At 39.2% G+C, this 115,343-nt stretch carries 89 protein-coding genes, 1 tRNA gene and 1 pseudogene (1 of these 91 running past the window's edge); 71 read left to right on the top strand and 20 right to left on the bottom strand.

What is annotated here, in order from left to right:
* The 5 genes from GR929_RS05810 to GR929_RS05790 all read right to left on the bottom strand — a co-directional run.
* On the bottom strand, positions 1–172 hold the start of the coding sequence (locus tag GR929_RS05810; RefSeq protein ID WP_159517999.1) for a RagB/SusD family nutrient uptake outer membrane protein. It extends 1,337 nt beyond the left edge of the window; only the first 172 of its 1,509 coding nucleotides appear in the window; it begins with the start codon at positions 170–172; its stop codon lies off the left edge, out of view.
* Positions 173–195: 23 nt separating this feature from the next.
* A complete protein-coding gene (locus GR929_RS05805; protein ID WP_201300916.1) occupies positions 196–3,594 on the bottom strand; it encodes a TonB-dependent receptor in 3,399 nt (1,132 codons plus the stop codon).
* A gap of 191 nt (positions 3,595–3,785) precedes the next feature.
* Positions 3,786–4,838 carry a FecR family protein gene (locus GR929_RS05800; protein ID WP_159517998.1) on the bottom strand — a complete coding sequence of 351 codons (1,053 nt, stop codon included), beginning with the start codon at positions 4,836–4,838 and terminating at the stop codon, positions 3,786–3,788.
* Positions 4,839–4,977: 139 nt separating this feature from the next.
* Positions 4,978–5,562 carry an RNA polymerase sigma-70 factor gene (locus GR929_RS05795; protein WP_159517997.1) on the bottom strand — a complete coding sequence of 195 codons (585 nt, stop codon included), beginning with the start codon at positions 5,560–5,562 and terminating at the stop codon, positions 4,978–4,980.
* Between the two features lie 62 nt (positions 5,563–5,624).
* Entirely contained in the window at positions 5,625–6,086 is a 462-nt protein-coding gene (locus tag GR929_RS05790) for a DUF4268 domain-containing protein (protein WP_159517996.1), read from the bottom strand.
* Positions 6,087–6,202: 116 nt separating this feature from the next.
* Here GR929_RS05790 and GR929_RS05785 point away from each other — a divergent pair, with 116 nt between their 5' ends.
* The 3 genes from GR929_RS05785 to GR929_RS05780 all read left to right on the top strand — a co-directional run bounded on the left by GR929_RS05785 (position 6,203) and on the right by GR929_RS05780 (position 9,501).
* On the top strand, positions 6,203–6,610 hold the full coding sequence (locus GR929_RS05785) for a hypothetical protein (protein ID WP_159517995.1): 408 nt from the start codon (positions 6,203–6,205) through the stop codon (positions 6,608–6,610).
* A 155-nt stretch (positions 6,611–6,765) separates the two neighbouring features.
* A complete protein-coding gene (locus GR929_RS21860) occupies positions 6,766–7,146 on the top strand; it encodes a hypothetical protein (protein WP_235934090.1) in 381 nt (126 codons plus the stop codon).
* Between the two features lie 78 nt (positions 7,147–7,224).
* On the top strand, positions 7,225–9,501 hold the full coding sequence (locus GR929_RS05780) for a TonB-dependent receptor domain-containing protein (protein ID WP_159517994.1): 2,277 nt from the start codon (positions 7,225–7,227) through the stop codon (positions 9,499–9,501).
* An 87-nt stretch (positions 9,502–9,588) separates the two neighbouring features.
* Here the strand turns inward: GR929_RS05780 and GR929_RS05775 are convergent, their stop codons facing one another.
* Genes GR929_RS05775 through GR929_RS05765 form a run of 3 tightly spaced genes read right to left on the bottom strand, consistent with a single transcriptional unit; the run spans position 9,589 to position 12,813 of the window.
* Complete coding sequence (locus GR929_RS05775) at positions 9,589–11,382, bottom strand: aminopeptidase P family protein (RefSeq protein WP_159517993.1); 1,794 nt, start codon at positions 11,380–11,382, stop codon at positions 9,589–9,591.
* Positions 11,369–11,899 carry an NUDIX domain-containing protein gene (locus GR929_RS05770; protein WP_159518236.1) on the bottom strand — a complete coding sequence of 177 codons (531 nt, stop codon included), beginning with the start codon at positions 11,897–11,899 and terminating at the stop codon, positions 11,369–11,371. Before GR929_RS05770 ends, GR929_RS05775 begins: the two co-directional genes overlap by 14 nt.
* Positions 11,896–12,813, bottom strand: a complete 918-nt coding sequence (locus GR929_RS05765) for an alpha/beta hydrolase (RefSeq protein WP_159517992.1) — start codon at positions 12,811–12,813, stop codon at positions 11,896–11,898. Before GR929_RS05765 ends, GR929_RS05770 begins: the two co-directional genes overlap by 4 nt.
* Before the next feature lie 110 nt (positions 12,814–12,923).
* On the opposite strand from GR929_RS05765, the gene GR929_RS05760 reads away from it, so the two are divergent.
* On the top strand, positions 12,924–13,562 hold the full coding sequence (locus GR929_RS05760) for a LysE family translocator (RefSeq protein ID WP_159517991.1): 639 nt from the start codon (positions 12,924–12,926) through the stop codon (positions 13,560–13,562).
* Here the strand turns inward: GR929_RS05760 and GR929_RS05755 are convergent.
* Together GR929_RS05755 and GR929_RS05750 are read right to left on the bottom strand one after the other, a co-directional pair.
* Positions 13,543–13,962 (bottom strand): acyl-CoA thioesterase, encoded by a 420-nt coding sequence (locus GR929_RS05755; protein WP_159517990.1) that lies wholly within the window; start codon positions 13,960–13,962, stop codon positions 13,543–13,545. The two genes, GR929_RS05760 and GR929_RS05755, sit on opposite strands and share 20 nt — an antisense overlap.
* A gap of 6 nt (positions 13,963–13,968) precedes the next feature.
* Positions 13,969–14,772 carry an SDR family oxidoreductase gene (locus tag GR929_RS05750; RefSeq protein WP_159517989.1) on the bottom strand — a complete coding sequence of 268 codons (804 nt, stop codon included), beginning with the start codon at positions 14,770–14,772 and terminating at the stop codon, positions 13,969–13,971.
* 175 nt (positions 14,773–14,947) lie between these two features.
* On the opposite strand from GR929_RS05750, the gene GR929_RS05745 reads away from it, so the two are divergent.
* Positions 14,948–15,023, top strand: a tRNA-Lys gene (locus GR929_RS05745).
* Between the two features lie 282 nt (positions 15,024–15,305).
* On the top strand, positions 15,306–16,517 hold the full coding sequence (locus tag GR929_RS05740; protein WP_159517988.1) for a site-specific integrase: 1,212 nt from the start codon (positions 15,306–15,308) through the stop codon (positions 16,515–16,517).
* A gap of 222 nt (positions 16,518–16,739) precedes the next feature.
* Here the strand turns inward: GR929_RS05740 and GR929_RS05735 are convergent, their stop codons facing one another.
* Positions 16,740–17,021: an Arm DNA-binding domain-containing protein gene (locus GR929_RS05735; protein WP_159517987.1), complete on the bottom strand. Its 282-nt coding sequence runs from the start codon at positions 17,019–17,021 to the stop codon at positions 16,740–16,742.
* A gap of 737 nt (positions 17,022–17,758) precedes the next feature.
* On the opposite strand from GR929_RS05735, the gene GR929_RS21850 reads away from it, so the two are divergent.
* Positions 17,759–17,896 (top strand): RNA polymerase sigma factor, encoded by a 138-nt coding sequence (locus tag GR929_RS21850; protein WP_235934087.1) that lies wholly within the window; start codon positions 17,759–17,761, stop codon positions 17,894–17,896.
* 46 nt (positions 17,897–17,942) lie between these two features.
* Here GR929_RS21850 and GR929_RS22230 read toward each other — a convergent pair.
* Positions 17,943–18,101 (bottom strand): annotated as a pseudogene (locus tag GR929_RS22230) (YWFCY domain-containing protein); the annotation flags it as partial.
* Between the two features lie 1,221 nt (positions 18,102–19,322).
* Here GR929_RS22230 and GR929_RS05725 point away from each other — a divergent pair.
* From GR929_RS05725 to GR929_RS05505, 45 genes are all read left to right on the top strand, one after another.
* A complete protein-coding gene (locus GR929_RS05725; RefSeq protein ID WP_159517986.1) occupies positions 19,323–19,913 on the top strand; it encodes an RNA polymerase sigma-70 factor in 591 nt (196 codons plus the stop codon).
* Between the two features lie 132 nt (positions 19,914–20,045).
* Entirely contained in the window at positions 20,046–21,023 is a 978-nt protein-coding gene (locus tag GR929_RS05720; protein ID WP_159517985.1) for a FecR family protein, read from the top strand.
* 92 nt (positions 21,024–21,115) lie between these two features.
* The gene (locus tag GR929_RS05715; RefSeq protein WP_159517984.1) at positions 21,116–24,499 is read left to right on the top strand and encodes a TonB-dependent receptor; all 3,384 of its coding nucleotides are present in this window, start codon (positions 21,116–21,118) and stop codon (positions 24,497–24,499) included.
* An 18-nt stretch (positions 24,500–24,517) separates the two neighbouring features.
* On the top strand, positions 24,518–26,011 hold the full coding sequence (locus tag GR929_RS05710) for a RagB/SusD family nutrient uptake outer membrane protein (RefSeq protein WP_159517983.1): 1,494 nt from the start codon (positions 24,518–24,520) through the stop codon (positions 26,009–26,011).
* 147 nt (positions 26,012–26,158) lie between these two features.
* Positions 26,159–27,598 carry an arylsulfatase gene (locus GR929_RS05705; protein ID WP_159517982.1) on the top strand — a complete coding sequence of 480 codons (1,440 nt, stop codon included), beginning with the start codon at positions 26,159–26,161 and terminating at the stop codon, positions 27,596–27,598.
* Between the two features lie 596 nt (positions 27,599–28,194).
* Positions 28,195–28,770: an RNA polymerase sigma-70 factor gene (locus tag GR929_RS05700; protein ID WP_159517981.1), complete on the top strand. Its 576-nt coding sequence runs from the start codon at positions 28,195–28,197 to the stop codon at positions 28,768–28,770.
* Between the two features lie 108 nt (positions 28,771–28,878).
* A complete protein-coding gene (locus tag GR929_RS05695; protein ID WP_159517980.1) occupies positions 28,879–29,892 on the top strand; it encodes a FecR family protein in 1,014 nt (337 codons plus the stop codon).
* Positions 29,893–29,999: 107 nt separating this feature from the next.
* Positions 30,000–33,350 (top strand): SusC/RagA family TonB-linked outer membrane protein, encoded by a 3,351-nt coding sequence (locus GR929_RS05690; RefSeq protein ID WP_159517979.1) that lies wholly within the window; start codon positions 30,000–30,002, stop codon positions 33,348–33,350.
* A gap of 18 nt (positions 33,351–33,368) precedes the next feature.
* Complete coding sequence (locus GR929_RS05685; protein WP_159517978.1) at positions 33,369–35,006, top strand: RagB/SusD family nutrient uptake outer membrane protein; 1,638 nt, start codon at positions 33,369–33,371, stop codon at positions 35,004–35,006.
* A gap of 12 nt (positions 35,007–35,018) precedes the next feature.
* Positions 35,019–36,272, top strand: a complete 1,254-nt coding sequence (locus tag GR929_RS05680; RefSeq protein ID WP_159517977.1) for a hypothetical protein — start codon at positions 35,019–35,021, stop codon at positions 36,270–36,272.
* Between the two features lie 102 nt (positions 36,273–36,374).
* Positions 36,375–38,255: a pectate lyase gene (gene pelA / locus GR929_RS05670; protein WP_159517975.1), complete on the top strand. Its 1,881-nt coding sequence runs from the start codon at positions 36,375–36,377 to the stop codon at positions 38,253–38,255.
* Positions 38,256–38,349: 94 nt separating this feature from the next.
* The gene (locus GR929_RS05665; RefSeq protein ID WP_159517974.1) at positions 38,350–39,999 is read left to right on the top strand and encodes a T9SS type A sorting domain-containing protein; all 1,650 of its coding nucleotides are present in this window, start codon (positions 38,350–38,352) and stop codon (positions 39,997–39,999) included.
* Positions 40,000–40,159: 160 nt separating this feature from the next.
* Positions 40,160–41,563, top strand: coding sequence for a pectate lyase family protein (locus GR929_RS05660; RefSeq protein WP_235934085.1), 1,404 nt, complete (start codon positions 40,160–40,162; stop codon positions 41,561–41,563).
* A gap of 18 nt (positions 41,564–41,581) precedes the next feature.
* A complete protein-coding gene (locus GR929_RS05655) occupies positions 41,582–42,781 on the top strand; it encodes a glycoside hydrolase family 88/105 protein (protein WP_159517973.1) in 1,200 nt (399 codons plus the stop codon).
* Positions 42,782–42,807: 26 nt separating this feature from the next.
* Positions 42,808–44,214, top strand: a complete 1,407-nt coding sequence (locus GR929_RS05650; protein ID WP_159517972.1) for a glycoside hydrolase family 28 protein — start codon at positions 42,808–42,810, stop codon at positions 44,212–44,214.
* Positions 44,215–44,231: 17 nt separating this feature from the next.
* Complete coding sequence (locus GR929_RS05645; protein WP_159517971.1) at positions 44,232–45,851, top strand: arylsulfatase; 1,620 nt, start codon at positions 44,232–44,234, stop codon at positions 45,849–45,851.
* A 195-nt stretch (positions 45,852–46,046) separates the two neighbouring features.
* Positions 46,047–47,018 carry a pectinesterase family protein gene (locus GR929_RS05640; RefSeq protein ID WP_159517970.1) on the top strand — a complete coding sequence of 324 codons (972 nt, stop codon included), beginning with the start codon at positions 46,047–46,049 and terminating at the stop codon, positions 47,016–47,018.
* A 1,150-nt stretch (positions 47,019–48,168) separates the two neighbouring features.
* Positions 48,169–49,443 (top strand): cytochrome b N-terminal domain-containing protein, encoded by a 1,275-nt coding sequence (locus tag GR929_RS05635; RefSeq protein ID WP_159517969.1) that lies wholly within the window; start codon positions 48,169–48,171, stop codon positions 49,441–49,443.
* A 57-nt stretch (positions 49,444–49,500) separates the two neighbouring features.
* On the top strand, positions 49,501–49,965 hold the full coding sequence (locus GR929_RS05630; RefSeq protein ID WP_159517968.1) for a QcrA and Rieske domain-containing protein: 465 nt from the start codon (positions 49,501–49,503) through the stop codon (positions 49,963–49,965).
* Between the two features lie 2 nt (positions 49,966–49,967).
* Complete coding sequence (locus tag GR929_RS05625; protein WP_159517967.1) at positions 49,968–52,280, top strand: tetratricopeptide repeat protein; 2,313 nt, start codon at positions 49,968–49,970, stop codon at positions 52,278–52,280.
* A gap of 26 nt (positions 52,281–52,306) precedes the next feature.
* On the top strand, positions 52,307–52,438 hold the full coding sequence (locus GR929_RS21975) for a hypothetical protein (protein ID WP_262886037.1): 132 nt from the start codon (positions 52,307–52,309) through the stop codon (positions 52,436–52,438).
* A gap of 468 nt (positions 52,439–52,906) precedes the next feature.
* Positions 52,907–53,743 (top strand): RteC domain-containing protein, encoded by an 837-nt coding sequence (locus tag GR929_RS05620; protein ID WP_159517966.1) that lies wholly within the window; start codon positions 52,907–52,909, stop codon positions 53,741–53,743.
* 288 nt (positions 53,744–54,031) lie between these two features.
* On the top strand, positions 54,032–54,283 hold the full coding sequence (locus GR929_RS05615) for a hypothetical protein (RefSeq protein ID WP_159517965.1): 252 nt from the start codon (positions 54,032–54,034) through the stop codon (positions 54,281–54,283).
* A gap of 120 nt (positions 54,284–54,403) precedes the next feature.
* Positions 54,404–54,697: a helix-turn-helix domain-containing protein gene (locus GR929_RS05610; protein WP_159517964.1), complete on the top strand. Its 294-nt coding sequence runs from the start codon at positions 54,404–54,406 to the stop codon at positions 54,695–54,697.
* Positions 54,673–55,728 carry a hypothetical protein gene (locus tag GR929_RS05605; RefSeq protein WP_159517963.1) on the top strand — a complete coding sequence of 352 codons (1,056 nt, stop codon included), beginning with the start codon at positions 54,673–54,675 and terminating at the stop codon, positions 55,726–55,728. Before GR929_RS05610 ends, GR929_RS05605 begins: the two co-directional genes overlap by 25 nt.
* Positions 55,715–56,377 (top strand): ATPase, encoded by a 663-nt coding sequence (locus tag GR929_RS05600; protein WP_159517962.1) that lies wholly within the window; start codon positions 55,715–55,717, stop codon positions 56,375–56,377. Before GR929_RS05605 ends, GR929_RS05600 begins: the two co-directional genes overlap by 14 nt.
* Positions 56,378–57,294: 917 nt before the next feature.
* Positions 57,295–57,657: a hypothetical protein gene (locus GR929_RS05595; protein ID WP_159517961.1), complete on the top strand. Its 363-nt coding sequence runs from the start codon at positions 57,295–57,297 to the stop codon at positions 57,655–57,657.
* 19 nt (positions 57,658–57,676) lie between these two features.
* Positions 57,677–57,991, top strand: a complete 315-nt coding sequence (locus GR929_RS05590; protein ID WP_159517960.1) for a DUF4134 domain-containing protein — start codon at positions 57,677–57,679, stop codon at positions 57,989–57,991.
* Complete coding sequence (locus GR929_RS05585) at positions 57,991–58,302, top strand: DUF4133 domain-containing protein (protein WP_159517959.1); 312 nt, start codon at positions 57,991–57,993, stop codon at positions 58,300–58,302. Before GR929_RS05590 ends, GR929_RS05585 begins: the two co-directional genes overlap by 1 nt.
* An 8-nt stretch (positions 58,303–58,310) precedes the next feature.
* The gene (locus tag GR929_RS05580; protein WP_159517958.1) at positions 58,311–60,737 is read left to right on the top strand and encodes a TraG family conjugative transposon ATPase; all 2,427 of its coding nucleotides are present in this window, start codon (positions 58,311–58,313) and stop codon (positions 60,735–60,737) included.
* Positions 60,738–60,756: 19 nt separating this feature from the next.
* Positions 60,757–61,413, top strand: coding sequence for a hypothetical protein (locus GR929_RS05575; RefSeq protein ID WP_159517957.1), 657 nt, complete (start codon positions 60,757–60,759; stop codon positions 61,411–61,413).
* Between the two features lie 39 nt (positions 61,414–61,452).
* The gene (locus GR929_RS05570) at positions 61,453–62,166 is read left to right on the top strand and encodes a hypothetical protein (protein WP_159517956.1); all 714 of its coding nucleotides are present in this window, start codon (positions 61,453–61,455) and stop codon (positions 62,164–62,166) included.
* 107 nt (positions 62,167–62,273) lie between these two features.
* Complete coding sequence (locus GR929_RS05565) at positions 62,274–63,224, top strand: hypothetical protein (protein ID WP_159517955.1); 951 nt, start codon at positions 62,274–62,276, stop codon at positions 63,222–63,224.
* A 64-nt stretch (positions 63,225–63,288) separates the two neighbouring features.
* Entirely contained in the window at positions 63,289–63,915 is a 627-nt protein-coding gene (gene traK, locus GR929_RS05560) for a conjugative transposon protein TraK (protein WP_159517954.1), read from the top strand.
* A gap of 18 nt (positions 63,916–63,933) precedes the next feature.
* Positions 63,934–64,308: a hypothetical protein gene (locus GR929_RS05555; protein WP_159517953.1), complete on the top strand. Its 375-nt coding sequence runs from the start codon at positions 63,934–63,936 to the stop codon at positions 64,306–64,308.
* Positions 64,283–65,485 (top strand): conjugative transposon protein TraM, encoded by a 1,203-nt coding sequence (traM, locus tag GR929_RS05550; RefSeq protein ID WP_159517952.1) that lies wholly within the window; start codon positions 64,283–64,285, stop codon positions 65,483–65,485. Before GR929_RS05555 ends, traM begins: the two co-directional genes overlap by 26 nt.
* A gap of 5 nt (positions 65,486–65,490) precedes the next feature.
* Positions 65,491–66,306: a conjugative transposon protein TraN gene (gene traN / locus GR929_RS05545; protein ID WP_159517951.1), complete on the top strand. Its 816-nt coding sequence runs from the start codon at positions 65,491–65,493 to the stop codon at positions 66,304–66,306.
* Between the two features lie 68 nt (positions 66,307–66,374).
* On the top strand, positions 66,375–68,330 hold the full coding sequence (locus GR929_RS05540) for a type IV secretory system conjugative DNA transfer family protein (RefSeq protein WP_159517950.1): 1,956 nt from the start codon (positions 66,375–66,377) through the stop codon (positions 68,328–68,330).
* 30 nt (positions 68,331–68,360) lie between these two features.
* On the top strand, positions 68,361–68,876 hold the full coding sequence (locus GR929_RS05535; protein ID WP_159517949.1) for a PH domain-containing protein: 516 nt from the start codon (positions 68,361–68,363) through the stop codon (positions 68,874–68,876).
* Between the two features lie 30 nt (positions 68,877–68,906).
* Entirely contained in the window at positions 68,907–69,599 is a 693-nt protein-coding gene (locus GR929_RS05530; RefSeq protein ID WP_159517948.1) for a DUF3945 domain-containing protein, read from the top strand.
* 253 nt (positions 69,600–69,852) lie between these two features.
* Entirely contained in the window at positions 69,853–70,221 is a 369-nt protein-coding gene (locus GR929_RS05525; protein ID WP_159517947.1) for a plasmid mobilization protein, read from the top strand.
* 33 nt (positions 70,222–70,254) lie between these two features.
* On the top strand, positions 70,255–71,166 hold the full coding sequence (locus GR929_RS05520) for a relaxase/mobilization nuclease domain-containing protein (protein WP_159517946.1): 912 nt from the start codon (positions 70,255–70,257) through the stop codon (positions 71,164–71,166).
* 791 nt (positions 71,167–71,957) lie between these two features.
* A complete protein-coding gene (locus GR929_RS05515) occupies positions 71,958–73,370 on the top strand; it encodes an ATP-binding protein (protein WP_159517945.1) in 1,413 nt (470 codons plus the stop codon).
* A 210-nt stretch (positions 73,371–73,580) separates the two neighbouring features.
* Positions 73,581–75,653 carry a GNAT family N-acetyltransferase gene (locus tag GR929_RS05510; RefSeq protein WP_159517944.1) on the top strand — a complete coding sequence of 691 codons (2,073 nt, stop codon included), beginning with the start codon at positions 73,581–73,583 and terminating at the stop codon, positions 75,651–75,653.
* Positions 75,641–76,096, top strand: a complete 456-nt coding sequence (locus GR929_RS05505) for a hypothetical protein (RefSeq protein ID WP_159517943.1) — start codon at positions 75,641–75,643, stop codon at positions 76,094–76,096. Before GR929_RS05510 ends, GR929_RS05505 begins: the two co-directional genes overlap by 13 nt.
* A gap of 80 nt (positions 76,097–76,176) precedes the next feature.
* Here GR929_RS05505 and GR929_RS05500 read toward each other — a convergent pair whose 3' ends face one another.
* The gene (locus tag GR929_RS05500; RefSeq protein ID WP_159517942.1) at positions 76,177–80,469 is read right to left on the bottom strand and encodes an SIR2 family protein; all 4,293 of its coding nucleotides are present in this window, start codon (positions 80,467–80,469) and stop codon (positions 76,177–76,179) included.
* A 399-nt stretch (positions 80,470–80,868) separates the two neighbouring features.
* Here GR929_RS05500 and GR929_RS05495 point away from each other — a divergent pair, with 399 nt between their 5' ends.
* From GR929_RS05495 to GR929_RS05475, 5 genes are all read left to right on the top strand, one after another.
* Positions 80,869–81,789: an ArdC family protein gene (locus GR929_RS05495; protein WP_159517941.1), complete on the top strand. Its 921-nt coding sequence runs from the start codon at positions 80,869–80,871 to the stop codon at positions 81,787–81,789.
* 57 nt (positions 81,790–81,846) lie between these two features.
* Positions 81,847–82,554 (top strand): N-6 DNA methylase, encoded by a 708-nt coding sequence (locus GR929_RS05490; protein ID WP_159517940.1) that lies wholly within the window; start codon positions 81,847–81,849, stop codon positions 82,552–82,554.
* A gap of 281 nt (positions 82,555–82,835) precedes the next feature.
* Positions 82,836–83,195: a hypothetical protein gene (locus GR929_RS05485; protein WP_159517939.1), complete on the top strand. Its 360-nt coding sequence runs from the start codon at positions 82,836–82,838 to the stop codon at positions 83,193–83,195.
* A 214-nt stretch (positions 83,196–83,409) separates the two neighbouring features.
* Positions 83,410–85,491 carry an AAA family ATPase gene (locus GR929_RS05480; RefSeq protein ID WP_159517938.1) on the top strand — a complete coding sequence of 694 codons (2,082 nt, stop codon included), beginning with the start codon at positions 83,410–83,412 and terminating at the stop codon, positions 85,489–85,491.
* The gene (locus GR929_RS05475) at positions 85,473–87,401 is read left to right on the top strand and encodes an ATP-dependent helicase (RefSeq protein WP_159517937.1); all 1,929 of its coding nucleotides are present in this window, start codon (positions 85,473–85,475) and stop codon (positions 87,399–87,401) included. Before GR929_RS05480 ends, GR929_RS05475 begins: the two co-directional genes overlap by 19 nt.
* Positions 87,402–87,841: 440 nt before the next feature.
* On the opposite strand, the gene rsmD is transcribed toward GR929_RS05475, so the two are convergent.
* From rsmD to GR929_RS05460, 3 genes are read right to left on the bottom strand one after another with little or no spacing between them, the layout of a single operon-like run.
* Entirely contained in the window at positions 87,842–88,399 is a 558-nt protein-coding gene (rsmD, locus tag GR929_RS05470) for a 16S rRNA (guanine(966)-N(2))-methyltransferase RsmD (RefSeq protein ID WP_159517936.1), read from the bottom strand.
* The gene (locus tag GR929_RS05465; RefSeq protein ID WP_159517935.1) at positions 88,396–89,229 is read right to left on the bottom strand and encodes a DUF3822 family protein; all 834 of its coding nucleotides are present in this window, start codon (positions 89,227–89,229) and stop codon (positions 88,396–88,398) included. Before GR929_RS05465 ends, rsmD begins: the two co-directional genes overlap by 4 nt.
* A gap of 8 nt (positions 89,230–89,237) precedes the next feature.
* A complete protein-coding gene (locus GR929_RS05460; protein WP_159517934.1) occupies positions 89,238–89,870 on the bottom strand; it encodes a hypothetical protein in 633 nt (210 codons plus the stop codon).
* Between the two features lie 90 nt (positions 89,871–89,960).
* Here GR929_RS05460 and GR929_RS05455 point away from each other — a divergent pair, with 90 nt between their 5' ends.
* Entirely contained in the window at positions 89,961–91,385 is a 1,425-nt protein-coding gene (locus tag GR929_RS05455) for an ATP-dependent DNA helicase (RefSeq protein ID WP_159517933.1), read from the top strand.
* Positions 91,386–91,402: 17 nt separating this feature from the next.
* Here the strand turns inward: GR929_RS05455 and GR929_RS05450 are convergent, their stop codons facing one another.
* The 3 genes from GR929_RS05450 to rpsA are packed head-to-tail and all read right to left on the bottom strand — an operon-like array spanning position 91,403 to position 94,764.
* Positions 91,403–92,332, bottom strand: a complete 930-nt coding sequence (locus GR929_RS05450) for a ribonuclease Z (protein ID WP_235934081.1) — start codon at positions 92,330–92,332, stop codon at positions 91,403–91,405.
* Positions 92,333–92,345: 13 nt separating this feature from the next.
* On the bottom strand, positions 92,346–92,699 hold the full coding sequence (locus GR929_RS05445) for an STAS domain-containing protein (protein ID WP_159517932.1): 354 nt from the start codon (positions 92,697–92,699) through the stop codon (positions 92,346–92,348).
* 49 nt (positions 92,700–92,748) lie between these two features.
* Positions 92,749–94,764: a 30S ribosomal protein S1 gene (gene rpsA / locus GR929_RS05440; protein ID WP_201300915.1), complete on the bottom strand. Its 2,016-nt coding sequence runs from the start codon at positions 94,762–94,764 to the stop codon at positions 92,749–92,751.
* A gap of 341 nt (positions 94,765–95,105) precedes the next feature.
* On the opposite strand from rpsA, the gene GR929_RS05435 reads away from it, so the two are divergent.
* The 6 genes from GR929_RS05435 to GR929_RS05410 are packed head-to-tail and all read left to right on the top strand — an operon-like array spanning position 95,106 to position 100,921.
* Positions 95,106–96,062 carry a UDP-glucuronic acid decarboxylase family protein gene (locus GR929_RS05435; RefSeq protein ID WP_159517931.1) on the top strand — a complete coding sequence of 319 codons (957 nt, stop codon included), beginning with the start codon at positions 95,106–95,108 and terminating at the stop codon, positions 96,060–96,062.
* Between the two features lie 2 nt (positions 96,063–96,064).
* A complete protein-coding gene (gene rfbA, locus GR929_RS05430; RefSeq protein WP_159517930.1) occupies positions 96,065–96,946 on the top strand; it encodes a glucose-1-phosphate thymidylyltransferase RfbA in 882 nt (293 codons plus the stop codon).
* A gap of 15 nt (positions 96,947–96,961) precedes the next feature.
* Positions 96,962–97,510 (top strand): dTDP-4-dehydrorhamnose 3,5-epimerase, encoded by a 549-nt coding sequence (gene rfbC / locus GR929_RS05425; RefSeq protein WP_159517929.1) that lies wholly within the window; start codon positions 96,962–96,964, stop codon positions 97,508–97,510.
* A 3-nt stretch (positions 97,511–97,513) separates the two neighbouring features.
* The gene (gene rfbD, locus GR929_RS05420; RefSeq protein WP_159517928.1) at positions 97,514–98,386 is read left to right on the top strand and encodes a dTDP-4-dehydrorhamnose reductase; all 873 of its coding nucleotides are present in this window, start codon (positions 97,514–97,516) and stop codon (positions 98,384–98,386) included.
* 6 nt (positions 98,387–98,392) lie between these two features.
* Positions 98,393–100,138: a phospho-sugar mutase gene (locus GR929_RS05415; protein WP_159517927.1), complete on the top strand. Its 1,746-nt coding sequence runs from the start codon at positions 98,393–98,395 to the stop codon at positions 100,136–100,138.
* A gap of 30 nt (positions 100,139–100,168) precedes the next feature.
* Positions 100,169–100,921: a 3-keto-disaccharide hydrolase gene (locus GR929_RS05410; protein ID WP_159517926.1), complete on the top strand. Its 753-nt coding sequence runs from the start codon at positions 100,169–100,171 to the stop codon at positions 100,919–100,921.
* Between the two features lie 830 nt (positions 100,922–101,751).
* Here the strand turns inward: GR929_RS05410 and GR929_RS05405 are convergent.
* On the bottom strand, positions 101,752–102,351 hold the full coding sequence (locus GR929_RS05405; protein WP_235934077.1) for an RNA polymerase sigma-70 factor: 600 nt from the start codon (positions 102,349–102,351) through the stop codon (positions 101,752–101,754).
* A 289-nt stretch (positions 102,352–102,640) separates the two neighbouring features.
* Here GR929_RS05405 and GR929_RS05400 point away from each other — a divergent pair, with 289 nt between their 5' ends.
* The 7 genes from GR929_RS05400 (at position 102,641) to GR929_RS05370 (ending at position 115,123) form a co-directional block, all read left to right on the top strand.
* Entirely contained in the window at positions 102,641–103,282 is a 642-nt protein-coding gene (locus tag GR929_RS05400; protein ID WP_235934119.1) for an RNA polymerase sigma factor, read from the top strand.
* A 193-nt stretch (positions 103,283–103,475) separates the two neighbouring features.
* Positions 103,476–104,651, top strand: a complete 1,176-nt coding sequence (locus GR929_RS05395) for a FecR family protein (protein ID WP_159517923.1) — start codon at positions 103,476–103,478, stop codon at positions 104,649–104,651.
* A gap of 152 nt (positions 104,652–104,803) precedes the next feature.
* Positions 104,804–108,187, top strand: a complete 3,384-nt coding sequence (locus GR929_RS05390) for a TonB-dependent receptor (protein ID WP_159517922.1) — start codon at positions 104,804–104,806, stop codon at positions 108,185–108,187.
* Positions 108,188–108,198: 11 nt separating this feature from the next.
* Positions 108,199–109,938 carry a RagB/SusD family nutrient uptake outer membrane protein gene (locus tag GR929_RS05385; protein ID WP_159517921.1) on the top strand — a complete coding sequence of 580 codons (1,740 nt, stop codon included), beginning with the start codon at positions 108,199–108,201 and terminating at the stop codon, positions 109,936–109,938.
* 35 nt (positions 109,939–109,973) lie between these two features.
* Positions 109,974–112,772 carry a SusC/RagA family TonB-linked outer membrane protein gene (locus tag GR929_RS05380; protein ID WP_159517920.1) on the top strand — a complete coding sequence of 933 codons (2,799 nt, stop codon included), beginning with the start codon at positions 109,974–109,976 and terminating at the stop codon, positions 112,770–112,772.
* Between the two features lie 24 nt (positions 112,773–112,796).
* Positions 112,797–114,515 carry a RagB/SusD family nutrient uptake outer membrane protein gene (locus GR929_RS05375; RefSeq protein WP_159517919.1) on the top strand — a complete coding sequence of 573 codons (1,719 nt, stop codon included), beginning with the start codon at positions 112,797–112,799 and terminating at the stop codon, positions 114,513–114,515.
* 23 nt (positions 114,516–114,538) lie between these two features.
* Positions 114,539–115,123 carry a DUF1735 domain-containing protein gene (locus tag GR929_RS05370; RefSeq protein ID WP_159517918.1) on the top strand — a complete coding sequence of 195 codons (585 nt, stop codon included), beginning with the start codon at positions 114,539–114,541 and terminating at the stop codon, positions 115,121–115,123.
* The last annotated feature ends 220 nt before the right edge of the window (positions 115,124–115,343 follow it).

The raw sequence follows: 115,343 nt of genomic DNA, 5'->3' as shown, positions 1-115,343 counted from the left end.
GTTTTGCATAAACGGCTGAAATAGCCAGCTGAAAATCAGCTTGCGTGGTATAGAACGCCTGAGTTGTATATAATGACTCCGGATCCGGATTCAGGAAATCGCTGCAACTGGTGATTAACGAACCCGAAATCCCCAGTATAAATAGCCAAATTATTTTTGATATGTTTTTCATCTTTGAATCTAATTAAGGGTTTGTTAGAATTGTAAATTAACACCTAAAGTATATCGACGACTAAGCGGATAGGTGCTGTAATCAACGCCAAGCTGTGTCGTTCCGTTACCATAGCTACTGGTCTCTGGCGTGTAGCCTGGGTAATCGCTGAAAGTATAGACATTATCGACAGAACCGTATATCTTCAATCCATGTATTTTTAGCGTTTTAAGGAGCTTCACGGGCATATTGTAGCTTAGCGTGATATTCTTGATTCTGACATAAGTCGCGCTGTAAACCCGTGAGTTTGTATCATCGGCCCAGTTAAAGAAATTCTGCGTTTTGCCATCCCACGACATATCTACACCATGAGCCTCAGCATATTCTGTCGGAATTGCAGGTTGCAAATATTCCGGTTTGTAGGTTCTGACCCAACGGGCGTACGAGGTGCGTCCGAAGAATCCGGCATCAATATGACGGGCACCCAGGAAATAGATCTCGCCACCTGTTTGTCCCTGCAGCAATACACTCAATTCAAAATTTTTGTAACTAAACCGGTTGGTTAAACCCCATGTCAAATCAGGCAAATTGCTTCCATATGGGATCATATCTTCTGCATTGATGTCACCATCCCCACTGGTATCCACATATTTATAGTTTCCATCTTCTTCACCTGGCAAGATTGGCACCAGAGCGTTTCCGTTTGCATCAAAGTCACTAGGCGACAAAAATCCATCGGTTGGCAAAACATAGAATTGTGAAACCTGACCACCAACCTTTGTAATAAACTGTCCACCGTTGATCGACGAAATGATCTGGGTGGTATTCTCACCCATCTCTAGCACCTCGTTGCTGTTGTGTGACAAATTCAGATTCGTATCCCATTTAAATCTTCCGGCAATATTATGCGACGTAACATCAACTTCCCAACCGGAATTACGGATTTTACCAATATTGGTAAGGGTTGAGGGAAAACCAGTGGTGTAGGGGATTGGAACATCGAACAGCAGGTTCGTTGTGATGTTTCGATAGTAATCAAAGTTAAACTGCACACGGTTATTGAACGCATACAGGTCGAACCCAATATTGGTTGACTTAGTCTCCTCCCACTTCAACTCCGGATTTGCGATGTTCGAAGCGGCAGCACCCAATTGCTTGGTTTCACCATAAGCTGAATAGTAGGTGCCTAGCTGCGACAGATACGCATAATCACCAATCCGGTCGTTACCCGATGTTCCGTACGAAGCACGAAGTTTCAATAAATCAATCCACGCGACGTCTTCCATGAAACTCTCTTCATTGAGTTTCCAACCGGCAGAGAAGGACGGGAATGTACCCCACTTGGATTCGGTACCAAAACGAGACGATCCGTCACGGCGTATACTTGCGGTAAACAGGTATTTTTCCATGTAATTGTAGCTCACACGTCCAAAGAAAGAAGCATTGGTATAGGTTGTTCTTAGTGTGGATGCTGTTACCGGAGTAGAAGCCTGGTTTAATGTGGTAACATCTTCATAAGGCCATCCCGAAGCCTCGAGGTTGGCAATATAATATTCCTGCTTTTCTGAACTCTGTCCTGCCAGTATATTTAACTGGTGCTTTCCAAACTGCTTGTCAAAAGTCAGTGTATTCTGGAACACCTTGTCATCGGTACGCGACGAATAGCTGTTGCCGGTTGACAGGTATCCACTTCTGTTCACTGATGCCGGTTGGAAGTATTCGTAAGTTTCTCCGTCATAGCTTCTGCTATACTGCATCTTATAAGTCAGCGAGGGGATTATTTTCCACTCACCCCACAACGAAGCTTGGATACGTGTCGTTTTTGTATCGTCAGTGGTTTTTTCCAGCTGAGCCAGTGGGTCAATCCAGGTAGCTCCCCAGTCATCAGAGGTTTCCGTAGATACGGGTACTCCTGTGAAATTATTTTCGGCCTTCCTTACAGTCATTCCAGGTGACACCAGGGGAGACATCATCAGCGCATGGTGAGTCGGTGAATCCTTTCCTTGACGATCTCCCAGATTGGCACTACCCAATCTTTGCTTTGAGTCCGAAAACGAAATGTTAGTTCCTACTTTAAACGTTTCGCTGATATTTAAAGCTCCATTCAAGCGGATATTGTAGCGGTCGAAATCAGTGTACTTTATTATCCCTTCCTGATTCATATACCCGAGTGACATGAAAATGCTTCCCATATCCCCGCTTGCAGAAGCAGAAGCTTCATAATTTTGAATTGGAGCTGTCCGCAGTACTTCGCTTTGCCAATCGGTAAAATCGGTTGTCGTATTCCAGAAGTCCGGTATTTGGAAGGAAGAGGGTCTGGAAGACATCGGATCATCCATAGAACCTCCGGCTCGAATATACTGAGCATTTCTCAAATACATCTGGTAAGCAACCCATTCCGGGCCGTTCATCAAATCAAGCTTCTTTTCCGCAGTTTGAAAACCGTAGTAAGCGTCGAAGGTAAGGGTCGGCTTACCGGATCCGGTTTTGGTTTCGATAAGGATAACCCCGTTGGCGCCGCGCGAACCGTAGATTGAAGTTGCTGATGCATCCTTCAATACCTGGATCGTTGCAATGTCTGACGGGTTTACACCATTCATATCATCGCGAGGAACGCCATCAATAATATAAAGAGGACTACTACTTCCGTTGATGGTGTTTACACCACGGATTCTGATGGTGAGGTCCTGCCCCGGAATACCACCACTGGTCGCTTGTGCATTAACACCTGCCAATTGACCTTGAAATGCTTCACTGACGTTTGAAACAGGTCTACTTTCCAAAGCTTCGTTTGTAATTTTAGAAACGGAACTGGTCAAATTCGACTTTTTGACGGTGCCATAACCAATAGCAACAACCTCGTCAATACCAATGGTTTCGTCTTGCAGGACAACATCAACTTTGCTACGTCCGCTCAAGGCTACTTCCTGGCTTTGCATTCCTATAAATGAGAAAACCAAGGTGGCATTTGCTGGAACCTCCGAAATAGAATAGTTACCATTGCCATCAGTTATCGTTCCGGTGGTTGTTCCTTTTTGAAGCACGGTAACACCGGGCAATGGAAAGCCTGTTGGATCAGTCACGACTCCACTAACATCAACCGCTTGCTGCGATAAACGTATATCATTTGAGCCGCTCGCACTCTCAGGTTTTAAAATAATTTGTCTATCTTTAATTGAATACCTGATATTGGTTTCCTGAAAAACGGCATCCAATATTTCATCAATTCTTTTATTGGTTAATACCACATCAATCTTACGATCGACATCAATCAACTCATTACTATATAAGAAAAAGAAATCTGTACTTCGTTCAATTTCTATTAATGCTTCCCTGACGGTGGTATTTCTCATATCCAGACTCAGACGCGTATTTTGCGAATAGGAGTTAATCGCTAGCGCCTGGCTTACCAAAAGGATAACAAAAAGAGCTGTGAGTTTCATAAGCCTTACGATTTTAATGATCTCGGGATAAAATAAACCCGGATCAAACCTTTTACATTTTTTTTCCATAATTTTACAATGGTTTGAGTTTTACAATTTTTAACTAGAAGATTGTTTATTCAAGAGAACCCTAAAGGGGAGATGTAGCCGCATCTTCCCTTTTTTATTTGTGTTACATTGGTATTTTGTTTTTAGTTATACTTTTTTGAGACAATATATTTTGTTTTTATCAATGTTGAATTTGCATTTAAGGCTGAATCTTCTACCTCAAGACTTAGGTTAGTAGCTTCAGTGATATAGTCGAGCACCTGCCGCAATGTTTCATTTTGAAGGGTAATCGTTAACTGATGTTTGGACAGCAAACCATCAGGATCATTCAAAACAATATCAGCATTATACCATCTTTCCAGGCGCTTTACAACCACACCAAGTGGATCATTGCGAAATATCAGTTTACCGTCAATCCAGGAGATTGATTTTTCGACATCCGTTTTTTGCTTTTGGATGGTTCCTGCAACTCTGTTTACGGTTATTTTCTCTTTGGGAGCTAAATGCATGAGTGGTTTTGAATCTTCCGGTTGAAAAGCAACCTTACCTTCTTCCAAAACAACCGAATAAAAATCATCATCAGGAAAAGCGGAAACATTAAAACGAGTCCCGGTAACTTTAACAGTGCCATCAGTTGTTTCAACATAAAAAGGATTTCCCTTGTCGGAAGAAACATGAAAATAGGCTTCTCCAATTAGTTCTACTTTTCGATTTCTTTTGGTGAAACGTGCAGGATATTTCAATATCGTTCCTGCATTTTGCCACACCTCAGTACCATCAGGCAATGTCGTCTTTAACTTCGACCCATATGGTGTTTCCAGCGTAATCATCTCATCGGAATTATTGTAAGCACTATTTTGACTCATCATCCAAACAGATCCGATAAGAAGTGGGATAAATAAAATGGCAGCAACTCGAACCGCATAGTTTGCTAATTTCCGAATCACCCCGCCCTTCTCCTTCGACTGCAAGTTAATTTGATGATGAATTGAGTTTAGCATCTCGTCAAGCTCTGACTTGGGTATCGTATGTTGAAAAGAAGGTGTTCTTTGCCAATATTCAAACAAAAGCCGCTCAATATTCTGTTGGTATTCGCCTTCTTGAAAAAGTTCGACCAATTTAGTCAGCTCTCTTTCATCGCACTTGTTTTCAAGATACTTCCTTATTAAATCTATTATTTCCTTTTTTTGTTCCATTTTTTTCCGTTCAGCAATGCAATTCTGTTTTTTTGCATTGATTTCGATTTCAATCTACAAAAGGTAATACGGAAAAAGGGCCAGTACCCCCCAAAGAAAAATAAACAAATTTTATTTATTCAGACCAAGCGTCTGGCTTTCAACAAAATAAACAAACAAAAAGAAAAAACAGGAAGCTATTCGAATCGATGTTTTTACGAATGTGTTTTAAGGTAAGGTTGATTTGGTTTTCAACAGTTTTGACAGCAATTCCCATCTTTTCAGCAATTTCCTTGTGTCCTAATCCCTCTTCACGACTCATCAGGTAAATCTTTTTTCGTTGCTCCGGGAGTTCTGCAATAAGGTTGGATAAACGATCGTTCAGCTCGTTAAATATCAGCAGTTCATCTGTTTTATTTGATTCTTGACTAAGATGATTCTTCAACTGACTTAAGAAGTCAGCGTCTTTGGTGCGCTCTCGGAATAGATCAACAGTAATATTGTAAGCAATTGAAAACAGAAATGCCTTTAATGAATGTGAGGTATTGAGCTCTTGTTTTTTATTCCAAAGTCTGAGAAATGTTTCTTGTACCACTTCCTTGGCATCTTCCTTGTTTTTCAACATCGAGAATGCAAAGCCATATAACCGCTGACTATACAACCCATAAAGCTCATCAAATGCTCTCACATCACCACGACGGAGTTGTGAGGCTATGTTCTTATTTTTCTGAGTTGCAAAATCCACATTCAAATATTTGAATGTAAAATTATAGAAATAATTTAAAGTACCCTATTCTTTTACCGAGGCTAAAGTTCCTCTTTCAGCACATCCCGAATATCCATAAAGTTGCTTTCAAGCTTGAGCATATTTTCAATAAAAAAGTTGAAAATGTCGGGCCATTGCTTTTGTCGATGAATATCAACACCTTCCATTTCAATGTAGATACGACAAACTTCCTCCCCACTTTCTCTTACATACAGGAAATCCCACTCCAAGCCATTTTCAAATCCGTCCTCCAATAGTGGGCGATACTTTTGAAGTTTTTCATACAAATCCAATCGTTTGTTCTCATTTCGGTGATTCAATTCAATCATTACGCTGGCCGATTGACGGTTGACGTCAAATTTGAGATCTAATCCAGAGATCTTCGTGTCGTACAAAACCCACTTCTTCTTTTTCTCCTGCAGTTCAGGAACCGCCTTACAACGCTTGCCAAAAAGGGTCCAGAATTGCTTTCGTAATTGTTTCGCTTGTTCTTGTGTGTACATCGTTTAAAAATGAACCTCAAAAATACAATGCATGAATGAAAAGCATATTACACTGTTATAAAAAAACTCAATCTTTTTAATTAACATTGCACCGCTTGCTTAAGATATTTATTGGAATGAAGGAACAACTTGAAGAAAACGGCTTCAATTATTATTTTTCCGATGATAAAATGGTATTTTTTATCATCGCTAACGGAGAGGTTAACTACAATGAGTGTATACAAATGATGGACACATTGGTTAACCATCGTTTTTTTTCAAAAAATACCACCTTAATCGCAGACCTTCGAAACGTCGATTATCATCCAGCATATAACGAATTCATGAGCCTTGTTGAACACATGAAATCGTTAAAAGATGATTTAAAAGACTGCAAAATGGCATTGGTATGCTCCCCCGTGTTATTTAGTTTAGGATATCTGGTATGCGAAATAATGAGCATGTTTGATTATAAGATGAAAACTTTTCTAAACCTGGAAAGTGCGGAGGAGTGGATCGATAAAAAACTAAAAGGAGCTCTTTAAGTACTCTTCGAATAATGTTCCGTTTTTAATCGAACAATTATCAACTCCTAATTATTCATTCTGCTCAATTTATCATACATCCTGAACAATTCACACCCTATTTTGTCATTTGAATTGATAGATACTCACAGATCTAACTTGAGTAAAATCAGGCAATGCGAAATAGCTTAACCAGACAAATAATAGCACTCAGTTTGGTCATGACGATAGCTCTCCATCTTTTTACAGATTTGGCTATCCTCATCTCCTTCAAAATCAGTCAAGACTACATTGCTGAGTTTCTTTGTATTGAAAAAGATATACCGGACTCGACCTGCCGAGGTTGTTGCCAGCTTGAGAAGAGATTGAACGAACAAGAAGAGCAAAAACAGGAGCTTCCGGAATCATCAAATCGGAAAAGTGAAATCCAGTTTTTCTCCACAAAAAATGAACTCCCTTCAATTCCGCAACAAGATAGCAGACAACTGATTTCAATGAACCAAGACAACTACAACTTATTAACTAGTTGTCGTATTTTCCATCCTCCAAAATCCTAAGTTTTTTATTCATCCATCACTTTTCTTTAGTTGCTAATCAGCACTAAAAATAATTCTAACTTATTAACATCATGAATAATGAGATTAAAATTTCAATTCGGAAGTTTCATCACCTTTATTGGATTCATATTGAGCAGTTTGATAGTCACACTTGATTTAGAGGCACAAACTCACCAATTTAAACTGATAGACGAGGAAACCAATAGACCAATACCGGACGCCAACTTTTTTTATGGCAATGAACAAGGCATTTCATCTGAATCCGGCGATATAACAATTAATTTTCAACCAACAATTACCTTAACCATATCGCATCTACAATATGGAAAACGATCATTCACGGCCGAAGAACTGGATCAGGCACTCAAGAAACACCAGCTTGCTTTGCAACCTAAAAGTCACAACCTACAACCGGTAACATTTATCAGCATACATCCCAATGCCGGAGAACAAGAGCAAATGACCTTGCAGGTTCAGGACAAACTGGCTCACGACGCTGGGCAAGTACTGGAACAATTCAGTTCAATATCCAGCATCCGGAAAAGCGGTGCTTATGGTTTTGACCCAGTGCTTCGCGGATTCAAATACGACCAAATCAATTTGGTGATTGACGGTTCGCAATGCGCTACAGCTGCCTGTCCGAATCGCATGGATCCGGCGTCGAGCCAAGTGCCTTTAAATATGATTGTTGAAGCCGAAGTAATGAAAGGACCATATAGTTTGCGCTACGGAAACGCGTTTGGCGGAACCATCAACTTTAAAAGTGCCGACCCAAGTTTTACCGACAAAGCCAACCTAAACGGACGCATGGGAACAAGCTTCGAAACCAACGGAGAAATAAGCCGATCAGAAGCATTGTTAGGCATTACATCAAAACATGCCGACATCAAATTGTTTGGTTCGCTATCAACAGGCAATGATTATACCGATGGCGATGGTGTGAAAATACCGGCTAATTTTTATCGTTCAAACATTGGTGGAAAAATTGGACTGAAGCTGAACTCAACACAAACCATGAGTTTGCAGGTGTCAAACAACTATGGAAAAGATGTTGACTTTCCGGCCCTGCCCATGGATTTGCGAAAAGACGACACCTGGCTGATCAATCTGGGGCACAAAGCAGTTTTTTATCGTGGAGCACTATCATCGTGGAGTACAACAATGTATGCAACCAAGGTCGATCATTTGATGGACAATGCTGATAAAGAACTCAATCCGCGGATGGTTGATGCCAACACTTCTGCTAAAACGAACAATGCCGGTGGCCGAACCGAATTGCGTTTCGATTTTGATGATGATTGGTTGTACGCCGGAACCGACATGCGTATTGAAAATGCTGATGGAACACGCAAACGCAACATGCTGATGGGCCCAATGGCAGGAAAAACATTGACGGACAATGTCTGGCAGGATGCCCGAATAAGAAAAAACGGTCTTTTTGCAGAATATCATAGTCAGGGAGACAACTTTCATTTAGTGTTTTCCGGGCGACTGGAGCTGAATCATGCCGAAGCACAAAATCCTGATGCCGGATTTGCTGCCAATTACACAGACATGAGTTCCGACATTGTCAGTCCGGCCTTAAGTATTGGAGGAACAAGAACAGTCACCGATAACTTTTCCATTGGTCTTTGGCTGGGAAGCGCACAGCGAAGTGGAAGCCTGGCCGAACGCTACATCAACTACTTCCCGATCGGACTGGATCCTTACGAAATGATTGGGAATCCTGAATTGAAGCCAGAAACCAATAATCAGGCCGATCTGATTTTCAATTATAAAAGTGATGCAACAGATCTTAATCTGAACTTATTTTCATCGTTCCTCAATAATCATATTTCTTCGGAAATAAGAAAAGATTTGTCACCCAAAATGGCTACGGCTCCCGGAGTTAGACAATTCGTTAATGTCGACAAAGCAAAAATCATGGGGTTCGAAGCCAGTTGGAAACAGATTATCAACAGGAAAATTCAGCAGGTAGCAGAATTGGCATACACGCATGGGCAAAACACCACTTCCGACGAAGCTTTGCCCGAAATACCGCCCATGGAATTTCGCTACCGATTAATTGGCTCGTTCATCAACAAAAAACTGAGAACAGAACTCAATTTCCGGCATGCCTTTGAGCAAAACCGTATTGCGAAAAGCTATGGAGAAACAAAAACTCCAGCATTTAACGTGCTGGATATAAAAGCCTCCTACCTGATTGTGCAAAACCTAAATGTGGCTGCTTCGCTGCAAAATATATTTGATGAAGCCTATTACGAACACTTATCAAGATCAGTTCGCAATGCCGAAAGTCGACCGATCTATTCTCCGGGAAGGAGTTTTTATTTTAGTTTGAGCTATCGCTTTTAAAGAACTTCAAAAGGATAAGATGCCCTGTTATCTTTTAATGATAACACAAAGAAGCCGCTTGCAATTATTGTAAGCGGCTTCTTCTTTTTATGTTATTTTCTGGGTCAGTGTCTTCAAAAATTCTTCGTGTTCTGAATCTAGAAATGGTGATAATGTTTCGTAGACTTTTTGATGATAATTATTAAGCCAGCTTAGTTCATCGGAACTCATGATCTCGCTGTCAATCAACTTTAAATCGATCGGACAAAGAGTAAGTGTTTCAAATCCAAGGAAACGGCCAAATTGATTATCGTCGCGTTCAACACAAACAATCATATTTTCAATTCGGATGCCATATTCTTCTTCACGATACAACCCCGGTTCGTTCGAAAGCACCATTCCTGGCTTAATCGTCTGCTCATTGTACTCCTGTCGAATACTCATAGGTCCTTCATGCACATTCAAAAAATATCCTACACCATGTCCGGTGCCATGTCCGTAATTCAAGCCATTCGCCCACAGATGCTTCCGGGCAAAGGCATCGAGGTTGCTCCCAACCGTTCCGGCGGGGAATTTTGCTTTGCTCAAGCCAATCATTCCTTTCAGTACCAACGTAAAGTCACGCTTTTGTTTTTCATCAGGCTCCGAGAGAGCTACCGTTCTTGTCAAATCTGTTGTTCCTCCCAAATATTGGCCTCCTGAATCAAAGAGCAAAATTCCGTCTTTACCAATTGAAGCAGCTGATTCTTTTGTTACCGAACGATGAACAATTGCTCCATTTTCATTCAATCCAACAATAGGATAAAAACTAATACCTCTAAAATCCTCTTGTTGTGATCGAAAATGCACTAATTGTTCGACGACATCAAACTCAGTAATATCTTCTTTCCCAACAACTTTATTCAGCCAGTGTAAGAATTTAACCATCGCCACCCCATCCTTTTTCATGGTTTCTCGAATATGGATAATTTCGAATGTTGATTTTTGGGACTTCAAGAGTGTCGCGACAGATGTTTGCTCCACCACTTTCAACGATTTTGGAAATGCAATACGGGCAGCTTGATTCGTACGATCAGCATCAATCATGATTGTAAAATCGTTCGTCAGCCCCGACAAAAAGGGATAAAACTGCTCATAGTCACAAACTTCGATCTCCTGCTCAGTCAGCTTATCAACTAGCTTTTCACTTAACTTGCCTTTATTGACGAACAAACAATTTTTACTTTCGGATAAAAAAGCAAAACCAATAAAAACCGGATTATACGAAACATCTTTCCCTCTGAGGTTAAAGGTCCAGGCCAGGTCATCCAAGGCTGTAATTAGTGTTGCATTTGCTCCATTCGCTTTAACAAAGGTTAAAATATCCTTGATTTTATCGGTTCTTTGCTGTCCAGAGTAAAGTAAGTCGTGCTCAAAAACCGGGTCAATTGGTAATTTAGGTCTGTCTTCCCATATTGGTTCAAATAAATCACCGACGTCTTTCAACATGAGCTCATTAGCTAAAAGCGCTTCTTTTAACTTTATATATTGACTCACTGACAAGCAGGTGAAATCAGTTCCCACAACTTCATTTTGAGCCAATACGCTTGCTAACCAATCAGCAGGTTCAGGCGTTTCCGGCATACGCTGTTTCATCAACTCGATGCCAGTCCCTTTCAACTGCTCGGAAGCCTGAAGAAAGTAACGCGAATCAGTCCATAGTGCCGCCTTTTTCATTGTAATAACAACAAGCCCGGCAGAACCTGTAAACCCACTAATAAACTCACGAACTTGCCAGTGTTCGGGCATGTATTCACTTTGATGCGGATCGGTCCCGGAAATATAAACTGCCTGAACATCACTCAGCTTCATTTCAGTCCGCAATTGTTTAATTCGTTCCTTAATTGTTTTAACTTCTTTCATTCAATCTTTTTATAATATTTTTCATTGACAGAGCCGGCAGTTCCTCTAAATCAACCTCAGCCGGATGATAAAATTCAATGGCATAAATATCGTCCATCGGCGCTAAATTCTGAACAGTCTCCAACTCAACCATAAAGGCCAGATCAAGCGTGAAAACTTCCAATCCTGAAAACGGATAGATATTTGGGAATGAACAATAGTACTCCATTTTGTTGACCTTCACTCCCAATTCTTCCTGAAGTTCCCGGGCAAGAGATTCTTCTGCTGTCTCCATCGGATCTACAAATCCGCCAGGCAGATCAAGCATACCTTTGTGTGGCTCGATGGCCCTTCGTGTAAACATCATTCGACCCGCTTCATCAAAAATAATTGCAGCAACTGCCGATGAGGTATTGAAGAACACGTGAAAGCCACAACCAGAACATTTTTTCGATCTTTCGCCCGACTGTTGAAACTGCGCAGAACCACAACTTGGACAATACTGATAACGCTGATTTGGATGCTTTGCCTCTATCATTCAGTTACAATTTTCATCGCCTTTAGCCAATCAACAAATAAATCAGGCCAATTATCTACAGGGATTTCTCTTTCGCTTCTCATTCCAAATCCATGCCCTCCCTTGGCAAATATGTGTAATTCCGCAGGAACATTATTTTCTTTTAACGCACGGTAAAACGAAATCGAATTTTCAGGAATCACCCCTCTGTCATCATCGGCTAAAACAAAGAAAACGGGTGGAGTGTTTTCGGTCACCCACAATTCATTCGAAAATTCTTTAGCAATCTTCCAGTCGTTTGTTTCTCCAATCAAATTCCTTCGCGATCCCATGTGCCCAACACTTTCCTTAAAGCTGATTACCGGGTACAGTAATAACATAAAATCTGGTCGGGAACTAATTTTACCCATCAGATCGTCAGCCTCTGGATTTCCGAGATCGAAATGAGTACCGGCTGTTGATGCCAAATGACCACCTGCCGAAGCGCCAGCAATTCCGATCTTTTGAGGGTCAACTCCCCACTCCAACGCTTTTGAGCGTGTAAAACGAATTGCCTGCAACGCATCAGTCAAAGGAATCTCGGAGTTCCCATAGGGTAAGCGATATTTTAAAACAATTCCTGTGATTCCATGCTCTTTTAAGTATTGAGCAATCCGGAATCCTTCATGGTCAATGGCCTCAACATGATATCCACCACCGGGGCAAATAATTACTGCGGCACCTGTATTTTTATCCTCTTCGGGCTGATAAACAAATAACTCGGCTTCAGATATATTTTCATACCGGAAAGTCCCTCGTTGTTTATAATACTCTTCATCACCCGGAGGGGTGTTTTTATTTGGTGCCCCAGCAGGCCATAATTTTAACTGAAAATCCTGTGACATTCCTTGCAATGATAGTGCGATTAATAAAATAATAAGGTTGATGCTTTTCATTTTTACTACGTATTTTTTATTGTTTAAGTAAAAATACAAATAAATTACCAACAAAGAATTTTAGAATAAAATCGTTGAAAAGTAACTTCTCAATTAATTACTTTTGCAACATGTTTTTCGAATTATTTATAAAAGGACTAATGATCGGATTGGGAGTGTCAATACCGCTTGGCCCAATCGGTGTGCTTATTATTCAACGCACGGTTAACAAAAACAGGATTGCCGGATTTGTTTCGGGAATGGGAGCAGCTACGTCTGATGCAATTTATGCCATAATTGCCGGATTTAGCCTGACCTGGCTTATCAATTTTATCAAGCAATATCAGCTTACTTTTCAAACACTTGGAGCAATCATTGTTTTATTGCTGGGGGTACACATTTTTCTCAAAAATCCGGTAAAGGATATTCGGAAATTCAGGAAAAAAGGCTCCTCTTATTTTCAAGATTTTGGTTCAACTTTTCTAATTACTTTTCCAAATCCGCTCGTCATTTTTGTTTTTCTTGCTGTTTTTGCAAGTACAGGAATTGTATTGAACATGGAAAGACCTTATCAGGCTTTTTTTGTTGTGTTTGGAGTTTTTGCAGGAGCATGTAGTTGGTGGATCATTCTCACCAGCTTAGTTAGCATGTTTCGTCACCGTTTTAATTTAAGGTTACTTTGGTGGTTCAATAAAGTGGCCGGAGTGCTAATCTGGATTTTTGTAATAATTAGTTTTACTTATTCCCTTCTCAATCACGTTTCGATTTAAAATAAGGAGTCATTACATTCAGAAAATCATCCGGGATTCGACACGGTTTGTTTGTTTTCCCATTAAAAAAAACCAGTACAACCTCCCCTTTGTTAATCAATTCATTTCTCTGATTGTAAATTTCGGTTTTAATCGGGAATTTAACGCTGGGCAATTCCTCTACGATGGTTTTAATCGTCAATAAATCATCATAATAAGCTGACCTAAGGTAGCTCACATTTAAACTTCGGGCTGGAAGCAGAATGTTTGCGTCTTCAATCTCCTTATAAGATATCCCAAGGCTGCGGATCATTTCTGTACGCCCAATTTCGTAATACCGGGGATAGACGCCATAATATACGACGCCCATTTTATCGGTGTCTTCGTAATATACGCGTACCTGAGTTTCGTGAATAAGCATTCGCTTCTATTTTAGTGGAGAGTTTGGTTCCTTTTTCATATGATTATAGGTTAGCTTATCAAGCAATCCAGGCCAGAATTTTCCTAAGAAAACCGTAAACTTACCTTCGATGAATGTTAAGATAAGTTCTCGCTTACGCTTCTTTACAGCCTTTGCTATCTTGCTGGCACATTCTTCAGCTGTCATCATTTTACTTTCGTTCCGAGGTGTTTTCCCCTGCGAACTTCCATCTTGAGTAAGTGCTGATTCGCGAACTTCAGAAGCTGTAAATCCGGGCGCAGCAACCAACACATGCAGGCCATTCTTCAGGTTCTCGATTCGTAATGCATCTAAAAACCCCCGGATGGCATATTTGGAAGCAGAATAACCGGTTCTGGCAGGCAAGCCAACATAACCGGCAATAGAAATAACGCCGACAACAGATCCTTTGGTTTTTAGCAGATATGGGAGCGCACTTTTCGTACAATAAACGGTTCCCCAGAAATTAACATCCATCAGCTTTTTAATCACATCAACCTCCAAATCAGAAAATAATGCCCGCATCGAGATTCCTGCATTATTAATAAGCACATCAATTTTACCAAAATGCTCAATGGTCTGATCAATGATCTTCTGGCAATCAAGCTCATTACTGACATCAGCTTGCACGGTTAATATTTGAGAATCGGTTAATTCCTCTTTAATTTGTTGCAGTCTCTCTATTCGTCGGGCAGCAAGCACCAAAACCGCTCCGCGCGATGCAAACTCATACGCCAGGGCTTTGCCAATTCCTGAGGAAGCTCCCGTTATTATGACAACTTTATCTTTCATTATCTTGAAAAATCAATTTCAGGCAAAAATAGCTTTTTTTTGTCCACGACACCAAAGCCACCTGACATTGAAAAAAAGTTGATAGAAATAGAGATATTTCTAAAATAAAATTTGCAATTAAAATCTTAGTTTTTACCTTTGCACCGCCTTTAAACAAAAAGGCAACATACAGGATGACTCAGTAGCTCAGCTGGTAGAGCACATCCCTTTTAAGGATGGGGTCCTGGGTTCGAACCCCAGCTGAGTCACCAATTAAGAAGTCAAAAAGACTTAAAAGCGCTTAAATCATAGGTTTAGGCGCTTTTTTATTTTGCGGCAGACACCAAAATATGCACCAAATCGCAAAATAAACGAGACCATATCGAGACCTATCTGAAGAAACTGCCAAAAGGTCTCGGCAATCGACGTAGTTTTCAGATAATCAATTCATTTTGAAATATTTTGTTTCGTTTTGATGCTTGTAAATGTGACTCTAAGGGGTTAGTTTTAAGCATGGAAACGAGACCATTTTTTAACCAAAAATGAGTTGAGTTATGAGAGTTACCGTAAACTTCTCTTTAAAGAGATCAAAATCCCGCGCTGACGGGAAATGTCCGGTTTACGTCCGGTGTACCATGGACGGCCAACGCTTCGAATTATCTACAGGTCTTTTTATTATTCCTGATTTTTGGGATGACAAAGTACAGCAGATAAAAGGTAAAAATGAGGAAAGCAAGACCCTAAACAAGCGATTGGATAAACTAGCGACGAAGATCCAAGATGCTTTTAATGTGCTGGATTCAACCATGGACGAATTTACTATTATAGATTTGAAAGATAAGGTACTCGGGCGTCGAAAATCTACCGGATTGATGGATATTTTCAATTACACGGTCAGGGATGTTGAATCCAAGGTCGGAGTGGATTATTCAAAGGGTACATACAGTCATTACAAAACTACGCGGGATAGGCTTGGTGAATTTGTATTACAGAAATTTAAAAGAAGTGAGATACCTGTATCGATGGTAAATTTGGATTTTATTTATTCTCTTGATACTTATTTGAAGATAAAATATGACTTAAAGCCGAATTCAGTTCTCACCTACCATAAACACTTGAATAAAGCATTGAAAAATCCGTTGGCTTTAAAATCTAATATCGAAAATCCTTATGAGATATTTACTCCTACCAGAAATAAAACAAATCGGGATTACTTAACACTCAGGGAGGTTGAAACACTTAGGAAAAAGCCATTAAAGACATTTCGATTAAGCCTTGTTCGAGATATTTTTGTTTTTGCCTGCTATACTGGATTGGCGTACGCCGAATTGGAGGGACTAAGTTTTGATAATATATATCAAGGTGACGATGGTAATGATTGGATTATTGATGATAGGTCTAAAACTGAAAACCGATTTAGAGTTCCATTGTTACCGGAAGCAAAACAAATATTGAAGAAATATGAATATTACTCCGAGAATAACACAGAGAGAAAACTTCTTCCAATTCGCTCAAACCAGAAAATGAACGAATACCTAAAAGAATTGGCTGACATTTGCGGAATAACAAAAAATCTGTCCATGCATGTAGCCAGGCATACTTTTGCAACTTCTGTTACATTGGCTAATGGAGTACCAATTGAAACAGTTTCAAAAATGCTGGGTCACACGTCTATCAAAACCACCCAGATTTACGCTAGGATTGTGGATTCGAAGATTAGTAAGGATATGGAAAAGATTATTGACATTCTTCAAAAAGACGCATGAAGATTGTATTTAAGGTGTAAATTGTATTTTAAAAGATTCGTATTTACAGGCTCTACGGCTAACTAATAAAACAGCGAATTTGAATTTACAAATTCGTGATACTGACACTTATTTGGTTTCATTGTTATTAAAGAATGATAAACAAGCTTATAAGACGCTGTTCGAAAAATATCGGACAAGGGCTTTCTGAGTAGATGCTATTCCCTGGAAGACATTTATTACTTAGGTAGCGGTTGGCTTTTCGTTTAGTCCGGTTAACCTTGAAAAATGGCCGTTAACAGATAGGCTGATTTTGTCCAAAGCCCGGTTAACATGGATGGCCTGTTTGCTTTTTCCTGATGTACGGTTAGCATTGGTATCCCAAAGGGATACTGGAACGGTTAATTTGGCACTGAACTGTGCCATTGTTTTTCCGATGGTAATTCTCCCCATGACAGGATAAGTCTCGTCCTGTTTTGTTTCGCTCTTTTTGATGTAAATGAGGAGTTCTAATTCTTGATTCATACCCTATTACTTTAATTGATAAAATTATTTCTAATAGGGCTGGGGCTATTTGAACAAATGTAAGCATAAGACATACAGTGTATTAATATTACAAACAAGGCTAGTTGGAAGCAAAATACAAACGACTTATCAGGCTTGGTGTCAATTGCTTTTTTTGCAGCCTTTTGCGTTTTAAAAAAAGGTAACGGAAAAGTAACTGAACTATCTCTTAACCTGCTTTTTTCTGCCTTTTGGGCGCTAAGCCACTAAAAGACAGAAAAAGACACAAATCATTGTACTAATGTGAATTACGCTTGTTTCTTTTGAATTACCTTTTGGATTCGGTGTTTTGCCACTACCGTTACACTGACTAATGGTGTTCCGATTGAGACCGTCTCAGAAATGTTGGGGTATACCTCGATAAAAACAACACAAATTTATGCTAGGATTGTGGATGCAAAAATCTCTAATGATATGAAGAAGCTTAAAGCCTCGTAATGGATATTTTCAGTGGATGCAAGTTTGCCCCTCTAAAATGTATTTAGCATATTTTTATTGTGTGCTTAAATTGTAGAATATTTAGATTGATATACTTGATCCCAAATCTGTTATTAATTTTAAGGTATTACTTCTATTATGTCAAAACTAAAAAACGTGGAATGAAAGTATTAATGTCAAAACGTTTGAATTAATTTTCCTCAATTTTATACTTTTATTTTTTAAAATTTGAGAAATTATTTGAAAAGCAAAGTAAAGGTATGGACATAACTCAAAATAAAAAAGCATTTGATGAGTTTTTCAGGTTTTACTATCCACGTTTGAAGAAATATGCATATTTTTTACTAAAAAGCGATCAAGATGCAGACGATTTGATTCAGGATGTTTTTTCAATTTAACGCCCTTTGTTCCAGGACAGGATAAAGCAAGAAATACCATTGCGAAAAGTTTAGTGTAAAGGATGTTGCCAAATAGTTTTGCGGTCCGGTTGAAATTCAGAATTATTTTATCAATTGTGTCAATATTAATACCCCATTCGATCATCTATTGGTAACAAAACCAATAGATGTTTATAACCACAAACAAAATACTCAGGGCACTCATTAAATCCATGATCTTAGCCAATTCCCTCAAATCGTCTTCCTGTTGCATATTACTTCGCTATTTAGTGATTGAAAAGCGAACGTAGGATGTGCTTTATGCGAAACTACTGAATATTAAAGTGGTGGCAGCATGTGGTATATCGTGCAATAAAAGATATTTTTAATATTAGTATTTTTGATAGTTGAACAATAAAATGGATAAAGTTCGGCGATGAAAAATTCAAAGGGAAAATATGGAAAATGAGGAAGAAAAGAAAATGAACGCACTTGAAGAGTATTTGAAGAAGATAGACTATTCTGAATACGAGCATAATGACCCCTCATAGATAAAGGAGAATTTCAATAAATAATAGGAATGCTTGATGATATTGATTTAAATGATGTTGCTTTAAAAGCAGGTTTAAATAGTCAAATTTTGCTTTTGGGAAATTGTTTTAATGTATTGATAATCAATGAGTAGTAAAAATCTATCGTGGTGAGTGTCAGGTGTCTAAGCTTTGCAAGATGGTTCAGAAAGGCTTTTTATTGGCTGGATGTTGGAAACTATACAAAGCAATGTTTATAGGAATGTTATAAAAATTCAAAAAATCTATACGCTAAGACGGAGTATGGACTAAGGATTTCAATAAAACCTGTATAGCTCGTGAATTCAAAAAAAATAGGGATAAGAATAATCATCAAAATTGTAGGACAGATAAATTAAATGCTAGCCATGATTACGTTGATGATTCACTCATCCTTAAACGCAGTTGGCTTAACTGAAATATTTTCAATAAAATTGGCAAAGTGTAATGTTGGTAGTAATCCTATTCAAGTTACACTACGATCTCATCTTTGTGGATGAAAGGGATTCAAAAAAGTTATTGCATTTTAATAAAGTTATTACAAAAATATAAGAAGGTACGGGATGATATATCTGAACCGTCTTTGATTCTTCTGGATTATGGTTTAATAATAGGCAATAGATGGATGAGAATATCTGGTTGAAGAGCGCGAAAAAGAGGTGTTAATATTTTTGTCTTTAAAAAAATGAGATCGTGGAATTTACTGTTTTTTCGTCTGACAACAGGAAATGATAAAAGGCTTCTTATTATCAGAGTGTTAGTGTTTGTTATTCTAGTAAATATTTAATTTTAGCTATTCTTTTTCAGTCAACTAATGAAAATGATAGTTGGAGATTTTCAGTATATTTAGGTTCTTTGTGATCATCACTGATCATTTTATGGAAAACCAATTGAATCACAAGTTAAAAGAAGGTGATGCTCGTTCATTTTCTGAATTGTTCAAGCAAACTCATCCACGCTTAATTGGATATTGCCAGTTATTTGTGAAAAATAGAAAAGATACAGAGGACTTGGTGCAAGACTGTTTTTTCCAGTTATGGCAAAATCGGGCAAAAATTGATTTTCATAAATCAGTGGAAAGCTTGTTGTTTGTTTCGCTTCGAAATAAATGTTTGAATTACCTGAAAGAACATTCACGGTACTCATTTGATTCCCTTCGGGAGGGAATGTTGTCAAATGAACTACAGTACCTATACCAACTTGATTTTATAGAGAAGAGGGAGTTGTCCTTGGAAGAACAGTTGGTTGCTGCATTAAAAGAAGCTATTGAGGAACTGCCGGATCGGAAGAGGGAAATCTTGATTAAAAATAAGATTAATGGAATGAAGCAAAAAGAGATTGCTTTAGAATTGGGTATTTCAGTAAAAACAGTTGAAAAACACCTGCATGAAGCGAAGCTTGAGTTAAAAATGAAACTGAAAAAACAGTTTGTGGCTCTCTCATTAATTTTACACTTATTGTTGCAATAATAAAAATACTTTATTTATTCTATTGAAATACAATTACTTGAGGTTTATTTTCTGATGATTTTTTAATTTTTTTTTATTTATCCAGTAGGGTTTTTGAAAATTTATTGTACTCATTTTTGAAAATCAACCACAATGAAAGCAAAAATCATAAAATATTTGGAAGGGAGAGCATCGGAAAAAGAAATACTTGGTCTTACCAGTTGGATTGAAGATGAAAATAACCGAATAAAATTTAGGAAGATCAAACGCGGATGGAAAGCCGGTTTGAATGACCAAAGCCTACCTAATACTACATTAATAGAACTGGACAAGTTCCAAACCCGAATTATAAATGAACATGATGAAAGAATTAGGAACCTGAATTTTAGTCAACGTTTATACAAATATGCTGCGATTCTGTTATTTCTGGTTTCAATTGGTGGTATTTATCAGTATCTGTCGGGAAACTTTATCGAAAATGCAACATTCTTCAATACCATTTTTGCTGAGAAAGGCCAAATTTCTAAAGCAATGCTCCCTGATGGAACAATGGTTTGGTTAAATTCTGGCTCCAGTTTAAAATATAGCAATGATTTCGGAATTCGGAATCGAGACGTCGAGTTGATCGGACAAGGGTATTTCGAAGTAACAAAAAATAGGAATCTCCCCTTTGTAGTAAGCTGTGATGAAATTAATATTAGAGTTTTAGGCACCCAGTTTTCGGCAGAATCCTATCCCAATGACCCTGATGTTGAGGTGGTTCTTGAAGAAGGATCGGTGGAGTTGTTTTCTGCTAATAGTCGTAAAGCTTTCGTTCACCTTCAGCCCAATGAAATCATGATATACGACAAGAAAAGCAATCATTACAAAATTGTTGGGGTTACCGCAAAGAAGTATACCGCTTGGCGGAATGGAATTTTTAATATTTATGACCAACCTCTGAATGAAGTCGCAGAAAAGTTACAGAAAAGGTATAATCAACCCATTGAAGTGGGGGATGGTCTCAAAAACTGCAAAGTTACATTTTCAATAAGAAATGAAGATTTCGAAGATGTCTTGAAAATGTTGCTGGATATTACCCATGCAAAAGCTTATCAGGAAGGAGGAATAGTCTATTTGAAAGAAAAATAAAAAAACAGGAAAGTGCGTCAACACCTTCCTGCCAATAAATCTCTTCACGTCAAATGAAGAGAATTCATTAATCAAATAACAAACACAAATTTATGAAAAAAGATTGTAAAACAAGGAGCTTATTGGCTCCGGGCATCTGGTATCAGATGCGAAAAATCCTTGTTGTCATGAAACTATCTTTACTAATTCTTTTATTTAGTTTGTTTTCTGCGGGGGCAAGTGTTTTTAGCCAAAGCAATAAGTTCAATCTGAATTATAAGGATGCAACTGTAAAAGAAATATTAGGAGCAATTGAGGATCAAAGTGAATTTCGATTTGCATTTAGTTCAGAATATCTTGATTTGGATCGAAAAGTATCGATATGTGATGAAAGTCAATCAATTACTAAAATATTGAATGGTATATTTCAAGGAACAGATGTTAAGTATACCATAAGCGACCGTATGGTCATCCTTTCAGTTGGAACAAAGGGAGGAGTCGGATTGGTGCAACAAAAAAGCATTTCAGGATATGTCACAGACTCTTCTGGTTCTCCTCTCCCCGGTGTTACCGTTGTCGTTAAAGGCACCACAAACGGTACAATTACCGATGGTGAAGGGAATTATTCACTCTCTAATATTCTGGAAAATTCAATTTTGCAATTCTCATTTGTAGGCATGAGAACCCAAGACATTGATATTGCTGGCAGAACCACTGTCAACATTGTTTTACAAGAAAGCACTGTTGGCATTGAGGAAGTTGTTGCAGTTGGTTACGGTACTCAGAAAAAGGTAAACTTAACAGGATCAATATCCTCCGTAAATTCGGATTTCCTTGAAAGCAGGCCTTTGACAAACTCGACACAGGCACTCCAGGGGGTTAATGGATTATATGTAAATCAAGCGGGAGGTGAACCGGGTGCAGACAATGCAACTATAAGAATTAGGGGAATTGGCACTTTAAATAATAATGATCCATTGGTGTTGGTAGATGGTATTGAGTATAATATGAAGGATGTCAATTCTAATGATATTGAGAGTATTTCTGTTTTAAAAGATGCTGCTTCTGCATCAATTTACGGAAATAGAGCTGCCAATGGAGTAATACTTATCACAACAAAGAAGGGGAAGAGTGGAAAACTTAAGGCAGAACTGAATAGTTATTTTGGATGGCAAAGAGCAACTTACTTACCCGATATGGTAACTAACTCTGTTGATTACATGCTTGCCAGGAATCAGGCTTCCGTTAATGAAAACCAAACTAAACCCTATTCAGATACGCAGATTGAAGAATACAGGAATGGTACAGATTCGGATTTATATCCCAATACCGATTGGTACGATATTATGTTTTCTGTCGCGCCGATGCAGGATCATTTTTTTCGTTTATCAGGTGGGAGCGACGAGGTAACATTTTCAATGTCAGTGGGATATATGGATCAGACTGGGGTTTTGATGGCGACTGACGCAAAGAAATATTCTCTGAATTCCAATGTAATCTTTAAACCGTCAGACAAATTTGAGTTCGGTATTATCATTAATGGTTCATATTGGGAAAAAAACGGGCCATATAAAGGGATAGGTGGTAATGACGATTCAGCAATAGGAGCTATTGCCCGAGCTCTTCCAATTCATCCCAACATCCTTGCTGATGGACACTATGGTGATACCTGGCTAGTTACGCCTGGGCACAATGTTTTTAGACATCCAGTAGCAAGAGCTTTAGAAGGTGGCAAGAAAAATTTAGATCAACATGCAATGGTCAACATTTATGCTGAATACACATTCCCGCTTGACATAAAATACAAAGCCACTTTTGCTGTCAATAAATCAGACAACAACGAGCATACTTTTTCACCAGAAACATTTCTTTATACCCCTAAAGCACCCACAGTTGCCAGACCAAATGGAAAAGATGTTCGTAGTGTCAGCGAAACAAATAGCAGGGAGTTGAATACCAGCTATTTCCAAACATTGAAATGGAACAAACGAATCTCGGATCAACACGATATTAATTTGCTGTTTGGCTTTAGTAGGGAATCTTTTTTCGATTCCAACCTTATGGCTTACATCGAAGGATTTTTAGGGAACGAATTGCCGGAATTAAATGCTGGTACTATTAATAAAAACGTAGGTGGCACATCATACGAATCGAAGCTTATGTCTTATTTTGGAAGAGCCAACTATAGTTTTTCAGATAAATATTTATTTGAGTTTAACTTCCGCTACGATGGCTCATCCAGGTTTGCAAAAAATAATCGATGGGGATTTTTCCCCTCTTTTTCGGTTGGTTGGCGGATCAATCAGGAATCATTTATGCAAAATCTACAGGCTGTTAGCAACCTTAAGTTACGCGCTTCCTGGGGGCAGTTGGGAAACCAGGATATCCCTTTGTATAGCTACTTGAATAATATTGATATCAATCAGGGAGCCACTTACAACGATGCTGTGGTTCCCGGAAGTGCAGTTACTACTTTGTCAGACCCGAATATTTCATGGGAAACAACAACCATTAAAAATATCGGTTTAGATGCAGGCTTGTGGGATAATAAGCTGGAAGTTACTATTGACGTATTTGATAAAGTTACGACCGACATACTTGCCCGGATAAATGTGCCCGGTCAGGTAGGGAATCTCACCGGGCCTATTACAAACCTTTATGGAATGTCTAATAAAGGTTTTGAAATAAGTGCTTCACATCGTAATTCAATTGGAGATCTGAATTATAACTTTGGTGGGAGTATTGCATTCGTTAATAACAACGTAGATTTTTTGAATGGTAACGTACAATATACAACAAACCTTTGGGGAAATATTAATGTCATTGAAGAAGGTTATCCAGTAAACTCATGGTTTTTGTACAAGGCCAATGGTATTTTTCAGTCTGAGGAAGAAGTTTCAAATCATGCCTACCAGGATCCGACAACTGGACCGGGTGATATAATTTATCACGATTTCAATAACGATAACAAAATTGATGTCAAAGACATGCGGGTTCTGGGACGGTCAACGCCTAAATATACTTATAGTTTCAATTTAAATTTTGATTATAAAGGATTTGATTTAGGTGCATTTTTTCAGGGGGTACAAGGTATTGATATTTATCCGACCAGTAATGTCTCGTGGCCGCTTTATAACGGGGCAGGACTCACCAAAGACCAGTTGGACAATAGTTGGACCAGTGAGAATCCTGACGCTAAATATCCCCGATTGTCCTTGCAAAAAAGAGGTTCTCGTATCAATGCCAGAAATTCTACTTTTTGGTTAAAAGACGCATCTTATTTAAGGTTGAAGAATTTGCAGATAGGATATACTATTCCGTTGAAATTGTTGACGAACATCCACCTTAGCAAATTGAGAATTTATGCCAACGCACAAAATCTTTTAACTTTCTCTAAATTTAAATTATCAGATCCGGAAAAGGATATTTTGGCGGAAGATATATATAGTTACCCTACTACCAAAATCATCTCTGTTGGATGCAATGTGGTGTTTTAAAAGTAAAATGTTAAAAAAATGAAAAATATATTATATATAGGAATTTCAGTATTGTTATTGTTCATTGTTTCGTGTAACGAAAGTTTTTTAGAAACAACAGCGACTGATAATTATAATGAATCAAACTGGTGGCAAACGGAAAGCCAGGCAGTATCTTCCATTAATGGATGTTATGCAGTTTTAAGGGAGGATCAGCTATATGGAAACAACGCTTTAATGGAAGAAAATATCTCACCAAATTCTTTTAATCAAAGTGGGGATATATTGTTGGCCACGGGGGCTCATACTGCGGGCAATGAAACAGTGTTCAGGGACCGATGGAATGCTAATTATAAGGGCATCGGAAGAGTAAATATACTTCTTGATAATATTGAACGAGTACAAATGGACGATGCATTGAAAACTAGAATTAAGGGGGAGGCATCATTTCTTCGTGGCTTGTTTTATTTTAACCTGGCAAATTATTTTGGAGGTGTACCTTTAATTCTTGAATCTCCTGATTTTGAGAAACAAGCTAATTTACCGCGTAATACACGACAAGAGGTTATTGATCAGGTATTGGCTGATCTTGATTATGCAGCTTCTGTGCTTCCTGTTTCTTATGTAGGATCAGATATTGGTCGAGCTACAAAGGGGGCTGCACTCGCATTGAAGGCGAGGGTTCTTTTGTACGAAAGCAGGTGGTCTGAAGCAGCTCTGGCAGCCAAAGCAGTTATGGAATTGAAATACTATGGTTTGTTTTCAGATTACAGAGGCCTATTTCAGGTTGAAAATGAAGGAAATAAGGAGGTTATTTTTGACGTACAATATAAAGTTCCGGAATATACTACGATCTTTGATATCCAAATTGAACTACAATTGAATGTTGCTCCGACCCTGGATCTTGTAAACAGTTATCTAATGTCTGACGGCCTGACCACTGAAGAATCCCCATTATTTGATCCGGCACATCCTTATGATAATAGGGATCCAAGGTTGCAAAAGGCAGTTGTTATTCCCGGCTATATGTTCAGAGGTGGAATTGCTTCACCGACAAAATACTTTAGCACTGGATTCGGGTTTAAGAAATATACCTCTTATAAAGATGATGTTGTACAGGCAAATATTAATAATTCAGAATTAAATTTTATTGTCTTACGTTATGCTGATATATTGTTGATGTATGCAGAAGCAACAAATGAAGTTGCAGGTAGCGATCCCTCAGTTTATGATGCTTTGAATCAGATCCGTTCCCGTGCCTTGATGCCGGATATAACGCCAGGTCTTACAAAAGATCAGATGCGGGAAGTGATAAGGCATGAGCGCAGAATTGAGTTGGCCGGTGAGGCACTTTATTATAATGATATCCGTAGATGGCACACCGCAGAAGTAGTGATGAATGCCAATGTTTTAAACAGTAAGGGTGAGGTTGTACAGGTACGTTCATTTAATCCGGAAAGGGATTATTTGTGGCCAATTCAGGAAATAACGCGTCAGGAAAATCCTGCACTTGATCAAAATCCTAAGTACTAAACAGGGAGCATTATTCTATTGCAAGCAAAAAAATGAAGTAGTGGATTTTTTGATTTTCCCGTCTAGCGTTGATTTAAAAGGACATTGTATGTACTAATGTCCTTTTAATATTTTTTATCTTTTAAATTAATGATTCAATCAAATATTATGAAACGAAGTATTTGTGGAGGTTTAGCAGTGTTATTGATTCTTTGGGCCTGCCAAACATCAACGAAACAAGAAGGAAAAAAGGAAATTAAACCTAATATTGTCTACATTCTGGCAGATGATTTGGGCTACGGTGATTTAAGCTGTTACGGGCAGCAGAAGTTTCAAACTCCCAATATTGACCGTTTGGCAAGTCAAGGCATGCTTTTTACACAGCACTACGCCGGTTGTTCAGTTTGTGCTCCTTCTCGCTCTTCTTTATTGACAGGACAGGATACCGGGCACACACCGATTCGGGGCAATATGCATGTTGATCCTGAAGGCGAGGCTCCACTGTCCACAGGATCATTCACGCTGGCCGAAATGCTGAAACAGAAGGGATATACAACCGGAGCCTTTGGCAAATGGGGGTTGGGTTTCATTACCTCTGAAGGTGATCCCAACAATCAGGGCTTCGATCAGTTTTATGGATATAATAGCCAAACGCTTGCTCATAATTACTATCCTGGTCATCTGTGGAATAATCATGAGAGGGTGGTGTTGAATGGGAATAGTGGAGATAAAATAGGAGAGTATTCCGCAGATATGATTCAAGATAGTGTGTTAAAATTTGTGGAAAGAAATAGGAACCATCCCTTCTTTTTGTATTATGCCAGTACAATTCCCCATGCAGAATTGCTTTTGCCGAAAGAGAAAATGGCTCCATTCAAGGGCAAATTTCCACCGGAACATCCATTTACTGGAGCCGAGTTTGGTGACGAAAAATTTCGGTTGGGCGCTTACGGTTCTCAACAGGAGCCTCATGCCGCTTTTGCAGCCATGGTTACATTGTTTGATAAGCAAGTGGGAGAACTAATGGACAAGTTAAAAGAACTGGGGCTGGATAAAAGCACGTTGGTTATTTTTACATCTGACAACGGTCCGCATATTGAAGGAGGGGCTGACCCTGATTATTTTGATAGTAATGGACCGTTGAAAGGATATAAACGGGATCTTTATGAAGGAGGAATCCGAGAGCCGATGATTGCATGCTGGCCAGGCAAGATAAGTGCAGGCAGTACAACCGACCTGATTTCAGCCTTTTGGGATGTTATGCCAACATGCGCTGAACTAGTAGGTGCTGAAACTCCTCAAGATATCCAGGGAATTTCTTTTCTGCCAACTTTGCTTGGAAAAGATGGACAAAAGCAACACGATCACCTGTATTGGGAATTTCATGAACTGGATGGCCGGCAGGCCATTCGTAGAGGCAATTGGAAATACGTTAGCTATAATGTGCTTGATCCCCAAAAACGAACAGTAGAACTCTATGACTTATCCACCGATATTGGAGAAAAGAATAATGTTGCAGATCAACATCTGAAAATTGTGAAAGAGATGCAAGAATTACTACGCACGGCAAGGGTTCCTGTTGATACTTTTCCTTTTGTAGAAGATTAGGGGTTTGAACCTCTTTTGAGAAAATTTTTTCTCAAAAGAGACTTAATTTAACACTAAGATTCAAGCCTGTTTTGTTGAACGGATAATGTGAGAACCTATGAAAATACTTTATATAGATTAACGTTGAGATTAAGTTGCGAAATCCTAATTCGTTTGTATTGTTGCCTTTGGAAATTGGAATACTTAAAATGGTCAAAGAAAAAAGGGATAAGGTTGATGACGTTTTATTAAAGCGTTTTATCGATGGTGATGTGCGAGCTTTTGATATGATCTATTCCTTATTTAATCTTAAGCTATAAAAGTTTGCATTTTCAATAGTTAAAACAAATTTAGATACAGAAGATCTTGTTCATGAGGTTTTTGTTAAGGTTTGGGAGAACAAGGAAAAAAACTAAGAGATCATGCTGCTTTCAATACTTACTTGTCCAAATTAGCCTGAAGACTTACACTCTAATTTTGAGGTATTACTTCATTATATCAAAACTGAAAAATCGTGGAATGAAATCATTAATGGCAAAACGTTTGAATTAATTTTCCTTAATTTTGTACTTTCATTTTTTAAAACTTGGAAAATTATTTGAAAGCTGAGCAAAGTTATGGACATAACCCAAAATAATAAAGCATTTGAGGAGTTTTTCAGGTTTTACTATCCACGTTTGAAAAAATATGCATATTATTTTCTAAAAAGCGATCAAGATGCTGACGATTTGATTCAGGATGTTTTTTTTCAGCTTTGGAGAAACCGTTCGAAATTGAATGACAGCGAGAACATCCCATCTTATACCTTCACGTTGCTACGCAACAAATGTTTGGATTTCCTTAAGCGAAGGGTTGTGGAAGAAAGGTATTTGGACCAGCAAGCTTTCATGGAAGCGGAAGAATTGTATTATATCAGCTTTGGGAAAAGCGATAAGTTTGTTTCTATGGAAGAACAATTATACTTGGAATTGGAGAAGATAATTCAGGATATGCCGGTAAAATGTGGAACTGCATTTCGTTTAAGGTGGATTGAAGGTAAAAGAAACCGGGAAATTGCAGCCATGATGAACATATCTACGACGATGGTTGATAAGCACTTGGCACGAGGCTTAGATATTGCTAGAAAGAAATTAAGGCCGGAGCTATTTTTATTTTTTATGCTTTTAGGAAAGGAAAAATTCATGTACAACTAATTTTCCCCAACAGATTATTGTTGTCGCATCTTAATAATTTTCAAAATAATTTCAGAAAAGGGTTGGTAAAATTAGGTCTCTAATCGTATTTCTAATAAAGAACAACCAATGAAAGGCGAAAAGTCGATATATACAAGGAAGATACTTTCTTTTCTTAGAGGCGAATTGACAATAGATGAGGAACAAGAACTTTTACATTGGCTTAAAAGGGATGATCAGAATAGGGAATTCTTTATGACGATTCAAAAATCCCTTGAAAAGGAGGTTGTGCATACTAGGGACAAAAAGATTGATCAACAGTGGAAGGCTTTAAAATCAAGAATATCTACTAAAAAGATTGGTTTTGTCCCCAAAGACAAGCCATTCTGGAAAAGGAAGATTGTTGCAATTGCTGCGGCATTTATATTGGGGCTTATTGTCCCAAGCACGTTTATCTTTCTGAATAAGGAAAGTGAATTTTCCCAAAATCACCAAGCCAACGAGCAAATCTCAGTTCCTTATGGGGCCAAAACAAACTTTAAACTGCCAGATGGGTCAGTAGTGTGGTTAAATTCAGGATCCAAACTTTCATTTCCATCCCAGTTTCGAAAAGTTCGTACGATAAGTCTTGACGGGGAAGCATTTTTTGATGTTGTAAAGGACGATATGCCATTTATTGTTTCCACCAACTATGGAAATATTAAAGTAATGGGAACTGCTTTCAATGTTAAGGCATATCAAGATGAAGTATTTCAGACTACATTGGTCCGTGGTGCGGTTGAAGTAGAACGGTCATCAGGCAATTCCATTATTCTAAAGCCAGGGCAACAATCTTACTTGGATGACAAAAACCAGCTTGCAAAAAAGTCAGTCAATACAGAAGTTTTTACTTCTTGGAGAGAAGGGAGACTGATTTTTTACAAAGAGCCTTTTGTCGAAATGGCAAAACGTCTAGAAAGGTGGTATAATGTTAAAATTGAAGTCAATAATAAGAATATTGAAAATCTCCGTTTCACGGGAACTATTGAAATGGAGACACTGAGTGAAGTAATGGAGTTAATACAAAGAACAATGCCGGTTCAATATTATTACGATCGAAACAGCCGCACTTTGAAAATTTATAAAAAAGGAGGTGTTTTTTGAATAAATAAAATGGTAATGTAAAATAAGGAAGGAGAAAAGTAGCGGTTTTCCCCTTCCGATGAATAATAGTTTAATAATAAATTACTCATTAAACCAATTTCAAAACTATGAAAAAAAAACGAAGTAATCGTGGTTTACAGCCATTGTATTACCAAATTATTAGAAAAATGAAACTGACAATTTTTTTGTTATGTATTTCTTTGCTGGGAGCTTTTGCTAATGAAGGTTATTCGCAAGATACTAAGTTGACTGTCGTGATGAATAACTCTTCAATTGAGGATGTTCTTGGGAATATTGAAAATCAAAGTAAATTCAGGTTTTTCTACAACGAAAAGATTGATGTTGATAAAAAAGTATCTGTAGACTTTCTGAATGAAAATATCTTTGAAATCTTAGATAACTTATTCAAAGGGACAAACCTTAAATACGAAGTTCTTGGGAGGCAGATAGTGTTGTCGGAAAATCGCTTGGAAACACAACAGACTAAAATAGCCGTTACGGGCAAGGTTTTAGATTCTTTAGGCTTACCCCTTCCTGGTGTAACAGTAATCTTGAAAGGTACAACCAACGGTACAATTACGAATACCGATGGGCAGTATTCCGTTTTAGATGTTCCAGCCAATTCTATTTTGGTCTTTTCGTTCGTTGGGATGAAGACTCAGGAGATTCCTGTAGATGGAAAGACATCAATTGATGTCATTATGACTGAAGATGCCATAGGATTGGAAGAAGTGATTGCTATTGGTTATGGAACAGTAAAAAAGAAAGATTTAACGGGTTCTATAGGGAGTGTTGCTTCTGAGCAGATTGCGACGCGAGGTAGCACTGAGGCGTTGGAAGCACTTCAAGGACAGTTGGCGGGAGTAAACATTTCAAGGTCATCAGGGAGAGCAGACGTTGGATTCAATATCGTTATTAGAGGTCAGAATTCGATCTCAGGTGGCTCACCACTCTATGTTGTAGATGGATCAATCGTGGATAACATAGACTTTCTTAATCCAAACGATATTACTCAGATGGATGTCCTTAAAGATGCCTCTTCGACAGCTATTTATGGTTCAAGAGGTTCAAATGGTGTAGTTTTAATTACCACAAAGGGGGCAGGAGTTGAAAATGAGAAAATATCAATTTCTTATAAGGGTTATTACGGAATTAAAACACCAGCTCATACGGCACCGATGATGAATGCCGAGCAGTGGTTGAACTATAGGATTGCAGCAGCCCAGGGAAATAGTTTGGATCCATTTAGCGGAGATGTATTTGGAGATTCTGATGAGAACAGATATGTTTCATCCGATGAGTGGGATCGGGAGATAGAGCGTCGAATTGCAGCCGGGGAAACTTATAACTGGGAGAAAAATTTTTTAGAAAATGGCTATAGGCAGAACCATTACCTCTCATTGAATGGTAAATCAGGAAATACTTCTTATAGTCTGACGGCTGGTTATCAAAAAGAAAAGGGCTTTATTGAAAAGGATTTTATGGATAAATATACCTTTAGTATTGACCTAAAACATAAATTCAATGAGAAATGGGAAGCTGGCGGTTTAATTCGTACAGGATTAAAGGAGACTGAAGTTGGAGGTGGGAAAAGTATCATGAATTTATATCGTATGCCACCAATATTTTTGGCTAATGATCCAACGGGTTGGCTTTATGAGGTTGATGGACTCACAATATCACCTGCAACTATCGTTACAGGCTCAATGAACCCGATTCTAGATCAGAGATATTCGAATTCCAACGGACGTTCAATTGATTTATTAGGCAAAGTATTTTTCAACTACCGACCTTATAAATGGTTAAGCGCACGCACCGAATTTTTACCCCGTTTTAAATGGATCAGGGAAGCATCATGGGGTGGCCAGTACTCAGAGTCGGCAGGTGGTCTGCAGGAAAATACAACTGCGAGTATTTTAAATCGAAACCGAATCAATTTTACCTGGGATAACCAAGTAAATACTAAAAAGTCGTTTGGAGACCATACTATACAGGGAACAGTCCTTTTTAGTGTATACGATTTTCAACAAGAGGACTATCGTGCTGAAGTTAAAGATTTACCTCAAAATACTTCTTTTTATAATATGGGAATTGCCAGTGAAAGAACAAGCACCGAAAGTTCCTATACCATGAACAGGTTGACGTCATTTATGGGGCGTCTAAACTACGATTATGCAAACAAATACCTACTTACACTTTCTGCCAGATGGGATGGATCTTCAAAATTAGCTGAGGGGCATAAATGGGCTGCTTTCCCATCCACAGCAGTGGCTTGGAGAGTTGAGCAAGAGCCTTTCATGCAGAATATTCCTGTGGTATCGATGCTTAAAGCTAGATTAAGTTATGGTTTTACAGGTAATAATAATATTAATGCATTTCAATCCTCTATTAGTGCCAATTCCCTGTATTATTATGACTTTGGGGGTATAGTCTCCAATGGAATTGGACCTTCTGGAATAGCTAATAACGCTTTAACTTGGGAAAGAACTGAAGAAGTGGACTTTGGATTGGATTTTGGGTTATTTAAAGGCAGGGTTTCAGGAACAGTTGATTTATACACAAAGCTATCGAAAGATTTGTTAATGAAACGCAAATTACCTGTTCCAATGGGATGGGATGAGATGACTGATAATATCGGCTCTGTTAGAAATAAAGGGATTGAAGTTTCATTACGGACTATTAATATTCAAACACAGAATATTAAATGGGAAACATCGTTTGTTTTTTCAACCAATAAAAATGAAATTGTTGAGACCAACTTAGGGAAGGTTGATGATGTTGTAAACGGTTTATTTATCGGTCAGCCAGTGGATGTTTATTATAACTATGATATGATAGGCGTTTGGCAATTGGATGAGGTAGAAGAAGCTGCAAAGTGGGGAAGAGTGCCAGGTGAAATTAAAATTAGGGACATAAGTGGACCTGAAGGTGTGCCCGATGGGAAAATTGAAGCACAATATGATCGGACAGTTATCGGAAAACCAATTCCTGATTGGACAGGAAGTCTGTATACTCAATTAATGTATAAAAACTTTGATTTTTCCATGTCTGTTTACACAGAACAGGGAATTACTAAAAAAAGTAGGTTTTTTAATGACTTGATTTACACAAACAGAAATACAGTTGTACATAACTATTGGACCATAACCAATCCTTCAAATGATGCCCCTAGCCCCAAATATGCAACTAATGATGATTTTTGGGGAAGAAAAGGGGCACAATTGCAAAATTATAAAGATTGTTCATATACAAGGGTACAAAATATAACTTTTGGATATACTTTCTCCAAACAATTTGTTCAAAGAGTAAATATGTCTCGCCTAAGGATATATGCAAACGTAACCAATCCCATATTGATTACTGATTTTCAGGGGCATGATCCTGAGTTTGGTGACAAAGGAACTAATGATGGGCCTGGCTTTATGACCGTTCAGTTTGGTGTAAACGTAAATTTTTAAGCATCTAAAAAGAATCAAATGAAGAAATTAGGAATATTATTATTGGCTATTCTATTACTTAATATAGGGTGTAATGACTATTTGATGGAGGACAATAGGTCAAGCGTAACCGTTGATGAATATTTTAAAACACAGGAAGGCTACCAATCATTGGTAAATGCCTGCTATGCAAGTTTGAGAAAATTGTATTTTGACATGGATAACGATTTTGACAATCAGAAAAATACTACCTCTTTTCAAGGATTAACTTTACTGGGAACTGACCTTTTTTGTCATGCTACTATTGCTTCTGGGAATGAGGTTGTAGATAGTTATTATTCACTGACGCCTGACAATGGTTGGGTTTCCGACGTATTTTCACATTGTTATGAGGCTATTCAATTGCAAAATTTAGCACTGGAATGGGCCGAAAAGACAGTGCAATCTGACGAATTGCCTATTCGCGTCGCTGAAGTTCGGTTTCTTAGGGCATATTTTTACCATATTCTCCTCGAACTTTATGGAGGGGTTTCAATTGTTACTGATGCGTTCGACAAGCCAATTACTTCTTTTGAGCGAAATTCGGAGGAAGATGTTTATGCCTTTATCATTAAAGAACTAGAGGACGTTAAAAATATACTACCCTCAGTATCTGATCAGTCTGGTCGGGTGTCGAAGGGTGTAGCAGAACAGCTGTTGTCTCTGGTTTATCTGTCGAGAGGGTACACCTCTTTTGCCGTTTCTGACGACTTCCAAAAAGCGGAACAAAATGCAACGAGTGTAATCGAAAGTGGAAATTATAACTTACTATCGAATTTTGAAGATGTGTTTCGTCCTGGTAGTGAAGACAATCGTGAGATAATATTTGCAATACAGTATGACAGCAAATCGTTAATTAACGGAGTAGCAGGGAGCTGCGCGCATGCTTGGGGAGGATATTATGCAAGCTCAAAAGAAGGATGGCCCTATAGGCACGGACAAATAAGACCTACAGACAGGTGTTACTTGCAATACAACGTTGCTGATAAACGTTATAAAGGTTCATTTATGGTGAATCAATATGATCCTTATTACGATTACTATGACGATTCGAAGCCTGAAGATGAAAAGAAGATCACCCGGGTTTTTCCTCACCCGTCTATTGTTGAGGATCCTGAAAATCCAAGTCCGGATAATTGGATATTTTTAGAGCATTATACCGTATGGGGTACTGCTGGTGAAACCTGGGAAACTTCTGAATATCCGTGGGTGAAAAAATTTGATGATCCTACATCGAACAAGCAATACGACAATACGCGCGATTTCTTTATTTTCCGTTTAGCTGAAACTTATCTGATTCGAGCTGAAGCAAGGATCAATCAAGGATTGTCTGCCGATGATGATATCAATTTCGTACGAGCAAGAAGTTGGGATGAAAAGGTAACTAACGCAAATCTGGATGACGTTCTGGATGAAAGAGGAAGAGAGTTAATGGGTGAGTGCAAGCGTTGGATGGATTTAAGACGAATAGGAAAGGTAAAGGAGAGAGCCAGTGCGTATAATCCTGCAGTAAAAAAATACCTTGATTTAGGATATGAAGTTTTTGGACAAAATGATGGGAAGGCGTTCAGACGTCCGATTCCGACTAATGTAATCATCAGGGATGAGGGTGATTACGGACAAAACGAAGGTTATTAATTAAAATCTAGAATGATGAAAACAAAAATGAACGATATAGGAGCATTCGGCGTCTTAATAGCTGTGCTAATTATTCTTTTTACGTCTTGTCAGGAGGACGTAGTGGAGCCGGAGAGAGTTCCCATCAAGGCTGAGATAAAGCAAATAATTATTAATAATTCTGTTTCTAATGTTGTTTTTCAAAACAAGGTCGAAACAGACATGGATACCATTACAGTCACTGTTCCGCAAGGAACTGATGTAAGCCAACTCGATTTAGATATTCTAGTAAATTATTTTGGTACGTTAGAACCTGAAGCGGGGATTACGGATTTGACAAACCCTATAGTATATACGGTGACTTCTAACACTGAAACCCGGCAATTCCTTGTTCAATCCAAGATTGTACCGCCTTCCATTTCAACATTTGTTTTGACGAGCCCAGTAGAAGCAGTTGGAACAATTTCGGGAGACAGCATTATATTAGAGATATTGGAAGGTATTGATCTTTCAGCTGCGATGTTTACTGCTGAAGCTTTTGGCGAATCGATAGTTCCCGATCCTTCAGGAACAATTGATTTGACCGTAGACTCCCCTACTTTGAAGGTGATAAATAGAGATTTTGAGGCAGTCTACAATATCTACATAGAGTATTATAACGTGATTGAATTTACTGGTGCCTTTTACGATGGAACAGTCCATCCTAATGTGTTTTTACCTGGTAGTGTCGCAAATGATGAGGCTGATCGTTGGGTTGTTGAATCCAATCCAGCAGCCTATGGAGGAAGTGTTGTTCACTTCACCAGTTTAGGCGATTTTTCGGGAAGTGCAGCATTTGATTATGGCGATTTAGGATTGGATGACTCTCCCGATGAAGTTACCTCAATCTTCCGAGTAAAAGGAATCCCTGACGCTGGGGAAAACTATTTGGAAATTGCATTTAAAATAGGAGATCTTCGGGCTAAGTTCTATCTTGAGAAGGATAACATTGAGATAAAAGGCGGCTCGAACGTAAAAATCAATTTTGCAGACTGGACTGATTTTGATCCGACAGCATGGAATACTTATCGTGTGACTATGAATAAAATTACCAGGTCAATTGTGCTGTATGTAAATGAAGAACAAACGCCTGTTCTTGAAACTACTTTAAAAGGAAATTCGGGTGACGAAATAGATTTTGGAGATGGCGGTGGTGGTCTTTATGAATGTCTGATTGATTATATCGCGATTGAAACTACTGGTGCTTTTACACCAGAAGACTTACCTCTATCTAAGATATTGCAGTAAGTTAAGTTTTGTTCAAAAGCAACTTTTCCGGAGTATTATGACAGTTCTCCGGAAAAGTTATTCTTTAAAAAAAAGAGTTCAATTTACAAAAATTAGGAATAGATGAATAAGTATTGTGCTTATGTCTACCTTTTCTTGTTGTGCTTTTATTTGAGTTTGAAAATAAATGCACAAGAATGCACTAGTGGGCTTCAATGGAAAGAAGTAGTATATGGAATGGATGAAGAATGGTATGGTTCCGAAGAGGCTGTTCGTGTAGCTGAAAACGTATTATTATATCAATGCGATGTTGGTGGTTGGCCTAAGAATAAACCAATGCACATGGTTTTATCTAAGGACGAAAAGGAAGGATTGCAAAAACTAAAGCAATTTGGGAAGGGCACTGCCACAATAGATAATGGAGCTACAGTAAATGAGTTGATTTTCCTTTCAAAAGTGTATCATAAAACAAAAGGGCCACGCTATAAAGACGCATTTCTAAAGGGAATCAATTACTTGTTTGAAGCACAGTATGAAAATGGCGGATGGCCGCAGTTTTATCCACTTGAAGAAGGGGATTATTCCACTCATATTACATTCAATGACAATGCCATGGTGAACGTCATGAGTGTGATGAAATCAATTGCAGAAAATGATGGTAGTTTTTCGATTGAGTTAGATGACACAACAATTAGTAATGCAAGAAAAGCTTTTGATAAAGGAATCGATTTGATTCTGAAAACGCAGTACAAACAAAATGGAGAGCTGACGGCTTGGTGTGCACAATACGACGAGCATACTTTGCTCCCTGCTAAGGCAAGAACCTATGAATTACCCTCATTAAGCGGAAATGAATCTGTTGGTATCGTTTTGATATTAATTGGCATTGATCATCCTTCTCTTGAAGTCGTAAATGCAGTACAAGCTGCTGTGACCTGGTTTGACAAAGTAAAAATTGAAGGGATACGGATTGAGAGATATAATAATGCAGAGGGTAAAAGGGAAAAAAGAATAGTGAAAGATAAAGGCGCTCCTACTTTGTGGGCACGTTTTTATGAGTTGAAAGATAACAGACCATTTTTTTGTGACCGTGATGGGATAAAAAGATATTCTCTTACAGAAATTGGCAGGGAACGGCGAGCTGGTTATGGTTGGTACGATGATGATCCCAAGGAAATTTTTAAAGAATATAAAGTGTGGCAACCCAAATGGGCTCCTGGAGAAAATGTACTGGATGAGAAATTGGAAGATAGTTGTATCGCCAGTGACGATGACAAAAAGCAATTCGATGAGCTGTGTCTGCTAGACTGGGAAATTGCGTTTTCCGACAATTGCACCGGCGATTGGAAAGATAAATGGTTGCTCGACGGAAAGGTTGGCTACGTGGAAAACAGTGAAAATGGTATGGCACTTTATACTGGGCCAAAACCAAAAATAAGTGCAAATGATATTGTTCTCTGGACTAAACAATCTTTTTCAGGAGATCTGATGATTGATTACGATTATATTCGGATTGATGACAGAGACAGGTCAGTCAATATCATATACATAGAGGCAACCGGAAGCGGAAAAGGAGAATATGGTAAGAACATCCAAGAATGGATAAATTTGAGGGAGTTTCCTGCTATGCCAGTTTATTACAACAATATGAATACTTTGCATATTAGTTATGCTGCTTTCACAAAAGAAGGCGACTATATCCGGGCGCGTCGTTATCGCCCCGATTTGAATCAAAAGTTAGAAGGTACCGAATTAGGGGCAGCTTATAATACCGGATTTTTTGATACAGGTGTTAGGCACCATATTACAATTATTAAGAAAGGGTACAAATTATATATGAAAGTAGTTAATGATGAGCAAAGTGCATTATACATTTGGAATTATAAAAATCACCCTGAAATTTTTGAAGGGCCAATTGGCTTGCGTCACAAGTGTGTGAGTGCGGCAATCTATAAAAATTTTGTGGTAAGAAGGCTAAGTGATAAAAACAGAAACCGAGATTAGATCATGCTGAACATCTTTCAATTGACACTTAGTAATGTATTATGAATATGAAACTAGCACGCTTAAATATGGGAAGTATAACAATTTAATGATAATGAAAAACAGAATAGAAGTATTGATAATTACCTTACTTGCATTTTTAGTGTTAGGAAGCTCATTCGCAGCACAACCCGGCAAAATACCTGCTTTCCCCGGTGCTGAAGGCTTTGGTCGGTTTGCGAGTGGAGGTCGTGGGGGTGATGTTTATCATGTTACAAATTTGAATGATGATGGAGTAGGCTCTTTGCGTTATGGTATTGAAAGGGCAAATGGGCCACGTACTATTGTTTTCGATGTATCAGGCAATATTTTTCTTTCCGACCGCATCAGGATTGAAAAACCAGATATTACTATTGCCGGGCAAACAGCTCCGGGGGATGGTATTACACTTGCAGGAAATCCCCTTTATGTTTATTCCAGCAATATTATTGTCAGGTACATTCGTTGTCGTCTCGGCGACACGGATTCGGACGATCAAGATGCTGTTTCTATTGTACATGGAAGTAATATCATTTTTGACCATGTTACCGCAAGTTGGTCTATCGATGAAACTTTCTCTTGCCAAAGTAATGATGTAGATTCCCTAACCGTTCAATGGTGCATGATAACTGAAAGCCTTCGTTATTCCCATCATGAGAAAGGAGCACATGGTTATGGTGGGATTATTGGCGCCACTCGTCAAACATTTCATCATAATTTATATGCCCACCATAGTTCGCGAAGCCCGAAAATAACAGGCCGCAGGCATTGTGAAGTTGATTTCAGAAATAATGTGATCTACAATTGGGGATTCAATAGTTGTTATGATGGCACTGCTTCTTACATTAATTGGGTAAACAATTACTATAAGGCAGGCCCCGGTACAGAGAGTAGCAAACGTAAAAGAATATTTCAATTGAGCGATGAGGATATTGCGTCAGAAGGTAGTAACAGCCCTGAAGATTCTAAAAATTACGAAACATCGCTATATGCCGAAGGAAATTATGTTGTTGGATATTCTGCGGTAACTGCTGATAATTGGAACGGGGGGATCGATTTTATGAATGGTGCAACTGAAGAGAAAAATCGTGTTTATGTTCCGTTCGATTTTCCTGCTATTACCGAGCAGACCGCAGAGGATGCTTATCCGCTTGTACTGTCAGGTGCCGGTGCTTCTTTAGTGCGAGATACAATTGATAAACGAATTGTGAAAGAAGTGTTCACAGGAACGGTTACGTATGGTAATTTAGGAATTATAGACTCCCAAACTGATGTAGGAGGCTGGCCTTCATTGAATTCCTCGACTACTCTAAAAGATACTGATCAGGATGGCATGCCCGATGACTGGGAAGAAAAAAATGGCTTGAATCTAAATGATCCTAACGATAGAAACGATGACCTAAATGGTAACGGATATACCAATTTGGAAGAGTATCTCAACGGCATTCAGGCAATACCTACTTCAGTTAATAATTACATCTTCGAAAAATCAGATGCATTGCGTTGTTATCCAAATCCGACCCGTTCCAATCTATTTGTTGATTTAAGGGGCATCGGGAAATCAGATATTGCAATATATAACATTTTTGGGAAGCTGGTTTATCGTGCAAAAGCAAATGAAGGAATATATCATATTGGTGAACACGGGCTTTCCTCAGGGACTTACATTGTTAAAATAATAGATAGTAACAAGAAGCACTATACACAAAGAATAATAGTCGAATAGAAAGCTGTAAGGCATTCAGAGTAATTAATCCTGATTATTCGTATTTTTTGAGATGTAATATATTGATAATGGGTGACATATGGAATGGTCTTCTGTTGGGTGGGATTATTCTATTTATAGTAATTTAAGTGAGCAATATTAATAATATTAAAATGAATTTATGAATATCTGTAAGAGCATTGATGCTGTTATAAGAAAAGTCGTTGTTATTTTGTTTGTTGGTTTAATATTTAGTAATTCGTTGTTGGCACAAGTAACAAAAATGACAGCCTTTCCTGGAGCTGAAGGTTTTGGTCGGTTTGCCACAGGAGGTCGTGGAGGCGATGTCTATCATGTAACCAATCTGGATGATAATGGGGCTGGTTCTTTGCGATATGGACTTGATAGTGCCAACAGCCCTAGAACGATTGTATTTGATTTATCAGGGACAATATGGTTAAAGGATAAATTGTATGTGACGCATCCAAATATCACGATCGCAGGTCAAACAGCACCCGGTGATGGTATAACGTTGGCTGGAGATGAATTTGGAGTTAAAGCAAGCGACGTTATTGTCAGATACATACGTTGTCGTTTAGGTGATCGAAGTGGAAGAGATGATGATGCAGCACATATCCATCGTGGATTTAATATTATTTTTGACCATGTATCTGTCAGTTGGTCTATCGATGAAACTTTCTCCTTTCAATCCGGCAAAATAGATTCTGTGACTGTTCAATGGTGCATGATTACTGAGAGTCTGAATAATTCGCACCATATCAAAGGTGGACATGGTTATGGGGGGATTATTGGCGGGTTGAGGCAATCTGTTCATCATAATCTATACGCTCATCATAGCTCTCGCAGCCCTAAAGTAACGAAGCGGAGACACTGTGAAGTCGACTTTAGAAATAATGTGATTTATAACTGGGGACACAACAATTGTTACGATGGGAATAAATCGTATTTGAATTGGGCGAATAATTATTACAAACCGGGGCCCGGTACGAAGGAAAATGTGCGCCATAGAATATTCGCTTTGAGCAATGCTATGGTAAAAGAAGAAAATTCCGGATGGCAGAAATCGAATACCTATCCCACTTTGCTGTATGCTGAAGGAAATTATGTTGAGGGTTATCCGGAAATTACAGCAGATAATTGGGCTGGAGGTATTGATTTTTCCGATGGAGCTACTGAAGCAAAAAATCGAAAGCGGATTCCGCATGAGTTTCCACCAATAACAGAACAAACAGCAGAAGAAGCTTATGCGTTGGTCTTGGCAGGGGCTGGAGCTTCATTGGTTCGAGACACCATTGATGAACGCATTTCCAGAGAAGTGCTGATCGGAACCGCGGCTCATGGAAATGGTGGAATTATTGATTCGCAAGATGATGTTGGTGGGTGGCCGCAGTTAAACTCACTCCCAGCTCTCAAAGATACCGACCAAGATGGTATGCCAGATCAGTGGGAAATGCAACATAATCTCGATCCCGATGATCCGTCAGATCGTAACGGGGATGCCGACAACAACGGTTTTACAAACCTGGAGGAGTACCTCAATTCGATTGTAATAAACAAGCCATAAAGACTAAACAACTGGAAAATGAAAAAGCTACAATTATCTTTTTATATCGGTATAATTTTATTTTTTATATCGATTCAAATGAATGGTCAGGATGTGGTTGCTGATCGTTCGCTGCCGTGGTCTCAGCGTATGGCCGAAACTATTATGCACGACTATCCGGCAGCCTGGCAAATGGAAGAAGCAAAAGCTATCGAATGGAAGTATACCAAGGGATTGCTTTGCAGCTCATTTATTGATTTATGGAAAAAGACGGGCAACGAAGCCTACTTTAATTATGCAAAAGCCTATGCCGACACCATGATCGATGAGGAAGGTGTGATTTATGGCTATAAAATGGAAGATTATAATATAGATCAGATCAATTCTGGTAAGATGTTATTCGATCTATTCGCTGAAACTAAAGAACCGAAATATGAAATTGCCCAAAAAACACTTCGGCGCCAATTGATCGACCATCCACGTACGGAAGCGGGCGGATTTTGGCACAAAAAGCGATATCCCCATCAGATGTGGTTAGATGGACTGTACATGGGAGCGCCCTTTTATGCCTGTTACGGACAGGTTTACAACGAACCGGAAAGTATTGATGAAGCAATGAACTGGGTAATTGTAACGGAGAAAAAAACACGCGATCCGAAAACGGGACTCTTATATCATGCCTGGGATGAAAGTAAAACGCAACGGTGGGCAAATAAGGAGACCGGTTTATCCCCACACGTATGGGGCAGGGGAATGGGGTGGTATGCAATGGCTACTGTCGATGTTTTAGATTATGCATCGAACCATCCTCAAAAGGACGAAGTCATTCAAATTATTAAACGGCTGGCAGCAGCAATCGTAAGTTGCCAGGATGAAAAAACGGGGGTATGGCGCCAGGTGTTAGACATGCCAGACGGAGAGGGGAATTATTTTGAAGGATCAGCGAGTGCCATGTTTACCTATTTTTTGTTGAAGGCGACTCAAATGGGCTATATTGATAAATCCTATCAGGCTAGTGCCAAAAAAGCCTATAACGGAATGATTAGTAATCTGATTAAAGTTGAAAATGACGGGCGGCTCGTTATGACACCAATATGTGCTGGCGCAGGATTGGGAGGAAATCCATACCGGGACGGGAGTTACGAGTACTACATTAATGAACGGCTCAGGGACAATGATCCCAAAGGGGTGGGCCCCTTTATTATGGCCAGTCTTTGGTATGAATCACTTAAAGATTAAGCCTCGAATGAAATTTGAAAATTACAATGATGAAACAACTAACCATTTACTTTATTTTATTTACACTTTTTACGAACTCTAAAAATCCGGTTGTCCACAAGGATATTGAGGACGGTTGGAAAAAAATGGATTCGATATTAGTGCAGATTAGTCCGCCTGTATTCCCGGATAGACAATTCAGAATAACCGACTACGGGGCAAAAGCCGATGGCAGCCTTTGTACGAATGCTATTAACAAGGCAATTGAAGATTGCAATGCTTCCGGAGGTGGCAGAGTTATTGTCCCCAAGGGAACCTTTTTGACTGGTGCAATTCATTTACTAAGTAATGTGGAGTTGCATGTTTCAGCGGGAGCAACGCTTTTGTTTTCTACAAATCCCAAAGATTTTTTGCCAGTTGTGCGTACCCGCTACGAGGGAAGCGAGCTTTATAATTATTCTCCCTTGATTTATGCCTATAAACAGGAGAATATAGCTGTTACCGGAGACGGACTGCTTGATGGACAGGCATCAATTGAGAACTGGTGGTATTGGACCATCGGAAAGGAAAAAAAAGAAGAGAATTTACAGAATCAACCCAATTCAATTCCCAGGTTGTTGGATTTAATGGCAAAAGGGACGCCGGTTGAAGAGCGCGTTTTTGGGGAGTCGGGATTCTTGCGTCCGAGCTTTATACAACCGTTTATGTGTAAAAATATACTGATAGAAGGAGTTACACTGAAAAGACCTCCGATGTGGATGCTACATCCCGTACTGTCTGAAAATATTACGATTCGTTATGTGAAACTGTACAGTCCAGGCGCACCAAATGGCGATGGATGTGACCCCGAGGTCTGTAAAAATGTACTCATTGAAGGTTGTGAGTTTAATACCGGCGATGATTGCATTGCGATTAAATCGGGTCGAAACAGGCAGGGGTACGACCTCGCCATTCCCACGGAGAACGTAATAATCCGTAACTGTAAAATGTTTGATGGGCACGGAGGTGTAGTTATCGGTAGTGAGACCTCCGGAGGAGTGCGTAACGTTTTTGCCTATGATTGTGAGATGAGTAGCCCGCATTTGGAAAGAGCATTTCGGTTGAAGTCAAACAAATACAGGGGTGGGGTTATAGAAAATATTTATTTGCGCAATATTAAGGTTGGTCAGGTTAGTAATGCAGTTATCAGGATCAATCAAAATTACTTTTCAAAAGCTTCTCCCGGCGAAATAAGATATACCACCTATCGAAACATTTTTATTGAAAATATGTCTTGCGAAAAAGCGGACTATGCAGTTCAGATTCTTGGTTTGAAGGAGCATCCTATAGAAAATATAAAAATTTTAAATAGTTCTTTTAATAATATCAACCAGCAAAATGTTTTTGAATCAGTAAAAGCACTATTGATGGAGCATGTAACAATAAACGGCGAAACAATTGAAGTAAATAACTAAACAAAAAAATCGTAGAAATGAAATTAAATGGAAATATAGTAACTGGTATTAATTACTTATGTATTGCTATTTTAGGTAGCCTGTTTTTTTCCTGTAGTAATAAGGTTAGCACAACTGAAAAAGAGACAAAAGAAAGGCCAAATATTGTCCTCATACTTGCTGACGATATGGGCTATTCTGATCTAAGCTGCTATGGAGGTGAAATTAGTACGCCTAACATCGATAAAATTGCATCGCATGGCGTTCGTTTTAGTCAGTTTTATAATGCCGCTCGTTGCTGTCCGACACGGGCATCACTTATGACCGGTTTGTATCCTCATCAAGCAGGGATGGGGGCAATGGTAAAATTGCACGGTGAAGCCGCAAAAGGACCATATCAGGGATACCTCAATGACCAATGTGTTACTATTGCAGAGGTGCTAAAACAAGCTGGCTACTATACAGCTGCCTCCGGAAAGTGGCATATTGGAGAGGAGAGACCACAGTGGCCAATTGACAGAGGATTTGATAATTACTACGGTTTGATTAGTGGAGCAGCCAACTATTTTGATATTTCCAGGGGGAAAAGTAAAAATGTCGTTCGCCATTTCGCGATTGACAGCACCGAAATTATGCCTTCTAAAGAAGGTTTTTATATGACGGAAGCTATTACCGACCATGCTGTGCAGTTTCTGCAGAAAGCAGCAACTAAAGATCAGCCGTTCTTCCTCTATCTTCCCTATACTGCACCACACTGGCCGTTACATGCATTACAGGAAGATATTGCACTCTACAAAGGAAAATTCATGAAAGGCTGGGATGAGCTACGGGAAGAACGTTATAATAGGATGGTTGAGTTAGGTTTAATTGATAAGGAGTGGCTGAAAAGTGACCGGAATGAAGATGTATCATCATGGGATAGCTTAAGTCAGGAGCAGAAGGAGCAGATGGATCAACTGATGGCCATTTTTGCGGCACAGATCCATCGGATGGATATCGGTATTGGTCAGGTTATGGATCAATTGGAAAAGATGGGAGCTCTAGAGAACACCGTCGTCTTTTTCCTTTCAGACAATGGTGGAAGTAGTGAATATGGCATTTGGGGAACTGATTTTTGGGGTAATTTTTGGGACGGAAAAGCTTTGCCGGGATCTGGAGATTCATTCCATAGCTATGGCGCATCATGGGCGAATCTAAGTAATACTCCTTTCAGATACTACAAGAAGTATGTTCACGAGGGAGGAATTGCTACGCCATTCATCGTAAGCTGGCCAGAAACCATAAAAGATACTGGCGGTATTTCGCATGTACCTGGTCATGTTATAGACATTATGACAACAATATGCGATGTTACAAACGTGGAATATCCCAAGGTATTTAAGAACCATCAAATAACCCCGATGCCAGGAAGATCAATCCTTCCTGCCCTGTTGGGCGAGCAAAAAATGGATACTGATACTATATTCTGGGAACACATGGGAAATCGAGCGGTTCGAATAGGAAACTGGAAGCTGGTTTCGATTAAAGGAAGCCCTTGGGAATTATACAATCTTGAGAAGGATCGGACAGAAACAAACAATCTAATCGAAAATGAACCGGCAAGAGCCGCCGAAATGAAAGCTACCTATGAATCTTGGGCTAAAAAGATTGGAGTTTGAATGTCATTTGAATGATTAAAATGGAAATAACATAATGGGTTTGGAGACTGGGATGAAAAGTGCTGATATTCTTGACTCAATTGTGGTTGTGTCTCGCCAAAAAATTAATAGATGAAAAAAGATCAATAGAAATGTTCTTTCAATTAAGAGACACTGATCGAACCGTGAATATAATGTTGAAGTGAACGATATAAGATGAAACAATTATTAATGATACTGAGTTTTATTACCATAATTCAGGTATTTCACGTGCAAGCCTATGATTTTGTTGTGGGGAAGGGTGATAACGACGATTTTAAAACAGTTCAGGATGCGATTGATGCCGTTCCGGATTTTAGAAAAAATCGCACAACAATTTTTATACGGAGAGGTATTTACAAGGAAAAGCTTGTTTTGTCACCGAGTAAAAGACGAGTTTCTCTTATAGGCGAAGATGTTCAAAATACAATTCTCACTTACGATGATTATAACAAAAAAGAGAATCGCTTTGGCGAGACTCTTGGAACAACAGGCTCTTCTTCATTTTTTATTTTTGGCGAGGACTTTACCGCTGAAAATATAACATTTGAAAACTCTTCAGGGCCGGTTGGGCCGGCTGTTGCGGTTCGAATTGAAAGCGATAAGGTTGCATTTAAGAACTGTCGGTTCCTGGGATTTCAAGACACAATGTATCTTAAAGGGAGAGGAGGGCGGCAATATTATAGAAATTGTTATATCGAAGGTACTGTCGATTTCATCTTTGGAAATTCAACTGCTGTTTTTGACCAATGTACCATTTTCTGCAAAAACAAAGGTTATGTTTCAGCGCCCTCTACGGAACAAAATACTGAGTTCGGTTTCGTATTTCTGAATTGCAATATTACTGGTGATGCTGCCGAAAAATCATTTTATCTCGGGCGTCCATGGCGTCCGTATGGGAAATCTGTGTTTATTGGCTGTAAATTGGGTAATCACATCAAACTAGAAGGATGGAATAACTGGCGAGATCCCGCGAGGGAAAAAACAGCCTATTTTGCTGAATACAATAATACAGGCGAAGGGGCAAAGCCCAGCCAAAGGGTCAAATGGTCGCTCCAGCTCACCTCAGACCAAATCCAGAAATATACTGTTGATCATATTTTAGGAGAATGGGTCAACGAGCTTGCAATGTTTAGAAAAATAAACTGAAAATTTTAGAATGATGCTTACAGATATCCTTATAAAAAAAACTAAATCGGGTTTATTATGAAAAGATTTCATTTTTATTTCTGTAGCATTTACTTGTTGCCAAAATGATGAGTGGGAATATCCTTTTAACGGTTAAAATCGTGATGGCTGGAAATTATTAAATGGTAAAGCAAAATACGAGGTGTTTGATGGAGTAATTGTTGGGACGGTAGTTGATGAAATAAACAATTCGTTTTTAGTGATAAGCAAATATGGATATAACGACACAATTATATGGATTAGCTTATGAATGTCCTGCCGTTCATAGAAATTCACTTTGTCCGATGGCGGAGATTGATAAATTATCCTTTATTGAAAAGATAAACTGGGTTAACGAGCTTTCAGATACAAGGAAGTCTGAAATCTACTCTCAACATGAAAAGTGTTCAATCAGAAGAAAATGATATATCTGGTATATTAATTTTTACGAAGCTAATATTAAAATATGAATAGCGATCCCTGACCACGCATTCAAAAGGGGAATAATCTATAACGAGATATTAGGAACTATTGAACTGTATTTGATCAAAATTGTAAGGTTGGCATTTTTTTAGGAAAGAGCTTGTAAATGACGTGAAAGTGTGGCAAATTACCATCGGTAATTTTTTCAGGTGTCACTGGGTTGACAATCAATAAAAAACATAATACGATGAGAGTTATAATGAAAGAATTCAGGGCAATCGTATAAGTGAGTTCACATTTTAGGATTGAATGAAAATATCGAAAAAGGATTTCATATTAATGTAGGTCGTGGAAGTTCAGAATATAAAGTGTTGGATAAGTAGGACATGAAAAATAGTGTATGATTATTTCACTTAAGGTATATAATAACAGAGTATAATTGTTTTTTGTAAAAACTGATAGAAGTCTATGAGATGATAATCTAAATACAAATAGGTTTTTCTCTTTACTTGAGATTAGAGGAAAAATAAAATTATTGAAATAAAAGATAATAGTTGGTAGGAATATAGTTTTCATATATGATTGTATTTCTCGTTGTGAGTCAAAAGTTCAGTAGAATGGAATTAAATGATGAATACATTTATTATGATATATAGGTGAAGGGAATAAGTGCTTGGCAAAATGAAAGTAATCTCTCAAAAGTATAGTTATGAAGCATCCATCGATGGATAGAGCTATCTCAAAATTTTTTTTGCATTTGCATCCAAAAAAAATAGAGCCCAAAGCGATTTTATTTACCAGAACTTTTGGATTGGGGGGCATTGCGGCACTGCTCTTCGTTATTCTGTTTATCACTGGAATGTTGCTTCGTTTTGCTTATGTCCCCTCTGGTGTTGGTGCATACGACTCGATTGTTCGCCTGCAGGATGAATTAATATTCGGTCGGATGTTAAGGAATTTTCACTATTGGAGCGCGATGTTATTGGTTGTAGTTTCATTTCTTCATTTAGTCCGTGTTTTTTATTCACAAGCAATTTATTTTCAGCGGAGGAAGAACTGGCTTTATGGCTTGCTGTTGATGTTTTTAGTGGTAAGCTCCAATTTTACCGGTTACCTTTTACCCTGGGATCAACTTTCATTTTGGGCAGTTACCATTATGACCAACATGTTAAGCTACATCCCGTTTTTCGGAAATTCCTTGGCCAATTTGGTTCGGGGCAGCAAAGTTGTAGATGAACAAACCTTACTTCGTTTCTATAATTTTCATACAGGTGTATTACCGTTATTGATGGTCTTTTTTATGTCCATTCATTTTTGGCTGGTTCGAAAAGCAAGAGGTGTGACTATCCCGTCATCTGAAAAAGCAGAGAAAGTAGATACATCTCCACATTTGGTTTATAAGGAAGTGTTGGCAGCTCTTATCGTTGTATTGGTATTGTTACTTTTTTCTTTTTTTGTTAATGCACCTTTATTGGATAAAGCCAAGCCTTTGGTTAGTCCAAATCACAGCAAGGCACCTTGGTATTTTATGGGATTCCAGGAATTACTGATGCATATACACCCAGCCTTTGCCTCGTTTTTGCTCCCTTTGTTTGTTATTCTGTTTTTTATCATCATACCCTATGTACCCTATCATCAGATCAATGAGGGTGTTTGGTTCTATTCAGAAAAAGGAAAGAAAATCACGTTCATATCGGCAATCTTCACCACTGTATTTACCTTACTTTTAATCCTGATTGATGATCTTTTACTGGATATTGGCGGGTGGTTTTCAGGCCTACCTGTCATATTTACTGAAGGTGTGCTACCGGTTTTATGCTATTTTGTACCCATCGGTGGATTTATATTTTATGTGAGAAAGAAACTGAAAGCAGATCGGATGGAGCTGGTTATTTCCTCGGTCACGATAATACTTGTAGCTTATGTGGTAATGATGCTTGTGGGGAGTCTTCTGAGAGGAGAGGGAATGCAATTAATCTTCTAGTTCAGGATGTTCAAATTGAAATGGGCAAGTCTTCCGGTAACTGGTAATTTTAAGACTATGAAAAAAATCAACCGACGAAAATTTTTTAGAGGGTTAATTTACAGCCTGGTGTCCTTGGAATTTGGATACGTTTTTTTTCGCCTTCTAAAGCTAAATAAGCCTGCTTCTGCAGAAGCTATTTATTATGATGCCGGTGAGGTCTCTTTCTTTGAAAAAGGGCGGGTTTATCCCTTTGGATCCGCCAGGTTTTTTTTATATCGAATGGAAGACGGCGGTTTTATCGCCCTTTCATCCCGATGTACCCATTTAGGATGTATTGTTCAATTTAATGCCAGTAATGATCGATTTGAATGTCCCTGCCATGCCTCTGCTTTTGAGAAGAATGGACGGGTGATTACATCTCCGGCTACCCGAGCATTGGATTATTACCCGATTGCATTTAAAGATGACAAGGTGCTTGTTGATACCGGTAATCCGGTTAGGCGTAGCAAATTCGATCAGTCGCAAGTAATGTATGTATGATCATGGATATTAAGACACAAAAAAAACTCATCCGGATATTGGGAATAGCACTTGTTTTACTTTTCCCGGTTCTTCTGTTGGTGAAGCTAATTTTGTTTAAACCACAGGAGGAATATGCTTATTCAGAACCCGGGTTTGTGGGAATGCAAAGTTGCAAAGAGTGCCATCTGAATGAGTATAATGACTGGAAAGGTTCTCACCACGACCATGCCATGGATTATGCCAACGATTCAACGGTTTTGGGAGATTTTGCAGATCAGACACTGGGAGCCCAGGGACACACTTATAAGATGTACCGTAAGGATGGGAAGTTCTTTGTCTACAGTGATGGTGAAGATGGTGAAATGAAGGAGTTTGAGGTTAAATATGTCTTTGGTTACACCCCTTTGCAACAATATTTGGTGGAGTTTGACCGGGGGAGACTTCAAACCTTGCCGGTTACCTGGAACACCGTGGATCACAATTGGTATCACATAGCTGATTCCACCTATCAGGACGAGGTGATTGATCACGACAATTGGTTGCACTGGACCAACCAGGCTCAGAACTGGAATGGGATGTGTGCTGAATGTCATTCAACCAATGTTGTAAAAGGATATGATTCGGAAAAAGATTCGTACCATACCACCTGGTCTGAAATTGATGTTAGTTGCGAAGCTTGTCATGGCCCTGGCTCACAGCACATCGAATGGGCTGAGTTGCCAAAATATTCGCGCAGCGATTTTCAAAATTTCGGTCTGCAGGTCAAGACCAGCAATATTGACAACAAACAGTATGTTGATCTTTGTGTGAGGTGTCACTCACGAAAAAGTTCGCTAGGTGATATGGAGTATGCTTCAGGAAACTTTTATAATCATTCTAACCCGAATCTGCCGGATGAACCTGCCTGGTATGTTGACGGACAAATCAGGGATGAAGACTATGTATATGCCTCTTTCCTCCAAAGTAAGATGTACGAGCGGGGTATACAATGCAACGACTGTCATAATGTTCACAGCGGCGAGCGCCTGTTCGAGGGGAACAAGCTTTGCCTGCAATGCCATCAGAAAGAAATTTACGATACTTACAGCCACCATCACCACAAAAGCAAGGGGATGCCCGGTGAAGCCGTCGTGTCTGAGTCGGGAGTTGTTTTTGATGTTGGTTCAGGCACCGAATGTGTTAACTGCCACATGCACGGCCGCTATTATATGGGTGTTGACTATCGGAATGACCACAGTTTCCGGATTCCACGTCCGGACCTGTCAATTAAGAATGGTACACCCAATGCATGCAACCAGTGTCATGTTGAAAAATCCAATGGATGGTCAGACAAATACATCACCGAGTGGTATGGCAAAGAACGGCGTTTCCATTACGCTCAGACTTTTGCCGGGGCAAAGAATGGCGACCCGAAAGCCGCCGTTGAACTAAAAGAGATTCTGGAAAATGATCTTTATCCGCCTAATATCCGAAGCTTGGCGCTGCAGGATCTTGGTACCTACTTCCCGGATTCATTGGATGGGATAACAGACAATTATCTCAGTCATCTAGATCCGTCGTTCAGGCTTTCTGCGATACGCACGCTGCAACAACGAACCAAACAGAATATCGACCGATTGCTAGCTGCACTTACCGATGCTACCAAAGCCGTCCGGATTGAGGCGGTACAAAATCTGGCTCAGGTGGGTAGCGAGAATATTCCTCAGAAATATAAAGCTTATTATAACAGTGCATTGGATGAATACAAACAGGTGCTTTTTTATAATGCTGATTTCCCGACCGGTAAAATTAATTTAGCGAACTTCCACTATTACCAGAAGCAATTTCCTGAGGCAGAGAAATACTTTAAACTGGCTCTGGAACAGGATCAGGAGTTGTACTTTGTAAATCTGAATCTGGCCTATTTGTATAACCAAACTGGTCGGAATGAGAAAGCGGAAGAGTGTTTTGAAAACTACCTGGAAAGAGAGCCTGGTGACGCCCATGCTTTGTATTCGCTGGGCTTGTTACTTAGTGAAGAGGGGAGATATGATGAGTCGCTTGCAAGGTTGCTGGAAGCAAGCCAGATTAACCCGATGTATCCCCGCGTCAATCATAACATTGCGATGTTGTATGACTTTCTGAAAGAAAAGGGAAAAGCAGAAACCTACTTGAAGAAAGAGATTGAAGTTGCAGATAACCTGAATAGTCAGCTGGAATTACTTCAGTTTTATATGAGTAACAATTTAAGACAAAAGGCGAAAAATCTTGGTGAAGAAATATTAGAAGAGTATCCCGAATCAGTGGATGTCAAACAGTTGATGGAGGAGTTAAAGTTATTATTAGATTTTTAAAGAGATTAATAATTAGCTAAACATTAATGACTACTATAATAAAGTTAAATGAATTGGATTTTAAAGCTGCTAAGTACATCGATTATATCAGCAATAAGGAATTTCGTTTGGAAGATGGTACCCTTGCACGTAATCGTTCACAAGCAAACGGCTGCTGACCATACACACCCTAAATTCAGCCCTGACGGAACGAAAATACAGATCCAATCTGCTATGCTTTCCAAAGATAACAGGTCAATGAATATTTGCATTATACCGGTACCCGAAAAATGGTTAGATACCTATTAGCTCTTTAAACCGAAAGTAATACCCGTAACTTCAAATAAAAATAGACTAAATAGCGCAAAAATTTGGAATAATAATGTTGAGCTTCAATAAATTTATTTAGATGTAATATATAATATATAATATATAATAGCGGCAATTACTCCCTCATGTAAAAAGGATGTGTATGGAATATCACCAATATTCAAACTGAGTGAAAAGTAAAAACAGAGTAGCTATTATCCGCAGTCTATAATAATGTATTGTGAAAGAGAAAAATTAAACTGGTTATAAGAGTGGTTTGGGAAGAAAGCGGAAATAACAAAAACGACCAAATATTAACAAGTTTAATTTTAAATGCCATGAAAACGTACTGTGAAATCATCTTTGAGCTTGAAAGACAGTTGTCAAGGATGAAAGATGTATCGGACAGTGTGACCGAACAGATGGAATATGCAATTGGCCATTGCAAGATCGCACTGGAGAATTTGCGAGAATTGGTAATAGAGAAAGGATTTCCTGACCATCAGTCGGAAATTAAGTTTTTTAAGCAAATCAAACCAGCGGCTTACGGTAAATTGTTGTTTTACCGATTAGTCTTTAACATTGAGAGTAAACGAAAAAATGCAGATATTTCTGTTAGCAGAAGGTATCTGCAAAAGTGCCTATACAAAATAGATGAGTATATGGACGAGTACCATGTGAAAGTGCAATATTACCGTTGTGGTTTTAAACACCTGGACGAACAATATTTTCTGCGGGATAATTCAGAAATCCCGCTTGAATTGAAAAACAGTCGTCAATTATTGGATGAAAAATTCTTCACCTGGCATGACCACACTTTTTCGGTGATCATGGCCAATGAGATGCTGGCGGACTATATCCACGAAGAAATCGAAAAACTGGAATATCCGCGCATGACCCATATAAAAAGATCAAAACCAACCCATTATTGGAGCGGTAAAAAGATTGATTTGGCTGAAATGGCTTATGCCTTGCATTACGCCAGGCTGGTCGATAACGGGAAAACCTCAATCCGGGAGCTGGCCGACTTGATCGGCGGGCTTTTCGGGATAGAACTGGGCAAGGATATTTACCGTTTGCACACGGAAATCCAGCAACGGAAAATAGACCGTACTAAATTTCTAGAGTTTTTACAATCTGTGCTTCGGCAGCGATTGGATGACGATGATAAATGAAACTGAAAAGAAATGATTTTATATCTTTGTCAAAAATGAACAAATAAGAAAACACCTAAGCACAGGCTTTGGTGAATTGAAAATATAGAAAGCATTGGCTTTTATTTGAGAATCCTAAAACCGCCAGTTTTATTGATAATAGTCTCAGAAATAAAGGTTCGATGTCTGCGCTTTTGGCGTGGATCGAACTTAACTGAGACTAGGGTTCCTGGCGGTACCTTGGAAGCATTAAGTCTTGGTTCACGCCTCTTTTTTACCAGTAACTTCAACCTTCAAAGAATAACCGCTATGTCACTTAACACTCCCAAAATCCTTAAAAATGTTGACCTGATCAACGCCTTCTCCGGATGTCCAATGGGCAACCCCCTTGATAATTGTCCTTTTATCCCCTATTACAAGCTGAATGATGAACGGCAACAAATTATGCAAATCGAAACCGTCCCGCAGGAAGAACTGGACAGGATGCGCGCTTTTCACCGGGATTGCGTGGAGCGTTATCGCGAAAGAAGGCGAAAAAAGAAGATCAGTGTTTCTGAATAATCGGCAAAAAAAATGTTTAACTATAAAAAACACCTGACCTGACAAACCATATGGAACAGATTAATTCTGAAGGCCGCAATTTTGGATGAAATCAAAATGAACCATTCAAAAATAAAAGTTATGCCATCAGAAATTTTGACCACCGATGACCTTCGGGAATTTAAAACCGAATTATTTTCCGAACTAAAAAAACTCTTCAAAGAAAACCAAGGGCTTACCACTAAAAAGTGGCTCCGTTCGGGAGAAGTCCGAAAACTTCTGGGTATTTCACCCGGCACCCTCCAAAACATGCGGATCAACGGCACCCTCCCTTTTACCAAAATGGGTGGTGTTTTGTATTACGATTCCGGTGATATTCACAAAATACTGGAATCGGGTAAAAGCCAGTCGTGGATCGGATTTGGACCCCGGTAATGAACTATATCCGGCACCTGAACGGATTTTTTGAACGCTTGGCCAAAGATGGGCGCCTATCTTCCTATCACATCAGCCTGTATATGGCCCTTTTCCAGCATTGGAACGCCAACCGGTTCAGCGACCAGTTTACCATTTCCCGGGCGGAAGTGATGAAACTGGCCCGGATCGGCTCTGCCAATACTTATGCCCGTTGCATGAAAGAACTGACCGGTTGGGGTTATATCAGTTACCTCCCCTCTTCCAATTTGCACTCAGGTAGCAAAGTTGCCTGTATCCGATTTGATATTACAGGTGATACTGCCGATGATACCGGTATTAAAAATGATACCGGAACCGATACCGCAGGAAAGACTGCAACTGATACCGGTGCCGAAAATGATACCACTTCTGATACCGCAAGAATTACAGCAACTGATACCGGTACTTCCGGTAATCTTAAAACTGATACCGGAGCAGGTACAGCAGGCGATACCGGTATTCAATGTGATACCACAACTAATACAGGAGATGATAAAGCAAGCGGTACCGGTACTATAGCCGGTACTGAAAATGATATCGGAAGAAGTGCTGCAAACCGAAAAAATGAACCTGGCGGTATTAAACCTGATACCGGAACTGATACAGCAAGTGATACACTTCTTATAAACATTACAAACAAGAATAAACAGGAAGAAGAATCTTCAAAAAGAAATTCAGAAGAAAAAGTTTCAGAAGATAAAAAAGAAGGAGAAGAGGAAATCCGAAAAAGAGATGGTGAACTCAAAATCCAAATTCCGGGTATCGAAACCATCAGAAACTTTTTTGAACAGAACCAGTCTTCGGGTGATGATGCGCAGAAATTTTATACCCATTACCAGTCATCGGGCTGGAAAACCGGGGATATGAAAACCATTGTTTCCTGGCAAGCCCTTGCCCGGAAATGGATCATAAACAATAAAAACAACAAAACAGATGAACAAATATTCAATCAAGTCCGCACCGGCAACCTCAATGTCGCGGTCAACAAAAATTACGATGAACCCCTATGATCAAATTGCCGAGTTTAGGGGCGGCGTGTTCAACTTCAATTTCCAAAGAAGTGTGATCTGGTTGGAGGAAAAAGGGAAAATGCTGTTCGGGGCGCATTTTGCCATTGACCCCGGCGACCTGGAGCTGATCTACAAATTGCTGGTGTACGCTATCGGCGACAGGGAAAACGCCGAGAAGCATGGCATCAGCCTTCGCAAGGGGATCCTCCTGTCCGGTCCAATCGGATGCGGAAAAAGTGCCCTTTCCCGGCTGATAAGCCATTTCTGCCCCCGGGAGACCCAATACCTGGTCAAACCAACCCGGGAAATCAGCTTTGAATTTGAGAAAGACGGTTATTCTGTGATTAACCTGTACAGCAAGGGATCATATTTCAAAATCGGTGGAATACCCATTCCTAAAGTCTGGTGTTTTGACGACCTGGGGCTGGAACAAACACCCAGACATTTCGGGAACGAGTGCAATGTGATGGCCGAAATCCTGCTGGCTCGCTACGACCTGTTTACCACAAAACACATGCTGACCCACATCACCACCAACCTTTCCGCATCGGAACTGGAAGCCATTTACGGCAACCGCATCCGTTCGCGGATGCGTGAGATGTTCAACCTGGTGGCTTTTGACAGGGAGGCAAAAGACAAAAGAAAGTGAAGGGTTGTTTTTATATGAATACCTGTGGCCTGTTCGCTCCGTTTGTGCCGCACTTTGCTCACAAGCCTCGGATTAACGGGAAAGATACCCGTAATGGATTGTATGACCGGAACCAGGCTAATGCCTGACTAACCGGCATTTTACCTTTACGGGCAACTTTCTTGTTTATTCGCTTGGGTTAAAAGATTATCTGGTGATTCTCCCCCGTTCTCCGGCACATTCGCTTCACCTGGCTAAACCGCTCCCTAAGCCCGTTCGCCGCTTGCTCACAGGAATCGGTCGCTCAGCTTAGCCTGTTCAGCTAATAAGCCGGTTTGAACCCCGCGGAAAGAGTAGCCCCGCTTGTTCCGCTTCGCTCCATTACCTGGGCTACACTTGCCTGTTACCCGCCCGCTTTCCATATTTTTTTGCAGGTCAAATATTTCCGTCAAAACCCAAAGAAAAGCCAAGTTAGCCGTTCTCCCCACTTCCCTCACGCCGGGAAAAATGCAAGGCCAAAGCATGTGTCCCGCTCTTTTGCTTATATTCAGAATTATTCTTATCGGCTTTTCATTCTGATCTCGCGGTCCAGCCCTGCATTTTCGCCCCGACCGGCTCACCCATTGGCTTTCTTTCTTTTTTTGACTGTTTTTTCTTTCTTTTCCGATAATTTTTAATCAATCAAAACAAATCAAACAAGTCTATTTTAAAAGGGGAAATCGCCTTAAAAAGATCTCCTACCATTCAAATCCAATCAAAAGCCATTAAAATTCGTTTTGTCCCTTGGATTTTGATTAACAATAAAAAACACCTGACCTGACAAATCCTATACAAAAGCTGATTTTTCAGTTTCCAAACTTTGTCCCGGTGATTGGATAAAGCGCCTCGGCCCTTTCTCATCAATCATATACAACAAGGATATAAAAAATGAATAAATAATGTTTGGAATCGATCAAATCAGTTGGGGGCAGTTCTCCCGGTTTTTAGTTGTTAGCCTGCTACTATGGTACTTTTTTGTAAGTACTCGCGCCTGGCTGAAAGAAAAAGGCCGGAACCGGAAGCTGCTTTTCGAAGAGGATTTTTCAATGCATGGTTTAGCAGAACCGGCTACCCCGGTTTCTGTCAGTTCCTCGGACTTTCCCGCAGAGCTGATCCCACTTCGTCTTTCGGAAGACATTCGTCTACCGGTTTCCCTGTATGAAGAAACAGGGATTGATGACGGATATTCCATCGAATGCTTCTCTCAGCCCGATCATCCCGAAATGCCAAAAATCCTGGAACAAGTCCAGTATCAACAATAACCCATTAAATTTTTAAAAGATGAAAAAACACATTCAACGGTTTTTCTTAAAAGTATCAGCTTTTGCTGCTATCCTTTTTCTTGGCATGTCACGGGCTGTGGCCCAATCCGCTGCCGGTATTGACCAGGCCACAGCCGAGGTCAGTTCGTATGTCGATCCGGTTTCCAACCTGATCATTGCCATTGGCGCAGTGGTTGGATTGATCGGCGGGGTACGTGTATATATTAAATGGCAAAGCGGAGACCAGGATACCCAGAAAGCCATCATGGGCTGGTTTGGCGCCTGTTTGTTTTTGATCCTGGTTGGCGTAGTTATTAAAGCCTTTTTCGCCTGATGGAAAATGCCAGCTACGCAGTTAAAAAGGTAGATACCCGGCTGTATATCAAAGGGCTTTCAGGCCCTTTGGTTTATCAGGCGTTGTACGGGATTATTGCCGCTTTTTTTGGTTTCTCTAGCGTGTATATCTTGCTTGGGACTTTTCCAGCCGTGCTGCTAATCATCCCCGCCTTTTTTGCTTACCTGTACCGGCTTAACCGGATTCAGAAATCCTACGGTCCGGAAGGCTGGGGCAAAAAACAGACTGCCCAGAAACTGCCGCAGTTTATCAGCTGCAAACGACGGGTTCAACAACCATTTTCCAAATAGTAATTACAATGAAAATCAAAAACCTTGAATCAGTTCTGCCGATACTGGGCTTTAACGGTGATGTCCAGATTTCCAATAACCTGGACCTGACAATCGGTTTCCGGCTGCAACTGCCGGAAGTATTGTCGTGCAGCGCTGACCGCTTGTATATGCTCCACGATACTTTCCAGCGGATGATTAATTTGCTTCCTGCCGGAAGTTTTATCCACAAACAGGATTTTTTCCTTGTTAACGAATTCCATCCGGGTAAGTCCGGTTCAGAAACGAACCATTCAAAAGCGGGCCTGAACAAATCTTACCTGGATCACTTTGAAGGGAGGCATTACCTGAAACACGAGTGTTGTTTTTACATCAGCCTGCTCAACAAAGGCCTTCTGAAAAGTTACCTTGAATCCGCCCTGATCCTGTCACGCAAAGAGCGGGACCTGGAAAAGCTCCGGTTCGATAAGATCAACGAACTAAAAGGAAATATAACCGCAGTTTTTCAGCAAAACGGGATTGGTTGCAAGCTGATCAACAAAGAGCAGGCCATTGGCAATGAACATACATTGGGCTTGATCGAACGCTTTTTAAGCCTGAACTTTACCGATAACCAGCCTGTATTGGGCGGGATCGATTTTCGTGACAGGCTGAAAGTAATGGACCAGTTTGTGGAGATCCTTTCCCTGAGCGATTATTCGCACATCCCCGCAGAGCTTCGTCCGGTATCGGAACATCCGCAAACCGGGCTACCGGTTTCGCTCGCATACCCGGTATGTTATCACCTGCCATTTTCACATGTCACCAACCAGTTCATCTATATCCCCGACCAGCAGGAGATCAAAGCTTCGCTGGAAGGAAGCTACAAAAAGATTTACAGCCTTTCGAAGTTTTCATCTGAAAACAAAGTCAATGCAGGGCTAATAGAATCGTTCCTGGACCAGGTGCAGACATCAGGAGAAAAGATCGTGAAAACCCATTTCAATGTGATGCTCTTTGATTCGTCCCTAAAAGATTTAAAGCTGCATAAAAGCGAAGCGGCCTCGGCCTTTTCGCTGATGAACTGTTTCCCCTACCAGCATACCCACGATTTGCCGATGCTATTTTTCTCCTGTGTGCCGTTCTCAACACAACTGCCGGAAACCGAACTTTTCATTACCCAGGTGCCGCAGGCCTGTTGTTTGATAAACTTCGAAGGGGAGCTTATAAACAGTGAATCGGATTTTGTAATCCGGCTTTCAGACCGGCTGGAAGGATGCCCGGTAAGGATCGATATTTCGGACGAGCCCATGCAGAAACACCTGATCCATAACCGCAACAAGATCATCATCGGCGGCTCGGGTTCAGGTAAATCATTTTTCACCAACCATTTGCTTCGACAATATGCCGAAAGCGAAAACTGCCACATCGTTTTGCTCGATGTGGGCCGGAGCTATGAGCTGCTGACCCTTTATCTGAAGGAACGATTGAAAGCTCAGGGCGGGGCGATGATGGTGGAGTTTACCACCGATAACCCGATTTCATTCAATCCTTTTATCCTGGAAGGGGAACTGGATATTGAGCGTAAACAAACCATCCTGTCGGTTCTCTACACCATTTACAAGGAAAACCTTTCGGAGATGGAAAAGGACGTGGTCGCCCATTCGGTGACCGCCTTTTTTGATTCTGAAGAAATCACAGAACGGTCATTTAACGGGTACTACGAGTTTTGCAGGGGCTTTATTCCTGACTTAATCAAAGAACAATCCATCCAGTTTAATGCCAACGAGTTTTTCTTTATCCTCTCGAAATATTACCGGGGTGGCGAATACGATTATTTGCTGAACCGCCGGATGGATACCGATGAGTTTTTCCGCTGCCCGTTTATAGTTTTCGAGCTCGATAATATAAAGGACCATGCGGTGATCTTCCCGGTGGCCACCCTGATTATCATCGATATTTTCATGCAGAAAATGCGAAGGCTGAAGGGTGTTCGAAAGGTGATCTGTATTGAAGAAGCATGGAAGGCTATTGCCACGCCGCAGATGGCCAGTTACATCAAATATTTTTACAAGACCATCCGCAAGTTTTTTGGTGAGGCAATGGTGGTGACCCAGGAAGTGGACGACGTGATTTCCTCGCCGGTGATCCGCGATGCGATCATCAACAATGCCGATACCCGGATTCTGCTTGACATGAGCAAATTCCGCAACAAGTTCGATTCGATCAGTGAAACTCTTGGTCTGTCGGAATTCCAGAAAGAACAAATCCTCTCGATCAACAAAAACCTGCCCTCAGACCGGAACTTGAAAGAAGTTTTTATCGGGTTGGGCAGTTACTCGCAGGTTTACGCACTGGAAGTCAGTAAACCCGAGTATTATTGCTATACATCCGAACAAAGTGAAAAGCAGCGGTTACTCCAGAAACTGGAGGGGAACCGCGATCAGAACTTCCTTCAAATCCTCAAATCCATGTAAAACAAAAACAGCGACAACAATGAAAACTAAAACAATCCTTTTGATTATCGGGCTTTTTTCATTCACAAGCCTGACTGGCATTCAAACCGCCAATGGCCAAACCCCGGTAACTGATGTCGGGGCAGGTATCCAACGAGAAGCCCTCTGGGAACAGGAAAAGGGCATCCTGTCGGAGATCAACTGGTACAACGTACTGATCAAGGTATTGAACGGCGACATCAAAGGCCTGACTGCCGAACTGGTGGGCATTGACCAAAAAAAGCTCGAAAGCCTGCAAAAAGTTTCATACCTGATCAAAGATTATAAGCGCATCAAGCAAACCAAAGAGATGCTGCAAAAGATCATCCAGGTTTATACAGAAAAACTACCAAAGCTGGTACAGGACCAAAATTTTACAACCCAGCAGGCGGCGGTCATTGTCCAGTCTTTTGACCTGATCCTGGATGACAGTAGCCAGTTGACCACCACCATTTTGAATACCATCATTAAGGATGACCTGTTTATGATGGACGATAAACAACGCTACGACACGATCAACAGCATTTACGAGGATGTCCGCCGCCATTACGGGACGATCTGTTACCTGTACAACAAACTGCTTTACGCTTCTTACCAGAAAAGTTTCGATTCAGGTAGCCTGGAAAGTTTTGCCTATTACTATACGCTTTACAATTGACAACTGGTTATTGATGATTTTCCATTTAATACAAAAATTATGAGTCGAATCTTATGTATTCTGCTAATCACCTTGTCGCTTTGCTTTTCAGTGAATAATCTGAAAGCACAGGTGTTTGATATCAAATCCTGGCACGGGGACTATCCGGAGATGAATGACAGTTATCCTTTGTCATTCATCGCCTTTAAAGGCTGGCTGATCCCGGTACCGCATGTGTTTATCCGCACCTGGCCAACCCATTATTACATTGAAGTGGGTGCTTTGCCGGTTTCCGATGGGCAGACCTATTCCGACCTGTTGCGTATCAACCTGATGAAGATCATCGAACGGCTGATTGAGAAAGGCCAGATGAAAGACCGCCACGAGGAAACCACCGGGATCAGGGACAACACAAAAACGCAGTACGAGATTGAAAAGAAAATCTTTGATGCCGAGAGCGACCAGTTGCCGGATATTTACAGCATCGCCTCCGGTTTTGCCAGGCTGTATATCAGTATTAACCGGTTGGACAAACTTGATAACTGCAGTTGGCTTAAACAGACCTGCCAAAAGGAAGCCGATGAGCTGCTCACACGCTTTATCACGGTCAACCTGTTCCAGACCGACCACGGCAAAAAGCTGGAGGCTTTCTCCGAAATAAAAGTCGAACTGAACCGACAAATCGGCGATGTGGACTACACCTACCGGAAAGTGCACCATTACCAGTTCTATGCCAATAACGTCAGCCAATCCTACAGTTTCCTGGCTGAATAAAGAAAATTTACGGTTTAACTATTTACGATTTACAATTAACCAATCCCTCTGTGTCCCTCTCCGGCAACTTGCCGGAAGGTTAGGAGGGGTTTTAAATCTTATCCAATATGCTTTTACAGGTTATAACCACGAAAAACTTTTTCGATTTTACCGATGTGCTGATCCAGGGAGGGATGGACAATGCCCGGCTGCTGGTGAACATGGCCCGCGCCATTGGCGGCATCGCTGCCTTTTTGTATATCTCCAAACGGATCTATGAGCAACTGATTGCCGATAACCCAATCTCCCTGCTGCCCCTATTACGTCCTTTTGCCCTAGTGCTGGTGATCAGTTTCTGGGGGCCTTTTGTCCATTTGTTGATGGTTCCGACCAAAGGCCTCACCAAGCTGTCCGAAGCGGTCTATGCAGATAAAAAGCACATTGTTGCCCAACGGCTGGAAGAAAAGCAGGATGCCATTTTCTACGCTGACCTTCCTGCCTTCCAGGAAAATGAGGAAAAGGAAGCCACCCTTTGGGACAAGGGAATCAACATGCTGTTAACTTCTTATAATATTATTTCGGGTAGGGCATTGCAGCACCAGATCAATTTTTACTTCATGGACGGGGTCCGCCAGCTGATGGAATCCCTTTTTGAGGCCATCGTTTACCTGATTGCTTTTCTACGGACAGTCTTTTGTGTCCTCTTGGTCATTTTCGGGCCGCTGGTCTTTGCCGTCTCCATCTTTGACGGGTTCCAGGATAACTACCTGGGCTGGATAGCCCGCTTTATCAATGTGAACCTGTACCTGCCCATCGCCCTTGTCATCCTATCGCTGGTGCAGGAAATACTGATCTATGTGCTTGAAGCCGAAATTGCCAGTATCAAAAGTTCCCTGGTCTACATGCCATCGATGTATTATGTTTCCAACCTGGTGGTCCCGCTGTGTGGGATTGTCGGGCTGATCATGATCCCCAAAATAGCTTCGTGGATCATCAGTGCTTCGGGAACCAACACCGGTGGAGGAAGGCTGGTACGCACTGCTGCATTAATGGCCATTACCAAAGGAGCCATGAAATAGCAGGCAAATATCCAATATCCAAAGAATTGAGAATCATTCATCAATAATCAATCACAAATAATAAATGAAAAAGGTATTTGACATCCAGCGAAAATTCCGCTTTACTGTTTACGTCCTTCTGGCGGTGAGTCTGGTCCTGATTGGCTTCAGTTCGTTTGTCTTCATTCGTTCCCTGCAGCTGGTGGAACGCTCACGCCAGAAAATCTATGTGCTGGACAACGGCAAATCGCTGCTTTTGGCACTAAGGGCCGACATCTCCGAGAACCGCCCGGCTGAGGCCCGGGATCATATCAAACGGTTTCATGAGCTGTTTTTCACCATGGAACCGGATAAGCAGTACATTGAAAACAACACCCGCGAGGCCCTCTTTTTGGCGGATGGTTCTGCCATGAAGCAGTATCGCTCCTATAAGGAAAACAATGTCTATAACCAGGTGATCGCCTCGGATATCAGTATGACCCTGGAGACCGATTCAGTCCACGTTGATTTTTCGGCCTACCCCTACCAGTTCCGGTATTTCGGGAAGCAGCGCATTGTCCGTAAATCCAACATCACCATCCGTAGGCTGGAAACCACCGGTCAGCTCAGAAACATCTCACGGACGGACAATAACCCGCATGGTTTCCTTATTGAAAACTGGCTGATCACGGACAACAAAGACCTGGAAACACAAAAACGCAAATCTTTTTAACCCTGAAATTTTTCAACTATGAATACTTCAGAAACAGTAAACAAAAAGCAAAAACAGGTTACACCTGAGTTTAAGGATGTAAGCCGCTTCACCCGGTTTATCAGCAGGATGGACGATAAGGACAAGCTGCTTGAACCGAAAAAGCGGAAGCAAAAATGGATTATCGTGCTATCATTTCTATTTCTGTTTTACCTGGCGTCTTTTTTACTCCCTGCGCCGGAACTTTCGCACGCGAAGCTTGACCCCCAAGGCCCTGCTTTACAGGCAGACACAACTCTGCCCGGAACATCAACTTCTGAAAAGCAAAAGTCCCTGACTTTTGAAATGCCCGTTGATTCGTTTGAAAACCTTTTAAAAAAGCGCATCCATGAAAGCGATCCTGAAACGAAATAAGCCACTGCTTTTTCTGCCTTTGGTGCTGATCCCCTTTATTGTGCTGCTCTTTTATATCCTGGGTGGCGGGAAAAATCCAACAGGGAAAAGCCAAAACCGGGAAAGCCAGGATACTATAAGGGGCGCTAATTTCAACCTGCCGGAGGCAGACCGAAGCATCGAGATCATTGACAAAACAGATGCAGCTGTTTCGCAGGATGAGATCACCCTAAGCCATGATTACAACATCCTGGGTGAAGGGGAAGAAAGTAAAAGTGATACCGCTGAGCTTGGCCCTACGCTGGCTGAAACGTCTGAAGAGGAAATGGCAAACAGTGAACCTTCCGGTATTTCCCCTGAAAGTAATACCACCGATCCGATCCAGTTATTAAAGCACATTCAGCAGCGGCAAAAGCAAATCCGCGGTGAGCTGGAAACAGGGAAAGCTGTCAAATCTGAGCCTCATTCAAAAGCATTAAATGCCGAACAAAATAGAAAAACGGAGCAAGTCTTAAAAGCAACTTCAAGGGAGAAACAGCCAGAGCCGAATATTCCGGTAACGGGCATTGAAGAGCTTGACCGTGTATTCCGGCAAAATGCAAGCCTTTCAAAACAGAATGATTCGTTAAGCAATCAGCTCATCCAAGCCCAATCCATCCTGCAAAAACAGGAGGAGGAAAGAAATAAGAAAGCTGTTCTTGAAAAAGCAGGACAATCAGTGTTTAAACCCAAAGAGCAAACAGCTTCTATCCTAAAAGCTGAAGTGTATGAAACGGCCACGGTATTAACTGGCAACCGGGTTAAACTTCGCCTGCTGGAAGACGGCTGGCTGGGCAGTGAAAAAATCCCGAAGGGAACCTTTCTATACGGCACCTGCGAGGTGGCCAATGAACGCCTGAAAATCAGTATCCGGCAGGTCCAGGTGGTCGACAACTTTATCCCGGTGGAGATCACCGTTTATGACCTGGACGGGCTGGTGGGCTTGTATGTTCCCGATAATGCTGCCCGAAAAGTAGCAAAAGAAGTGGGCAGTTCAACCAATACCTCCTCCATGTTTGCCGTGACAGGTAATCCCTTAACCTATGCCGGTATCCAGGCGGCAGACCGAACCGCCCAGTCGTTGCTCCGGCTGGTCCGCATCAAAAAAGTCACGGTCAAAAAAAATACCCTGGTCTATTTAGTTAACAAACCCAAATAAACACCATGAAAGCATTTTTAGTTATCCTTTTTTGTGCGCAGGTCGGGCTGTCCGTAAAGGCTCAAACCGCATCTGATACTCTGAAAGTTTCTGATACCAAAACCTCTCACCTGGTTTGCCCGGACAAAGTCGATTATGTCCAGGCAGGTGATTATTCGCTGGTACAGGCTGAAGTAGTGCCTGAACTCTCAAACATGGTACGCATTAAGGCTACCGGGCCTTTTGAAAAACCGACATCGCTTACCGTGGTCTGTGCCGATCACATCTATTCTTTCGAACTTCGTTACGGCAACGATGTGCCGATCACCTACCCTGTGGAAATTTTCCAGTCAAAGGATGCCCTGACATTTTCTGGAAAACTGATGCCTGATTACCTGCTGAAAGACCATTGCGACCGGATACTGGATAAACATCATTGCCGCAAATGCTACCATAAACGAAAAACAGAAAAAGACGGGATCAAAATCCGGCTCAATTCCATTCATTTAAAAGATGATGCCCTGTTTTTTGAACTCGAAATGAAAAACAAAACCCAATTGACTTACGATGTGGAAAGCATCCATTTCTGGATAACGGATAAACGGGTTGTTAAAGCCACCAATGTGCAGGAATACCAGGTTCTGCCGGATTTTCAAAGAAACAAGGTAAGCCGGATTCCGGGAGAAACATGCGTTCGCGAAGTGTTTGTCTTTGAAAAAATGACCATTCCCGACGGGCGAATCCTGAGAATTGAACTGAATGAAAAAGCCCTGGGCAATACCGGACGAAAGCTCAGCTTTGAACTGAAAAACAGAGACATCCTCCAAGCCCGAAAACTTTGATCTATTGCAAGGCTTTCTGGATGCCTCCATTCTAATATTTATCATTCTAACCCTCTAATCTTCCAGATATGGTTAACGAGCCAAGAGAACTGGTCAAACTGCACGAAGGATTTCGCTTTTTCAGCTACCTGTTGCTGATTGTTTCGATGTACATTAGCTGTCTGCCGTTTTTTACCTATTATGGAATATGGATGGCAGAGCTTGCCCCTTTGCTGGGAAAGATCAAGGGCTTGTGGTTTATTTCTGATGTGTATAAATCCAAGGCCGTTTGTCTTGTTTTCCTGGCTATTACCTGTATCGGAACCAAAGCCCACAAGGATCGGGAGCTGACCGTATCGGTGATAATCCGCCAGGTTGTGGCCGGGTTAGTTTTGTATTGGGGAAGCCTGGTGGTTTTTGAGCCTTATCCTCTTGCATACATGATTTTGACTTTTACCGGCTTTATTCTTTTAAATCTTGGTTTTGACAATATCTCCAAACTGATCAATGTCAATTTGATGAAAGACCGGTTTAATGTGGAGAATGAAAGCTTTCCGCAGGAAGAAGTTTTGAAAGAGAACGAGTATTCGGTGAACCTTCTGACTCTCTACCAGCACAAAGGCTTCGAACATGAAGGCTGGATCAATATTGTCAATCCTTTTCGGGCGGCAATGGTCATTGGAACTCCCGGATCAGGAAAATCCTTTTCGGTGGTACTGCCCTTTATCCGGCAACATTTGAAAAAGGGCTTTTCGATGTGTGTCTATGATTTTAAGTACCCGGATTTATCACTGGTTACCTACAACCATTTTCTGAAAGCAAGGAAAGGCGGCAAACTGCCTGAATCGGCAAAATTCTACGTGATCAACTTTGAGAATATCCAAAAATCCTTTCGGTGTAACCCGCTGACTCCGGAGTGGATGGAAAGCCCCATTGATGCTTTTGAATCCTCACGCACGATCCTGTATAACCTGAACAGGGAATGGATACGAAAACAGGGGGAGTTCTTTTCTGAAAGTGCCGTTTCCTTTTTTGCTGCCGTGATCTGGTTTTTAAAAAAGTATAAAGATGGACAGTTTTGCACTTTGCCCCATGCCATTGAATTGCTTCAGATGGACTATGATGAACTCTTTGCCATTTTGGAGCAGGAAAAGGATGTAGCCAACATTATTAACCCGTTTATCAATGCCCACAAGCGCGGGGCCAGCGAACAGTTGGAAGGACAGCTTGGGAGTTTAAAGATTGCTATTTCAAAAATCATCAGCCCCGAGATTTACTGGATATGCAGCGGTGATGACTTTTCCCTGGATATCAATAATCTGGATTCACCCAAAGTGGTATGCCTGGCCAATAATCCACTCAGGGTGGAAATGTACGGGGCAGTTTTGTCGCTTTTTATCACCCGGATGCTGAAGGTGATCAATAAAAAGGGACAGCAAGCTTCATCGCTTATTTTTGACGAGCTTCCAACCATTTATTTCCGGGGACTGGATACCCTAATTGCTACGGCACGGAGCAATCGTATATCAACATTGCTGGGAGTTCAGACCATTGATCAGCTGATCCGGGATTACGGGAAAGAACAGGCCAATGCCATTACCAGCAACATTGGCAATGTTCTGTGTGGACAGGCTGCGGGAGAAACGGCCAAATTTATCCAAAACAGGATGGGCAAAATCCTGCAGGAACGCCAATCCCTGAATATTAACCGCAATACCCAGTCATCGACGTTTTCTACCCAGCTGGATTACTTGGTCCCGGAAGGAAAGATTGCCACCCTGCCACAGGGCTGGATGGTTGGGCAGGTAGCTGATAACTTCGGTGAAAACGTCAGCCAGAAAAACTTTAATTGCCTGGTCCGGGCAGATGTAAAAGCCCTCCAGCGGGAAGAAGACCGGTATGTCCCGATCCCGGATTTTTACCAATTCGATAATATCCCTGAAGTGCTTGAACGAAACCGGACCAGGATTCAAAATGATATCCGGAAAATTCAGATGTCAAACCCCAATCAAAAAGAAAAAGAGGACAAAACAGACAAAGCTTAAATTGAAAGACAAACAAAAAATAGAAACACCATGGATGAAAATACAAGCTATATCAAATGCAGGCCATCCCAACTGCTGAACCTGGGGAATTTTCTACTGGTATCGATTCTGATACCGGCGCTCTTCCTGTTAGATACGCTAATCCGGGAGCAATTGCCTGTGGGTTTTGTACCCTATAAAATAGCAGTGCATCTCTTTCGATTGCCCGTTTATCTGGCAGTTATCGCTGGTCTGAACCTGGGATACCAGGTGCTAAAAGTACGTTGTACCCGATACGAGATTACCCCGGAAGAGTTAAAGTATTATTCGGGAATCCTTAGCCGGAAATATGAATACATCGAACTTTACAGGGTAAAGGATTTTAGAATAGACAGGCCTTTTATCTACCGGATGTTTGGCCTTGGAACCCTCATAATTTATACCTCTGACAAAACAAGCCCGGTTTTTCGGATAGAAGCGATCCGAAAAACGGAAGACACCTATACTGTCCTTCGTGGTTTTGTGGAACGAAACCGCAGGGAAAAGCATGTATTTGAAGTGGATTAACCCTTTTGTAAAACAATAAAAATTAAAATCATGGAACAACAAAGTACACGTATGTCGATGGACCAGGTTCCGTTCGACAAACTCGAAAAAGTAGGTATTAAATCCGATTTGATTAAACAAATGGAAAAACGGGAAATGACCGATTTTCTGAATGGATTCCGTTCAGACAAGCTCTACACTATTAATGCCAGGATTGGAGACGAAGAATATAAAATCCCCGCAAAAATCCGCTTACAGAGCAAGGATGACGGATCGGTGGACATAAAGGTACACCCGATCCAAAGGCTTAACGTCCCGGATGAATACATGGGGCATAAGTTTACCAAAGAAGAAAAGGGAGCTTTGCTAAATGATAAGAACCTGGGTAAGACAGTGGAACTGACCAGCCGCAACGGGCAGAAAGACAATTATTACCTGGCCATTGATCCCAAAACCAATGAAATGATCCCCTTGCGAGCCAGTTACATCCAGGTGCCTGACAAGATCAAAGGGGTGGCCTTAACAGCTGAACAGAAAGATAAGCTGGCTGCAGGACAAAAGGTCGAAGTGGCTGGTATGATGGGTAAAAACGATAAAAAGTTTGGAGCCACGATCCAGGTAGATGCAGCCGGGAGGAATATCAGCTTTTCCAATTTTAAGCAAGAAAAGATGGAAAAAACGGAAGATCAGAAACAGGATGTCAAGGCCGAAAAGAAAGCCGGGGCAAAGCAAAAAGTTAGTTAGTTTAGTTAGTCTCGTTTCCAATCCTGAAGGGGAAATACTGAATAGCAGGTTTCCCTTTCTTTTTTATCCATTTTGATCGAAGAAAAGAAGAGGAAATCAGAGAGGAAAACTTAGTTCAAAGAGGGGGCTGCAAGTTGTGTTTTTGTATGCACAAAAACCTTTTCACCTTGCCCTGCGGGGCAAACGCCCATTCCCCGAAAACTGAATAATCCCCCTCTTTGAACCCTTGAAGTCAGGTACAGAAAAACAAGCCATGCGACCCAAGTTACCAGATACAGATAAACGAAATGCAAAGCTCATCATCCGGGTTTCCCAGGAAGAGAAGCTTCGTTTAAAAGCTTTGACAAAAAGTGGGAAGTATGGCTGTATGAGCGATCTGATCCGCACAAAAGTTTTTCGTGAGACAAAGTGGAAAGTTTTTTCGCTGGATGAGGAAGCCAGGGACCAGTTAAAGAGCCTGGATTACGAGCTGAACAAGATTGGTGTGAACCTGAACCAACTTTCCAAACGGATGAACTCTTTTGCCGGTTACAGGGTCGATGACAATGACCGGCAGCTTTTAAAGATGGCTTTTGATATGATGCGGGAATGCCTAACCATGCTCCACAAATACCTTCACTAATCTGTATCCCGAACCAAAAGAGAATCCCAGATCATGATTATTAAAATCCACCAGACTTGCAGCACAAAAAACGCCTTGTTTTACAACGAGCGAAAAATCGATAAGAAATGGGCCTCATTTTATCACAGCCAGAATATGCCTGTAATGAATCCTTTTCTGGGGAACAGAAATGATAGGTATAGGGTATTTCAGGAGATTGAAGAGCGGAATACCCGTGTTAAAAAGCCCGGATTACATATATCTGTTAATCCAACAGTCAGTGATTTAGTCCGTCTGGGCGATGCCGGTATCAGAACTGAGATCGGTAACTTGATGGAACACTTGGGTTATGGGAACCAGCCGTACCTGGTTTATAAACATGCGGATCTGGAACGGGTACATTTTCATATTGTATCTACCCGTATCGATTGTGATACCGGTAAAAAGATCAAAGACAGTTATGAGAAAGAAAAGTCGCAGCGGTTTATCAAAGAACTGGAGCAGAAATACCAGCTAACCAAAGATGATACCCAGGAAAAACTGAACTATCGATTCTCAGGCTCCAGTAAAAACCTGAAACAAAACCTGGAAAGCTTATTTTCTCAACTCAACAGGATGGAGTTTATAACCTCCAAAGAGATGTATGATCAGGCGTTGAAGTTGTTTAATGTTGAAGTAAAACAGGTTGGGCGTGGATTTTTGGTGTTTGTGACAGATGAGAATGGGAATCCGGTGAGGTATCCGGTGAAGATGGGCGATTTTGATGAGAGGCCGAGGTTTTGTTTGGACAACACATTGAACTGTGGTCAGAATGAAAAACAAAAGGTTCGGTTTTTAGGAGATTTCAAAAAAGAATTGCTTAAATCGCTGTTCTATCAACTAAAGAATGAACGTTTCGAACAAAATGTCGGGCGAAATAAACGAAAAAGTCTAAAATCTGGAAAGGGAAAAAGAAATCGATACTGAACTTGATGTAAGTACAATAAAAGAAACAGAATTTAAAAAAATGACCATACTTTTTTAAACTAGGTGCATGGGTTTACAACTCCAATAATTATCAGAGCAATACGGATATACGTTAACTCGCTGCTTGCAATCTATTTAAGCAGACAGTATCAAAATAGCAGATTCCAAGCAATTTTCAATAATGCAAATAAACAGGATATCAAGTCCCGGATTGGTTGTTCGAATACTATTTTGATCAGTATCCCAAGCAATTGATTTCCCAAAAACTTGGTGATCTTATTTGACTTTTTTAACTGAGCTATTTGCTCTTGTTTTTTTGAAGAATTAAGTTTTTGTCTTTTAACTCTCCGTGCTGTCGATCGCTTTTTCTTAGCCATAGTTGTGCGGTTAAAAATTTGCTTTCGACAGCGCCCTGCCTCGCCCTGCGAAAAAGGGAAATTGATCTGAAAAACGAAAGGACAAATTTGAAACGGCAATAATCCTCTGTTAAATTACGTGGATAAACTCTTTGGCTTATATGTACAATTCGCTTGTAATTAATTTGTTATATTGTCGTCTTGACGTCTGGAGATATGCAGGACATAAATGAGGACGGAAAATCGTTACATGTAGTCAAGCTGAAATGGGGCAATGCTATCATCATTTTTCGTAAGACCAAGTGGCGCTAAACCTTCTCAGTCTGCATGTGTATTATCATAAATATGACAACTTATGAGTTTAAATTTTCGACAGAAGCGATATTCAAAAGAATGTAGGTTACTGCCTTGAGAATTATGAATATCTTTGGAATTATGAAACTGATTGAACAAATACAAAAAGGCGAAAGCAAAACGCTCGAATTAAAAGAAGCTTTGCCTAAAAATGAAAAAATTGCTAAAACAGTCATTGCTTTCTCCAATACAAGCGGAGGAAAACTGATTGTTGGCGTAAATAACAACCGGGAAATTACAGGGATAAACGACGATGAGTTGTTTGAAATACAAGATAGTATTGCCTCGATTATTACGGACAACTGTTCTCCGGGAATCATGCCTGAAATATACAGCGTGAATGTTGAAGGCAAATTGCTGTTGGTAATTGAAATTGTTAGGGGCAATTTGAAGCCATACTTTCTGAAAAGCCAGGGCAAGTCTGAGGGGACTTACGTTCGTATCGGGGCAACTAACCGCCTTGCCGACTTAGATACAATTGCCGAACTGGAACGTCAAAAACGGCACGTTAGTTTTGACGAAGAAATCTGTTTCGATTTCGCATTTGACCAGCTCGATATTTCTCCGGTGTTACAACGGTTTGAAAATATTGGGAAGCCAATGAATGAAGATAAGCTAAGAAACCTGAAGCTGATTAAAACCGAGAATGGTAAGAACTATCCCACCAACGCACTGGTGATACTACTTGGTAAACTTCCCCATTGTACCGTAAAGTGCGCCCGGTTTAAGGGAACTACCATGGATGTTTTTATCGATAAAAAAGAGTATGGAGGCGACATTTTTTCCATCCTTGAAAATTCTCAAAATTTTGTATTGAACCATATCAACCTGAAAGCTGAAATAGAAGGATTGTACCGAAAGGAAACGTATGAAATTCCGGTAGTGGCCCTGCGCGAATCTCTGGTCAACGCCCTAATTCATAGAGACTATGTGAATCAAGGGCGGGACGTTAAGGTAGGAATTTATGACGATATTGTAAACATAGTTTCTCCTGGCAGTTTGCCAAGTAACATTACGATTGAAGATATCTTTAACGGACGTAGCGAAGCGAGGAATCGGGTAATTGCCCATATTTTTAAAGAGCTGGGACTGATTGAACAATGGGGAAGCGGAATAAACCGGATTATCAATGCCTGCAAGGAACTGGGTTTACCAAGTCCTAAAATTGAAGAAAAGAATGACTTTTTTGATGTGGAAATTATACGACCGGTTCCAATCAATATATCGTTGGAAGGAGAACCATCTGCGAACGATTACGAACGACTGCGAACGATTATGAACGATTACGAACGATTAACGAAAGAAAAACAGGATATACTTCTATACATACTGGATAATAATAAAATTTCAAGAAAAGAGGCAGCAGAACTGATCGGTTTAAAAAATACAAAAACGTATGAGATACTTACCGAGTTGGTTGAGGAGAACCTTGTTGAAAAACACGGACAAGGCAGAAGTACTTTCTATACCATTGCAAAGGAGGGAAAGGTTTGAGCGAATGGGAAGACCACAAGGCTGTGAGCATCATTAAAAGACCTCGGGAAAAAATGGTTCGCTTTTTCAAAAATGGAAACGGGAACAATAGAGATGCTGAAGAAGTTAAATTTGGGGATATAATTATGATTTAATAAATGCACCCTTATAAATCCTGATTCCTTTAAACTCATAGAACAATCATAAACAACCAACTATCACACTTTAGTCATGGAGATAGAACACATAAATCAGCATCATCGTTTTTTTCAGGATGTCATAGCACTGGGGAAGAAACATTCTCAAACACTGGGATTTATGCCTGATGGCGGCTTTATCGACCATGCCCGAAAAAAATGTATAATTGTTGCCCATAGTGGCACTGAGTTAATCGGATACCTGATGTTCCGACTTGTCGTACGTTATTCCAGGATCTCCATTGTCCATCTTTGTGTCACAGAGGAAAGTCGAGGGCATGGTGTACCAACAAAACTGCTTGATGAACTAAGACGTAAATATGAAGCAACATATATGGGAATTTCTCTAAGTTGCAGGGCTGATTATTTCCATGCGACAGAATTATGGAAAAGGTATGGCTTTGTGTGCAAGGGACAAGTGCGGAGTCGAAGTATTGATGAAAATTATCTTTATAAATGGTGGTATGATTTCAATAAACCCGATCTATTTAGTGGTGTAGGAAACAGTACTACGTTAAAAGTCAAAGCATTATTAGATGCAAATATAATTCTGAAGTTAAGGGATAATGACATTGAATTTGAACCGTCTCAAGACCCGCGATCCTTGATGGCAGACTGGCTGGTTGAAGAAGTAGATTATTTTTATGCCCCGGAGTTGTTAAATGAGATTACAAGAGATAAAAACTATAAGCGAGCGGAAAGAACCAGGGCCTTTTTGCAAAATTTTTTAGTTGCCCGTTTCGATATTGAGAAATACAAAGATGTATCGAACCTATTAGAATCATTTATCCCAGGCAATACAGAGAATGATAGATCGGACCGAAAGCAATTAGCAACATCCATTGTTGCAGAAATCCCATATTTCGTGACATTAGATCAGGGAATATTAGAAAAAAGAGAAGAGATTGAGAATAATTTTAGGATTCAGGTATTTTGCCCTCATGAATTTATTATTGAGATAGACCAGTTGGTTAATAAAGAAGAATATTCGCCGGTAAGACTTGCCGGTGTTACCTTTCATTCAATATCTAATGTATCAAAATCAGAACTGGATATTTATATTGACCAGTTTCTTTCTAAATCAGAATCGGAAAGAAAGATTTCGTTTAAAAATATCGTTTACGGAGAGGCTTCAAAAATCAATCTTTCAAAAATTAAGGTAATAAAATCTGAAGGTAAAGCCATCGCATTCTTTGCATACAAATCTGAAGGCACAGAATTGGTTATTTCATTTATTCGTTTGTCGGAGACAGACCAAAAACAGACTCTGTTTATGCAGCTTGTATCCGATTTTATTAATAAAGCTATAAGCAAAGGCCTAACTTCAATACAAATCCAAGAAAGCTTTTTATCTGAAAGTCAGCAGTCTGTTCTTCAACGAATGGGATTCAATCGACAATCAACTGGTTGGATCAAAGCAGTAATTGGCAAAATGATTGAAAGCTATCAACTTACGGATTTTATAGGAGATATTTGGGAAAGCAATTTGGCGGAAGAAATTACGGACCTGGTGAGTAGTGATGAAAAACAAAAAATCCTATTAAAACTGGAACGCCGTTTATTTCCACTAAAACTTTTAGATTTGGATATACCATGTTATATAGTACCTATCAAACCATACTGGGCTGGTCAACTTTTTGATCCAAATATTTCAGGAGTTACTTTGTTTGGCGCTAATCCTGAGAAATTATGGAATATGGAAAACGTATATTACCGGCATGTAAGACCGATTAATGAAGTCAGCCCTGCCCGCATATTGTGGTATGCTAGTAGTAACAAACATTTTGCAAGAAGCAGTTCAATTGTGGCATCATCCTATTTGGATGAAGTAATGACGGATAAGCCTAAAGTTTTGTTTCAAAAAAATAAGCATTACGGAATCTATGAGTGGAAAAATATTTACGAATTGTGTAGCAATGATATTAATGTTCCCATTAAAGCATTGCGATTTAGTGGAACTGAGGTATTTCACAATCCAATAAAATTGTCTTTAATCAGGCAAATATTTGTCAGTAATGGAAGAAAAGAGAATACCTTTGCATCACCAGTAAAAGTGGACAAGATTATTTTTAATCAGATATATCAGATAGGAAGGTGGGGAAATTAAATTCTATAAAAAAATACCTGTTTATTTCGGTTAAACCTGAGTTTGCAGAGAAGATTCTTACAAAAGAAAAAAGTATTGAACTACGAAAGATAAAACCACATGTAAAAGTTGGGGACTACATAATCATTTACGCATCCTCTCCAATAAAGTCAGTTGTGGGATTCGGAGTAATAAGACAAATTATCGAAACTACTCCGGAAAAAATGTGGAACGAATTTTCTGACTCTCTGGGTATAGATAAACTTAGGTATGATAATTATTACAAGGGAAAAGAAAAGGCTATAGGAATCGATATTGAGGGTATAAAGAAACTTAGTCCAGTAACTTTGGATAATCTACGAACCATTGATTCAAGCTTTCATCCTCCTCAAATTTATCGATATGTATCAAATGTCGATATATGTAAGACAATATCAGAATTTTTGCAGCCTCGTAAAGGGTAAAAGGAAATTGAAATTGGTCGCTAAATGGCCGTATTGGGTAGGAATTGGACCATCTATGGATAGTGTGATTTAAATTCCATCTAATTTTGTAAGTTGTCATTCATTTTCCTCAAAATCTCTCTGCCTCTCTTTTGTAAGCCATTACTGTTTTTAATAAGGTTCGTACAAGAATCTTTCGTGTCTTGAATTATTTGATTGTTTTGCATTAAAGCTAAGTTTTCAAGCGTATCATAAATTTCACCTCCAAATTCTCCCTCAGAAAACGGGCAATATTTTCTTTCTGTAAGTTTTAGTATCAACTGCGAAACATACACCGCATTCGTTTCCTTTGCTGTATCCAATAATCTCTTAAGCTCTTCAACCAAGCCTTTAACAGGTTTCCCTGGTTTAAAATTGTCAATGGAATACAAAAGAAGTTCAAATAGCTCCTGATTAATTTTTTCCCAGTACCGGATCAACTCAAACATCTCGAAACGAATTTTTTCTATTCCTTCCTCCGTAAAAGACTCACTTTTAACTTTTAAATCTTTCCAAAGAGCCAAGATTTTAGGCCGGGTTGAATCTAACATGTTATGCTCTTCAAATTCGTAGAAATCAGTGCAAACATATCCCAAAATTATTCCAAGGATTTCTATATTTGCTTCTCTGAGCATCTTTTGAAATATCCTTCCTCTGACTCCTTCATAATTCCAATAATATGCAATGAGTATTGAACGTATTAATCCACTATTTTGAAAATCTTCTATGTAAAACTTCAAATCTAAGGCTCTTCTGAAATGAGTTTTTAGTTTATTGTATATTTCCCTAGAACAATGCTGCATTTTGAAAAATAACCATCCTCCAAAAAAACATTTCCATTCTTCATCCTCCAACTTCAGAATTTTCTTTATCCATTCATCACTAAACTCTTTGTCAATGGATATAAATTGGGAGAGATATGTTCCAAAAATGATAAAAGCATCTCTATGTTTACTAGCAAAAGCCTGGATAAATATTTGTTTAACTGTTGGGTCAATGGATTGTGATTTTGAGGTAGTACTAATGTACCATGCAAATTCAAATAACGACAATAAAACTTTACCTTTTGAAGAGTTTAATGTATAATTTAGGTTATAGTCCCGAAATTGTTTCCCATCTTTCTCTGAATATGTATCTCCTTTTAAATCATTTAAATATTTCGAAATATCTAAAAGAATTAGGCGAATAATTTCTTCACTATCAGTTTCTTGTGTTTGATTTTTTAGGTGTTCTTCTATTAATTGGGCTATTTCAGTAATTAGCCATTCTTTTTGAAAATCATCGTAGTATTCTTTAATCATTAACTTATCAGTACGAAACTCGGACGATTTAATATAAATTAGAATGATTTCAAAAAGCCTTTTCAGGTTCAGTTCTCGTTCGTCTTTTTTCATTACTTTTATAATCCCTTCTATTATTCCATTCATATAAGGAATAGGGACTAAATAATTATATTCCAGTAACTCTATCATTTTAGACGGGCTTAATTCTGCAATTTTACGTACTGAACTTGCCAATCCCCTGATTGAACCATTTTTAAAGTCAAAATGGTCTATTTGTTTGAAGCTTGTTATTACGGAATATAATTCTGAAACGTTAAATGATAGAAGTTCTTCTACATTATAAGGCGAGACTTCGCCTGAATAGTATTTAATTTTCCCCATCGAAGAAAAATAATCTGGTTCCAAACGATAATTAGAATTCAATATGTCATATTCAGTTTTGAATGATGGGCTTTCTTTGAGGGCATCAAGCCATTCCAATTTATCAAAATCAATTTTTCTCTTGAAATCTTCATCTTCTGTTTTATATTTCTTCTCGATGTTTTGAATAATCAAATTGATTTTGTCAAAATGCCTTTTATGAAGCTTTTTCGTATTTCTTCTCAAAAAATTCTTTAGGCTTTTCTCTAATCCAAAATTCAAATTGTTAATCCATAGATTTTCATCTAAAACGGTATTTAAAAAGAATTCGGAGAAATAGCTAAAGTTTACTTCAATAATAGGTAACGAGAGTTGTTTGAAAAAGGGGATGGAATATTCTCGATCAAAATAACTACGAACAATCGTACTTATATTTTCGGGCTTACTTTTCGCTTGTTCAAGTAAAATTCGTTTTAAGAATTGGCTTAAGACTATAACAAAATCTTTTCTGTAATGTATACTATCGTCAAAAATATCATCACTTAACCGAAAGCTTTGCTTTCCCCAATGAGAAAAATAGTATAAGTTAACAATTGAATCATCACCTATGTAATAGTTTCCTATCAACGAAATGATTTTTCTCTTAATTGCATTTTCGTCTGAATAATAAGAAAAATTTATGTCTCCTTTCTCAATTACAACATCATTTGTAATATCGGTTAATTTATATTCGAAGGTTTTATCGGTTACGAGTTTAGCTTTGAAATGATACTCTATTTTTTTAGCTTCAAATTTAAATTCGATGGGATAGTTTTCTACTCTCAAATAATTTACAAGATCAGATAAGAAAAAAATAAAATCAGTAGAACTATTTTCAAGAAATACTTTTACATGTTTGTTCTCTTTTATCAAGTATCTGAAGTTCAGCTCATCTTCAATAAATTCATTTTTGGATTTGTATATTTTTGAAAGAAATGATTTTAATATCATTTCAGCCTTTGAAATATCTTCAACGGTACAAAACTTTATAAAAATAGTATTTAAGATACTTTCAATATTTGAATCGGAAGCTGAGAAATTCAAAATCCAAACATTTATCACCTCACTGACAAATTTTTCGGTCAATATCGCATTCGGCAGATGATTAATAATACGAATAAAATACCAAATTGTATTTTTATTGAGATCATTGAAACTGCTGGATTCAAAGCTTTTTGATACATCATAGATAATTCTTAAAATGCTATGCAATATCGTATCTTGAGCATCTCCACTTTTTCCTAATTTTGCCGCAATTTTTTCGATGTAGAACAAAGGAGGATAAAAAGGATGAGAGTCATTATTGGCTGGGGGAAATTTTTCTACATTAAAAAATCCTTCTTTTTGTAATCGAAAGAAATAATCGATTTTGTCTATTTCGGTAAAAAATTGATTAAATAACAATATATTTTCAAGCGGTTTGATTATCCTGATAACTGGCTCTATATTAGCACCAGTTTCAAAAAACTGCTCTATCGTAAAACTATCTTTTATAAATTGTTCTTTCTCAGAACGAAGTGAATTGCGCCATGATTTTAACACATTTGTAATTCGATCATACCCTTCATCATCCAAATGATATGGCAATATTTCGATATTGAAATTATTGAAATAAGTACGATAAACGTCTTGAAGTTTTTTTTCATTCTCATATGATTCTATAAGTAAATAATGTTTTTTTTGGTTTTTGATTTTATCAGAACTTTCCTTTTCAGAATGAGTTATTTTTTTTGAATCAATTATGGTCGCCAATATAGGAAGTTCTGCCAGACCATACCCAATGAAAATAACGGTCTTTTGCTTGAATACATTTTTAAGGAATTGACTTATTTTGTCATTGTCTTTGCGGTAGTAACTATTGATATAATCAAAGTTTGACATTACTATGCTTTCTGGTTCGTCATATTTGCCATGTATCATTGCGACACTACCTGTTTTCAGTTCATTTATATCAAGATTTACTCTGTAATTTTTCGGTTGTTTTGGTAGATTCTTAACGTCATTGGGTCCACTAATATTTGTAGCCAAATCTTTTCTTTTTAAGGCTTCAAGTATTTCTGTGTCAATATTGGTAGTTATAAAAGCCGCTTTAAACTCACGACACACTAATAGATCATACGGATTATCTTGACAATTTGATTTTTCGTTCTTGAAAATTTGAGAATAAAATTCCTTGAATTCTTTTGAATCATGTTTGAAATACGATTCAAAGATGGAGAGCTTTTGTAATGGATCTTTTATTGTATTCCTGATTCTGTCTTCTATGTAATAATTAATTATCCTCTTATCTCGTAATTCCTTTATAGCTCTATCAGCTAACTCCTCCCAACTTGGATAATCCAATAGCCTTGATAATCCGGCACCAACGAAAAACACAATATTGTCAGGCTCCGAAAATTTTTGATAAAGATTTGGAGATAACAATTCTAGGTTCTCGTCTGGTTTTGTTATTGCAAAGTATCGTATTTTATTGATAATGTTAGGGCTAATCTTATCTAGCTCATCTGCTTGCAAATTATCCTTATGAAAATGTTGTTTAAATGTATATTCATCAGATTCGCAACTTCCTGCTAAAAAGAAGTAATTTAAAATGAGCTGTTTGTCTTCTTCTTTGATTTTTAGGATCTTAAAGATATAGCTTAGTTCATTCTTGCCTAGCTTTCTCAGTTTCATTCTGTTTTTATTTTAATCATAAATATAGGAAGTTCTCTGGCAAATATGATAGGATTTGAACAGATCTGTTTTTTGTAAAACTCGATTTCATTTTTAGTAACACTTTTCAACTCAAATTTCCGTCAAAGTTATTTATGCTTCCCGGAACGGTAAAGGGGAACTCGCTTTTCGTGGCTCGTTCCCTTCGGATGCGTTCAGTTTTTTGCTTTGTTCATTTTAAATGAACATGCTAACTCTGTGAACGAACAGGTTAGCAAAAAACTGACATGCACCCCGTTGACCTAATCCGGGACAGCTCAATGTTGGTACGCCAAAAATTTAAGTTTAACGGCGTGCCAGATCAGTCCTTTATACTTCAAAGGATGCCAAAATAAGTCTGCAGGGCAGCAGCGCTTTCCCATGAATTCTTCATTCGACATTTACGAGATGGTTACCAACCTGATTCTCGAACGACTTGAAAAAGGTGTTGTTCCGTGGCAGATGCCCTGGAAAGTCGAAACAGGTTTACCGCAGAACATGGTTTACCGGAAAGTTTACCGTGGTTTTAACTTCTGGTTCCTGCTAGCCGTGGCTGATAAATTCGGTTCTCCGTTCTTTCTCACGTTTAATCAGGTTAAAGAATTGGGTGGCCATATCCTGAAAGGAGAAAAAGGTTTTCCGGTTGTATTTTGGAAAATATTGGACAAAGAAGAAAAAGACGGTAGTATCGACCATTTCCCGTTTCTTAGATATTACACCGTTTTCAACCTGAAACAAACCGAAGGGATCAATGAAAGCAAAATTCCGTCGACCGAAGCTCACGACCATGATTTTGATCCGATTGGCCAGGCTGAACAGTTGATCGAGTTCTGGTACGATAGCCCTGAAATCAGGTTAAACCAGTCCCATGCCTTTTATTCACCTTCAGGGGATTATATCGGGATGCCCAATCCACGAACCTTTTTTCAGGATGAACAATATTACTCAACGATTTTTCACGAATTGGTTCATTCAACAGGCCATATTAACAGAACAGGCAGGCATGAAAAACTGCCCGATCACAAATTTGGTTCTCATGATTATAGTTATAGTCAAGAGGAGTTGGTGGCTGAAATGGGAGCAGCTTACCTGTGTTACATGACAGGCATCCAGAATGCCACGATTGATAACAGTGCCGCCTACATTAAAAGCTGGATTGGCAAATTCAAAGAAGATAAAAAGATGCTGCTCATGGCTTCATCACAGGCACAAAAGGCGGTGGATTACATCCTGGAACATCAATCCTATCCTAACCAACCGGCAGTAGCCATGCAGGTTGATCAGTTGGCGGAGGCAATTTAGCCTTCGCTTTTTTTATCTCCAAAATTCACTGTTAATCATGATTTAAAAATTCAGAAAATGGAACAGTTAAAAAGTTTCTCCCAGTATATCCTGCAAATCGGTTATAAATACGGTTTGCATTCAGTGTTTGAAGATTTCCTCGAAATGGTAGTTTGCTCCTTGTCGTTAGGGGCAAAAGAAGACCGCTATCATGAGATTGTCCGAAGCTATGAAAAACCAGATGCCTGCCTGATGGCGGAAGCATTTGGCGCATTAGTCGTAGAGATGGACAACAATGGTGAAGGGTTGAAAGATGGGTTTGGCGACTTTTACATGGAATATCTCAGTCACGGGCATAACGGACAATTCTTTACCCCAGAACCAATATGCGAGATGATGGCAAGGATACTAAACCCTGCAGGTTATCGGGAGCGGGTGGCCGACTGTTGTTGTGGTTCTGGTCGAATGTTATTAGCCGCAGCAAAAATCAGCAGGAATTTGTTGTTCTTTGGGGCAGATATTGACCGCACTTGCGCCATGATGTGTGTGATTAACCTTTGCCTGAATGGGCTTTTAGGCGAAGTTTGCTGGATGGATACACTGATGAACCGTTTTTATGCCGGATGGCGAATTGAACTTCACCCGGAGCATGGTGTCCCATATATCAGGGAAATATCAGAAACCGAAAGTTATATGGTTTTGAAACTACCGGAAAAGAAGCCGGAAATCTTTTCCAAACAGCAACCAGTAACCGGAATACCTCAGCAGTTGTTATTTGAATTCTAGGGGCAGATAAAGCCCCTTTTTTGTTCGTATCAGCATTTTGAAAGGTAAAACCACTCCATTTAAAATCCCCGCAAAGTTATTGATCGCCCCACGGAAAAGTCAAGGGCGGCCCTTCATTATTCCTTTCGCTTCGCCGCACTCCGTGTTCGGTCAGCTTCCGGTATCCCGGAACCAGACATTCACCCTTGACAAGAATCCGCGTAGCTCAATATCCGGTTAGCCGAAATTTTAACCGGCGTGCCAGATGCCATAAAAAAGCCACAGGGCAGTGGTGAAAAATCATGAATAATACAGCTAAAAAAGTTGAAGCTGAGAGTAAAGAACAACCTAAAGCTTCTTTGGAAGTAGTAAAGAAGGATGAAAAAGTGGTCATTGAAGTTCCCTCGCTGGAAAAACGCATCCAGAAAGTGGAAGATTTGAGCATGCTCATTGAAAAGTGGCGCAAGCTGACCGAAACCCGCCGTAACCTTCAGACCTTTTCGTTGGGCGCTGATGGGATGGGTGCAACCGTATTCCTGCGGGACGCTTCCGGCAAAGAGTTTAAAACCTCCAATACACCGGTTGTCTCAGCCGTGATGGACGAGATTAAAACCACCCTGGATGAAAAGATCAAAGAGGTTGAAGATCAGATCAAGTTCTGAAAATTGGGAGGCATTTTGCCTCTCTTTTTTGTCGTTGATACAATGTGTAGTTTGTTAACACCTAAAAACTTGTTGTTAATAAAAGTTTACTAATTTTAGGTTGTAGATTAATGTCGAAATATGACAATTTAACCTTAAATAACAATAAAGAAAGCAATTTACATTCAACTGCAAACAAAGTTTCAAAATAGTGCTTTGCTAAACCCTAACCATAATGAAAATATTCAAAATTCAGGTCGAGAATTATAGACTCTTAAAAGATTTCTCAATTGATATTGAAGAAGAACTATCTCTAGTTATTGGAAAAAATAACACAGGAAAAACATCTCTATTGTTGGTATTAGAAAAGCTTTTGAATTCTCCCAGTAGCTTCAAATTTGATGATTTTAACATCGAATTTAAAAAAGAAATTAAAGACCTTTTGGAAGCTGGTTTAATCGAAGAAGAAGAATACAAACCAAAGTCAATAAAATTGAAGATTTTTATCAAATATGGCGAAGATGATGACTTATCCAATATCAGTCGCGTAATGATGGATTTGGATCCTGAAAACAATGTTGTTGTTCTTGGATTTGAATTTGCCCTCCATTTTGCAAATTATGAGCGAATGAAAAGCGAGTTAATTGCATTCAATGAAAAGGAAGCACAAAAAAAAGCCGAAGATGAAAGTTATAAAGTAAAAAGCATATATGATTTTATTGAGCGGCATTTAAGTTTTTTCAAGCCTAGAAGATACTCATACGAATATAATAGAGCAGAAAATCTAGCAAATGAAGATGTATATGTCGATTTAGATGATGAAAAGATTAGTGTCAAAGACATTATTTCTTTTAAATATATAAGTGCAAGGAGGGACGTAACGAATAAAGAAGCAGATAAAACGCTATCCGGTCAAACTTCTCAAATTTATGAAAGAACAGAAGAAAATGATGAGCAATCAAAAGCTATAGAAGCCTTCAAGGATCAATTAATTGATACAGATGATAATTTGAGTAATATTTACACAAATCTTTTTGAAGACATCGTAAACAAGGTCGAACTTTTCGGTGGCATTAAACCCAATGAATCTGAAATAAAAATTATTTCCTCACTTCAGCATCGGGAATTATTAAAAGGTAACACTACGGTTATATATAGACACGACACTGATAATCAACTACCTGAATACTGCAACGGGTTGGGGTATATGAACCTAATCAGTATGATCTTCGAAATTGAAATTAAGCGACAGGAATTCAAGGGAGATAAAAACAAGAAGCCATCAGATATTAATTTGTTGTTTATAGAAGAACCGGAAGCGCACACTCATCCTCAAATGCAATATATATTTATTAAGAATATCAAAAGCTTACTTAAGGATGGAATCGTAAGAGAAGATGGCCAAAATAGAAAATTACAATATATCATTAGTACTCATTCTTCACATATAGTCGCTGATAGTGAATTTGATGATATTAAATATCTGAAAAAGATAAGCCTGAACAATGTCATTGCAAAAAACTTAAGAGAACTAAGCCTTGAATATGAAGAAGCCCCCAACCAATATCAATTTTTAAAACAATACTTAACGATAAGCAGAGCTGAAATTTTCTTTGCTGATAAAGCTGTTCTAATTGAGGGAGATACTGAGAGAATACTTCTTCCCACAATGATGAAAAAGATCGATATTGAAGAGAAACAAAGGCATCACGCATCTAGGGAGATTGATCCATTCTTGCCCTTATTATCACAAAATATTTCAATTATTGAAGTTGGGGCTTATTCTCAAATATTTGAGAAATTTATAGAGTTTTTAGGCATAAAATCGCTAATAATAACCGATTTAGACGCTGTTGATGCTGATGGTGAGAAATGTGAGGTTCAAAATGGAGTCAGTTTTTCAAATACTGCTCTTTCATTCTTTTTTAATAATAAAACGTTAGATGATCTAAAAGGATCTGATCTCAATAGCAAATTACTCAAAAAAGGTGATGGAACTTGGACAAATGATCCCGAGGGAACCCTATTAGTTGTTTATCAAACTAATGAGAACGGTTATAATGCGAGAAGCTTTGAGGATTCATTTATCCATCTGAATAGAGATTTTATCATAATAAATAAAGATAGTTTCAAGGGACTAAAAAATAGAGAATATTTTGATGATCCAGCAAAAAACGCTTATGCACTAGCAAATAGTTGTATCAAAAAGAAAACTCATTTTGCCTTAGATATTTTGTTTTTTAGTAACGCAGATTTTAGTAATTGGCAGATACCTGAATATATTAAAGAAGGATTATTATGGTTGAAGGAAGATTAGCATTAGAGCCAGAAGTTCAAGAAATATTTAAGCATATCGACAACGGACAAAACTTTCTGTTGAGTGGTGGTGCTGGAAGTGGAAAAACCTATTCTTTGGTTCAGGTTATTAAACAAGTCATAGAAGAAAATCCAACTTCAAAAGTTGCCTGCATGACATATACAAATGCAGCAGTTAAAGAAATTGAAGAACGTGTAAACCACAATAATTTAAATGTCTCAACAATTCATGATTTTCTCTGGGACAATATAAAACACTTTCAGAAAGAGTTAAAAGCAACAATTATTGCCCTTGCTAATGATGAAGCAATTGCCAGAATAAAAATTGACGATTTAGAAATAGTTACAGATGATTATTTTAATAACCTTGAAAACAAGATTCAATACAAAGAATATGTAAGAATAAGAGAGGGGATTATCTCTCATGACGAACTTCTACTTGTTGCGGAGTATATGTTTGAGCATTATCCCAAATTGAGTGATATTATTAAAGATAAGTACCGATTTATACTTATCGATGAATATCAGGATACCAATAAGGTGGTTATTGAGTCTTTTTTAACTCACTTTGCTCAAAGTATGAAGAGAAGTATTATTGGTTTTTTTGGAGATGCGATGCAGTCTATTTATGACGATGGAATTGGAAATTTAAATGCGTACAAAGGTAACGAAGACGGAGAAGTAAGAGAGGTCAAGAAGGAACAAAACAGAAGAAATCCGCAGCGTGTAATTGATTTGGCAAACAAGTTAAGAACTGACGGAATAAAGCAAACACCGTCGGACGATAAATTTGCTCCAAACATGTTCAATAGTGAGGTAAAAGAGGGGAATGTTTTATTCCTGTATTCAGATAACGACAGTATTGAAAATATTAAGATTTATCTGACAGAGAAAGAAGGATGGAATTTTAACAATTCCAAAGAAACAAAGGAATTAAATCTCACTCACAACCTAATTGCAGATAAAGCAGGCTTTAGGATTCTTATGGATATCTATGATAAAGATAAGATTCTTGAGTACCGGCAAAGAGTGAAAAGTTATATAAAAGACAATAATATTGATTTGGATTTCTCAGAGATGACTTTCGGTGAAGTTATTGAGGTGCTAAAGCAAGGAAAATCAGGAAGGGCATTAAATGCTGTATTACCTACAAGAACAATGCAGACTTTTATCGATGAAAATCCTGAATTATATAACGCGGCTTTAAATTATAACTATTCGTTATTTTCGAGGGTTTATGTGGACAAAGACCAATTGTTAGATGATAAAAAACAAGATGAAGAAGACGAAAATAAAAAGGGGTCAAAGCGGGATGATTTGATTAAGCATTTATACAAAATTCAAAGAAACATCTATTTATACCAAAATAAGCAATTCAACGAGTTTTTGAGAGTCACAGATTATAGAACTAATGTAAAGTCATTAGAGGATAAAAGAAATCTCAAAAAAAATATAGAAGAATTAATTGATGTTGGAGATAAGACAATTGAAACAATAATCAGCGAGGCAAATGAAAAAGGAATCTGTTTAGTTGATGAGAGATTGGAGCGTTTTATAAGCGAAAAGCAATATGTGTATGATAGAGTAAAATCCGTTCCTTTTTCTGAATTTCAAAAATTGTATGACTACCTAGAGGGAAAAACTCCGTTTTCAACACAACACAAAACGAAAGGTACAGAGTTTAATAATGTGTTGATGATTCTTGATAACGGTGGATGGCGAAATTATAATTTTGAGAATCTCTTTACAGGAGAAGGTTCTGAAAGCGTTTTGGAACGCTCTCAAAAAATTTTCTATGTGTGTTGTACTAGAGCGAAAGAGAATTTGGCTGTATTCTATTACAATCCGTCAGAGGTGGTCATCGAAAAAGCATTAGAATGGTTTGGTGAAGATAATGTCAAAAAAATATGAGACAACCGAGACGCTAATCTCAAAAAAATCATAAATATTTTAATATATTTTGCTTATATTTGAATCGTAATGTATTGATTATCAATCGAGACTATATCGAGACCTATCAAAATAAGCGCTCCGGAAAATATTGATAATCAGCTGGCTAAAAAGGAAGGTTCAAACCCCAGCTGAGTCACCAAGTAAATTTTAAAAGCCTTGCAAGTAAGTAACTTGTGAGGCTTTTGTTTTTTAGTGGTGTCAAATCTGGTGTTAATATCGGATTACGGATCACTTTAAAAAGTTGTGGAGAACAATAAAAAGTTAGAGATTTGTGTCTTTTTTAAAAGATACAAATGAGTCTTTTAAAAAATTGTCCGACTTTTTGCTGCAAGTCCAGTTAATTGTGTTACAGAAAGGAGAGCAGACTGTCAGCTTTGTTTTGAGACACTTTAATATGGCTAAAGCGGAATTCCTGCATCCACTTTTTTGAAAAAGCTGAAATGAACACTGCCGTACTTACGGGTTTCCACTAATTCTTTGAAACTTGAAAAATCATAATACTTGGAGTGTTCCAGAATAAAAAGCCCATCATCTTTGAGTAAATTATTTTTCAGAATTAACTCAGGGACTTCGTTGAATTTGGGATGATCGTATGGCGGATCTGCAAAAATCAGGTCAAACTGATCAACAGTTTGTTCACAGAATTTAAATGCATTTCCCTTAATGGCTCGAATTTCTTCTTTAGCACCCAGTTTTTGGATCACCGAGCGTATGAATTCATGGTGTTGATAGTCCAGTTCTACTGTAGTTACATCGGTACATCCACGAGAAAAAAACTCAAATGAAATACTTCCTGTGCCTGAAAAAAGATCAAGTACTTTTAGCTCTTCAAAGTCGATTCTATTTGTCAGGATGTTAAACAAGCTTTCTTTAGCACGGTCTGTTGTGGGGCGCGCTTTAAACGACTTTCCGGGGCTAAATTGCCTTCCGCGATGTGTCCCTCCTACAATTCTCATAAATGGTTGTTTAACAGGTTAACAAATCTTGCATCAGGAAGTTGATCAAACAGGTAGCTGTAATAGGTTTCGGTACTCCTACTTTCGATGACGAGATTTTTAAAATATTGCTTTAAGTGATGATAAATTGCCGAACGTTTATTAACACGCCCGTTTAACCGTATTTGAAGGTTTTGGTCGGCTTCAGCCATTTTGGCAACGTGCAAAATGTAATACAATAAGTCGTTGTCGTTACGATACTTGAACGAATTACAAAAGCGAATTGAATCTCCAACTAAAGCAATTGTTAGTTGAGTTTTGTACAGTAAAATAAGGAGTCCTTCTTCTGTGTTATTGTTTTTTTCAATCCGGTTAAAATAGTTGACCAATTCATTCTGAATAATAACTCCCGGGTATTTGTCTTCAAAAAAACGCTTTACTTTTGAGGGAATAGCAAACTGAAGAACAGATTGGTATCTTTTTATCGGAAGGTGGCTCAGTTCATCTTCATCTGACAGACTCAGGTTTAACTTGTAATTTTCAACCGCATCATGATCCGATAGAAATTCGTCGGGAATTAAAAGCATTTTTCCCGGCGATACATAGATGATTTGAACGGATTTGAAATCAGCTTGCAGGATTTCAAATTCATCAAAAATGTCCTTTAACTTGCGATGTAAGAGTTTGGAGTTACCCGAAAAGTCCTTATTGAAAAGATAGATGTACTTGTTTTGCAATCCATCGCAGATAGAAAAAGAAAATCCATCCAGACTAAACTGGATGGATAAATAATATTCTTGGGTAAAATTAGAATCGAAAGTTTCGTCAACAAGATGTAAATGTTGTTGCATACGTTTGATTACTCCCAGTTACCGGCATTGTTGTTTGTTTCAGTTAACGAACCAACTTTTAGTCCCGGGTATTTGCCATTCGTACGTTTCTGGTCATTAAGATTAATAATCAGCTGTTCATCCAAGCCCTCGAGGATCGTATTGTTATGAACCTTAGCCTCAAATACCGGAACAATGATTCCGGAACCAGTTGTAATTTCTGTTGCACCTAGATGGAATTTTGCATCAACACCTTTTATCGGCACTACGTTTAGCTCATCAATTGGATATGATTCGTTGAATACGTTTTCTAAAACACTCACATTAATGGTGTCACGAATGATTAAGCCTTTTTTTATTGCAGTTTCTTCAGTCAATCCTGCTTCAATCATACTATCGGTAAGCATACCAATTTTTCTAACTAATGGCAGTGAATCGTGTTTCACAAAGTTGATCAATGTATCCCAATCGCCTGTAAATTCGCCGTTTACATCTTTATAAGCTAATTCCGCTTTACGGATGTCTTTCAATTTTTGTACGGTAACTTTAAACCTGGCATCTTTTGCTTTCTCAAATTCAATAGGTCTTTCAACACTGTCGTAGATAAGGTATGCAAGGATGATTGCAGCGACTATAAGTACGATTTGAATTACTGTCTTCATCTTTATCGTTTTAAGATTAGTTTTTGTTTGCATGCAAATTTATAAAAAAAATTAAATTACTATCTGTGGAATAGTTATAATTTCGCATCAATGTTAAAAAAACACATTGAAGAACAAATCCGCGGTAATTTAGGTTTTGAGCCAACAGAAGGTCAATCTGTGCTTGCCGAAAAACTGAGTGAATTTATCACACGTCCTGGCCCGGATGTGCTTTTTTTATTAAAAGGATATGCCGGAACAGGGAAGACGAGCATGTTAAATGCTCTGGTTAAAACACTTAACAGTTTTAAGTTTCGCACTATGCTGTTGGCTCCCACGGGGCGAGCAGCAAAAGTTTTGGCTTCCTACACTGGTTGCAGTGCGTACACCATTCATAAAAAAATCTATCGGCAACAATCAACAACCGATGGTTTTGGGAAGTTTGCACTTGACAAAAATTTAATAAAGAATTGTTTTTTTATTGTCGATGAGGCCTCCATGATCTCCAATTCTTCTCCTGAAGGGTCGGTTTTTGGAACCGGCCGTTTGTTGGATGACCTTTATGAGTACGTTTATACCGGACAGAATTGTAAATTGATATTGGTTGGCGATACGGCCCAGCTTCCTCCGGTTGGTATGGCAATTAGCCCAGCTCTGGATCTTTCAGAGCTGGAGATGTATGGGGCCGATGTGATGCACCTCGAATTAACAGAAGTTGTACGTCAAGAGCTCGATTCCGGAATCTTACACAATGCGACTAATATTCGTTCGTTGGTTGGTGAAGGTTTTTTTGATCCTGCTTATTTCCCCATCGAAACGGCTAATTTTACGGATATCAAGCGAATTGGGGGAAGCGAGTTGATCGAGAAGATTACGGAGTGCTACGATAAATTCGGAGAGCAGCAAACGATGGTCATTACCCGATCGAATAAACGAGCCAATAAATTTAATGAGGGTATCCGTTCTACCATTCTATATAAAGAAGCCCAGATAACTATTGGGGATTTATTGATGATTGTAAAGAACAACTACTTTTGGTTGAGTGATGATGAACGGCTGGATTTTATTGCTAATGGTGATATTGTTCAGGTTCAATCAATTTACGGATATGAAGAATTGTACGGTTTCCATTTTGCCAATGTGTGCCTGAAGTTTTTGGATTACGACGATCTGGAGATCGATTGCAAGATTTTGCTAGAAACACTCGATATTGAAACGGCATCGTTAAGCTACCAAGAAAGTCAGCGGTTGTATGAATCGGTAGCGGAGGATTACCTGGATATTCGAAGTAAGAAAAAGCGTTGGGAAAAAATTAAAGAGAATAAACACTTCAATGCGTTGCAGGTTAAATTTGCTTATGCAGTTACCTGCCATAAAGCGCAAGGGGGGCAATGGGACGCTGTCTTTGTTGATCAGGGATATCTGCTTGAAGATATGCTGAACGTTGAATACTTAAGATGGTTGTATACCGCGTTTACCCGTCCGGTAAAAGAGCTCTATCTGGTTAATTTTAATAAAGAGTTTTTTGAGGAGTAATCCAACTTGCTTCCTCTTTAATCCCGGATTACTTCGTACACATCTCCTTCGTTAACTGCCGTTGTATTTGGGAAAATACTTTGAGCTTCTTCCAAGACAATATCAGGTTCTTTATAACGGGCCGAGAAGTGACCAATCAACAGTTGCCCGGCATTAGCTTTTTGTGCAATAAGAGCAGCTTGTTTGCCGGTTGAATGGAATGTTGTTTTTGCGAGTTGTTTTTCTGAATCGGCAAAGGTTGCTTCGTGGTATAAAATATCAACGTCTTGTATAACTGGAACTACCTTTTCGTGATAAACTGTATCAGAGCAAAAGGCAAAAGAGCGTGGCTTGGATGGAGAAATTACCAGATCTTTGTTCGGAATAATTTTACCACTTTCGGTTGTAAAATCAGCTCCTGATTTGATGTTTTTGATTTCCCGGATTGGAATCTTGTATTTTTTGACTTGTTCTTTTTTGATATTGGGCTCCCTGGTTTTTTCTTTAAACAGGAAGCCACAACAGGGCACGCGATGGTTGAGCGGAAAAGATGTGATGCTTAGTTTCTCGTCGTCGAAAATAAGCTGCTCTTTCTTGAAGTTGAGCGGATGAAAGGCCAACCGGAAACCTAATTCTTCAATTTTTAAAAATTCAATTTGAAATTGAATGTAGCGTTGCAATTCAGAATGGGCATAAATATGCAGGTCATTCGTTCGTCCAAGCAGTAGCTGGGTTGAAATAAACCCGATCAGACCAAAGAAATGATCGCCGTGGAGGTGTGATATGAAAATATGATTGAGCCTCCCAAAACCGATCCCATTCTTTCGCAATTGGTGTTGAGTGCCTTCACCACAGTCTATTAAAAAGAACCGCCCAAGCACATTGAGCACTTGAGCGGTTGGATATCTTTTAGAAGTAGGCATTGCTGAACTACTTCCAAGAATTGTCAATTGAAAAGGCATCTGCATACAGGAACTCCTGTTAAAGGTTGCTCTTTTCGATCAGTAGCTTCTCTGCTTCTTCTACATCTTTTGTAATCAGCAGAACGGTATGAAGCATCGAAATTCGTATCAGGTTTTCAACATCAGGTTGAAGACCGCAAAGTATAAACGTTCCGATAGCATCTTCGCAAAGTCGGTTGGCAACTAATATTGCACTTAGTCCCGATGAGTCAACGTAACTACAGTTACTCACATCTAAAATGATGTTTTTTGCTCCATCGTTACCTAAAACAATCAACTCTGATTTTAGCTCCGGAGCATTATTGGTGTCAAGCTTCTTCGACAAAACCTTAACAACAATCTGATCCCCTTTTTTGATAATTTCAAATTCCATAGAATGAAATTTACGAATTTCTGTTGAAACTATTGATAGAGTTTATGATCTATTTTTCTTTATTCTCTTCTGCTTCCATTTGTGATTTCAAAGCAGCCAATTCACTGATGTCACCAAGAGTTGTTTTTTCCTGGCTGTCTTTCACCGTTTTCATTGCTTTTGCAGTTTGTTTGCTTTGAGTTTTCTTCTTAGCAGTTTCTTCTGTTCTTTTCTCGTCTTCGAATACACGTGAGTGAGAAAGAATGATTCGTTTTGCTGCTTTAGAGAATTCAATCACTTTGAAGTCCATTTTTTCTTCCAGGCTGGCTTTTGAACCATCTTCTTTTATCAGGTGGCGAGGAGTTGCAAATCCTTCAACACCATATGGAAGAGCGATAGTTGCACCTTTGTCGAATAATTCAACAACGGTTCCTTCGTGGATAGAATCAACAGAGAAAATAGTTTCGAACACATCCCATGGATTTTCTTCCAATTGTTTGTGCCCAAGGCTTAAACGACGGTTGTCTTTGTCGATGTCCAACACAACAACTTCGACCTGAGCACCAATGGAAGTGAATTCAGATGGGTGTTTGATTTTCTTCGTCCAGCTCAAGTCTGAAATGTGAATCAATCCGTCAACACCTTCTTCGATTTCAACAAATACACCAAAGTTGGTGAAGTTGCGAACCGTTGCGCTGTGTTTTGTTCCGATACCAAATTTGGTGTCGATTTCTTGCCATGGATCTTTTTTCAATTGTTTGATACCCAGCGACATTTTACGCTCATCGCGGTCCAAAGTCAAAATCTGAGCCTCTACTTCGTCACCAACTTTCAGGAAGTCCTGAGCGCTGCGCAAGTGCTGTGACCAGCTCATTTCTGAAACGTGGATCAAACCTTCAACTCCCGGAGCGATTTCAACAAACGCACCGTAGTCAGCCATTACAACAACTTTACCTTTCACGCTGTCGCCAACTTTCAACTCAGTATCCAGGTTGTCCCATGGATGAGGAGTCAATTGTTTCAAGCCAAGGGCAATCCGTTTTTTGTCATCATCGAAATCAAGGATTACAACATTCAGTTTTTGATCCAATTCAACGATTTCGTTCGGATGAGAAATACGTCCCCAGCTTAAGTCAGTGATGTGAATCAATCCGTCAACACCTCCAAGGTCGATGAATACACCGTACGAAGTAACGTTTTTAACAGTTCCTTCAAGTACCTGACCTTTCTCTAATTTAGAGATAATTTCTTTCTTCTGTTGCTCAAGCTCTGCTTCAATCAATGCTTTGTGCGATACAACGACGTTACGGAATTCCTGGTTGATTTTAACCACCTTGAATTCCATGTTTTTACCAACGTACATATCATAGTCACGGATTGGCTTCACATCAATTTGTGAACCTGGCAAGAAAGCTTCAATTCCGAATACATCGACAATCATACCACCTTTTGTGCGGCATTTGATGTATCCTTTGATAATTTCGTCTTTGTCCAGCGCATCATTTACACGGTCCCAAGAACGAACTGCACGTGCTTTTTTGTGCGACAGGATCATTTGTCCTTTTTTGTCTTCCAGACTTTCAACATAAACTTCAACCGTATCCCCAACTTTCAGTTCCGGGTTATAACGGAATTCGTTTAAGCTTACAATACCGTCAGATTTGTAGCCGATATCAACAACAACTTCGCGTTTGTTCATTGAGATAACAGTACCTTCCAGTACTTCTTTCTCTTGAACCGTGTTTAAGGTATTGTCGTAAAGATCCACTAGTTCGGTATTCTTTTTACCAGCAAAACCTTCATCGTCTGCTTCCAGTGCATCCCAGTCAAATTCTTCAGATTCAGCAGCAGGAGCTACTTTTTCTTCTTCTGTTTCAACAGCTGGTGCCGTTTCTTGTTTTTCCTCCTCAGGAGCGATTTCTTCTTTCACTTCTTCAGGAGCAGCTTCTTCAGCAACGGGAGCCGTTTCCTCTTTTGCAGTTTCTTCAACAGCGGCTGTTTCTTCAGCTTGTTTTGTTTCTTCTACAACTTCTTGTTGTTTGAGTTCCTCTTTTGGTTCGAGGTTCTCTTTTTTTTCTTCTGTCATGTAATAATCAATTAATTAATAAGTTAGACTTTATATTTGTTTAAATGCGCCGCAAAATTAGGATTTATATGCTATAATTCAAAGATTCTCAGTGCTTTTTTGGTGAAAACGAGTAGATTTAACAACTCGCTATTCTTTTTATATTTGAGTTGGTCGCCAATTGTTCGATAAATCAACCGGCGGCACGGTATTGGAGCTCAATTATTATTGTCGAAACTGATTTATTTTCTACTTTTGGTCAGTTGTCTGAATTGTACAATTGTAGGCCAGCGTTGAAGTTTTGATTGGTAGAAAAGGAGAACTTTTAAACTGGCTGCTTAAAATAGAAAAAACCGACCCAAATGGATGCTCGAAAAAAACGCATTTTAATTACCGGGGGTGCCGGATTTATAGGCTCTCACTTATGCGAACAGCTTTTAAACGATGGGCACGAAGTCATTTGCCTAGATAATTTCTTTACCGGCTCAAAGCAAAAAGTGGTTCATCTTCTGGATAATCCCTATTTCGAATTAGTAAGGCACGATATCACTATGCCTTATTATATTGAAGTTGATGAAATTTATAACCTGGCCTGTCCGGCTTCTCCTGTTCATTATCAGTACAATCCTATTAAAACGATTAAAACGTCGGTAATGGGATCAATCAATATGCTGGGTTTGGCAAAGCGGGTAAAAGCTAAAATATTACAGGCGTCGACCAGCGAAGTGTATGGCGATCCTGAATTGCATCCACAGCCCGAATCGTACTGGGGCAACGTTAACCCCATAGGCGTGCGTTCGTGTTATGACGAAGGAAAACGTTGTGCGGAGTCGCTTTTTGTTAATTATTATTCGCAAAACCAAGTCCCCATTAAAATCGTTCGCATATTCAATACTTACGGTCCTAAAATGGAGCCGGACGATGGGCGAGTGGTTTCCAACTTTATCGTACAGGCGCTTAAAAACGAGGACATCACCATTTTTGGAGATGGACTGCAAAGCCGAAGCTTTCAGTATGTTGATGATTTGGTTGAAGGATTTAAACGCATGATGAAAACACCGGATGAATTTATTGGCCCGGTGAATATTGGTAATCCAAATGAGTTCACAATGCTTGAGTTAGCTCAACGTATTATTGAGCTGACCGGAAGCCGATCTAAAATAGTTTACTTGCCTCTGCCTGAAGATGATCCAATTCAGCGAAAACCCGATATTTCGCTGGCAAAGGAAAAATTGAATGGCTGGGAACCCAAAATCCAATTGGAAGAAGGATTGACAAAAACAATTTCATATTTCGATGAATTGCTAAAAATAAGTTAGTTATGAAAGGAATTATTTTAGCCGGAGGTTCCGGTACCCGATTGTATCCAATTACGAAATCAATATCAAAACAAATAATACCGGTTTACGACAAACCGATGATTTATTACCCCTTGTCGGTTTTAATGCTGGCCGGCATACGCGAGATTCTGATTATTTCAACGCCCCAGGATGTGCCGGTTTATCAGGATTTATTGGGTGATGGATCGCAATTAGGGATCGACTTGCAATATGCCGTTCAGCCATCGCCCGATGGTTTGGCTCAGGCCTTTCTGATTGGTGAAGAATTTATTGGGAACGATCAGGTTTGTTTAATTTTAGGTGACAATATTTTTTATGGTTACAACTTCAGTAAAATATTAGGCGATGCCGGACAGTTGCAGGATGGAGCTTTGGTTTTCGGTTATTACGTGAATGATCCGGAGCGCTATGGTGTTGTGGATTTTGATGAGCAAGGAAATGTTCTGTCAATTGAAGAAAAGCCGGAGGAAGCCAAGTCGAATTATGCCGTAACAGGTCTCTATTTTTATTCCAATGATGTGATTGAAAAAGCAAAGTCCTTGAAACCCTCACCAAGAGGAGAGTTGGAGATTACTGATTTGAACCGATTGTATCTGGAAGAAAAACGGTTGAAGGTTCAACTATTGGGGCGCGGTTTTGCCTGGCTTGATACAGGCACTCATGACAGCTTATTACAGGCTTCGAATTTTATCGCCACCATTGAGCAACGCCAAGGGTTGAAAGTGTCGTGCCTCGAGGAAATTGCTTTCAAGAAGGGATATATTAATAAGGACCAGCTACTCGAGCTAGCAGAACCACTCATGAAAAATCAATATGGCGAGTATCTCTATAAACTGGCGCATAAAAAAATAACTTCATTTTAATCGAATCAACTTTTCATGGAAATTAAAAATACTCCGATAGCAGGATTATTGGTTTTAACACCCCGGGTTTTTAAGGACGAGCGCGGATATTTTTTAGAATCATTTAACGCAAAAAATCTAAAAGAAGCAGGAATATCAACTTCTTTTGTACAAGATAACGAGTCGAAGTCAACCAAAGGGGTTATTCGAGGGTTACATTATCAATTAAAGCCCTATGCGCAAGCAAAACTCGTGCGGGTGATTGAAGGAGCTGTTTTTGATGTAGCAGTTGATTTGCGGAAGGATTCGCCAACCTTAGGACAATGGTTTGGCCTTGAATTGAGTGGAGAAAACAAAAAGCAGTTTTATATTCCGCGTGGGTTTGCACATGGCTTTTCCGTATTAAGCGAAACGGCGGTGTTTTCCTATAAATGCGATGGATATTACCATCCGGAAGCTGAAAGAGGAATATTATACAATGATCCACAACTAAATATAGACTGGAAAGTGGATGAAAAAGATGCCTTGGTATCTGACAAAGATCAAAAGAATGTATTATTTCAAGAAGCAGAATACAACTTTTAAGTTATGGTGAAAATTCTTGTTACCGGTGCTGAAGGACAATTGGGTTCAGAAATCAATGCTATTGCCAATCAATATCATGATTTTCAATTCTTTTTTACTGACATTAACGAATTGGATTTAACAGACAAAGTGGCTTTGGATGCCTTTGTTGAAAATGTGAAGCCTGACTACCTGGTTAATTGTGCAGCTTATACGGCAGTTGATGTTGCTGAGAAAGATACTGAATTAGCAGGTTTATTAAATACAAAGGTGCCCGGCTGGATTGGGAAATTAGCTGTAGCCCACAATTTCAAAGTTATTCATATTTCAACTGACTATGTGTTCGATGGAACCAGCTATACACCATACACCGAGAATGACTTGGTGAACCCGGAATCATTTTATGGAAAAAGTAAACTCAATGGTGAAATTGCTTTGTTGAAAGAATCGAAGTCGGCCATGGTTATCCGGACTTCTTGGTTGTATTCAGCTACCGGGAAAAATTTCCTGAAAACGATGATTAAGCTTGGACTGGAACGAGACGAGGTAAAAGTGGTCAACGATCAGATTGGCACTCCAACTTTTGCCGGAGATCTGGCACAAGCAATTTTAACAATCATTTCAAAAACAGAAGATAAAGAATGCATTTGGAAGCCCGGGATCTACCACTATTCCAGTGAAGGCGTTTGTAGTTGGTATGATTTTGCCAAATCGATTCATGAAATTTATGATATTGATTGCAATGTCAGACCAATCCCAACCGAAGATTATCCTACTCCGGCCGCGCGTCCGGCATATAGCGTTCTGAATAAATCTAAAATTAAACGTATTTTTGGAATTCAAATTCCCTACTGGCGCGATAGCCTGAAAAAATGTATTGTTCAAATAAAAAAATAGATAAAGATGGCAACAAATAAAGATGTTTTAGATGCGGTAATCAGTAAAGCACAAACATGGTTAACCGATGTTTACGACGAAGAAACCCGCAACGAAGTTAAACGGATGTTGGAGCAGGAGGATAAAAATGAGTTGATCGATTCTTTTTATCGTGATCTTGAATTTGGGACTGGTGGATTGCGCGGAATTATGGGAGCGGGAACAAATCGAATGAATATTTATACGGTAGGTGCGGCAACTCAAGGCTTGAGTAACTACCTGAATAAGGAGTTTGCCGGGCAGGAAATAAAAGTTGCCATTGGTTATGATTGCCGTAACAACAGCCGTTTGTTCTCCGAAAAAAGTGCTGATATCTTTTCTGCAAACGGAATTAAAGTATATCTCTTCGAAGATTTGCGTCCAACACCGGAATTGTCGTATGCCATTCGTGAACTAGGCTGCCAAAGTGGTATTATTTTAACTGCCTCGCACAACCCCAAAGAGTACAATGGGTATAAAGCTTACTGGACTGATGGTTCACAGATTGTAGGTCCTCATGATAAAAATATTATTGACGAAGTTGGTAAAGTAAATGCTGAAGATATCAAATTTGAAGGCAACAAAGACTTGATTGAGATTTTGGGTGACGAAATGGATCAGAAGTTTTTGGAGCAAGTTAAAACAGTTTCCATTGCTCCCGAAGTTGTAGCTAGGCACAAAGACCTGAAAATTGTCTACACGCCGATTCATGGAACAGGAGTGAAATTAATTCCTGCAGCACTGCGGGCATTCGGTTTTACAAATATCATTAACGTTCCCGAGCAGGATGTGGTAAGTGGTGATTTTCCAACGGTGGTATCTCCAAATCCCGAAGAAACTGCGGCCATGGAAATGGCGATGAAGAAGGGAGCCGAAATTGATGCCGATGTGGTGTTAGCGTCTGATCCGGATGCCGACCGACTTGGAGTAGCTGTTAAAAATGACAAAGGTGAATTCATCATTATAAATGGGAATCAAACCGCCTTGCTTTTCATTTATTATATCATTACAAAAATGAAAGAAAGCAATGCGCTTAAAGGAAATGAGTTCATTGTAAAAACCATTGTTTCGACCGAGAAAATTGCCGATATCGCTCGTGCTAATGGCATTGAGTATTTCGACGTTTTTACCGGGTTTAAATATATTGCCGAAATAATTCGCGACCTTGAAGGTCAAAAGAAATATATTGGTGGTGGCGAAGAAAGCTTTGGTTTTATGCCGGCTGATTTCGTTCGCGATAAAGATGCCGTTTCTTCCTGCGCGTTGATGGGGGAGATTGCTGCGTGGGCAAAAGACCAAGGCAAAACCCTGTACGAGCTGATTCAGGATATCTATCTGGAATACGGTTATTCAAAGGAAAAAATGAAATACATCGTTCGTCCTGGAAAAACCGGAGCTGATGAAATTCAGCAAATGATGGTGACTTTCCGTAGCAATCCACCGAAAGAGTTGGGTGGAAGCAAACTAAAAATTGTAAAAGACTATGCTGACCTAACCGAGAAAAACTTGCTTAGTGGTGTGAGCAAGAAAATCGATCAAAAGATTACAGCAAATGTGTTGCAGTTTTTTACCGAAGACGGAACAAAAATATCGGTGCGTCCTTCAGGTACCGAGCCAAAAATTAAGTTCTATTTTGAAGTGGCAGCCAAATTAAATTCCCGCGCCGAATACGATGAGGTAGAGAAAGCGGCTGAAGATAAAATTGACGCCATTATGGAGGAGCTTGACCTGTAACTAATTTTTAACCTAAACCAACTATAAATTATGCGAAATTTTGTAATCGTACTTGCTGTGCTGGCAAGTACAAGTGCATTTGCTCAGGAAGAGCGGCCAACTATGGTTCCTGAAATGACTGAAATTTGGGATCCCGAAGTGACGGTTGTTACTCCGGGCGAAACGCCAATGGATGCCCCGTCAGATGCCATTGTATTGTTGAGTGCCAACCAACCTTTTGGTTACGAGTGGATCAATGCTGAAGGTGCAGAACCGACGTGGGATTTTGATCAAGGGGTAGCTACCGTGAAGAAAGGCTCGGGTACAATAGAAACCAAACGACAGTTTAAAGATTTTCAGTTGCATGTAGAATGGCGTTCCCCTGCCGAAGTGATAGGCGAAAGCCAGGGGCGGGGTAACAGCGGAATTTTTTTACAGGGCATTTACGAAGTGCAGGTGTTGGACAATTTTAACAACCGCACCTATCGTAACGGGCAAGCCGGCAGTATTTATAAACAGCATGCTCCCCTGGTGAATGCATGCAAAGCTCCCGGAGTTTGGCAAACATACGACATCATCTATACGGCACCTCGCTTTAACGACGACGGAACTTATTTTACACATCCACGTGTAACGGTGATTCAAAACGGAGTGTTGGTGCAACACCATGTTGAAGTACGTGGGCCAACAGAATACATCGGCATTCCAGAATACACCGTCAAGCCACATGGCGATGGGCCAATTATTTTACAAGATCATGGCAATCCGGTGAGTTTCCGGAATATTTGGATACGGGAATTGTAAATTCACAAACGTATAATAGTGACGAAGGAGGATTTAATCCTCCTTTTTTTTATTGATTTACTTTCATAGTTAACTTATAAACGGATCACTTTAAATTTCTGTGGAGATTATTTTTCAGGCAAATATCTTAGCTACTCTGTACAGGAAAAAGTTGGTGTCTGTCACTCCTCTCAAGGTTGCTCTAAAAGCTTTCAATTTAGCATGTGGTGAAGTAAATGCAACTTAGCAAAAGAATGGATTTTTTATTACTCCGTATTTTCTTTCCAATAAAACAATTAGATCATCCAACGGCATTTTCGAAAATTCCAGTTTATTGTCCTTCCTTGATGTATAAAGTGAAGCATTTACTTCTCTAATTTTGAATGTTGCACTTTCGCGATTTAGCATCTATGATATCCTTTAAAATTTCATGACTATTATTTCCCGAAATTACCACTACTCCTTTTCCAAATATTGTTACAACTTCGTTTTCCGTTTCGTAGGCTTTCACGTTGAACTCTGTCCCTAAACTGTAACACCATGATAATCCACATGTACTACAAACGCTTTGTTATCCAAATGTTTCACGTTAAACCAAGCCTCTCTTTTTTAAAAAACCTCCCTGATTTTACTTTCACTCACTGTGTAACGGATTTCAGATCCGGCATTTAGATAAACCTCGGTACCATCATCGAGCAGAGTTTTCGGGATTGATCCCATCGAAACTGAAGTCGAGATTAACGCTCCGCCGCTTTTAAAAGGACTTCCGAGAAGTACACTGTCCAACAAATTACGATAACCTGTACCGCAGTCATACTCAGTGCTACCCCTACCAATCGGGAAAACTTTTTCTACAAATTTTTAAAAAGGAGATACATGAAAACGCCAATGTAATCGGCTAGCTCAATTCGCAACACCTTTAGTGCTTTTGAAATATATTTCTCAACCGTTTTTACAGACACCCCCAACTCTTCTGCAATTTCTTTGTTCTTTCTATGCTCCTTTCTACTCATAACAAATACACGTTGGCATTTGCCAGGTAACTTCTGAATGATTTGATCAATTCTATTTTCAAGTTCTGACTCAAGCAAACTTTCGAACGGGTCTCCAGGCCTATTATACATATCAATTTCGAGGGATTGAATTTCAGCAATTAATCGGTCCTTTACCGAACTCTTGACATTTAGGTGTCTCTTATAATTTAAAGATCGATTTTTAACCATCTGAAAAAGATAAGACTTAGGAGAATCATTAATGGTAAGTAAATCTGCTTTTTCCCATAATGTTAAGAAAGCATCCTGAACAATATCCTGCGCAACTTCCAGATCATAGGTAAACTTGTTAGCAAACAAAACCAGCCTTCCGTGATATCTAAAGAATATCATTTCATAAGCATCTAAGTCTTTACTTTTCAAGCCTATTAATAATCGATTTTTATCATCATACTTCAACAAAGTGGAATTAAATAATTCTTTAAAAATGATTGTGTTCGACTAAATAAGCACATTACAGCGGATTATACAAACTAAGGTTTTAAACATCTTAAAACAAATCATCCTATTTTTCAATGATGAAGGAAAAGCTACTCCCTTTAATAGCAAAATGCCACCAAGTAACTGTTATGCAATACAAAAAGCTTATAAATTTCTTTCGAAATTAAACTCCATATTTGTTAGCAGTTTCGCATCGAAGATAAATGTAATTTTTACTTTTTAAAAAAAATACTGCATTTTTGTGAATATGAAACGTCAGGATTTGTCCAGAATTAGAACAAATAACAGCGATCATTTAAATGACTGGAATCTATTTATTTCGAATGGATCTAAAAATGCTTTTTCCCGAATTTATAATGATTATTTCGACATTCTGTACAACCTGGGAATTAAATTTTCAACTGATTCTCAAATCATTGAAAACTCTATTCAAAATCTTTTTTCTTATCTGCTAAAAAAAAGGGAAAGACTTACCCCAGTCACAAACCTTCGCAGTTATTTAATAAAATCGTTTAGAAATCAACTTTTTAAAGATCTCAAAAAGCAAAAAAAACTTGTTCTCCCGGATCAAATTACAGACTCACAGTTTGATTATTATAGCAGCACTGAGCAAGTAATTATTGAGAATGAAGAAATAGCAGAGATGCAAAATGCATTAAAAAAATGCTTAAATAAACTTAATTCAAAGCAACAGGAATTAATTTACTTACGGTTTGACTGCGAAATGAGCTACAAAGAAATTGCATCAATACTTGACATCACAGTTGAAGCGTGTTACAAATCAATCTATCGTTTGATAAAAATCATTAAAAAAGACATTGAGAAGGCTGATACCCGCAGCAGGAACTTTTTTTTGTGGTTTATTCACCGTCTTGAGAGCAGCTTGTAGCGTACATCAAAGCCTCAACTTTTATTTTTTTCAGAAAAAGTTTCAATTTTTTGTCCGATTTTCATCATTCCATCCTCTTATTAATATTAGAAGTGGCAATTAAAGGTACCGTACAAACCAATTAAATTTCAGTTGATCCACATCGACACACTAATGTTGAATATTAATTTACGATTTCAGGTAAGAATAAAAAATGAATATAAAACAATACCAATCCTACAATACAGAAGAGTTTATCCTTGATGATTACTTTATGAAACTTGCCAAGGAAGAAACAGTCAACGGGACGACTCTAAATGAATTCAAAAGCCTCCTTCCTGAAAAAAAATCAGAGATTGAACTAGCTGCAGAAATCGTTAAGCAAATACAATCGGAAAAAGTAACGTTACCAAAAGAACGAAAAGATATAATACTCCACCGGGTTTTTAAACGTGAAAAAATACAATTACGTAATAACCTGATTAAATATGCAGCGGCGGCTATACTTGCCATTGGTATAATTAGTACATCCATATTATTAACAAACCAACGAAGTAACCTCCAAAAGTTTGCATCCTTAAATAAGGTAAAATCAGAAAATGCGGAACTCGTTTTAGCGAATGGTGAAAGAGTGGAAATTGAGAGCAAGCAGTCTAAAATCGAATACACACCTGATGGTACTTCCGTTTCATTAAACGATACATCCAAATTAGAGCAAGAGAAAGTTAGTTCAGAAGAAAGTTTCAACCAGGTTATTGTTCCCTTTGGAAAACGATCATCTATATTACTATCAGACGGCACAGTAGTTAATTTGAATTCAGGCTCACGATTGGTTTACCCTCCTGTCTTCGACAAAAAAATCCGTGAAGTGTTTTTGGAGGGTGAAGCATACTTTGAAGTGTCTAAGGATAAAACAAAACCTTTTATTGTGCGCACAGATGAGTTTAAAGTCAAAGTTCTAGGTACCAAGTTCGCGGTTCAGGCCTTCAAAAAACAAAGAGAATATAACACTTTACTTGTGGAAGGTAGTGTCAGCCTTTCTTCGGGCAGCAATTTATTTTCCAAGGAACAAGTTCTTAAACCCAACCAAAAAGCAACGTTGACTAATTCAACCAAGGATTTCAAAATCACAGAAGTGGAAGATGTACAAAACCAGATTGCATGGATTCACGGGTATCTAATTTTTAACAATGAAGACCTTGAAAGCTTGACAAAAAAAGTTTCAAGATATTACAATATTGATATTGCTGTATTTACAACTGGCAAAACCGGGTTATTTTCAGGGAAACTTGATTTAAAAGATGATCCGGAAAGAGTAATTGAAGGATTATCAACAATTTTTAAAGTTAAATATGAAAATCAAAATGGAACAATAGTATTTAAAGACTGAAAAAAATAAATCCGGAAGATGGTTGCAACATCTCCCGGATCATTAAATAAACACGCCGTAAGGCTAATGTCTAATACCTAAACAAATTTATGAAAAAATGTGAAATTCAAGACTCCTCGGGAAAAAGGAGACTGAGAAGGGTTTTATTAACTATGAAACTACTAACGATCCTGATTTTAGCAGGAAATGTGGCTGTTTCAGCCAGTGTTTATTCTCAAACGACTAAAATTGATCTTCAGTTCCAGAACTCAACGATCGGGAGTATTCTGAAGTCAATCGAGAGTAGTAGTGAATTCATCTTCGTTTACGACTCGGAATTGGTCAATACAAAAATTGAAAAAAGCATTTCACTTCGGGATGCGAAAATCGAAAAAGTTCTTGACGAGTTATTTGGTAACACCAACGTTGCCTACCTGATTGATGACCGACAGGTATTCCTATACAAAAAGGATGACGTTGAGCAATTAGACCAACTAAAATCGAATGTCAAAACAGTACTTGAACAGGAAAAAAAACTAACCGGTTCTGTAAAGGACAGTGACGGCCTTCCATTACCTGGCGTTGCTGTTGTGGCAAAAGGAACGACAAAAGGTGTAGTTACCGATGTTGACGGAAAATTTTCCTTATCTGTTCCCGAGAATGTCAAAGCGTTGGTATTCTCGTTTGTAGGAATGAAGAGCCTGGAAATCGAAATTGGATCGAAGACATCATTTGACGTAACTCTCGAAGAAGAGACAGTTGGTGTTGATGAAGTTGTTGTTGTTGGTTATGGTGTTCAAAAGAAAGAAACCGTGACTGGTGCAATTGTCTCAATCGACGACAAACAATTGGTTCAGTCGCCTCAGGCAAACATTAGTAACTCACTGGTAGGCCGGTTATCTGGCGTATTGGCTGTGCAACGCAGTGGTCAACCAGGAGAAGACCAAACAACAATCCGAATTCGTGGTATCGGAACTTTCACCGGATCGGCTGATCCCCTCGTGCTTGTTGATGGAATTGAGACAGATAATTACAACAACATTGACCCGAACGAAATCGAGAGTATCTCCATACTAAAAGATGCCTCGGCAACTGCAGTTTATGGTGTTCGAGGTGCTAACGGTGTAATGATCATCACCACCAAAAGAGGTACCGAAGGAAAAACAGAAGTTAGTTACTCGCTGCAACATGCAACTCAGCGTTTCACAGACTTCAGAAACACGATGAATGCAGCGGAGTTTGCAAACGGCATGAACATCGCTGCTCAATATGACTCGTACATCACTGGTGGTTATACTCCGGTTTTCACCGACGAGGATATTGCTCATTACACTGCGCACGATGACCCTATTTTCCACCCGGATGTGGATTGGTTCCCGTACATGTTTGATAAAAGCTCGGGACAGACACAACACAATTTGAACATTAATGGTGGAACCGAAAAAGTTAAATATTTCGTTTCATTAGGTTATTTTGACCAGGAAGGTCTGATTAATCACACGGATCTGGTGGAAGACTATGATGCTACAATCGTTTTCAAGCGATACAATATTCGTACAAACTTCGACTTTGAAATTACAAAGCGCTTTTCCGCAAGTTTAAATCTGTCTTCTACCATTGAGAACAGATCTGGAACCTCTTCAAAAGTTAATGAGATATTTGAAGCAGTTTGGGCTACCAATCCCGTTGACCAACCCCTGATTACTGATGGGAAGTTCATTGAGCTTGACAACAAAGTTTCATTAGGAGTCAGCCCATTCCAGAAAATGTTTTTGTCTGGAACCGGATATATCAAAGACTACCGGAATTATCTCAATAGTTCACTGCGGTTCAATTACGACCTCGATTTTATCACTAAAGGACTAACCTCCCACGCTACTGTTTCTTACAATAATTACAACAACCAGCACATCTTTTACCGCAAGGATCTTGTTCGATACAGACCCGTGCGTTTAGAAGATGAATCGATTGTTTTTATTCCAAAAACCTATGAAGCTCCTTTTGGTTTTCAGGAAAGTTTCGGTAAAAACAGGAAAGTTTATTTTGAAACTGGTATAAATTATGCAAGAGCGTTTGGAGACCATGATGTTAGCGGACTGTTGCTTTACAATCAGAGTAAACGATATGATCCAGACTTTCTTTACCTGGTACCAAACGGCTACCAGGGAATTGTGGGTAGAACCACATATGGCTACAAAGACAAATACTTGGCAGAAGTTAACATTGGGTACAATGGTACAGAGAACTTTGCTCCTGGGAAACGCTTTGGATTCTTCCCCGCTTATTCACTTGGATGGGTTGCATCAGAAGAATCGTTCTTCCCTGAAAACAAAATACTTACTTATTTGAAAATCAGGGGATCATACGGGATTGTTGGTAACGACCAACTGGGAAGTATCCGCATCTCTCAAAACGGAAAAAGATTCCTATACATGCCTGCAGCTTATGGATATTCATGGAATATCTACCAATTTGGTGAATATGGCTCAAATCAACAAGCCTATGAAGGAGCAATTGAAGGAGCGTTGGGCAACGAAGACCTAACCTGGGAACGAGCTAAAAAGATGAACATCGGTGCCGATTTCGCATTTGCAAATGACAAGCTTAGAGGAGCGTTTGACCTTTTCAAAGAAAAACGCGATAATATCCTAGCGACAAGAAATGTTGTTCCTGTTGTGGTTGCGGCTCAACTTCCGGCCTATAACCTTGGTGAAATGAAAAACAGTGGTTTTGAAGCTGAGCTTTCATACAACGATGAAGTCGGAAAACTTAACTATTGGCTCAAAGCAAATTTCACCTATGCTCACAACATAGTCGAATTTCAGGATGAAATTACGAGGCCTTTCACCTATCAAAATAGAACAGGTCAGAGATTTGGGCAAATCTATGGTTTAAAAGCTGACGGATTCTTTAATACATGGGAAGAAGTCAATGACGCCAATCGCCCTGTTTATGAATTCCAAAATAATAAGATACAGCCGGGGGATGTTAAATATGTGGATATCAACGGAGATGGTAAAATCAACAATGATGATGTTATCCCGATTGGCTATTCAGATTTTCCAGAAGTAGTTTTCGGTTTCTCATTGGGAGGTAGTTTCAAAGGATTTGATTTTTCTGTTTTATTACAAGGAGCAACGCATGTGTCGTTAGCCTACCCTTCCACCTACTGGATGCCATTTAAACAAGGTCGAAATGCTCCTGACTATATGGTTGAAAGTTGGAGCCAGGAACGATATGATCAAGGTCTAAAAATCAGTTTCCCTCACTTTAACACAGGGAACACTACCAGTGCTTCGAATGGACAACGTTCAACACTGAACATTGAAGATGCAACATACCTTCGTTTAAAAAACGCAGAAATTGGATATACCATTCCAAAGAAGATTTTGCAGAAAATAAAAATCAAGCAGGTGCGTCTATACGTCAACGGTAATAACCTGCTAACCTGGGACAAGTTATTGCCAGGAGCAGATCCGGAATCAACGAAATCATTTGAAGCTGAAGGATATCCGATTACCAGAACGATAAACTTTGGGTTCAACGTTAAATTCTAAAAATCAGACCAATGAAAAATAAGATACGATTTATTATAATTTTCCTGTTGACACTGACTGTTTTTGTTTCATGCGAAGACATGATGGGAGACTTTCTTGACAAGGCCCCGGGTGTTGACGTAACAGAAGATACCATCTTCTCATCAAAAGCTCAGGTAGAGACCTTTATTGCCACCATGTATCGCACGGGCCTACACACAATCTTTGCCAGAGAAGAAACATCACTTACTGGTAGCCAATATGCAATGACATCTATCGCATGCGATGAAACAGAATCATCTCAAACCTGGACCTCCCAGCAAGGTTGGAATACCGGCGATATTACTGCCGACAATATCCAATCCCGCGAAGACTTCAGGTGGCCGCTTCGCTTTAAAGGACTTCGTTATGCGAACATTATGCTCCAACGAATTGATGAAGTTGAAAGTCTGGATCAGGCCTATAAGCAAGAAATAAAAGGTGAAGCCTTGTTCTTAAGAGCATTGAACCACTTTGAAATGTTTAAACGATATGGAGGTGCTCCAATTATCGACAAAAAGTTCGAATTGACAGATGATTTCTTTGTACCCAGAAGCTCAGTGGAAGAACTTGTCAATTTTATTGTAGCCGATTGTGATGCAGCTATTGCACTTCTTCCTGATACTCGTAGTTCTGATCAAAAAGGGCGCATTACTAAAGGCGCTGCATTAATGCTTAAATCAAAAACATTATTGTACGCAGCCAGCCCATTGTTTAACACAGCTACGCCATACCTGAGTATGGACGATGCTTCTAACAATGATTTAATTTGCTACGGAAATTATGACCAAAACAGGTGGCAAAAAGCAGCAGATGCAGCAAAAGCAGTCATTGACTGGGCTCCAAGTGGTGGTATTCACTTGATTACCGATCAGGGTGTCGACGAAAACTATAGATACGTTTACGAAATAAATGACAATCCTGAAATTATTCTGGCCAATAAAAATATTGGAGCAAGAGATATGTGGACATTTCCATGGGGAAGTATTCTACCCATTGGTATGGGCTGGGGATGGCATATTGGCTATTCCATGACCGCCAACTTTTTGCATAAATATGAAAAACAAGATGGGACACCCATGGAATGGTCAGATACTGGAGGAAACGATCTTAAACAAAAGTATGAAGAGATAGACCGTAGATTTGCACAAACTGTTGGAATTCCGGGTTCATACTTTAACAAGGATTTTCCAGTTATCACCAACTATGCTGGTGGTAAGATGAATAATCAAAATAAAGGTGGACATATTATTTTAAAATTTGTCCCTCGTACAATGACTTTTTCATCCTGGAATCAAATGCCAAACGACATTCTCTTCAGATTGGCAGAAGCATATTTGAACTATGCAGAAGCTTTAAATGAAGCACAAGGACCGGTACAACAAGCTTATGACGCCGTAAATATTATCCGTGCCCGCTCAGGACAACCTGATCTACCTTCCGGATTATCACAGGAAGAATTTAGAGAACGTGTTCGAAATGAACGAGCAATCGAGCTGTTTGATGAAGAACATCGTTTCTTCGACATTAGAAGATGGATGATTGCTGAGCAAGATGGTGTTATGCAAGGAGATTTTTATGGATTGAAAATTTTCCAGGATCCAGCAGCACCGGATTTCAGGTACCAAGTATATAAAATTGAGACCAGAACATTTAAAAGAAGAATGTACCTACACCCATATCTTCGTTCTGAAGTGCTTAAAGGATACCTTGTTCAAAACCCTGGGTACTAAACACTCAATTAGTTTAATAAATAAAAAAGACATTCATGATATATAGATATAACCGACGCATATTTTTATTCATTGCAATAACGTTATGCTTAAGTGCCACATTAAAAGCTCAAACAGATTCAAAGGATACTATCGTTGTTTCCGATGAACCTGCAATAGATATCGCTTATGGCAAACAGCCGGAATGGATGGTTACCGGCGCTACTACATCTGCAAAAGGCAGCGAACTACAAAACACGTTCACCACAAGCTTCCCTTTCAAACTTTCAGGAAGAGTTCCAGGATTGACAGCCCAGCAATTAGCTACCGAGCCTGGATTTGAAAGCTCTACCTTATATTCCAGAGGTGTCAGCACATTTGGTGTTGGTGAAAATGATATGCTGGTCTTAGTTGATGGCTTTGAAAGCAATTTCGCTGATTTGACTTCTGAAGAAGTAGAATCAGTCACTTTACTTAAAGATGCTTCTGCAACAGCAATGTATGGAAGTCGTGGAGCAAACGGTGTTTTACTAATTACCACCAAAAGAGGAAAAGAAGGTAAACTAAAAGTCGAGTTCAGCACCCAACAAGGTGTACAAATGGCGAGCCGGCTTCCTCAATACCTTGACTCGTATGATTATGCAAGATTATACAACGAAGCGTTGGTAAACGATGGGAAACCTGAATTATATACCAATGAAGATCTTCAATTATACCAAAATGGAACGGATCCTTATTTTCATCCCAATGTAAATTGGTACGATGAAGTATTAAGTAATGCATCGCCTATATCAAACTACAATCTGAATTTCACTGGTGGTAGTAAAGCTGTTCAGTACTTTGTATTACTGAACCAAATAAAGAGTAATAACCTATACATAAGATCCGGGGACAAATCAGAATTTAGCGAGAATGGCAAATACCAGCGTATCAATTTTAGAATGAATGTTGATATTCAACTGACAAAACGGTTTTCAACGGAACTTTCTGTAGGCGGAACAGTTGTTGATCAAGCCAATCCGGCAGGACACAATTCGTATAATGTCTTTAACTCAATGGCTATCATACCTCCAAATGAATTTGCGGTTTACAACCCCAATGGCACATTCGGACGTAACTCCCTATATTCCAACCCACTTGGAGACATCTTAAATCAAGGATTTTACACATCAAACGGACGGACACTTAATTCAACTATCGGGTTCACCGAACAACTGGATTTTATTACAAAAGGGCTAAGTTTTACTTCAAAAATTTCGTTCAACAGCTACTTTTTAAGTCAGTCTAATAAAACGAGATCCTATCAAAGTTTTGAAATATCCAAAGACGATCAGGGAGAAATTGTTTATACAAAATTTGGGATCAACGAATCATTGAATGCAAGTGAAGGTGCTTCAGATCAGAACCGGAGTTACGTGATTCAGAGCTTCCTGAACTATGATCGGAATTTTGGGGATAACAATGTAAGTGCCGTATTGATGTATAACGCCGACAATTTTACAATCAGCGGAAACTCGCAACCAATAAAACATGAAAATGTAAGTGGTCGTGCAACATTTGCCAATAAACAAAAATACATCGGAGAAGTTAGCTTTTCATATATGGGATCAGGTAACTTCCCTAGCGGCAGCAGATTTGGGTTCTTCCCGGCAGTATCAGCTGGTTGGGTTGTTTCAAATGAAGACTTCCTAAAGGATAACAAGTCCGTGAATTATTTAAAATTCAGAGCTTCCTATGGAATGGTTGGAAACGAACTGATCGGTGGTCCGGCTTTTATGTTTGATCAAACCTACCCAAATACCAGTCCATACTTTTTTGGAACCAGTAACACTCAATCTGGGGCAATCATTCAAGGTAGGCTTGCGAATCCCAATGTTACCTGGGAAAAAGAAAAAAGTTTCAACATTGGTTTAGAGGCTCAATTATTCCAGAAACTTGATTTCTCTTTGGATGTATTTAACAGTGACCGTTACGATATCTTGGTTCAGCCAAACACGGTGGATTCTGACTTTATGGGCTATACAAAACCCTATCTGAATGAAGGAAAAACGAACAATAAAGGTTTTGAAGCGATGCTTAGGTATAGCAATGACCGATCAAATGAATTTAAGTTTTTTGTTGAAGCAACTGCCTGGTATTTCAAAAACAAAGTGGTTTTCAACTCAGAAGCCCTTCAACTTTACGACTATTTATATCGCACCGGACAACCAATCAACCAACCTTTTGGTCTTGAGGCCATCGGATTCTTCGAAGATCAGAATGATATTGATGCAAGCCCGAAGCAAAACTGGGTTGCAATTCAGCCAGGGGATGTTAAATACAAAGATCTGAATGAAGATGGGAAGATTGATGAACTGGATATTCATCCAATTGGAAAATCAGGTTTGCCAAACTTCACAGGAGGACTGCGCATCGGTGCAGAATACAAAGGATTTGATTTTGATGTATTCTTTCAGGGCGTAGCCAGCCGTTCAGTCTATTTTGGTGGTTTAAATTTTGAAGCGTTCCAGAATAACGGTAAAGCCGGAACAATTGCCTTGAATCGATGGACTTCCGAAACTGCAGAAACAGCCACATACCCAAGATTGTCGTCAGAAAATAATGACAATAATTACCGGTATTCAAGCCTTTGGCTGCGTGATGGTAGTTTCATTAAACTAAGAAGTATAGAACTTGGCTACACTCTGCCTGCGAAAATTTCAAACTTGGCGAAGTTAGAGAAAACCAGAATTTTCATCAACGGGAACAACTTGTTCTCCTTAGATCATATGGATGGTTATCGTGATCCCGAGGTTGGATCTTATTATCCTGCAATGAAGTCATTCAGTGCCGGAATTAGAGTCCAATTCAAGTAATTCACATCAATTAAAACTTTAAGAATGAAAAATATAATTTATATACTTGGAATATTCTTGATCTTCTTGCTAAATAGTTGTGAAGACCTCGACAGGGACATCATAACAAACATTAGCGAAGAAGAAGTTAATACACATTACAATTATAGTAATGCCCGTGCTACGGCATTATACACAGACTTACCAGATGGTTTTTTCGAAATTGGAGGAGCTCTAATTGCCTCAGCTGGTGACGAAGCAGAACATACTCTTGAGACGTCATCAATTCAAGATTTCAACGTTGGAAGCTGGAATGAAATCTCAAATCCAGGCAATGTTTGGGCGAAATATTTTGGTGCTATCCGTAATGTAAACTTGTTCCTTGAAAACTCAGATGAGATTGACCTGGAAATATACAGGTTAGACCCTGCACCAGACCAACAAGAAATCTACAGAACCCGCTCACTTGAAATTAAACGCTGGAAATACGAAGGCCGGTTTTTAAGAGCTTATTATTACTTCCAGTTAATCAAGAGATACGGTGGTGTTCCTATTATTAACCAATCCATGGTAATGGGAGATGAATATGAAAACATTCAACGTAGTTCGCTACAAGATTGTATCAATTTTATTACTTCGGAATGTGATTCAGCAGCTGCTCAGCTACCAGCAAAATATGATGATACCAATTTAGGAAGGATCACTAAAGGTGCTGCGCTTGCTCTAAAAGCAAAAGTTTTACTTTATGCCGCTTCTGAACTATGGAACAACACATCGTGGGCATCCGGATTTTCAAGTCCTGAATTAATTTCATTGCCTACTGCAGACAGGGCTGCGCGCTGGAAAGCTGCGGCAGATGCGGCAAAGGCTGTAATTGATCTTGATGGCTCAGGCTATGCTTTATCTGACAATTATCGAAACCTGTTTATCACAGCACAATCGTTCCAAAGCCCTGAACATATTCTGGTTAGAAGGTATGGCTCCAGTAATTCCTTTGAAAAAGCCTGCTGGTCAATTGGTTTTGATATGGGGAAAAGTGGAAATGCGCCTTCTCAAAATATAGTTGACGCATATGAAATAAAAGTTGATGAAACGACTGCTATTCCATTTGACTGGAATAATGCCGATCACGCAGCTAACCCTTACATGGCAAATCGTGATCCCAGGTTATATGCCAACGTCATTGTTAACAACTCAACTTACAAAGGCCGCACCATGGAAATATGGGAAGGCGGACGAGATGGAAAAGGAAAAAACCTGGCGACAAAAACCGGATACTATCTTAAGAAATTCCTGGATGAGAACATCAACCTGTTAACAGGAACCTCCAGTATCCATTCCTGGAGTTTGATTCGTCTGGCAGACGTTTACTTATGGTATGCTGAAGCGTTAAATGAATACGATCCGGGAAATGCTGATATCAAATTTTACGTTGATCAAATTAGACAAAGAAACACAGTCGACATGCCTCCGGTTCCTGATGGTTTAGATCAAAGCGAAATGCGCGAGGTTATCCGACACGAAAGAATAGTAGAACTGGCTTTTGAGGGACATCGTGTTTGGGATCTGCGTCGTTGGATGACAGCACCACAAGTACTCAATGCTCCGCTTAAAGGAACAAGTATTGTTAAAAATGGAAATGAGTTCTCTTACTCGGTTATTACAGTTGAAAACAGGGTATTTGAACCCAAAATGTACTTCTATCCTATTCCGCGTCAAGAATTATTAAAAATGCCTAACTGGTTGCAAAACCCATTGTGGTAGTAACCGATAAAATGATAATAAAGATGAAAAAAGATATGAATAATAAAATAAAGCTTCTGGCATTCCTAATCGGGATATTGTCACTTGCATCATCCTGCGAATACCAAGAAATAGCTGACGCTGATTATCCAGATCAGTTGATATATATGCCTACCGCAGTGCATGGCATTTATACCATTGATAAACTTCCTGAAGATCCGGAATACGTTCCAACCCCTGGATATGCATATCGCTTTTTAGTAGATGATGCAAATGGAAAATTCATTGTACCTATGGGTGTTTACCGCTCAGGATACGAAAGGAAAGCTGACATTAGTGTTGACCTTACTGTTCAAAATGATACAGTTAACAACCTAATTCAGGCTGCTGCAATTCCTGGTAATACAATCATTTTATCCCCGGATAAATACACTCTTCCCTCTTCTGTTGTTGTTGAAGACGGAAGTGAGATTGCCAAATTCAATCTTGACATTGATTTAAATTATCTGTCAAGCCTTGGTGATGCTGTAGTTGCTCTTGCTGTAAATATTTCAAGCTCTGATGCAGAAGTGAATGAGGAATATCAAACAACTGTGGTTGTCATTCATACAAAAATTCTGAATCCGTAGCCCGTTTGGACGCAAACGTTACACGGAAAAGCACTATAATAGAGAAAGGGTAAAAACCCGTATGTTCCATATTTTATTTTGTTAGAAACGACTGTTAATTAGTTAATCCTTATGAACTAATATTTACTGGAAATAATTGTTTTTGTCTAATGATTATTTCCAGTAAAATTTTAAGCCAAAGAACTTCTTCTTTGATTTTCCGAAGTAATCCTTTGAAGTT

This window comes from Sunxiuqinia indica (genome assembly GCF_009847015.1).
Classification (GTDB): Bacteria; Bacteroidota; Bacteroidia; order Bacteroidales; family Prolixibacteraceae; genus Sunxiuqinia; species Sunxiuqinia indica.
Note: the sequence above shows the minus strand (reverse complement) of the source record. Positions and strands in the feature narration are given on the sequence as shown.

Coding starts and splice junctions, on each gene's coding strand:
- GR929_RS05615 (WP_159517965.1), top strand. CDS start 54,032: ATGTCACTTAACACTCCCAAAATCCTTAAAAATGTTGACCTGATCAAC.
- GR929_RS05460 (WP_159517934.1), bottom strand. CDS start 89,870: ATGAAGACAGTAATTCAAATCGTACTTATAGTCGCTGCAATCATCCTT.
- GR929_RS05805 (WP_201300916.1), bottom strand. CDS start 3,594: ATGAAACTCACAGCTCTTTTTGTTATCCTTTTGGTAAGCCAGGCGCTA.
- GR929_RS05450 (WP_235934081.1), bottom strand. CDS start 92,332: ATGCAGATGCCTTTTCAATTGACAATTCTTGGAAGTAGTTCAGCAATG.
- traN (WP_159517951.1), top strand. CDS start 65,491: ATGAAAGCATTTTTAGTTATCCTTTTTTGTGCGCAGGTCGGGCTGTCC.
- rsmD (WP_159517936.1), bottom strand. CDS start 88,399: ATGAGAATTGTAGGAGGGACACATCGCGGAAGGCAATTTAGCCCCGGA.
- GR929_RS05595 (WP_159517961.1), top strand. CDS start 57,295: ATGTTTGGAATCGATCAAATCAGTTGGGGGCAGTTCTCCCGGTTTTTA.
- GR929_RS05740 (WP_159517988.1), top strand. CDS start 15,306: ATGAGAGTTACCGTAAACTTCTCTTTAAAGAGATCAAAATCCCGCGCT.
- GR929_RS05600 (WP_159517962.1), top strand. CDS start 55,715: ATGAACCCCTATGATCAAATTGCCGAGTTTAGGGGCGGCGTGTTCAAC.
- GR929_RS05710 (WP_159517983.1), top strand. CDS start 24,518: ATGAAAAATATATTATATATAGGAATTTCAGTATTGTTATTGTTCATT.
- GR929_RS05800 (WP_159517998.1), bottom strand. CDS start 4,838: ATGGAACAAAAAAAGGAAATAATAGATTTAATAAGGAAGTATCTTGAA.
- GR929_RS05415 (WP_159517927.1), top strand. CDS start 98,393: ATGGCAACAAATAAAGATGTTTTAGATGCGGTAATCAGTAAAGCACAA.
- GR929_RS05640 (WP_159517970.1), top strand. CDS start 46,047: ATGAAACAATTATTAATGATACTGAGTTTTATTACCATAATTCAGGTA.
- GR929_RS05540 (WP_159517950.1), top strand. CDS start 66,375: ATGGTTAACGAGCCAAGAGAACTGGTCAAACTGCACGAAGGATTTCGC.
- GR929_RS05755 (WP_159517990.1), bottom strand. CDS start 13,962: ATGCTTATTCACGAAACTCAGGTACGCGTATATTACGAAGACACCGAT.
- GR929_RS05785 (WP_159517995.1), top strand. CDS start 6,203: ATGAAGGAACAACTTGAAGAAAACGGCTTCAATTATTATTTTTCCGAT.
- GR929_RS05475 (WP_159517937.1), top strand. CDS start 85,473: ATGGTTGAAGGAAGATTAGCATTAGAGCCAGAAGTTCAAGAAATATTT.
- GR929_RS05570 (WP_159517956.1), top strand. CDS start 61,453: ATGAGTCGAATCTTATGTATTCTGCTAATCACCTTGTCGCTTTGCTTT.
- GR929_RS05620 (WP_159517966.1), top strand. CDS start 52,907: ATGAAAACGTACTGTGAAATCATCTTTGAGCTTGAAAGACAGTTGTCA.
- rfbC (WP_159517929.1), top strand. CDS start 96,962: ATGGAAATTAAAAATACTCCGATAGCAGGATTATTGGTTTTAACACCC.
- GR929_RS05695 (WP_159517980.1), top strand. CDS start 28,879: ATGAAAGGCGAAAAGTCGATATATACAAGGAAGATACTTTCTTTTCTT.
- GR929_RS05645 (WP_159517971.1), top strand. CDS start 44,232: ATGAAATTAAATGGAAATATAGTAACTGGTATTAATTACTTATGTATT.
- GR929_RS05725 (WP_159517986.1), top strand. CDS start 19,323: ATGGAAAACCAATTGAATCACAAGTTAAAAGAAGGTGATGCTCGTTCA.
- rfbA (WP_159517930.1), top strand. CDS start 96,065: ATGAAAGGAATTATTTTAGCCGGAGGTTCCGGTACCCGATTGTATCCA.
- GR929_RS05385 (WP_159517921.1), top strand. CDS start 108,199: ATGAAAAATAAGATACGATTTATTATAATTTTCCTGTTGACACTGACT.
- GR929_RS05410 (WP_159517926.1), top strand. CDS start 100,169: ATGCGAAATTTTGTAATCGTACTTGCTGTGCTGGCAAGTACAAGTGCA.
- GR929_RS05375 (WP_159517919.1), top strand. CDS start 112,797: ATGAAAAATATAATTTATATACTTGGAATATTCTTGATCTTCTTGCTA.
- GR929_RS05700 (WP_159517981.1), top strand. CDS start 28,195: ATGGACATAACCCAAAATAATAAAGCATTTGAGGAGTTTTTCAGGTTT.
- traM (WP_159517952.1), top strand. CDS start 64,283: ATGAAAGCGATCCTGAAACGAAATAAGCCACTGCTTTTTCTGCCTTTG.
- GR929_RS05590 (WP_159517960.1), top strand. CDS start 57,677: ATGAAAAAACACATTCAACGGTTTTTCTTAAAAGTATCAGCTTTTGCT.
- GR929_RS05680 (WP_159517977.1), top strand. CDS start 35,019: ATGATGAAAACAAAAATGAACGATATAGGAGCATTCGGCGTCTTAATA.
- GR929_RS05525 (WP_159517947.1), top strand. CDS start 69,853: ATGCGACCCAAGTTACCAGATACAGATAAACGAAATGCAAAGCTCATC.
- GR929_RS05650 (WP_159517972.1), top strand. CDS start 42,808: ATGATGAAACAACTAACCATTTACTTTATTTTATTTACACTTTTTACG.
- GR929_RS05565 (WP_159517955.1), top strand. CDS start 62,274: ATGCTTTTACAGGTTATAACCACGAAAAACTTTTTCGATTTTACCGAT.
- GR929_RS21975 (WP_262886037.1), top strand. CDS start 52,307: ATGACTACTATAATAAAGTTAAATGAATTGGATTTTAAAGCTGCTAAG.
- traK (WP_159517954.1), top strand. CDS start 63,289: ATGAAAAAGGTATTTGACATCCAGCGAAAATTCCGCTTTACTGTTTAC.
- GR929_RS05500 (WP_159517942.1), bottom strand. CDS start 80,469: ATGAAACTGAGAAAGCTAGGCAAGAATGAACTAAGCTATATCTTTAAG.
- GR929_RS05480 (WP_159517938.1), top strand. CDS start 83,410: ATGAAAATATTCAAAATTCAGGTCGAGAATTATAGACTCTTAAAAGAT.
- GR929_RS05515 (WP_159517945.1), top strand. CDS start 71,958: ATGAAACTGATTGAACAAATACAAAAAGGCGAAAGCAAAACGCTCGAA.
- GR929_RS05705 (WP_159517982.1), top strand. CDS start 26,159: ATGAAACGAAGTATTTGTGGAGGTTTAGCAGTGTTATTGATTCTTTGG.
- GR929_RS05575 (WP_159517957.1), top strand. CDS start 60,757: ATGAAAACTAAAACAATCCTTTTGATTATCGGGCTTTTTTCATTCACA.
- GR929_RS05775 (WP_159517993.1), bottom strand. CDS start 11,382: ATGAAAGAAGTTAAAACAATTAAGGAACGAATTAAACAATTGCGGACT.
- GR929_RS05465 (WP_159517935.1), bottom strand. CDS start 89,229: ATGCAACAACATTTACATCTTGTTGACGAAACTTTCGATTCTAATTTT.
- pelA (WP_159517975.1), top strand. CDS start 36,375: ATGAATAAGTATTGTGCTTATGTCTACCTTTTCTTGTTGTGCTTTTAT.
- GR929_RS05735 (WP_159517987.1), bottom strand. CDS start 17,021: ATGAATCAAGAATTAGAACTCCTCATTTACATCAAAAAGAGCGAAACA.
- GR929_RS05485 (WP_159517939.1), top strand. CDS start 82,836: ATGAATAATACAGCTAAAAAAGTTGAAGCTGAGAGTAAAGAACAACCT.
- GR929_RS05720 (WP_159517985.1), top strand. CDS start 20,046: ATGAAAGCAAAAATCATAAAATATTTGGAAGGGAGAGCATCGGAAAAA.
- GR929_RS05380 (WP_159517920.1), top strand. CDS start 109,974: ATGATATATAGATATAACCGACGCATATTTTTATTCATTGCAATAACG.
- GR929_RS05390 (WP_159517922.1), top strand. CDS start 104,804: ATGAAACTACTAACGATCCTGATTTTAGCAGGAAATGTGGCTGTTTCA.
- GR929_RS05665 (WP_159517974.1), top strand. CDS start 38,350: ATGAAAAACAGAATAGAAGTATTGATAATTACCTTACTTGCATTTTTA.
- GR929_RS21860 (WP_235934090.1), top strand. CDS start 6,766: ATGCGAAATAGCTTAACCAGACAAATAATAGCACTCAGTTTGGTCATG.
- GR929_RS05555 (WP_159517953.1), top strand. CDS start 63,934: ATGAATACTTCAGAAACAGTAAACAAAAAGCAAAAACAGGTTACACCT.
- GR929_RS05750 (WP_159517989.1), bottom strand. CDS start 14,772: ATGAAAGATAAAGTTGTCATAATAACGGGAGCTTCCTCAGGAATTGGC.
- GR929_RS05630 (WP_159517968.1), top strand. CDS start 49,501: ATGAAAAAAATCAACCGACGAAAATTTTTTAGAGGGTTAATTTACAGC.
- GR929_RS21850 (WP_235934087.1), top strand. CDS start 17,759: ATGGACATAACTCAAAATAAAAAAGCATTTGATGAGTTTTTCAGGTTT.
- GR929_RS05790 (WP_159517996.1), bottom strand. CDS start 6,086: ATGTACACACAAGAACAAGCGAAACAATTACGAAAGCAATTCTGGACC.
- GR929_RS05445 (WP_159517932.1), bottom strand. CDS start 92,699: ATGGAATTTGAAATTATCAAAAAAGGGGATCAGATTGTTGTTAAGGTT.
- GR929_RS05625 (WP_159517967.1), top strand. CDS start 49,968: ATGGATATTAAGACACAAAAAAAACTCATCCGGATATTGGGAATAGCA.
- GR929_RS05765 (WP_159517992.1), bottom strand. CDS start 12,813: ATGAAAAGCATCAACCTTATTATTTTATTAATCGCACTATCATTGCAA.
- GR929_RS05370 (WP_159517918.1), top strand. CDS start 114,539: ATGAAAAAAGATATGAATAATAAAATAAAGCTTCTGGCATTCCTAATC.
- GR929_RS05770 (WP_159518236.1), bottom strand. CDS start 11,899: ATGATAGAGGCAAAGCATCCAAATCAGCGTTATCAGTATTGTCCAAGT.
- GR929_RS05490 (WP_159517940.1), top strand. CDS start 81,847: ATGGAACAGTTAAAAAGTTTCTCCCAGTATATCCTGCAAATCGGTTAT.
- rpsA (WP_201300915.1), bottom strand. CDS start 94,764: ATGACAGAAGAAAAAAAAGAGAACCTCGAACCAAAAGAGGAACTCAAA.
- GR929_RS05690 (WP_159517979.1), top strand. CDS start 30,000: ATGAAAAAAAAACGAAGTAATCGTGGTTTACAGCCATTGTATTACCAA.
- GR929_RS05400 (WP_235934119.1), top strand. CDS start 102,641: ATGAAACGTCAGGATTTGTCCAGAATTAGAACAAATAACAGCGATCAT.
- GR929_RS05610 (WP_159517964.1), top strand. CDS start 54,404: ATGCCATCAGAAATTTTGACCACCGATGACCTTCGGGAATTTAAAACC.
- GR929_RS05520 (WP_159517946.1), top strand. CDS start 70,255: ATGATTATTAAAATCCACCAGACTTGCAGCACAAAAAACGCCTTGTTT.
- GR929_RS05780 (WP_159517994.1), top strand. CDS start 7,225: ATGAGATTAAAATTTCAATTCGGAAGTTTCATCACCTTTATTGGATTC.
- GR929_RS05685 (WP_159517978.1), top strand. CDS start 33,369: ATGAAGAAATTAGGAATATTATTATTGGCTATTCTATTACTTAATATA.
- GR929_RS05530 (WP_159517948.1), top strand. CDS start 68,907: ATGGAACAACAAAGTACACGTATGTCGATGGACCAGGTTCCGTTCGAC.
- GR929_RS05655 (WP_159517973.1), top strand. CDS start 41,582: ATGAAAAAGCTACAATTATCTTTTTATATCGGTATAATTTTATTTTTT.
- GR929_RS05510 (WP_159517944.1), top strand. CDS start 73,581: ATGGAGATAGAACACATAAATCAGCATCATCGTTTTTTTCAGGATGTC.
- GR929_RS05585 (WP_159517959.1), top strand. CDS start 57,991: ATGGAAAATGCCAGCTACGCAGTTAAAAAGGTAGATACCCGGCTGTAT.
- GR929_RS05395 (WP_159517923.1), top strand. CDS start 103,476: ATGAATATAAAACAATACCAATCCTACAATACAGAAGAGTTTATCCTT.
- GR929_RS05660 (WP_235934085.1), top strand. CDS start 40,160: ATGAATATCTGTAAGAGCATTGATGCTGTTATAAGAAAAGTCGTTGTT.
- GR929_RS05715 (WP_159517984.1), top strand. CDS start 21,116: ATGAAAAAAGATTGTAAAACAAGGAGCTTATTGGCTCCGGGCATCTGG.
- GR929_RS05580 (WP_159517958.1), top strand. CDS start 58,311: ATGAAAATCAAAAACCTTGAATCAGTTCTGCCGATACTGGGCTTTAAC.
- GR929_RS05455 (WP_159517933.1), top strand. CDS start 89,961: ATGTTAAAAAAACACATTGAAGAACAAATCCGCGGTAATTTAGGTTTT.
- GR929_RS05495 (WP_159517941.1), top strand. CDS start 80,869: ATGAATTCTTCATTCGACATTTACGAGATGGTTACCAACCTGATTCTC.
- rfbD (WP_159517928.1), top strand. CDS start 97,514: ATGGTGAAAATTCTTGTTACCGGTGCTGAAGGACAATTGGGTTCAGAA.
- GR929_RS05635 (WP_159517969.1), top strand. CDS start 48,169: ATGAAGCATCCATCGATGGATAGAGCTATCTCAAAATTTTTTTTGCAT.
- GR929_RS05435 (WP_159517931.1), top strand. CDS start 95,106: ATGGATGCTCGAAAAAAACGCATTTTAATTACCGGGGGTGCCGGATTT.
- GR929_RS05760 (WP_159517991.1), top strand. CDS start 12,924: ATGTTTTTCGAATTATTTATAAAAGGACTAATGATCGGATTGGGAGTG.
- GR929_RS05535 (WP_159517949.1), top strand. CDS start 68,361: ATGGATGAAAATACAAGCTATATCAAATGCAGGCCATCCCAACTGCTG.